Source organism: Pseudomonas sp. ACM7 (genome assembly GCF_004136015.1).
In the GTDB taxonomy this organism is placed as follows: domain Bacteria; phylum Pseudomonadota; class Gammaproteobacteria; order Pseudomonadales; family Pseudomonadaceae; genus Aquipseudomonas; species Aquipseudomonas frigoris.
The window spans coordinates 2,506,303-2,618,864 of the sequence record NZ_CP024866.1; the positions used below are offsets into that span (position 1 = coordinate 2,506,303).

At 59.1% G+C, this 112,562-nt stretch carries 109 protein-coding genes and 3 pseudogenes (1 of these 112 running past the window's edge); 64 read left to right on the forward strand and 48 right to left on the reverse strand.

The window, feature by feature from the left end:
- Positions 1-626 precede the first annotated feature (626 nt).
- Together CUN63_RS11720 and CUN63_RS11725 are read right to left on the reverse strand one after the other, a co-directional pair.
- Positions 627-1,847 carry a CaiB/BaiF CoA-transferase family protein gene (locus CUN63_RS11720; protein ID WP_129439572.1) on the reverse strand — a complete coding sequence of 407 codons (1,221 nt, stop codon included), beginning with the start codon at positions 1,845-1,847 and terminating at the stop codon, positions 627-629.
- A gap of 13 nt (positions 1,848-1,860) precedes the next feature.
- Positions 1,861-3,042: an acyl-CoA dehydrogenase gene (locus CUN63_RS11725; RefSeq protein WP_129439574.1), complete on the reverse strand. Its 1,182-nt coding sequence runs from the start codon at positions 3,040-3,042 to the stop codon at positions 1,861-1,863.
- 157 nt (positions 3,043-3,199) lie between these two features.
- On the opposite strand from CUN63_RS11725, the gene CUN63_RS11730 reads away from it, so the two are divergent.
- The 11 genes from CUN63_RS11730 to CUN63_RS11780 all read left to right on the forward strand — a co-directional run bounded on the left by CUN63_RS11730 (position 3,200) and on the right by CUN63_RS11780 (position 13,314).
- Positions 3,200-4,099, forward strand: a complete 900-nt coding sequence (locus tag CUN63_RS11730; protein ID WP_129439576.1) for a LysR family transcriptional regulator — start codon at positions 3,200-3,202, stop codon at positions 4,097-4,099.
- Between the two features lie 436 nt (positions 4,100-4,535).
- The gene (locus CUN63_RS11735) at positions 4,536-5,657 is read left to right on the forward strand and encodes a Re/Si-specific NAD(P)(+) transhydrogenase subunit alpha (RefSeq protein ID WP_129439578.1); all 1,122 of its coding nucleotides are present in this window, start codon (positions 4,536-4,538) and stop codon (positions 5,655-5,657) included.
- A 15-nt stretch (positions 5,658-5,672) separates the two neighbouring features.
- Positions 5,673-5,996: an NAD(P) transhydrogenase subunit alpha gene (locus tag CUN63_RS11740; protein WP_017335806.1), complete on the forward strand. Its 324-nt coding sequence runs from the start codon at positions 5,673-5,675 to the stop codon at positions 5,994-5,996.
- Entirely contained in the window at positions 5,996-7,447 is a 1,452-nt protein-coding gene (locus CUN63_RS11745) for an NAD(P)(+) transhydrogenase (Re/Si-specific) subunit beta (protein WP_129439580.1), read from the forward strand. Before CUN63_RS11740 ends, CUN63_RS11745 begins: the two co-directional genes overlap by 1 nt.
- Positions 7,448-7,628: 181 nt before the next feature.
- Entirely contained in the window at positions 7,629-9,122 is a 1,494-nt protein-coding gene (locus CUN63_RS11750) for an acetyl-CoA hydrolase/transferase family protein (protein ID WP_129439582.1), read from the forward strand.
- Between the two features lie 319 nt (positions 9,123-9,441).
- Positions 9,442-9,657, forward strand: coding sequence for a DUF1127 domain-containing protein (locus tag CUN63_RS11755; protein ID WP_008154465.1), 216 nt, complete (start codon positions 9,442-9,444; stop codon positions 9,655-9,657).
- Positions 9,658-9,913: 256 nt separating this feature from the next.
- Entirely contained in the window at positions 9,914-10,123 is a 210-nt protein-coding gene (locus CUN63_RS11760) for a DUF1127 domain-containing protein (RefSeq protein WP_129439584.1), read from the forward strand.
- Between the two features lie 142 nt (positions 10,124-10,265).
- Entirely contained in the window at positions 10,266-10,583 is a 318-nt protein-coding gene (locus CUN63_RS11765; protein ID WP_129439586.1) for a DUF2388 domain-containing protein, read from the forward strand.
- 107 nt (positions 10,584-10,690) lie between these two features.
- Positions 10,691-11,008, forward strand: a complete 318-nt coding sequence (locus CUN63_RS11770; RefSeq protein ID WP_129439588.1) for a DUF2388 domain-containing protein — start codon at positions 10,691-10,693, stop codon at positions 11,006-11,008.
- A 27-nt stretch (positions 11,009-11,035) separates the two neighbouring features.
- Positions 11,036-11,356, forward strand: a complete 321-nt coding sequence (locus CUN63_RS11775) for a DUF2388 domain-containing protein (RefSeq protein WP_129439590.1) — start codon at positions 11,036-11,038, stop codon at positions 11,354-11,356.
- Positions 11,353-13,314, forward strand: coding sequence for a DUF4105 domain-containing protein (locus CUN63_RS11780; protein ID WP_129439592.1), 1,962 nt, complete (start codon positions 11,353-11,355; stop codon positions 13,312-13,314). The genes CUN63_RS11775 and CUN63_RS11780 overlap by 4 nt, the downstream gene beginning before the upstream one ends.
- A gap of 50 nt (positions 13,315-13,364) precedes the next feature.
- On the opposite strand, the gene CUN63_RS11785 is transcribed toward CUN63_RS11780, so the two are convergent.
- The 3 genes from CUN63_RS11785 to trpB all read right to left on the reverse strand — a co-directional run bounded on the left by CUN63_RS11785 (position 13,365) and on the right by trpB (position 15,974).
- Entirely contained in the window at positions 13,365-13,820 is a 456-nt protein-coding gene (locus CUN63_RS11785) for an anti-virulence regulator CigR family protein (RefSeq protein ID WP_129439594.1), read from the reverse strand.
- A 121-nt stretch (positions 13,821-13,941) separates the two neighbouring features.
- On the reverse strand, positions 13,942-14,754 hold the full coding sequence (gene trpA / locus CUN63_RS11790) for a tryptophan synthase subunit alpha (RefSeq protein WP_008152530.1): 813 nt from the start codon (positions 14,752-14,754) through the stop codon (positions 13,942-13,944).
- Positions 14,754-15,974, reverse strand: coding sequence for a tryptophan synthase subunit beta (gene trpB / locus CUN63_RS11795; RefSeq protein WP_129439597.1), 1,221 nt, complete (start codon positions 15,972-15,974; stop codon positions 14,754-14,756). Before trpB ends, trpA begins: the two co-directional genes overlap by 1 nt.
- 126 nt (positions 15,975-16,100) lie before the next feature.
- Between trpB and CUN63_RS11800 the strand changes: the two genes are divergently transcribed.
- Positions 16,101-16,994 (forward strand): LysR family transcriptional regulator, encoded by an 894-nt coding sequence (locus CUN63_RS11800; RefSeq protein ID WP_129439599.1) that lies wholly within the window; start codon positions 16,101-16,103, stop codon positions 16,992-16,994.
- Here CUN63_RS11800 and CUN63_RS11805 read toward each other — a convergent pair.
- Positions 16,991-17,317 carry a YqjD family protein gene (locus CUN63_RS11805; protein WP_008152522.1) on the reverse strand — a complete coding sequence of 109 codons (327 nt, stop codon included), beginning with the start codon at positions 17,315-17,317 and terminating at the stop codon, positions 16,991-16,993. The two genes, CUN63_RS11800 and CUN63_RS11805, sit on opposite strands and share 4 nt — an antisense overlap.
- A 155-nt stretch (positions 17,318-17,472) precedes the next feature.
- Here CUN63_RS11805 and CUN63_RS11810 point away from each other — a divergent pair, with 155 nt between their 5' ends.
- A complete protein-coding gene (locus CUN63_RS11810) occupies positions 17,473-17,688 on the forward strand; it encodes a dodecin (protein WP_008027736.1) in 216 nt (71 codons plus the stop codon).
- Between the two features lie 121 nt (positions 17,689-17,809).
- Positions 17,810-18,034, forward strand: a complete 225-nt coding sequence (locus tag CUN63_RS11815) for a DUF1161 domain-containing protein (protein ID WP_129439601.1) — start codon at positions 17,810-17,812, stop codon at positions 18,032-18,034.
- A 64-nt stretch (positions 18,035-18,098) separates the two neighbouring features.
- Here CUN63_RS11815 and CUN63_RS11820 read toward each other — a convergent pair whose 3' ends face one another.
- Positions 18,099-19,100: an LLM class flavin-dependent oxidoreductase gene (locus tag CUN63_RS11820; RefSeq protein WP_129439603.1), complete on the reverse strand. Its 1,002-nt coding sequence runs from the start codon at positions 19,098-19,100 to the stop codon at positions 18,099-18,101.
- A gap of 241 nt (positions 19,101-19,341) precedes the next feature.
- Between CUN63_RS11820 and CUN63_RS11825 the strand changes: the two genes are divergently transcribed.
- Both CUN63_RS11825 and CUN63_RS11830 read left to right on the forward strand, forming a co-directional pair.
- The gene (locus CUN63_RS11825) at positions 19,342-19,773 is read left to right on the forward strand and encodes an OsmC family protein (RefSeq protein WP_008152515.1); all 432 of its coding nucleotides are present in this window, start codon (positions 19,342-19,344) and stop codon (positions 19,771-19,773) included.
- 156 nt (positions 19,774-19,929) lie between these two features.
- Positions 19,930-20,163, forward strand: a complete 234-nt coding sequence (locus CUN63_RS11830; RefSeq protein WP_046044848.1) for a DUF1161 domain-containing protein — start codon at positions 19,930-19,932, stop codon at positions 20,161-20,163.
- A gap of 6 nt (positions 20,164-20,169) precedes the next feature.
- Here the strand turns inward: CUN63_RS11830 and CUN63_RS11835 are convergent, their stop codons facing one another.
- Together CUN63_RS11835 and CUN63_RS11840 are read right to left on the reverse strand one after the other, a co-directional pair.
- A complete protein-coding gene (locus CUN63_RS11835) occupies positions 20,170-20,592 on the reverse strand; it encodes a hypothetical protein (RefSeq protein ID WP_129439606.1) in 423 nt (140 codons plus the stop codon).
- Positions 20,593-20,632: 40 nt separating this feature from the next.
- Positions 20,633-21,055 carry a hypothetical protein gene (locus tag CUN63_RS11840; RefSeq protein ID WP_129439608.1) on the reverse strand — a complete coding sequence of 141 codons (423 nt, stop codon included), beginning with the start codon at positions 21,053-21,055 and terminating at the stop codon, positions 20,633-20,635.
- 59 nt (positions 21,056-21,114) lie between these two features.
- On the opposite strand from CUN63_RS11840, the gene CUN63_RS11845 reads away from it, so the two are divergent.
- Complete coding sequence (locus CUN63_RS11845) at positions 21,115-22,206, forward strand: aminopeptidase (protein ID WP_129439609.1); 1,092 nt, start codon at positions 21,115-21,117, stop codon at positions 22,204-22,206.
- Between the two features lie 115 nt (positions 22,207-22,321).
- Here the strand turns inward: CUN63_RS11845 and CUN63_RS11850 are convergent, their stop codons facing one another.
- Both CUN63_RS11850 and CUN63_RS11855 read right to left on the reverse strand, forming a co-directional pair.
- Positions 22,322-22,972 (reverse strand): HAD family hydrolase, encoded by a 651-nt coding sequence (locus CUN63_RS11850; RefSeq protein WP_129439610.1) that lies wholly within the window; start codon positions 22,970-22,972, stop codon positions 22,322-22,324.
- A gap of 26 nt (positions 22,973-22,998) precedes the next feature.
- The gene (locus tag CUN63_RS11855; RefSeq protein ID WP_129439611.1) at positions 22,999-23,544 is read right to left on the reverse strand and encodes a gamma carbonic anhydrase family protein; all 546 of its coding nucleotides are present in this window, start codon (positions 23,542-23,544) and stop codon (positions 22,999-23,001) included.
- A gap of 62 nt (positions 23,545-23,606) precedes the next feature.
- On the opposite strand from CUN63_RS11855, the gene prlC reads away from it, so the two are divergent.
- The 3 genes from prlC to CUN63_RS11870 all read left to right on the forward strand — a co-directional run bounded on the left by prlC (position 23,607) and on the right by CUN63_RS11870 (position 28,123).
- Positions 23,607-25,685 carry an oligopeptidase A gene (gene prlC / locus CUN63_RS11860; protein WP_165353248.1) on the forward strand — a complete coding sequence of 693 codons (2,079 nt, stop codon included), beginning with the start codon at positions 23,607-23,609 and terminating at the stop codon, positions 25,683-25,685.
- Positions 25,682-25,969: a YheV family putative zinc ribbon protein gene (locus CUN63_RS11865; protein WP_129439613.1), complete on the forward strand. Its 288-nt coding sequence runs from the start codon at positions 25,682-25,684 to the stop codon at positions 25,967-25,969. Before prlC ends, CUN63_RS11865 begins: the two co-directional genes overlap by 4 nt.
- Positions 25,970-26,080: 111 nt before the next feature.
- A complete protein-coding gene (locus CUN63_RS11870; RefSeq protein WP_129439614.1) occupies positions 26,081-28,123 on the forward strand; it encodes a M3 family metallopeptidase in 2,043 nt (680 codons plus the stop codon).
- 9 nt (positions 28,124-28,132) lie between these two features.
- Here the strand turns inward: CUN63_RS11870 and CUN63_RS11875 are convergent, their stop codons facing one another.
- Complete coding sequence (locus CUN63_RS11875; protein WP_129439616.1) at positions 28,133-28,777, reverse strand: tyrosine-protein phosphatase; 645 nt, start codon at positions 28,775-28,777, stop codon at positions 28,133-28,135.
- Between the two features lie 297 nt (positions 28,778-29,074).
- Here CUN63_RS11875 and CUN63_RS11880 point away from each other — a divergent pair, with 297 nt between their 5' ends.
- The 6 genes from CUN63_RS11880 (at position 29,075) to CUN63_RS11905 (ending at position 36,640) form a co-directional block, all read left to right on the forward strand.
- Positions 29,075-29,815, forward strand: a complete 741-nt coding sequence (locus CUN63_RS11880) for a gluconate 2-dehydrogenase subunit 3 family protein (RefSeq protein WP_129439618.1) — start codon at positions 29,075-29,077, stop codon at positions 29,813-29,815.
- Positions 29,816-29,817: 2 nt separating this feature from the next.
- Entirely contained in the window at positions 29,818-31,602 is a 1,785-nt protein-coding gene (locus CUN63_RS11885; protein ID WP_046044856.1) for a GMC family oxidoreductase, read from the forward strand.
- Between the two features lie 12 nt (positions 31,603-31,614).
- Positions 31,615-32,919 carry a cytochrome c gene (locus CUN63_RS11890; RefSeq protein WP_129439620.1) on the forward strand — a complete coding sequence of 435 codons (1,305 nt, stop codon included), beginning with the start codon at positions 31,615-31,617 and terminating at the stop codon, positions 32,917-32,919.
- Between the two features lie 70 nt (positions 32,920-32,989).
- Positions 32,990-34,048 carry a PA0069 family radical SAM protein gene (locus CUN63_RS11895; protein ID WP_129439623.1) on the forward strand — a complete coding sequence of 353 codons (1,059 nt, stop codon included), beginning with the start codon at positions 32,990-32,992 and terminating at the stop codon, positions 34,046-34,048.
- Positions 34,049-34,291: 243 nt separating this feature from the next.
- The gene (locus CUN63_RS11900) at positions 34,292-35,023 is read left to right on the forward strand and encodes a carbonic anhydrase (RefSeq protein ID WP_129439625.1); all 732 of its coding nucleotides are present in this window, start codon (positions 34,292-34,294) and stop codon (positions 35,021-35,023) included.
- A 90-nt stretch (positions 35,024-35,113) separates the two neighbouring features.
- Positions 35,114-36,640 carry a SulP family inorganic anion transporter gene (locus tag CUN63_RS11905; protein WP_129439627.1) on the forward strand — a complete coding sequence of 509 codons (1,527 nt, stop codon included), beginning with the start codon at positions 35,114-35,116 and terminating at the stop codon, positions 36,638-36,640.
- 153 nt (positions 36,641-36,793) lie between these two features.
- Here CUN63_RS11905 and CUN63_RS11910 read toward each other — a convergent pair whose 3' ends face one another.
- Complete coding sequence (locus CUN63_RS11910; protein WP_008152480.1) at positions 36,794-37,444, reverse strand: hypothetical protein; 651 nt, start codon at positions 37,442-37,444, stop codon at positions 36,794-36,796.
- A gap of 371 nt (positions 37,445-37,815) precedes the next feature.
- Between CUN63_RS11910 and coxB the strand changes: the two genes are divergently transcribed.
- The 4 genes from coxB to CUN63_RS11930 all read left to right on the forward strand — a co-directional run bounded on the left by coxB (position 37,816) and on the right by CUN63_RS11930 (position 42,209).
- The gene (coxB, locus tag CUN63_RS11915; protein WP_129439629.1) at positions 37,816-38,943 is read left to right on the forward strand and encodes a cytochrome c oxidase subunit II; all 1,128 of its coding nucleotides are present in this window, start codon (positions 37,816-37,818) and stop codon (positions 38,941-38,943) included.
- A gap of 82 nt (positions 38,944-39,025) precedes the next feature.
- Complete coding sequence (ctaD, locus tag CUN63_RS11920) at positions 39,026-40,618, forward strand: cytochrome c oxidase subunit I (protein WP_129439631.1); 1,593 nt, start codon at positions 39,026-39,028, stop codon at positions 40,616-40,618.
- A 126-nt stretch (positions 40,619-40,744) separates the two neighbouring features.
- The gene (locus CUN63_RS11925; protein ID WP_129439633.1) at positions 40,745-41,296 is read left to right on the forward strand and encodes a cytochrome c oxidase assembly protein; all 552 of its coding nucleotides are present in this window, start codon (positions 40,745-40,747) and stop codon (positions 41,294-41,296) included.
- 25 nt (positions 41,297-41,321) lie between these two features.
- On the forward strand, positions 41,322-42,209 hold the full coding sequence (locus CUN63_RS11930; RefSeq protein ID WP_129439635.1) for a cytochrome c oxidase subunit 3: 888 nt from the start codon (positions 41,322-41,324) through the stop codon (positions 42,207-42,209).
- 4 nt (positions 42,210-42,213) lie between these two features.
- On the opposite strand, the gene CUN63_RS11935 is transcribed toward CUN63_RS11930, so the two are convergent.
- On the reverse strand, positions 42,214-42,417 hold the full coding sequence (locus CUN63_RS11935; RefSeq protein ID WP_094469789.1) for a twin transmembrane helix small protein: 204 nt from the start codon (positions 42,415-42,417) through the stop codon (positions 42,214-42,216).
- Positions 42,418-42,487: 70 nt separating this feature from the next.
- On the opposite strand from CUN63_RS11935, the gene CUN63_RS11940 reads away from it, so the two are divergent.
- From CUN63_RS11940 to CUN63_RS11960, 5 genes are read left to right on the forward strand one after another with little or no spacing between them, the layout of a single operon-like run.
- The gene (locus CUN63_RS11940; RefSeq protein WP_129439637.1) at positions 42,488-43,228 is read left to right on the forward strand and encodes an SURF1 family protein; all 741 of its coding nucleotides are present in this window, start codon (positions 42,488-42,490) and stop codon (positions 43,226-43,228) included.
- Positions 43,194-43,802 (forward strand): hypothetical protein, encoded by a 609-nt coding sequence (locus tag CUN63_RS11945; RefSeq protein WP_129439639.1) that lies wholly within the window; start codon positions 43,194-43,196, stop codon positions 43,800-43,802. Before CUN63_RS11940 ends, CUN63_RS11945 begins: the two co-directional genes overlap by 35 nt.
- A 10-nt stretch (positions 43,803-43,812) precedes the next feature.
- Entirely contained in the window at positions 43,813-44,892 is a 1,080-nt protein-coding gene (locus CUN63_RS11950) for a heme A synthase (protein ID WP_129439641.1), read from the forward strand.
- Positions 44,880-45,779, forward strand: coding sequence for a heme o synthase (gene cyoE / locus CUN63_RS11955; protein ID WP_129439643.1), 900 nt, complete (start codon positions 44,880-44,882; stop codon positions 45,777-45,779). The genes CUN63_RS11950 and cyoE overlap by 13 nt, the downstream gene beginning before the upstream one ends.
- Positions 45,776-46,411, forward strand: a complete 636-nt coding sequence (locus CUN63_RS11960) for an SCO family protein (protein WP_129439645.1) — start codon at positions 45,776-45,778, stop codon at positions 46,409-46,411. Before cyoE ends, CUN63_RS11960 begins: the two co-directional genes overlap by 4 nt.
- Positions 46,412-46,620: 209 nt before the next feature.
- On the opposite strand, the gene CUN63_RS11970 is transcribed toward CUN63_RS11960, so the two are convergent.
- The 3 genes from CUN63_RS11970 to CUN63_RS11980 all read right to left on the reverse strand — a co-directional run bounded on the left by CUN63_RS11970 (position 46,621) and on the right by CUN63_RS11980 (position 49,166).
- Positions 46,621-47,394 carry a MetQ/NlpA family ABC transporter substrate-binding protein gene (locus tag CUN63_RS11970; RefSeq protein WP_129439647.1) on the reverse strand — a complete coding sequence of 258 codons (774 nt, stop codon included), beginning with the start codon at positions 47,392-47,394 and terminating at the stop codon, positions 46,621-46,623.
- A 90-nt stretch (positions 47,395-47,484) separates the two neighbouring features.
- Entirely contained in the window at positions 47,485-48,159 is a 675-nt protein-coding gene (locus tag CUN63_RS11975; protein WP_129439649.1) for a methionine ABC transporter permease, read from the reverse strand.
- Complete coding sequence (locus tag CUN63_RS11980; protein WP_129439651.1) at positions 48,159-49,166, reverse strand: methionine ABC transporter ATP-binding protein; 1,008 nt, start codon at positions 49,164-49,166, stop codon at positions 48,159-48,161. The genes CUN63_RS11975 and CUN63_RS11980 overlap by 1 nt, the downstream gene beginning before the upstream one ends.
- Before the next feature lie 263 nt (positions 49,167-49,429).
- On the opposite strand from CUN63_RS11980, the gene katE reads away from it, so the two are divergent.
- Entirely contained in the window at positions 49,430-51,568 is a 2,139-nt protein-coding gene (gene katE / locus CUN63_RS11985; RefSeq protein WP_129439653.1) for a catalase HPII, read from the forward strand.
- Positions 51,569-51,687: 119 nt separating this feature from the next.
- Here the strand turns inward: katE and CUN63_RS11990 are convergent, their stop codons facing one another.
- The 4 genes from CUN63_RS11990 to zur are packed head-to-tail and all read right to left on the reverse strand — an operon-like array spanning position 51,688 to position 54,490.
- Positions 51,688-52,404 (reverse strand): PA5502 family lipoprotein, encoded by a 717-nt coding sequence (locus CUN63_RS11990; protein ID WP_129439655.1) that lies wholly within the window; start codon positions 52,402-52,404, stop codon positions 51,688-51,690.
- Between the two features lie 37 nt (positions 52,405-52,441).
- On the reverse strand, positions 52,442-53,230 hold the full coding sequence (znuB, locus tag CUN63_RS11995; protein ID WP_056738429.1) for a zinc ABC transporter permease subunit ZnuB: 789 nt from the start codon (positions 53,228-53,230) through the stop codon (positions 52,442-52,444).
- A complete protein-coding gene (znuC, locus tag CUN63_RS12000) occupies positions 53,223-54,008 on the reverse strand; it encodes a zinc ABC transporter ATP-binding protein ZnuC (RefSeq protein ID WP_129439657.1) in 786 nt (261 codons plus the stop codon). Before znuC ends, znuB begins: the two co-directional genes overlap by 8 nt.
- The gene (gene zur / locus CUN63_RS12005) at positions 54,008-54,490 is read right to left on the reverse strand and encodes a zinc uptake transcriptional repressor Zur (RefSeq protein ID WP_129439659.1); all 483 of its coding nucleotides are present in this window, start codon (positions 54,488-54,490) and stop codon (positions 54,008-54,010) included. Before zur ends, znuC begins: the two co-directional genes overlap by 1 nt.
- 66 nt (positions 54,491-54,556) lie before the next feature.
- Between zur and CUN63_RS12010 the strand changes: the two genes are divergently transcribed.
- Positions 54,557-55,477 carry a zinc ABC transporter substrate-binding protein gene (locus CUN63_RS12010; RefSeq protein ID WP_129439661.1) on the forward strand — a complete coding sequence of 307 codons (921 nt, stop codon included), beginning with the start codon at positions 54,557-54,559 and terminating at the stop codon, positions 55,475-55,477.
- An 89-nt stretch (positions 55,478-55,566) separates the two neighbouring features.
- On the opposite strand, the gene CUN63_RS12015 is transcribed toward CUN63_RS12010, so the two are convergent.
- Both CUN63_RS12015 and CUN63_RS12020 read right to left on the reverse strand, forming a co-directional pair.
- Complete coding sequence (locus CUN63_RS12015; protein WP_129439662.1) at positions 55,567-56,517, reverse strand: homoserine kinase; 951 nt, start codon at positions 56,515-56,517, stop codon at positions 55,567-55,569.
- Between the two features lie 58 nt (positions 56,518-56,575).
- A complete protein-coding gene (locus tag CUN63_RS12020; protein WP_008156001.1) occupies positions 56,576-56,866 on the reverse strand; it encodes a DUF2782 domain-containing protein in 291 nt (96 codons plus the stop codon).
- A gap of 74 nt (positions 56,867-56,940) precedes the next feature.
- On the opposite strand from CUN63_RS12020, the gene polA reads away from it, so the two are divergent.
- On the forward strand, positions 56,941-59,712 hold the full coding sequence (gene polA / locus CUN63_RS12025) for a DNA polymerase I (protein WP_129439664.1): 2,772 nt from the start codon (positions 56,941-56,943) through the stop codon (positions 59,710-59,712).
- Positions 59,713-60,002: 290 nt separating this feature from the next.
- Here polA and yihA read toward each other — a convergent pair whose 3' ends face one another.
- Entirely contained in the window at positions 60,003-60,644 is a 642-nt protein-coding gene (gene yihA, locus CUN63_RS12030; RefSeq protein WP_129439666.1) for a ribosome biogenesis GTP-binding protein YihA/YsxC, read from the reverse strand.
- A 191-nt stretch (positions 60,645-60,835) separates the two neighbouring features.
- Here yihA and CUN63_RS12035 point away from each other — a divergent pair, with 191 nt between their 5' ends.
- The 7 genes from CUN63_RS12035 (at position 60,836) to CUN63_RS12065 (ending at position 68,167) form a co-directional block, all read left to right on the forward strand.
- On the forward strand, positions 60,836-61,126 hold the full coding sequence (locus CUN63_RS12035; protein WP_129439668.1) for a cytochrome c5 family protein: 291 nt from the start codon (positions 60,836-60,838) through the stop codon (positions 61,124-61,126).
- Positions 61,127-61,172: 46 nt separating this feature from the next.
- Complete coding sequence (locus CUN63_RS12040) at positions 61,173-61,784, forward strand: cytochrome c4 (RefSeq protein ID WP_129439670.1); 612 nt, start codon at positions 61,173-61,175, stop codon at positions 61,782-61,784.
- Positions 61,785-61,984: 200 nt separating this feature from the next.
- Positions 61,985-62,626 carry a thiol:disulfide interchange protein DsbA/DsbL gene (locus tag CUN63_RS12045; RefSeq protein WP_129439671.1) on the forward strand — a complete coding sequence of 214 codons (642 nt, stop codon included), beginning with the start codon at positions 61,985-61,987 and terminating at the stop codon, positions 62,624-62,626.
- A 14-nt stretch (positions 62,627-62,640) separates the two neighbouring features.
- Positions 62,641-63,519, forward strand: coding sequence for an endonuclease/exonuclease/phosphatase family protein (locus CUN63_RS12050; RefSeq protein WP_033059783.1), 879 nt, complete (start codon positions 62,641-62,643; stop codon positions 63,517-63,519).
- The gene (locus CUN63_RS12055) at positions 63,516-65,594 is read left to right on the forward strand and encodes a GGDEF domain-containing protein (RefSeq protein WP_129439673.1); all 2,079 of its coding nucleotides are present in this window, start codon (positions 63,516-63,518) and stop codon (positions 65,592-65,594) included. Before CUN63_RS12050 ends, CUN63_RS12055 begins: the two co-directional genes overlap by 4 nt.
- A gap of 103 nt (positions 65,595-65,697) precedes the next feature.
- Complete coding sequence (locus CUN63_RS12060) at positions 65,698-66,477, forward strand: N-acetylmuramoyl-L-alanine amidase (RefSeq protein ID WP_129439675.1); 780 nt, start codon at positions 65,698-65,700, stop codon at positions 66,475-66,477.
- 76 nt (positions 66,478-66,553) lie between these two features.
- Positions 66,554-68,167: an EAL domain-containing protein gene (locus CUN63_RS12065; RefSeq protein ID WP_129439677.1), complete on the forward strand. Its 1,614-nt coding sequence runs from the start codon at positions 66,554-66,556 to the stop codon at positions 68,165-68,167.
- A 12-nt stretch (positions 68,168-68,179) separates the two neighbouring features.
- On the opposite strand, the gene CUN63_RS12070 is transcribed toward CUN63_RS12065, so the two are convergent.
- Together CUN63_RS12070 and algB are read right to left on the reverse strand one after the other, a co-directional pair.
- Positions 68,180-69,970, reverse strand: a complete 1,791-nt coding sequence (locus CUN63_RS12070; protein ID WP_129439679.1) for a KinB sensor domain-containing domain — start codon at positions 69,968-69,970, stop codon at positions 68,180-68,182.
- A 10-nt stretch (positions 69,971-69,980) separates the two neighbouring features.
- Positions 69,981-71,327, reverse strand: coding sequence for a sigma-54-dependent response regulator transcription factor AlgB (gene algB, locus CUN63_RS12075; protein WP_123367426.1), 1,347 nt, complete (start codon positions 71,325-71,327; stop codon positions 69,981-69,983).
- Between the two features lie 434 nt (positions 71,328-71,761).
- Here algB and CUN63_RS12080 point away from each other — a divergent pair, with 434 nt between their 5' ends.
- The 4 genes from CUN63_RS12080 to CUN63_RS12100 all read left to right on the forward strand — a co-directional run bounded on the left by CUN63_RS12080 (position 71,762) and on the right by CUN63_RS12100 (position 75,837).
- On the forward strand, positions 71,762-72,049 hold the full coding sequence (locus CUN63_RS12080) for a hypothetical protein (protein ID WP_129439681.1): 288 nt from the start codon (positions 71,762-71,764) through the stop codon (positions 72,047-72,049).
- A gap of 81 nt (positions 72,050-72,130) precedes the next feature.
- A complete protein-coding gene (locus CUN63_RS12085; protein ID WP_003177151.1) occupies positions 72,131-72,295 on the forward strand; it encodes a DUF1328 domain-containing protein in 165 nt (54 codons plus the stop codon).
- Positions 72,296-73,073: 778 nt separating this feature from the next.
- On the forward strand, positions 73,074-74,405 hold the full coding sequence (gene gltP, locus CUN63_RS12090) for a glutamate/aspartate:proton symporter GltP (protein ID WP_111448144.1): 1,332 nt from the start codon (positions 73,074-73,076) through the stop codon (positions 74,403-74,405).
- Between the two features lie 202 nt (positions 74,406-74,607).
- On the forward strand, positions 74,608-75,837 hold the full coding sequence (locus tag CUN63_RS12100; RefSeq protein WP_129439685.1) for a nucleoside recognition domain-containing protein: 1,230 nt from the start codon (positions 74,608-74,610) through the stop codon (positions 75,835-75,837).
- A 119-nt stretch (positions 75,838-75,956) separates the two neighbouring features.
- Here the strand turns inward: CUN63_RS12100 and CUN63_RS12105 are convergent, their stop codons facing one another.
- The 10 genes and pseudogenes from CUN63_RS12105 to CUN63_RS12150 form a co-directional block, all read right to left on the reverse strand.
- Positions 75,957-76,583 (reverse strand): ABC-type transport auxiliary lipoprotein family protein, encoded by a 627-nt coding sequence (locus tag CUN63_RS12105; protein WP_129439687.1) that lies wholly within the window; start codon positions 76,581-76,583, stop codon positions 75,957-75,959.
- Positions 76,580-77,518, reverse strand: a complete 939-nt coding sequence (locus CUN63_RS12110; protein WP_129439689.1) for an MlaD family protein — start codon at positions 77,516-77,518, stop codon at positions 76,580-76,582. Before CUN63_RS12110 ends, CUN63_RS12105 begins: the two co-directional genes overlap by 4 nt.
- A gap of 1 nt (position 77,519) precedes the next feature.
- Positions 77,520-78,323, reverse strand: coding sequence for an ABC transporter ATP-binding protein (locus CUN63_RS12115; protein WP_129439691.1), 804 nt, complete (start codon positions 78,321-78,323; stop codon positions 77,520-77,522).
- Positions 78,320-79,468 carry an ABC transporter permease gene (locus tag CUN63_RS12120; RefSeq protein WP_129439692.1) on the reverse strand — a complete coding sequence of 383 codons (1,149 nt, stop codon included), beginning with the start codon at positions 79,466-79,468 and terminating at the stop codon, positions 78,320-78,322. Before CUN63_RS12120 ends, CUN63_RS12115 begins: the two co-directional genes overlap by 4 nt.
- A 53-nt stretch (positions 79,469-79,521) precedes the next feature.
- Positions 79,522-80,553, reverse strand: a complete 1,032-nt coding sequence (locus tag CUN63_RS12125; RefSeq protein WP_129439694.1) for a DUF5924 family protein — start codon at positions 80,551-80,553, stop codon at positions 79,522-79,524.
- A gap of 220 nt (positions 80,554-80,773) precedes the next feature.
- Positions 80,774-82,162, reverse strand: coding sequence for a pitrilysin family protein (locus CUN63_RS12130; RefSeq protein ID WP_129439696.1), 1,389 nt, complete (start codon positions 82,160-82,162; stop codon positions 80,774-80,776).
- A 195-nt stretch (positions 82,163-82,357) separates the two neighbouring features.
- Positions 82,358-84,016 carry a Na/Pi cotransporter family protein gene (locus CUN63_RS12135; RefSeq protein ID WP_129439698.1) on the reverse strand — a complete coding sequence of 553 codons (1,659 nt, stop codon included), beginning with the start codon at positions 84,014-84,016 and terminating at the stop codon, positions 82,358-82,360.
- A 268-nt stretch (positions 84,017-84,284) separates the two neighbouring features.
- The gene (locus CUN63_RS12140; RefSeq protein ID WP_256657700.1) at positions 84,285-84,917 is read right to left on the reverse strand and encodes a hypothetical protein; all 633 of its coding nucleotides are present in this window, start codon (positions 84,915-84,917) and stop codon (positions 84,285-84,287) included.
- A pseudogene (locus CUN63_RS32735) lies at positions 84,901-86,060 on the reverse strand (DUF2515 family protein). Before CUN63_RS32735 ends, CUN63_RS12140 begins: the two are co-directional and overlap by 17 nt.
- Before the next feature lie 19 nt (positions 86,061-86,079).
- Positions 86,080-86,586: pseudogene (locus CUN63_RS12150) on the reverse strand (PAAR domain-containing protein).
- A 458-nt stretch (positions 86,587-87,044) separates the two neighbouring features.
- Between CUN63_RS12150 and CUN63_RS12155 the strand changes: the two are divergent.
- On the forward strand, positions 87,045-87,293 hold the full coding sequence (locus tag CUN63_RS12155; RefSeq protein ID WP_129439700.1) for a DUF6124 family protein: 249 nt from the start codon (positions 87,045-87,047) through the stop codon (positions 87,291-87,293).
- Between the two features lie 179 nt (positions 87,294-87,472).
- Here CUN63_RS12155 and CUN63_RS12160 read toward each other — a convergent pair whose 3' ends face one another.
- Together CUN63_RS12160 and CUN63_RS12165 are read right to left on the reverse strand one after the other, a co-directional pair.
- A complete protein-coding gene (locus tag CUN63_RS12160; RefSeq protein ID WP_129439702.1) occupies positions 87,473-88,240 on the reverse strand; it encodes a TerC family protein in 768 nt (255 codons plus the stop codon).
- Between the two features lie 85 nt (positions 88,241-88,325).
- Entirely contained in the window at positions 88,326-89,633 is a 1,308-nt protein-coding gene (locus tag CUN63_RS12165) for a CitMHS family transporter (protein ID WP_129439704.1), read from the reverse strand.
- Between the two features lie 319 nt (positions 89,634-89,952).
- On the opposite strand from CUN63_RS12165, the gene CUN63_RS12170 reads away from it, so the two are divergent.
- The gene (locus tag CUN63_RS12170) at positions 89,953-90,354 is read left to right on the forward strand and encodes a GFA family protein (RefSeq protein WP_129439706.1); all 402 of its coding nucleotides are present in this window, start codon (positions 89,953-89,955) and stop codon (positions 90,352-90,354) included.
- Between the two features lie 5 nt (positions 90,355-90,359).
- On the opposite strand, the gene CUN63_RS12175 is transcribed toward CUN63_RS12170, so the two are convergent.
- Positions 90,360-90,686, reverse strand: a complete 327-nt coding sequence (locus CUN63_RS12175; protein WP_129439708.1) for a DOPA 4,5-dioxygenase family protein — start codon at positions 90,684-90,686, stop codon at positions 90,360-90,362.
- A gap of 81 nt (positions 90,687-90,767) precedes the next feature.
- Here CUN63_RS12175 and CUN63_RS12180 point away from each other — a divergent pair, with 81 nt between their 5' ends.
- On the forward strand, positions 90,768-91,433 hold the full coding sequence (locus CUN63_RS12180) for an NAD(P)-dependent oxidoreductase (RefSeq protein WP_129439710.1): 666 nt from the start codon (positions 90,768-90,770) through the stop codon (positions 91,431-91,433).
- A gap of 105 nt (positions 91,434-91,538) precedes the next feature.
- Here CUN63_RS12180 and CUN63_RS12185 read toward each other — a convergent pair whose 3' ends face one another.
- Positions 91,539-92,489 carry a LysR family transcriptional regulator gene (locus tag CUN63_RS12185; RefSeq protein ID WP_095126794.1) on the reverse strand — a complete coding sequence of 317 codons (951 nt, stop codon included), beginning with the start codon at positions 92,487-92,489 and terminating at the stop codon, positions 91,539-91,541.
- Between the two features lie 114 nt (positions 92,490-92,603).
- Here CUN63_RS12185 and betC point away from each other — a divergent pair, with 114 nt between their 5' ends.
- From betC to CUN63_RS12205, 3 genes are all read left to right on the forward strand, one after another.
- Positions 92,604-94,118: a choline-sulfatase gene (betC, locus tag CUN63_RS12190; RefSeq protein ID WP_129439712.1), complete on the forward strand. Its 1,515-nt coding sequence runs from the start codon at positions 92,604-92,606 to the stop codon at positions 94,116-94,118.
- A gap of 16 nt (positions 94,119-94,134) precedes the next feature.
- Entirely contained in the window at positions 94,135-95,055 is a 921-nt protein-coding gene (choX, locus tag CUN63_RS12195; protein ID WP_129439714.1) for a choline ABC transporter substrate-binding protein, read from the forward strand.
- Between the two features lie 144 nt (positions 95,056-95,199).
- A complete protein-coding gene (locus CUN63_RS12205) occupies positions 95,200-96,768 on the forward strand; it encodes a SulP family inorganic anion transporter (RefSeq protein ID WP_129439716.1) in 1,569 nt (522 codons plus the stop codon).
- 107 nt (positions 96,769-96,875) lie between these two features.
- Here the strand turns inward: CUN63_RS12205 and aroE are convergent, their stop codons facing one another.
- Both aroE and hemF read right to left on the reverse strand, forming a co-directional pair.
- On the reverse strand, positions 96,876-97,697 hold the full coding sequence (aroE, locus tag CUN63_RS12210; RefSeq protein ID WP_129439718.1) for a shikimate dehydrogenase: 822 nt from the start codon (positions 97,695-97,697) through the stop codon (positions 96,876-96,878).
- Between the two features lie 13 nt (positions 97,698-97,710).
- Positions 97,711-98,625, reverse strand: a complete 915-nt coding sequence (hemF, locus tag CUN63_RS12215; protein WP_129439720.1) for an oxygen-dependent coproporphyrinogen oxidase — start codon at positions 98,623-98,625, stop codon at positions 97,711-97,713.
- A gap of 171 nt (positions 98,626-98,796) precedes the next feature.
- Here hemF and CUN63_RS12220 point away from each other — a divergent pair, with 171 nt between their 5' ends.
- Complete coding sequence (locus CUN63_RS12220) at positions 98,797-99,774, forward strand: NADPH:quinone reductase (protein WP_129439722.1); 978 nt, start codon at positions 98,797-98,799, stop codon at positions 99,772-99,774.
- 117 nt (positions 99,775-99,891) lie between these two features.
- On the opposite strand, the gene CUN63_RS12225 is transcribed toward CUN63_RS12220, so the two are convergent.
- The 3 genes from CUN63_RS12225 to CUN63_RS12235 all read right to left on the reverse strand — a co-directional run bounded on the left by CUN63_RS12225 (position 99,892) and on the right by CUN63_RS12235 (position 102,709).
- Positions 99,892-100,449 carry an L-threonylcarbamoyladenylate synthase gene (locus tag CUN63_RS12225; RefSeq protein ID WP_129439724.1) on the reverse strand — a complete coding sequence of 186 codons (558 nt, stop codon included), beginning with the start codon at positions 100,447-100,449 and terminating at the stop codon, positions 99,892-99,894.
- 54 nt (positions 100,450-100,503) lie between these two features.
- Complete coding sequence (gene dprA / locus CUN63_RS12230) at positions 100,504-101,604, reverse strand: DNA-processing protein DprA (protein ID WP_129439725.1); 1,101 nt, start codon at positions 101,602-101,604, stop codon at positions 100,504-100,506.
- A 79-nt stretch (positions 101,605-101,683) separates the two neighbouring features.
- On the reverse strand, positions 101,684-102,709 hold the full coding sequence (locus tag CUN63_RS12235; RefSeq protein ID WP_129439727.1) for a LysM peptidoglycan-binding domain-containing protein: 1,026 nt from the start codon (positions 102,707-102,709) through the stop codon (positions 101,684-101,686).
- Between the two features lie 172 nt (positions 102,710-102,881).
- Between CUN63_RS12235 and def the strand changes: the two genes are divergently transcribed.
- The 5 genes and pseudogenes from def (at position 102,882) to CUN63_RS31685 (ending at position 107,525) form a co-directional block, all read left to right on the forward strand.
- Positions 102,882-103,388, forward strand: coding sequence for a peptide deformylase (gene def, locus CUN63_RS12240; protein WP_046056612.1), 507 nt, complete (start codon positions 102,882-102,884; stop codon positions 103,386-103,388).
- A gap of 57 nt (positions 103,389-103,445) precedes the next feature.
- Positions 103,446-104,405, forward strand: coding sequence for a methionyl-tRNA formyltransferase (gene fmt, locus CUN63_RS12245; RefSeq protein WP_129439729.1), 960 nt, complete (start codon positions 103,446-103,448; stop codon positions 104,403-104,405).
- A complete protein-coding gene (rsmB, locus tag CUN63_RS12250) occupies positions 104,402-105,712 on the forward strand; it encodes a 16S rRNA (cytosine(967)-C(5))-methyltransferase RsmB (protein ID WP_129439731.1) in 1,311 nt (436 codons plus the stop codon). The genes fmt and rsmB overlap by 4 nt, the downstream gene beginning before the upstream one ends.
- A 22-nt stretch (positions 105,713-105,734) precedes the next feature.
- Positions 105,735-107,102, forward strand: a pseudogene (gene trkA / locus CUN63_RS12255) (Trk system potassium transporter TrkA); the annotation flags it as partial.
- Between the two features lie 108 nt (positions 107,103-107,210).
- Positions 107,211-107,525: a tetratricopeptide repeat protein gene (locus CUN63_RS31685; protein ID WP_150657779.1), complete on the forward strand. Its 315-nt coding sequence runs from the start codon at positions 107,211-107,213 to the stop codon at positions 107,523-107,525.
- On the opposite strand, the gene CUN63_RS12260 is transcribed toward CUN63_RS31685, so the two are convergent.
- From CUN63_RS12260 to CUN63_RS12270, 3 genes are all read right to left on the reverse strand, one after another.
- The gene (locus CUN63_RS12260; protein ID WP_129439733.1) at positions 107,526-107,765 is read right to left on the reverse strand and encodes a PilZ domain-containing protein; all 240 of its coding nucleotides are present in this window, start codon (positions 107,763-107,765) and stop codon (positions 107,526-107,528) included.
- A 162-nt stretch (positions 107,766-107,927) separates the two neighbouring features.
- Positions 107,928-108,815: a lysophospholipid acyltransferase gene (locus tag CUN63_RS12265; protein WP_129439735.1), complete on the reverse strand. Its 888-nt coding sequence runs from the start codon at positions 108,813-108,815 to the stop codon at positions 107,928-107,930.
- A 40-nt stretch (positions 108,816-108,855) separates the two neighbouring features.
- Entirely contained in the window at positions 108,856-109,413 is a 558-nt protein-coding gene (locus CUN63_RS12270; RefSeq protein ID WP_129439737.1) for a DNA-3-methyladenine glycosylase I, read from the reverse strand.
- Positions 109,414-109,494: 81 nt separating this feature from the next.
- Between CUN63_RS12270 and glyQ the strand changes: the two genes are divergently transcribed.
- The 3 genes in view from glyQ to gmhB are tightly spaced (at most 4 nt apart) and all read left to right on the forward strand, a layout consistent with a single transcriptional unit that may run on beyond the window.
- A complete protein-coding gene (gene glyQ / locus CUN63_RS12275; RefSeq protein WP_003213601.1) occupies positions 109,495-110,448 on the forward strand; it encodes a glycine--tRNA ligase subunit alpha in 954 nt (317 codons plus the stop codon).
- The gene (glyS, locus tag CUN63_RS12280) at positions 110,445-112,499 is read left to right on the forward strand and encodes a glycine--tRNA ligase subunit beta (protein WP_129439739.1); all 2,055 of its coding nucleotides are present in this window, start codon (positions 110,445-110,447) and stop codon (positions 112,497-112,499) included. The genes glyQ and glyS overlap by 4 nt, the downstream gene beginning before the upstream one ends.
- Before the next feature lie 4 nt (positions 112,500-112,503).
- Positions 112,504-112,562, forward strand: the beginning of a protein-coding gene (gene gmhB, locus CUN63_RS12285; RefSeq protein WP_165353315.1) for a D-glycero-beta-D-manno-heptose 1,7-bisphosphate 7-phosphatase. Its footprint extends 481 nt past the window's final position; 59 of the gene's 540 nt are visible here — the first part of the coding sequence; the start codon lies at positions 112,504-112,506; the stop codon falls past the right edge of the window.

Genomic DNA, 112,562 nt, shown 5'->3' on the forward strand with positions numbered 1-112,562 from the left:
TAAAAAACCCTAAACTTGGCTCAGCAATCGTTGGTTACATCTTTGATTTCTCGCGGAGTAACTTGTGATGCTGATAATCTTGTTGACTATCAGTCTGACTCCACAAGCACCCACACGAATTGCTTGATTCAGTTGTTAAAGAGCGGTTGGTTAAGATCTTTCGTCTCAACCGAGGCGCGCATTCTACAGCAGCCTCTGTTGCTGTCAAGCGGTTATTTTTCGAAGTTTTCAAAGTTTCCTTTGCAACTTCAACCACTTGCGCTTGCGATCTCTCGTTAGCGGGAGGCGAATTCTACAGCGTTANTCGCTGCTGTCAACACCTCTTTTACACCGCTGTCGACCGAGAAGATCGAACCGTTAAAAGAGCCAAACCACCCTGCTCTTTCAACTCCTTCTGGGCTTCGATGACCTGAAGCAACTCACTGTCGAAAACTTCGTAACTCATTGTTTACCAAGGAGTTTTCCGTTTCGACTGCGCCGGAAGTGGGGCGAATTATAGACTTCCAGAATCTGCCGTCAACCTTTAATTACGCTTTTCTATCAAACACTTGAAGAACGCCGGAAAACAGCCAGTTTCCTCTCTATATAGGAGAGTAAAAACACTCCCCCCTATATAGAAGAAATCCTCAGAGCACCCCGGCTTCTTTGAATGCCGACACAGCACCAGCATCCAGACCCAACACCCGCTGCAGAACCTCCAGCGTATGCTCCCCTAATAGAGGAGGCGCATTGCGATACTCCACAGGCGTTTCGGACAGACGAATCGGACTCGCCACTTGCGGCACCATCCCGGCCAGTACATGGGGCAGCTCGATCGCCAACCCGCGCGCCTTAACCTGAGGATCCGCAAACATCTGAGCCAGATCATTGATCGGCCCGCACGGCACACCTGCTTGCTCCAGCTGCAGCACCCACTCAGCAGTCGTCTTGAACACAGTCGCCTGGCGAATAAGCGGAATCAACACCGCACGATTCGCTACCCGCAACTTGTTGGTCGCAAAGCTTGGATCATCAGCCCACTGCGGCTGACCAGCCACTTCAGCAAACTTGCGAAACTGCCCGTCATTACCCACGGTGAGGATGAAGTCTCCATCTGCCGTAGGAAAGTCCTGATAGGGCACGATATTCGGATGAGCATTACCCAGGCGCTTCGGTGCATTGCCCGTGGTCAGGTAATTCATTGCCTGGTTAGCCAGACAAGCCACCTGAACATCCAACAGCGCCATATCAATATGCTGACCGCCGCCGTCATGATCCCGATGAGCCAGTGCCGCCAGAATCGCCACCGTCGAGTAGAGCCCGGTCAAGATGTCCGTCAGCGCCACGCCGACTTTCACCGGCCCGGCACCCTCATCCCCTTCGGGTCGCCCCGTCAGACTCATCAGACCGCCCAGTCCCTGGATCATGAAGTCATAACCCGCGCGCTTGGCGTAAGGGCCTGTCTGGCCAAACCCGGTAATCGAGCAATAGATCAGATTCGGATTGATCGCCTTTAGAGACTCATAGTCCAAACCATATGCCGCCAGCCCACCGACCTTGAAATTCTCGATCAGGATGTCCGACTTCGCCGCCAGATCACGCACCAGCTTCTGCCCTTCAGGCCGGGTGAAGTCGATGGTGACCGATTGCTTGTTGCGATTGGCCGATAAGTAATAGGCGGCCTCGCTAGTGTTCTCGCCATAAGCGTCTTTAAGGAAGGGAGGCCCCCAGGCGCGCGTGTCATCGCCATTACCCGGGCGCTCAACCTTGATCACTTCGGCGCCGAGGTCAGCAAGAATCTGTCCGGCCCACGGCCCGGCCAGAACCCGCGATAAATCCAGTACCCGTAGATGCGAAAGCGCGCCCATGGCCGTTCTCCTATTAATAGAACGCCTGGATGCCAGTCTGCGCACGACCGAGGATCAGTGCATGGACGTCATGCGTACCTTCATAGGTATTCACCACCTCCAGGTTGACCAGATGGCGAGCAACACCGAACTCATCGGAAATACCGTTACCACCCAGCATGTCGCGCGCCATGCGAGCAATGTCCAGGGACTTGCCGCAGGAGTTGCGCTTCATCATCGAAGTGATCTCGACCGCCGCAGTACCTTCATCTTTCATACGACCCAGACGCAGACAGCCTTGCAGCGCCAGAGTGATTTCGGTCTGCATGTCGGCCAGCTTCTTCTGGATCAACTGAGTTGCAGCCAAAGGACGACCAAACTGCTGACGATCCAGGGTGTATTGGCGAGCGGTGTGCCAGCAAAACTCGGCCGCGCCCAGCGCGCCCCAGGAAATACCGTAACGTGCCGAGTTAAGGCAAGTAAAAGGGCCTTTCAAGCCACGGACATCCGGGAAGATGTTCTCTTCAGGGACAAACACGTTGTCCATGACGATTTCGCCGGTGATGGATGCACGCAGGCCAACCTTGCCGTGAATCGCAGGAGCACTCAGGCCCTTCCAGCCTTTCTCCAGAACGAAGCCCCGGATGTCGCCGGCGTCGTCCTTGCCCCAGACCACGAACACATCGGCGATCGGGCTGTTGGTGATCCACATCTTGCTGCCGGTCAGGCTGTAGCCGCCTTCCACTTTGCGCGCACGAGTAATCATCGCGCCCGGGTCGGAACCGTGGTTAGGCTCGGTCAGACCGAAGCAGCCGATCCATTCGCCTGAAGCCAGTTTCGGCAGGTACTTCTGTTTCTGGGCTTCGGTACCAAATTCATTGATCGGCACCATGACCAGCGAGGACTGCACACTCATCATCGACCGATAGCCGGAGTCGACACGCTCGACCTCACGGGCGATCAGGCCGTAGCTGACGTAGTTCAGGCCGCTGCCACCATACTGCTCGGGGATAGTCGCGCCCAACAGACCTATTTCGCCCATCTCGCGGAAGATTGCCGGGTCGGTCTTTTCATGGCGGAAAGCTTCGAGAACACGCGGCGCGAGCTTCTGCTGAGCGAATTGCTCAGCGGTGTCGCGAATCATGCGTTCTTCTTCGGTGAGCTGTTGATCCAGCAGCAGGGGATCGATCCAGTTGAAGCTAGCTTTACCGCCCATGAGTGTGTCCTCTCGAATCGGGTCAAATAACGTGGGCTGATCCTAGGCCGGGTTCGGCGTTACGGCAAACGAGGATTTTGCATACTGTTGTGCTAATTTCTCACTCCGAAACATCGCAAAGTAGCTTTTATGCAATGTATTAGTGAGGTTGGCGTACATGCGCAGGAAAATCCCCAGCACAACGGCCCTGATCAGCTTTGAAGCCGCGGCTCGCCACGAAAGTTTTACCAAGGCGGCTCAGGAGCTTTCGCTCACTCAAGGCGCCATTTGCCGACAGATCGCCAGCCTTGAGGAGTTCCTCAGCGTAGAACTGTTCCGTCGCTCGCGACGCGGGGTCAAGCTGACAGAGGCCGGTCTTTCCTACAGCCGCCGGGTGGCCACCCAACTCGATGCCGTTGAACGGGACACCTTGTCAGTAATGGGCCAGCAAGGTGCCAACGTGATCGAGCTGGCGGTGGTTCCAACCTTCGGCACTCAATGGCTGCTGCCACGACTCAAGGATTTCCAGCAAAAACACCCGGAAGTGACGGTCAACCTCACCAACCGAACGCGCCCCTTCCTGTTTGCCGACACCGACTTCGATGCCGCGATCTATTTTGGCGACGCGGACTGGTCGGGTACCGAATCCCACAGGCTGATGGGCGAAAATCCGATGCCGGTGTGCAGCCCCAACCTCCTGGGAAAAAAGACAAACCTGTCTCCCGGCGACATCGCTGAATTGCCCCTGCTGCAGCAGACCACTCGCCCTTATGCCTGGCGTCAATGGTTCAACTCCCAAAACCTAAATGTCCCACGAGACATGACAGGGCCGCGCTACGAGCTATTCTCCATGCTTGCTCAAGCCGCCATGCACGATATGGGAATAGCGCTGATTCCACCGTTCCTGATTCAACGCGAACTGGCCGAGAAGCGCCTGGTCATTGCCAACGCCCAAGCGCTATCAAGCATCAAGGCGTATTACTTGATGATTCCCGAGCGAAAGGTCGAGTCGGCCTCTTTAAGGGCATTTCGCGATTGGCTGGTCAATCAGGCACAGAGCTACAGCCTAGAAGGATAAAGGCTTTGCGCCATTAGTTGACCTCGTAGTCAGCAAAATCAAAGCACTACAGATGTAAGTATTTGTCGCACATTCGAAGACTGTACCGACAAGCAGTACAAACGTCCCACAAGGGCCTTAAAACGTGGCCTTGAGCCTCTATTGCGGAGCAATAACGACTCATTCACCTGACCGATGTGAAAATTCTTCAATTTTTACAAGAATCCTTACAAGTCACGGCCTGCAAGGGATTAAACCGGTCAGTTGCGACATTCGGTCACGGGGTGACTTGTAGTTAATTTTCCGTCACCCGTCATAAACCCTTGAAGGGCATTAAGTTCGCCTGCAAAATGCCGCGCCCCGCCCTGATTTGGCGGGATCGTGCTGATCGGCCGCCCCCAGCCGCACCATCCGAAGTGCCTGGGTTTACTCAATAAGATCACGCAGGAGATTTGACGTGCACATTGGTGTTCCTCTCGAAACCCAGACCGGTGAAACACGGGTTGCTGCAACCCCGGAAACCATCAAGAAGCTGATCGGCCAGGGTCATAAGGTCACTGTGCAAAGCGGCGCCGGCAATAATGCCAGCGTTGTCGACAGTGCCTATGAAGCGGCAGGCGCAATTATTGGCAGCGCCAACGATGCGTTTGGTGCCGAGCTGATTCTCAAGGTGGTCGCCCCCAGCGACAGCGAACTGACGCTGATTAAAAGCGGCACCGTTGTGGTGGGCATGCTCAACCCGTTCAGCAATGAAATCATTGCCAAGCTGGCTGAGTGCGGCATTACCGCTTTCGCACTGGAGGCCGCGCCGCGCACCTCCCGCGCTCAGAGCCTGGATGTGCTGTCCTCCCAAGCCAATATCGCCGGCTATAAAGCCGTGTTGCTGGCCGCTCACCACTACCCTCGCTTCATGCCGATGCTGATGACTGCTGCCGGTACCGTGAAAGCGGCGCGCGTGCTGATTCTCGGCGCTGGCGTGGCTGGTTTGCAGGCGATCGCTACGGCGAAACGTCTGGGTGCAGTGATCGAAGCGTCTGACGTACGTCCTGCGGTAAAAGAGCAGATCGAATCCCTCGGCGCCAAGTTCGTCGACGTACCTTATGAGACCGATGAAGAGCGCGAGTGCGCCGTCGGTGTCGGCGGTTACGCACGACCAATGCCCGCGAGCTGGATGCAACGTCAGGCCCTGGCCGTGCACGAACGCGCCAAACAGGCTGACATTGTCATCACCACCGCACTGATCCCGGGCCGCAAGGCACCAACACTGTTGAGCGCGGAAACCGTGGCGCAGATGAAGCCAGGCTCGGTGGTCATCGACCTCGCTGCAGCCCAGGGCGGTAACTGCCCTCTGACCGTGGCCGATCAGGTCGTCGTCGAGAATGGCGTGATCATTTGCGGCCCGACCAACCTGGCCGGCGCAGTTGCGGCAGACGCTTCGGCACTGTACGCGCGCAACCTGCTGGACTTCCTGAAGCTGGTCTTCAACAAAGAAGGCCAGTTCGAGATCAACCTCGAAGACGACATCGTCGCCGCGTGCCTGATGTGCCGCGACGGCCAAGTCATCCGCAAAAACGCCTAAGCAGGGATTCAGACGATGGAAGAGCTTATCTCCCCCGGTATCTACAACCTGATCATCTTCGTGCTAGCGATTTATGTCGGATATCACGTGGTCTGGAACGTTACACCTGCACTTCACACGCCTTTGATGGCGGTAACCAACGCGATCTCGGCGATCGTGATCGTCGGCGCCATGCTGGCCGCGGCGTTGACCGTGACGCCACTGGGCAAAACCATGGGCACCCTGGCGGTGGCTCTGGCGGCGGTGAACGTGTTTGGTGGCTTCCTGGTTACCCGCAGGATGCTTGAGATGTTCAAGAAAAAAGCCCCGAAAGCAGTAAAAGAAGAGGCGTCCAAGTAATGAGCATGAATCTTGTAACGACGCTCTACTTGATCGCGTCGATCTGCTTCATCCAGGCCCTCAAAGGCCTGTCGCACCCTACGACCTCCCGACGCGGCAATGTGTACGGCATGCTCGGCATGGGATTGGCGATCGTCACCACCATCGGCCTCATCTATAAGCTGAGCGCGCTCTCTTTTGGGCAAGGCGGGGCCACCGCCGGCATCGGATACGTCATCGTAGGTCTGTTGGTCGGCGGTACCGCCGGGTCGATCATGGCCAAGCGCGTTGAAATGACAAAAATGCCGGAACTGGTCGCCTTCATGCACAGCATGATCGGTATGGCCGCGGTGTTCATTGCCATCGCTGCTGTCGTTGAACCGCAATCGCTGGGCATCGTCAAGCAACTGGGTGACTCCATTCCTGCCGGTAACCGCCTGGAGCTGTTCCTCGGCGCGGCCATCGGTGCAATCACCTTCTCCGGCTCGGTAATCGCGTTCGGCAAGCTGTCGGGCAAGTACAAGTTCCGCCTGTTCCAGGGCGCACCCGTACAGTTCGGCGGCCAGCACAAGCTGAACCTGCTGCTGGGTCTGGCGACGCTGGCACTGGGTATCACCTTCATGCTGACCGGCAACCTCGGTGCTTTCGCCCTCATGCTGGCCCTGGCCTTCGTGATGGGTGTGCTGATCATCATCCCGATCGGCGGCGCCGATATGCCGGTGGTGGTGTCGATGCTCAACAGCTACTCCGGCTGGGCAGCGGCAGGTATCGGCTTCTCGCTGAACAACTCGATGCTGATCATTGCCGGCTCCCTGGTGGGTTCATCCGGTGCGATCCTCTCGTACATCATGTGCAAGGCGATGAACCGTTCGTTCTTCAACGTATTGCTCGGCGGTTTCGGCAACACGGCAGATGCAGCTGGCCCGGCAGGTTCGAAAGAGGCCCGTCCGGTGAAATCCGGTTCGGCTGACGATGCGACCTTCCTGCTGACCAACGCCGACACTGTGATCATCGTTCCGGGTTATGGCCTGGCGGTGGCACGCGCCCAACACTCACTGATGGAACTGGCGGAGAAGCTGACTCACCGGGGAGTCACCGTGAAGTTTGCGATCCACCCGGTGGCTGGTCGGATGCCAGGGCACATGAACGTCCTGCTGGCCGAGGCCGAAGTGCCTTACGAGCAAGTGTTCGAGATGGATGACATTAACTCCGAGTTCGGTCAGACCGATGTGGTGCTGGTGCTCGGCGCCAACGACGTGGTCAACCCGGCCGCGAAGAACGACCCGAAATCGCCAATTGCCGGCATGCCGATACTCGAGGCCTATAAAGCAAAGACCGTGATCGTCAACAAGCGCTCGATGGCCAGCGGCTATGCCGGTCTGGACAACGAGCTGTTCTACCTCGACAAAACCATGATGGTCTTCGGCGACGCCAAGAAAGTCATCGAAGACATGGTTAAAGCCGTCGAGTAAAACCTGCGGAAGCAGCAATACCCAAAACCTCAGCCTTTAGTAGGCTGGGGTTTTTTATTGCCCGCTAAAAACCGACCAAAGGCTCTAAATCAGGACTCTGCATTCGACCATGGTAGCGGGAGGAATTTTTTTGAAATCACTAAACTGCACACCTTGCTTTCGTTGCCCGAGATAACAATCCATGTACCGTGATCGTATTCGCTTGCCTTCGTTGTTGGATAAGGTGATGAGCGCCGCTGACGCTGCCGATCTGATTCAGGACGGCATGACCGTCGGCATGAGTGGTTTCACTCGCGCCGGTGAAGCCAAGGCCGTGCCCCACGCATTGGCCGAACGCGCCAAAATCACCCCGCTGAAAATCACGCTGATGACCGGCGCCAGCCTGGGCAACGACCTCGATAAACAACTCACCGAAGCTGGCGTATTGTCACGACGCATGCCCTTCCAGGTCGACAGCACCCTGCGCAAGGCCATTAACGCCGGCGAAGTGATGTTCATTGACCAGCATCTTTCGGAAACCGTTGAGCAGTTGCGCAATCAGCAGCTCAAACTGCCGGACATCGCCGTGATTGAGGCCGTAGCGATCACCGAGCAGGGCCATATCGTGCCGACCACTTCGGTGGGCAACTCGGCCAGCTTCGCGATTTTCGCCAAACAGGTGATCGTCGAGATCAACTTGGCGCACAACCCGAATCTCGAAGGACTGCACGACATCTATATCCCGACCTATCGGCCGACCCGCACGCCAATCCCGCTGGTGAAGGTCGACGATCGCATTGGCAGCACTGCCATCCCGATTCCGCCGGAAAAGATCGTCGCTATCGTGATCACCAATCAGTCTGACTCGCCGTCCACCGTGCTGCCGCCGGACGTTGATACCCAGGCCATTGCCGACCACCTGATCGACTTCTTCAAGCAGGAAGTGGCTGCCGGGCGCATGACCAACAAGCTCGGCCCGCTGCAAGCCGGGATTGGCAACATCGCCAACTCGGTGATGTGCGGGTTGATCGACTCGCCGTTCGAAGACCTGACGATGTACTCCGAAGTACTTCAGGACTCGACCTTCGACCTGATCGACGCCGGCAAGCTGAGCTTTGCTTCGGGCAGTTCGATCACCTTGTCGAGTCGTCGCAATACCGATGTTTTCGGCAATCTTGAGCGCTACAAGGACAAACTGGTCCTGCGCCCGCAAGAAATTTCCAACCACCCGGAAGTGGTGCGCCGGCTCGGCATCATCGGCATCAACACGGCGCTTGAGTTCGACTTGTACGGCAACGTCAACTCCACCCACATCTGCGGCACGCGAATGATGAACGGCATCGGCGGCTCGGGCGACTTTGCGCGCAATGCGCATTTGGCGATCTTCGTGACCAAGTCGATCGCCAAAGGCGGCGCGATCTCCAGCGTGGTGCCGATGGTCAGCCACGTTGATCACACTGAGCATGACGTCGACATCCTCGTCACCGAGATCGGTCTGGCGGACTTGCGCGGCCTGGCGCCGCGAGAACGCGCTCGAGTCATCATCGACAACTGCGTGCACCCGGACTATCGCCAAGCCCTGGATGACTACTTCACATCCGCGTGTGCACTCGGCGGACATACGCCGCATATCCTGCGTGATGCTCTGAGCTGGCACATAAACCTGGAAGAAAACGGGCGGATGCTCGCGGTGTAATTGGTACAGATAGCAGCTGACGCAAACACAGTTTCGTCAGCTTGCTGTTGCCAGACCAAATCCTGAATAAAACTGTACTGCTGTACCGGTCTTTTCCTACCGTAATTGCCTACCTTTTCGAGTCAATCAACCAAAAACGCACGATATTAGTGCAGACAAGTACAGTTGCCTCAATTTCGACCAGTACACCACCCTTTAACAGTTAACTGGTCCCTCACAATACAGGTGAACTGTATCTAGAGAGACTGGCCAAACGAGAGGATCATTGGCATCAGTTAAACCACTACCTAATCCCGCCATAAGCGGAAGGATGTCAACCATGGAACGTACACTCAGTTCCGAGCTGTTTTTCGAAGACAACGCTGTAAAAACCCAGGCTTCCACGCCTCTTCGCGTTCTCGCCAACCTGATGCTGTGGCAGCGCCGCATCTCCAGCCGCCACCAACTGGCTCGTCTGGATTCGCGTCTGCTGGCTGACGCAGGGATTAGCGAAGCACAACGCTACGAAGAGCTGAGCAAGCCGTTCTGGCGCTAAGTTAGCGTCGCTGGCTCTGACCCACCGGGTCCACCGCCAGCACTCCAAATTGAAAAAACAAAGCCCGTCGTGGGAAACCACGACGGGCTTTGTCGTTTTCGGCCCAACATGGGTCACACAGAATAGATATCGCCACATAGGTACAGTTTTACTATTTATACAACTGAACAAGTACAATTTCAGTGCAGTGTGTCTGTTGCGGACGAGAGGACGGGATCACCATGAAATCCCGAACTGCCAGCAAAAGGACCGCGCCATGAATCACTTACTGGATGTTTCCGTTTCCACGCCTCACTCAACGCCTCGCTCCCACTGGGTTCGTAGATTGCTGAGGGGCCTCGCCAATAGCCTTGAAAGGGCCAGAACCCGGCGTTTGTTGGGCCAACTCAATGACCGGCAGCTCTCAGACCTGAACATCAGCCGCTCGGATCGTCTCAACGAACTGGATAAACCGTTCTGGCGCTAGCTTCCTGCTTGAATAGACGGGACTGTTCGAACCGACACTCATAGGCCTAATATCCAGATAGAACGTGGCGGACGCTGCACGAGTGGCGTCTGACTCACTAGACACCGCCACCTCTCAATCGGTTTTCCAAAGGAGTTTCACCATGTCCCGTCTTCGTCTGCTCAGCGCTGCAGCCCTGCTTGCCGTGGCTGCCAATTCCCACGCCACCAGCTTTATCGTGACCACCGATACCGTCGTCAATGCGCTCAAGGCCACGTCCGATGCGACCTCAGATGTAACTTCTTCCTTTCGCGATGACAAAATCGTGCGCGCCGCCCGTGACGACGCCGCCAGCTTCGTGGCCAGCGAAGGCGCCATTCGTGGCGTGAAACTGGAAAGCGCACTCGACCATATTCGCCACCAGGCACCTCAGCTGAACGCGACTGATGCACAACTGGCACAAGCCATACTGACTATCTAAGCGTCACCACTGACGTGGGACACGCCCGCCGTGTCCCAATGTTTCGGCGCTGGCTCTAAACCGGGCGTTGCGCTAGCCTTGCGACTCGCCTACAACTATCGAGTCTCATGCGTTTTCTTTCAAATCTGTTGATCTCTCCGCTTTTCGTGGCAGCCTGCTGGGTGGGCTCGGTCCATGCCTTTGATGCTTTCAACCTGTCTACACAAGGCATCGTCGCTACCGGCTACGCCTCAAGCATGGTGACCTCCGCCCCCTTCGACCGTAAGCTGCTACTCGCGGCACACGATGACGCTGCGGCGTTCATCGCCAGTGGCGGCCAACTGCGGGGAGCACAACTGGAGTCCGCCCTTATTTATCTGCGCCGGACCCAGCCAAAACTTCATGTCAGCGACCTTGAACTGGCGCAGGCAATTCTCGTCCAATAGTTATCCTTGTTCTTGCGGAGTCGTTCCATGCGTAGCCCCCTGATTGTTGCCGCCCTTGGCCTGCTGTTATTGGCCGATGTGACTCAGGCGCACACCCTGGTTGCCACCAGTAACATCCTCATCAACGCCACCCGGCGCACCCTTGATTTCACTTCCGATACCACGACGTCCATCCGTGACTCGAAGATCGTTCGTGAAGCCCACGACGATGCGGCCAGTTTCGTCGCCAGCGATGGCGACATTCGTGGCGCGCACCTGGAAGCGGCCTTCACCACGTTGCGCACCCGCGTACCAGAAGCCCGCGACGCCAGTGATCAGGTTCTCGCCGAAGCCATCCTCGCACTGTGAGGTCGCCAGGCGCCTGGCTGTTGGCCGGGGTCATGTTGCTGCTCGGCAACACGGCCCAGGCTGACTTGCAATTAAGGCTTAAAACCGAAGGCCTCAGCCCCGCTCAAAGACAGGCCAGTCAGGCATTGCTCGATGAAGCCATGCAGGCGCTGCCGCCGCGGTTCATCGAGCAACTCGACCGACGCATCGACGTCGGCTGGACCGATGACATGCCGAGCAACGCTTACGGCCAGGCGTCGCTGCTGTCCGAGCTCGACCTGAACCGCAACCTGCTTACCAGCCTCACTGATGGCAGCGCCGCGACCAAAAAGACTTATCGTCCCCATGGCACCGTGCGCCGCGAAATGCTTGCCACGGTGTTGCACGAACTCACCCACATCTATGACCGCTCGCGCCTGTGGCCAGACGCGGAGCGCACGCTGATTCAGCGCTGCACCCGGCGCAACAGCAGCTCGGGGCTGATTGGCATTCCCGATCAATGCCGCGGCCAGTCCGACCGACGCTTTACGCTCAGCGACGACCCGCACCTGCTCGACCTCGCCGGCTGGCCACAGTATGTCGGCCGTCGTGGCGAACGCGAACAGTACAACCGGCAAATCGCCCGCAGCCCGGACATTTACGAGACGAGCAGCCCCAAGGAGTTCGTCGCGGTCAACATGGAATATTTCCTTCTCGACCCGGCCTACGCCTGTCGCCGTCCTGCGCTGTACCGCTACTACAAAGAACATTTCGGCTGGGCGCCCGCCGCTAAAGACACCTGCGGCAAATCCTTCTCCTTCCTCAATGCCGGCAATGATTTCGCCAAAACACCACTGGGCCAGGTCGATCCGGAACGGGTCTACGCTGTCGACTATCTGCTGGCAGAAGCCAACCAGAACTGGGTCAGCCGCTGGGGTCACAGCATGTTGCGGCTGGTGATCTGCGCACCCGGCCGCCCCCGTGGGCCGGATTGTCGCCTGGATCTGGATCAGCATCTGGTGTTGTCCTACCGCGCCTTCGTCGGTGACGTACAGCTGTCGAGTTGGGACGGACTGGTGGGCAAATACCCATCGCGCCTGTTTGTCCTGCCACTGGCCCAGGTGATCGACGAATACACCAAGACCGAACTGCGCAGCCTGGCCTCGGTGCCGTTGACCCTGTCGCGCAGCGAGATCGAAGACGTGGTGGAACACGCCGCCGAAATGCACTGGAGTTACGACGGCAACTACTTCTTCCTGTCCAACAACTGCGCTGTAGAGGGCCTGAAGTTACTGCGTAGCAGCACCAACAATACAAAACTGGTCGGGTTGGACAGCATCATGCCCAACGGTTTGCTGGAAGTGCTCAAGGGCCGCGGACTGGCGGACACCAGCGTGCTGGATGATCCCCGCGAAGCGCTGCGTCTGGGCTATCGATTCGACTCCTTCCGCGATCGCTATCAAGCGATGTTCGAAGTGCTGAAGAAGCACTTGCCGATCAAGCAGGAAAAGGTCGAAGACTGGCTCGCCCTGAAAGCTGAAGAGCGCCGGCAATGGATCGACCAAGCCGATTTGCGCACCAGCGCAGCATTACTGTTACTGGAGCAGGCAGCCTTCCGCCAACAATTGGTGCTGGCCCAGGACGAAGTAAAGCAGCGCTATCTGGGTGCTCGGGAATTGAAGAACGGCGGCATGGACAAGGCCAACGCAACTTTGCAGCAAATTCTTGCCAACAGCGGCTTCCTCAGCCGTCCGGCGGAGCTGCTCGGCACTGGGGGTTATGGATTGCCGCAGCCGAGTGAGTGGCAGCGTCTGGAGTCGGAAAGCAGCCTGCGGCAGAAGCAGCTTCAGGCGCTGACAGGCGATCTGGACAAAGAAGTGAGAGCGCTGCTCGAACCGAGCCGTGCAGCCGAGATGGCCGCCAATGAAGCCAACCTGAAGCAAATTGGCGAGCATCTGAGAAAGTTGCACAAGGCTGCGGGCGGCTTGGAGTTGCCGTAAAAAACAGGCTTCGCGGCTAATCCGCGAAGCCTTCAACACTTACCTGCTATTCAAAGCACCCCTTCGAGAATTTCATAAACGATCCCGGTTCCTACGGCGATCAGCACAATGTCGCCACCCGCACGGCGCCATTCGTACCCTGGGTAATACGGCAGCCGGCCCAACGCCCGGTTATCGAGGCGTTCGCCGTAATAGCCGTGAGGCAGCGGTCGGCCACGCACCAGATGAGTACCCGGAGGTGGCGGAGCACCGCGCACGAAATAGCCATGGTTATCGTGGATAGTCTGGCGCACCGGGCCGAAGTCCCGTGGCGGAGGGCCGCCGCGATGATTGTCCTGCGGGCCACGGTGATCGTCGCCATGATTGTCACCGTGGTTATCGTAGTGGCCTTGCTGCGGGCCGCCGCGGTCGTGATCGTCGCGCTGATCGGCACTCGCATTCAGCAACGGGGTGGCACTGAGCATCAGCACACCCAGGCTGGCAATCAGACGTTTCGGCATTTTCATCGGGTCTTTCCTCACTGCACATACAGCAAAAAGGGCTTCAGAACATAGTCCTGAAGCCCTCGGTCTTGCTGTTTAGTCTGTACCGCGAGGCTCTAATTCCTCTGTATCAGGAACTTTACCTTCAGCTGACGCGGGCTTTACGCACGCCGTCTGCCAGAGCCGAGCAAAGGCTCAACACGCCATCGACTGCCTGATCCGGCGTCGAGGCATTGGCGATGTGATCGATCAACGCTGAACCCACCACCACGCCATCAGCCAGACGCGCGATGGACGCCGCTTGTTCCGGTGTACGAATACCGAAACCGATGCTGATCGGCAGATCGGTATGGCGACGCAGACGCGCAACGGCTTCTTCAACATGCTCCAGCGTCGCCGCGCCCGCACCGGTCACACCGGCAACAGACACGTAGTAGACGAAGCCTGAGCTGCCGTTCAAAACGGTTGGCAGGCGCACATCATCAGTCGTCGGGGTGGTCAGACGGATGAAGTCCAGACCGGCAGCCTGGGCCGGGTCGCACAGCTCGCCGTTATGCTCGGGTGGCAGGTCGACCACGATCAGACCGTCAACGCCGGCCTCTTTTGCGTCGGCGATGAAACGCGGCACGCCATACATGTGGATCGGGTTGAAGTAACCCATCAGCACCAGCGGCGTCTCGGTATTGCCTTCACGGAACTCGCGAACCATTTGCAGGGTTTTCGCCAAGTTCTGCTTGGCGCCGAGGGCGCGGATATTGGCCAACTGAATTGCCGGGCCGTCGGCCATTGGATCAGTGAAGGGCATGCCCAACTCGATCACGTCGGCACCCGCGCCGGGCAAGCCTTTGAGGATCGCCAGCGAGGTGTCATAGCTCGGGTCGCCAGCGGTCACGAAGGTCACCAGGGCGGCACGATTCTGTTCCTTGAGTTCGGCAAAACGCGTTTGCAGGCGGCTCATCAGTGTTTCTCCTGCTTCGATTGTTCCATGTGGTGCATCACGGTTTGCATGTCTTTGTCGCCACGGCCAGACAGGTTGACCACCATCAGGTGATCTTTCGGCAGCGTCGGTGCGCGCTTGAACACTTCGGCCAGGGCATGGGCGCTTTCCAGTGCAGGAATAATCCCTTCCAGGCGGCAGCATTTGTGGAACGCGTCGAGGGCTTCGTCGTCGGTTACCGAGGTGTACTGGACGCGGCCGATGTCATGCAACCATGCGTGTTCCGGGCCAATGCCTGGATAGTCGAGGCCGGCAGAGATCGAGTGAGCGTCGATAATCTGGCCATCGTCGTCCTGCAGCAGGAAGGTCCGGTTGCCGTGCAATACGCCCGGTACGCCGCCGTTCAGGCTGGCTGCGTGTTTACCGGTTTCGATGCCGTAACCTGCCGCTTCGACGCCGATGATCTCGACGCTCTTGTCGTCGAGGAACGGGTGAAACAGGCCCATGGCGTTGGAGCCGCCACCGATACACGCCACCAGGCTGTCCGGCAGACGGCCTTCCTGGGCTTGCAGTTGAGTACGGGTTTCTTTGCCGATTACGGACTGGAAGTCGCGAACCATCGCAGGATAAGGGTGCGGACCGGCCACAGTGCCGATCAGGTAGAAGGTGCTGTCGACGTTGGTCACCCAGTCACGCAGGGCTTCGTTCATCGCGTCTTTCAGGGTGCCGGTGCCGGCCACGACCGGGATCACTTCGGCGCCCAGCAGCTTCATGCGAAATACGTTGGCCTGCTGACGTTCGATGTCAGTGGTGCCCATGTAGATTACGCAATCGAGGCCAAAACGCGCAGCCACGGTGGCGGTCGCCACGCCGTGCATGCCGGCACCGGTCTCGGCGATGATGCGTTTCTTGCCCATGCGCCGCGCCAGCAGGATCTGGCCGATGCAGTTGTTGATCTTGTGCGCGCCGGTGTGGTTCAGCTCTTCGCGCTTGAGGTAAATCTTCGCGCCGCCGCAGAACTCTGTCAGACGTTCGGCAAAGTACAGAGGGCTTGGACGACCTATGTAGTCGCGCTGGAAGTAGGCCAATTCTTCTTTGAATGCAGGATCATCCTTGGCCAATTCGTATTCACGGGCCAGATCGAGGATCAACGGCATCAGGGTTTCAGCGACGTAACGGCCGCCGAACGAGCCAAACAGGCCGTTGGCGTCGGGGCCGTTGCGCAGATTAGTCTGGGTCATGGGTCGCTCCAGTTGAATGCGTGGGATGATGCTTTTGAAGAGAGAGTGGGCTTAACTCTACCCCTGACGCCCCAGGCTGAAAACCGATAAGATCGCTGCAACCCGTCAGGAAAACTCACAGATAACATGAGCCATGACCTTCCCCCGCTGAACGCCCTTCGGGCCTTCGAAGCCACTGCCCGCCTGAACAGCGTCAGCAAGGCGGCCGAACAGCTGCACGTAACCCATGGCGCAGTCAGCCGACAGCTCAAGGTGCTGGAAGAACACCTCGGCGTCAGCCTGCTCATCAAGGATGGGCGCGGCCTTAAACTCACAGATGCCGGCCTTCGTTTGCGCGATGCCAGCGCCGAGGCGTTCGAGCGTTTACGCACTGTGTGTGCAGAACTGACCCAACGCACCGCCGATGCACCTTTTGTACTGGGTTGCTCGGGAAGCTTGTTGGCACGCTGGTTTATTCCCAGATTGGGACGGTTGAATACCGACCTGCCCGACCTGCGCCTGCACCTGTCGGCTGGCGAGGGTGATCTCGATCCACGTCGCCCGGGGCTGGACGCCTTGCTGGTGTTTGCCGAGCCACCGTGGCCGGCAGACATGCAGGTCTATGAGTTGGCGAGCGAACGGATCGGCCCGGTCATGAGCCCGCGATTTGCGGGCTACGAACGACTGCAAAACGCACCGCCCACAGCGCTGTTGAACGAACCATTGCTGCACACCACCTCACGCCCGCAGGCCTGGCCAAGCTGGGCACAGCAAAGCGACCTCGACGCCAAAGCGTTGAAGTACGGACAGGGTTTCGAGCATTTGTATTATCTGCTGGAGGCCGCGGTGGCAGGCCTGGGTGTGGCGATTGCGCCCGAGCCGCTGGTGGCTGAGGACTTGAAGGCCGGGCGCCTGGTTGCGCCATGGGGCTTCAGTGAAACCCCGGCGCAACTGGCGTTGTGGCTACCCAAGCGCGCCGCGGACGGGCGCGCTCGGCAACTGGCGCAGTGGCTCAAAAACGAGCTGCGCCAGACGGATTAGTCACCGCGTTTGAACAGCAGATAAGCCGCGAGCAGCCCCAACGCACCGACAGCCACACCCGCTGTCGTCCAAGGGTGTTCCTGGGCGTAGTCCCGCGTGGCAATCCCGGTTTCACGGGTTTTGACTTTGACTTCTTCGTACGCATCGCTGAGCAGATGGCGCGAATGCTTCAGCGCGTTCTCGGCGTTGCTTTTCAAGGCTTTAAGGGTTTTACGCGACTCGTCCGAGGCGTCGTCCTTCAGGTTTTCCAAAGACTTCAGCAGACTCTCGATCTCGGCTTCCATGCTTTGCAATGAGGCTTTACGTAAAGAGGTGTTGGCCATGGTGGCTCTCCTGCATTGATTGAGTTGCGTGTGTTGGTTGGGACTTCAGGGGTTCGAGAAAGTGCAGTAAATCTGAACTTCCACTTCGGATTGGCCGACAGAAGTAATACGAAAAATCACTGCTAGGCTGTATTTCACACCCTGAGGAGAACGCCATGACTGACCATCACACCTACAAGAAAGTCGAACTCGTCGGCTCGTCCACCAGCAGCATTGAAGACGCCATCAACAACGCCCTGGCCGAGGCCAGCAAAAGCCTCAAGTACATGGAATGGTTCGAAGTGACCGAAACCCGCGGGCACATCAAGGACGGCAAGGCCGCACACTTCCAGGTGACGCTCAAAGTCGGTTTCCGGATTGCCAGTAGCTGAGTTTGAGCTAATCTTCGGAAATTGCGCGCTGGCCGAGCGCCATAGGGAATGGAAAGCGCTACATCAGTACATCCGGCTGATCGCTGGGTGCCCCTATTGATCCGACCAGGGAATGCGACCGATGAAGAATTTTATTTTGGCCGTAGGCTTGTTGAGTCTCGCGGGAACAGCCCTGGCTCAGGGCAAGTCGTGTGAAGAGCTGAAAGCCGAAATCACAGCGAAACTTGATGCCAAGGGCATTTCTAATTATTCACTGGAAATCGTCGATAAAGGCGCTGCTGCTGGCGGGAAAATTGTCGGCACCTGTGAAAAAGGCTCCAAGCAAATCGTCTACAAGCAGGGCTGACCTCCCTCGAAAATGAAAAAGCCGACGCAATGACGTCGGCTTTTTTGTGCCTGCTATTTGAGCGTCAGCCCTTCATGACCTGGGCCAGCAGCTCATAGGAGCGCACGCGATCGGCATGTTCGTACAGGTCGCAGGTAAAAATCAGCTCGTCCGCCTGCGTCTGCTCGATCAGCACTTCCAGTTTTGCGCGGATTTTCTGCGGACTGCCAACCATCGCCAGACCAAGGAAATCGCCGACCGCCTCTTTCTCATGAGGCAGCCACAGGCCATCCATGGTTTTTACCGGCGGACGTTGCACCAGGCTCTGGCCACGCATCAACGCCAGGATGCGCTGATAGACCGAGGTCGCCAGATAATCGGCCTGCTCGTCGGTGTCGGCAGCCACCAAGGGCACACCGAGCATTACGTAGGGCTTATCCAATATTGCTGAAGGCTTGAAGTGGTTGCGGTAGACGCGAATGGCCTCATGCATGAAGCGCGGTGCGAAATGTGAAGCGAAGGCGTAGGGCAAACCGCGTTCACCGGCCAGTTGTGCACTGAACAGGCTGGAGCCCAGCAGCCAGACTGGGACATTGGTGCCGGTGCCTGGCATTGCGATGACCCGTTGGTCCGGGGTGCGCGGGCCGAGGTAGCGCATCAGTTCCGCCACGTCTTCCGGGAAATCGTCGGCGCTGCCGGAGCGTTCACGACGCAAGGCGCGGGCGGTCATCTGATCGGAGCCGGGAGCACGGCCCAGGCCCAGGTCGATCCGGCCCGGGTACAGACTTTCGAGCGTGCCGAACTGCTCGGCGATCACCAGCGGCGCGTGGTTGGGCAACATCACACCGCCCGAGCCGACACGAATGGTCGAGGTGCCGCCAGCCAGGTAGCCAAGCAGTACCGAAGTCGCCGAACTGGCAATGCCGTCCATGTTGTGGTGTTCGGCAACCCAGAAACGGTTGTAGCCAAATTTTTCGACGTGCTGAGCCAGGTCCAGGGAATTGCGCAGCGACTGGGCCGCGCTGCCGTTCTCCCGCACGGGCACCAGATCGAGGGTCGAGAACTTGATATCGGACAGTCGTTTCATAAGCCTGCTTCTCCAATTGAGGGCGCAGGTTTTTTCTTACAAACGAAAACCTGCCGAATCTATAAGCGTGTTTTATGCAATGAGGGCATATACCCGAGTTTCAATAGCAGAGCCAAAATTCCTACGAAATAAGAGGACCGATCAGATGAGGTGAACTTTGCACCACGGTCTATCCTCATAACCCTAGCAACCGAAAACCACAAAGGCGCGACGCTTCGCGCCGGATCTTGAGGAGGCAGACATGGCTATTACAAAGAAAGCATCGGCTCACTGGGAAGGTGACCTGAAAACCGGCATCGGCTCGATTTCCACGGAAACCGGTGTCCTCAGAGAAGCGCCCTACGGCTTCAAGGCACGTTTCGAAGGCGGCAAGGGCACCAATCCGGAAGAGCTGATCGGCGCAGCGCACGCGGGCTGCTTCTCCATGGCGTTTTCGATGATTCTCGGCGATGCCGGTCTAAAGGCTGACAGCATCGATACCAATGCCGAAGTCACCCTGGACCAGGTAGACGGCGGTTTTGCGATCACGGCGGTGAAATTGATCCTCAAAGCGAAGATTCCTGGGGCGACTCAGGCTCAATTTGAGGAACTGAGCAATAAAGCCAAAGAAGGCTGCCCGGTTTCCAAAGTGTTGAATGCGAAAATCAGCCTGGATGCAACATTGGTCAGCTGATAGGGGTTGTCGCGCTCCCCGATAAAAGATCGCAGTCTCGGCGGGCTGCGTTCTTTTTTTGCGCTGAAACAAAACCTGGCTGGCGAGATTGTGGTCGAATAAATGACAGCAGCTAAAGCGCATTACCCTGCGCGCTGCCTCAAAGGAGCTTCAACCATGAAACGTTTTGCCTTGGCGGTTATCTGTTGCGCGCTGGCCACATCGGCCCTGGCGGCAGCGAAATCCTGTGAAGAACTCAAGGCCGAGATTGAAGCCAAGATCCAGGCCAATAACGTCTCGTCCTACACGCTGGAAATCGTCACCAACGACGAAGTACACGATCAGAATATGGTCGTTGGCTCGTGTGAAGGCGGCACGAAGAAAATCATCTACCAGAAGAACGACCGCTGATTCCTCTCACATGAGGCAATAGGACTCTCGATCTTCCGCGACAATCTCCCGCTTGGCGTTGTACAGCCGGGCACCAGGAGTAAATGCTATCGACTGGCCTACCAGCACATAACGCTGGCCGGCTTCGAAATGATCGTAGTTGATGGTCAGGTAGCACAAGCGTTCCGTGGGGCCATTCATCACACCTAAGCCCCCACCACCGGGCACTTCGAAGTCGAATCGAACGATCAGCTCATGGCTACCGGGGGTGACCTGGAAAAAACGCCCGTCGCGCAATCGCTGCTTGTCCAGTCGTTCAGCCATCAACAATTTGTCATTGGGGAATGGCGTAGAAAATTCGACCCACGCCATCTGCGGATTGACCACCGGCAGCGGGCTCTGACAGCCAGCAACAACGCTTGCAGCCAGCAACAACATCAATCTGCGCATGATGAATGTCCCGAGGATTGGTCATTCAGCATAACGCCGATCAGGTGCGTTGGCAGCCTGCAGGTGTGCCCTGGCCAATGACTTTACGCTGTTGATCGTAGAGTTTTGCCCACGGCCGAAAGCCGATATTTCCTGCTTTCAACTGATACCGCTCGCCAGCGTTGAAGTCGTTGAATTTCACGTTTAGGTGGCAGTCACGCCATAGTGGCTCGGCATCGGGTCCGATGTTGCTTGGCGCGACCGGGAATTGGTAACGAACGGTGAGCTCATGGCTACCAGGCTGAACCTGGAAATAGCGCTTGTCGGTGGCGGCCTTGTCATCGACTTCCAGCGCTTGCAGCGCGGTGTCTTCCTGCTTCGAATCCAGGTCGATCCACGCTTGAGCCGGATCATGGGGGGGTAATCCGAATCCAGCACAACCTGCCAGCATCAGCAGGCTTCCTGTCAGCATCAACGTGCGCATAGCGGAGCTCCAGTCAGGCGGGATAGTCTTGCGGGCAGACTCTCCAGGGATGATTCATTTTGATCAGGCCGCTTCCAAGCCTTGGGTTACTTGATCGCGTTTTACGCATTTTGTTTCCGGGCGTGTTGTTTTTGTTTCTCAATGGTTGCGCCGGCGTCAGCTATTACGGCCAATTGGCCAGTGGTCAGCTGCAATTGCTGCGGGCACGCGAGCCGGTTTCCACAGTGATTGCCGATCCCGGTCGCGATCAGCTACTGCGTGCGCACCTGACTCAATCGCAACAGGCCCGCACGTTCGCCAGCCAACAGCTGCAGCTGCCGGATAACCAGAGTTACCGTTTGTACGCCGACATTGGCCGGCCGTTCGTAGTCTGGAACGTGTTTGCCACGCCGGAATTCTCCCTGACACCACAGAACCATTGCTTCCCGATCGCCGGTTGCGTCGCCTATCGCGGTTATTACAGTCAGAGCGCGGCCCGCGGTGAAGCTGCGTTGCAACGATTGCAAGGTATGGACGTGTCGATCGGTGGCGTCGAGGCTTATTCGACGCTCGGCTGGTTCAACGATCCGATTATCAGTTCGATGATGGCCTGGGGTGATGAACGATTGGCCACGCTGATCTTCCATGAACTGGCGCATCAACGTTTTTATGTGAAGGACGACACCGAATTCAATGAGTCTTTCGCCACCTTCGTCGAACAGGAAGGCACCCGCCAATGGCGTGCATTCCGCGGCCTGGCGCCGGACAGCGGCGCGCAGGTGCAGCAACGGGACCAGTTCATTCAATTGGTTCTGGATACCCGCACGCGACTCGAGCGGCTGTATACCCTGCCCCTGCCCGCCGACCAGATGCGCCAGCGCAAAGCCGACGAGTTCGAACGATTGCGGAGTGAATACCGGCAGTTGCGCGAGAGCCAATGGGCCGGGGACAAACGCTATGACGCATGGATCAATGCGCCGATGAACAATGCCCGGCTGTTGCCATTTGGGCTGTACGACCAATGGGTGCCGGCATTTGCGGCGTTGTTCAGACAGGTGGGCGGGGATTGGGTGAAGTTTTATGCGGCGGTCAAGAAGCTCGGCGCGTTGCCGGTGGGGGAGCGCAAGGCGGCGTTGAATGCTTTGGCTCAATTGCAAAGTCGCGGTGGCTGATCGGGCCTCATCGACGGAACGCCGCCCGGAGCTAGCTCCCACATTAGTTTTGTAAACACTGGTCCACTGTGGGAGCGAGCTTGCTCCGGGCGGCGCTCCGACGATGGCGGTTTAATTAACGCTGCAAAAACGCCTGATGCATCTCTTCCAGCGTCTCGAAGTGCCAGGTCGGGGCTTCGGCGCTCAACTCTTCCCGGCTGCCAAAACCATAACCAACAGCCGCTGCATCCAGCCCATTGCTGCGCGCACCGATCAGATCGTGTTTACGGTCGCCGATCATCAAGGTGTTGGCCGGGTCCAGCCCTTCTTCGGCCATCAGGTGGGCGATCAGCTCGACTTTGTTGGTCCGGGTTCCATCCAGTTCGCTGCCATAGATCACTTTGAAGTGCTTGGCGAAGTCGAAGTGCCGGGCAATTTCCCGGGCAAAAATCCACGGTTTTGACGTCGCGATGTACAGCTGTCGCCCTTGTCCGCCGAGGGTTTCCAACAATGGTGTGACGCCGTCGAATACGCGGTTCTCATACAGACCGGTGACCTTGAAACGTTCGCGATAGAAGTTCACCGCTTCCCAGGCCTTGGGCTCCTCGAAGTCGTAGAACTGCATGAACGCCTGCAACAACGGCGGACCGATGAAGTGTTCAAGTTTGGTCAGGTCGGGCTCATCGATGCCCAGTTTGCTCAAGGCGAACTGGATCGAACGGGTGATGCCCTCGCGTGGATCGGTCAGGGTGCCATCGAGGTCGAACAATACGGTTTGGTAATGCATGTTGAATCCTGAATAAGGGCGCAGGGTCAGAGCTGGTCGTAGCCTTCGGCCAGATGCAAATTCTTGAGCTTCACGTAATTCGCCGCGCTGTAGGTGAAAAAGGCTTTTTCCTTGTCAGTCAGCGGTCGAATCTGCTTCACCGGGCTGCCCACATAAAGGAAGCCGCTTTCCAGGCGTTTGCCCGGGGGCACCAGACTGCCGGCACCGATGATCACATCGTCCTCGACCACTGCGCCGTCCATGACGATGCTGCCCATGCCGATCAGAATCCGACTGCCCACGGTGCAGCCGTGGAGCATGACTTTATGCGCGATGGTCACATCGTCGCCAATCAGCAACGCAAAGCCATCGGGATTGAACGGCCCGGCATGGGTGATGTGCAGCACACAGCCGTCCTGCACGCTGGTGCGCGCGCCGATACGAATGCGGTGCATGTCGCCACGAATCACCGTCAGCGGCCAGACCGAGCTGTCTTCGCCCATTTCAACGTCGCCGATCACCACCGCCGAACCGTCGACAAAGGCGCCTTTGCCGAGTAGCGGCGTGTGGTTCTGATACTTGCGAAGGGTCACGATAGGCTCTCTCTCTTTTGCTGATAGCTGCGGTGAGCGTCGATTGTAATTAAGATGGCGCAATGTTTCTTCCAGCCAAGGTGCCAACCGTGAGCGTGAACAACCCTCTTTTGCAGTCCTACGACCTGCCGCCGTTCTCGGCGATCCGTGCCGAACACGTGCAACCGGCCATCGAACAGATCCTGGCTGACAACCGCGCCGCCATTATCGAGATCCTCAAAACCCAGGGCAAACAACCGACCTGGACCGGCCTGGTGCTGGCGATGGACGAACTGAATGATCGACTGGGCGCCGCCTGGAGCCCGGTCAGCCACCTGAATGCCGTGTGCAACAGCGCCGAATTGCGCGAAGCCTACGAGTCCTGCTTGCCGGCCTTGAGCGCCTACTCCACCGAATTGGGCCAGAACCGCGAGTTGTTCGAGGCGTTCGAAGCGCTGGCTAACAGTCCCGAAGCTGTCGGTTTCGAGGTGGCGCAGAAAACTATCCTGGAACACTCCCTGCGTGACTTCCGTTTGTCGGGTATCGACTTGCCTGCGCCTGAACAAAAGCGTTACGCCGAAGTGCAGAGCAAATTGTCGGAGCTGGGCAGCCGCTTCTCCAACCAACTGCTCGATGCCACTCAGACCTGGACCAAGCACGTCACCGATGAAGCCGCCCTCGCCGGCCTGACCGATTCGGCCAAGGCGCAAATGGCCGCGGCTGCACAGGCCAAAGGTCTGGAAGGCTTCCTGATCACCCTCGAATTCCCGAGCTACTACGCGGTGATGACCTACGCCCACGACCGCGCCCTGCGCGAAGAAGTCTACGCCGCCTACTGCACCCGTGCGTCGGACCAAGGCCCGAATGCCGGTCAGAACGATAACGGCCCGGTCATGGAAGAAATCCTCGACCTGCGTCAGGAGCTTGCAAAACTTTTGGGCTTCACCAGCTTCTCGGAGCTGAGCCTGGCCACCAAAATGGCTGAATCGAGCGATCAAGTGCTGAGTTTCCTGCGCGATCTGGCCAAGCGCAGCAAGCCGTTCGCCGCCCTGGATCTGGAACAGCTCAAGGCGTACGCCGCCGAACAAGGCTGCCCGGACCTGCAAAGCTGGGACAGCGGTTTCTATGGTGAAAAACTTCGCGAACAGCGCTACAGCGTTGCCCAGGAAGCCCTTCGCGCTTACTTCCCGATCGACAAAGTGCTGGGCGGTCTGTTTGCTATCGTCCAGCGTCTGTATGGCATCGAAATCGCCGAACTGAAAGGCTTCGACACCTGGCACCCGGATGTTCGCCTGTTTGAAATCAAGGAAAACGGCCAGCACGTCGGCCGCTTCTTCTTCGACCTCTACGCCCGCGCCAATAAGCGTGGCGGGGCCTGGATGGACGGCGCCCGCGACCGTCGCCGCACGATCAGCGGCGTATTGCAGAGCCCGGTGGCGAACCTGGTGTGCAACTTCACCCCGGCCGACAGCGGCAAACCAGCCCTGCTGACCCACGATGAAGTGACCACCCTGTTCCACGAATTCGGTCACGGCCTGCATCACCTGTTGACCCGCGTTGAACACGCCGGCGTATCCGGCATCAACGGCGTGGCCTGGGATGCGGTCGAGCTGCCAAGCCAGTTCATGGAGAACTGGTGCTGGGAGCCGGAAGGTCTGGCGCTGATCTCCGGTCACTACGAAACCGGCGAACCGCTGCCTCAGGACCTGCTGGAGAAAATGCTCGCCGCGAAGAACTTCCAGTCCGGTCTGATGATGGTTCGTCAGCTGGAGTTCTCGCTGTTCGACTTCGACCTGCACGCCACCCACGGCGACGGCCGCAGCGTGCTGCAAGTGCTCGAAGGCGTGCGTGACGAGGTCTCGGTCATGCGTCCACCGGCCTACAACCGTTTCCCTAACAGCTTCGCCCACATCTTCGCCGGCGGTTACGCGGCGGGTTACTACAGCTACAAATGGGCTGAAGTGCTGTCGGCCGATGCCTTCTCGAAGTTCGAAGAAGACGGCGTGCTCAACGCCGACACCGGTCGCGCCTTCCGCGAAGCGATCCTGGCGCGCGGTGGTTCCCAGGAACCGATGGTGCTGTTCGTCGACTTCCGCGGACGCCCGCCGTCGATTGACGCACTCTTGCGCCACAGCGGCCTGAGTGAGGTCGCGGCAGCATGAGCGAGGGGCCTGTGAAGACGAAAAAACGCTTTATCGCCGGGGCGGTCTGCCCGGCGTGCAGCGAGCCGGACAAGTTGATGATGTGGAACGAAGACGAAGTCCCACATCGTGAGTGCGTGGCCTGCGGTTATTCGGACACGTTGAATGAACAAGGCCTGTCCGTGCCCAAGGAATTGGGCACGCGGGTCAATACCTCGGCACTGAAGGTGCCGGACGCCAAGGTTCAGGCCGTGCAGTTTTTCCCGAACCCGAAGCTGAAGAAAAAGCCTGACGAGCAACACTGAGTCACCGCCACCTCCACACCTTGCGGTGTGGGGGTGGTAACTATCTACCACCTTTCCCCTGCGCTTCCTTTATAGGCTGACCGAGTTCAGCCTCTACTCAAGGAAGACGCCATGCCCGACACCAATCCGCTTTTACAGGCCTGGGACCTGCCGCCCTGGTCGGAGGTCCGCACCGAGCACCTCGTGCCGGCAATCACAGCCATCATTACCGACAACCGGCAGGTCATTGCCGAAACCATCACCAGCCAATCCGTATTCCCCAATTGGGATGACCTGGTTCTGGCCATCGATGAAATCGATGCGCGCCTGGGCGAAGCTTTGAGCATCATCCAGATCCTGTCGATGGCGAAACACAACGATACCGCCTGGAGCACGGCAGCTGCTGCGTGCAGCGACGCTGGGGCGCAGTACCGATCCGAAAGAATGAGCAATCGGCCGTTGTTTGATGCATACCAGCGGTTGGCGAACAGTTCGATCGCCCTCAACTTCGATGAACCGCGCAAGGCCGCGCTGGCCAAGATTCTGCGCAAATTTCAATTGTCGGGAATCGACTTGCCCCTGATGCAACGGGAAAAGCTGGCCCGGTTGAACCTCGACATCAATCGGCTCGAAGAGCTGTTTCTCATCCATCTGAAAAGCGCCAACGCAGCATGGACCAAACACGTCGATGACGTTGCGGTACTGGAAGGTTTATACCCCACCGTAAAAAATCGTCTGAGACACCTGGCCAAAGAAGCAGGACATGAAGGCTGGCTGATTCCTCTGGATGAAAACACCTACCAGCAAATCATGAGGTACGCCGAAAATCGGGCATTGCGAGAAGAATATTTCGTGGCGTACTCCACGCGCGCGTCCGATCAAGGCCCGCATGCCGACGAGTTCGATAATGATCCTGTACTGACGTTGCTGCTTTCGCTGCGCCACCAGAAAGCCGAACTACTAGGTTTCGATAATTTCGCGCAACTGCGTCTGGCCACCGCAGCGGCCGAGTCCACCGATCAAGTCCGTAGTTTCCTGCGGCGGCAAGTGACATTGAACACACCGCGCCTTGCACGGGATTCAAAGGAGCTGCAAGAGTTTGCGCTCGAACGGGACATCTCTGAAGTACACGCCTGGGACCACGAATTTCTCGCTGAACAACTGCGCCACCATCGTTTCCCTGAAGCCCTGAAGAATCTGCGCGACTATTTCCCCCTGGACGGCACCTTGCGACGACTCTGCCTGTTCTGCGAACGGCTGTTCGGGATCCGGATCCTCGAGCAGGCTGAATTCAGTCGCTGGCATAACGACGTGCGCCTGTTTGAAATCAGCGAGCATGGTCAGACCATCGGGCATATTTATCTTGACCCGTATCACCGCAAAGAAGCTCCGGATTACGCCTGGACCGGCACACTGCGAAACCGACGAATAAACGCCGAAGGCCGCGTAGCGCTACCGATTGCCGATCTTCACTGCAACTTCACGCCTGGGGTCGACGGCCATCCGTGCCTGCTTGAGCACAAGGATCTGCGGATGCTTTTTCATGAATTCGGTCATTGTCTGCAACACGTGCTGACGAGTTCGCCGCATCACAACCTTTCCGGCATTTCCCAACTGGGGCGCGATACGGTGGAGTTCGCAGGGCAAGTATTCGAGCAGTGGTGCCTGTCACGGGAGTTTCTATTATGGCTGGGTGCCCACCACCAAAGCGGTGAACGCTTGACCGAGGCGCGGGTAGACGCGGCACTGGCAGCCCTCGAAACCCAGGTCAGCCGACAAGCCGCACTCATGCTGACCGGTGCAATGTTCGATTTCGAAGTGCACCTCAGCCAAGGCGATGGTCGTAGCACCCAGCAAGTATTCGAAGACATTCAGCGGGAGGTTCCCCACGTGCAACTGCCGTCTTATTGTCGGTTCGCAAACAGCTTTGACTACATGGTGACCGGTTACGCAGCCTCCGTTTACGCCTACACGTGGTCAGGCGTACTGGCCATCGAAGCCTTCAAGCGGTTCCGTCAGGATTGGGTCTTCAATGCGCAAACAGGGCGAGCCTTTCGCGAGGCGTTTTTTTCTCCGGGCGATTCGCGCTCCTTGCTGACCGCCCTGGAAGCGTTTCTTGAACGGCCGATCGCCGAAGATCTGTTCGCGCTTTCGCCAGAGACCGTTGCCGGCTGACGCAACGCTTTACTCGACGTGGGCCGATTTGAACCAGCTCTTCATCGAACAACTGGCGAACGGGCTCGTGCTGCAATCGCCGTTGGCCAGCGCGGTGCGAAGCTTGTCGACATCGGCCTGCATCATGTAACGGACGCCGTCCTTGAAATGAGTGCTGTCACCGAAGCCGCCCTGGGTCATTTCGTTCAGGGCGTCTTCCTTGCTCCAGCCCTGCACCACGACCCGGTACATGGCCGCCATCAGGCCCGTGCGATCCGAACCATGCTTGCAGTGCATCAGCACCGGTCCCTTGGCTTCGGCAGTCTGGATCGCGCGAAGGGCTTTGAGTACATCCGCATCATCCACATGGTTGGTGCGATAGGGCAGCTGTACCTGTGCGATACCTGGCGTCGACAACCAGCTTGAATCCGACTCGGGCAGGAAATTGATAACGGTCCCGACCTTGAGTTTTTCCAGTAACGGCACGGCGCCTCTGTCGGGCAATGCACTGCGATAGAGCGTCGGGGACATTTTGAAGAGGTTGTATTGCACCTCGACCGATTGAGCCCACTCCGCAGGTCGGGGCAACGCACTGTCGTCGGCAAGGGCCAGCGTCAGGTTCAAAAGTGCGGCCAGCGACAGGCAGATCGCTGGGATACAACGCGATAGAGACATGCTCGGATGACCGTTCAGGAGAGTCGGGAAGATGACGCCCAGCTTCACCCCCGAGCGGTCAAAGGCCTGTGAGCCATCTGTCAAAGAATCGTGAATCAGCCAATCGCTTTCGTCGCAAAACCGAGGTTTTTTAGCTGAATCGGTTCATCTTGATGCTTAGCCTGCTACCATTTGTTACCCCATATTACCGATGCGCCCTATTGCTCCCCGTTTGCTGGCGTTCTGCATCGGTGTCAAAACGAAAAGTCGTCCTGCGAGACGGCTGAAAAACCGCTAATGCCTGATGAGGTGCCCCCTATGTCCGATCAAGATCGAGACAACCCGCGGCGTGAGTTTTTGCGCAAATCCCTGACCTTGATCCCGGTGGTCACCGTTGCCAGCACCGGTCTGGGCAGCACGGTCCTGATGGCCTCGCCCGAAGCAGCCCCGGCCAGTTCCGGCAAAGCGTCGGTCAGCACCAGCACCTATGAACCAAGCTACTTCACCGCCGAAGAATGGACGTTCATCAAGGCGGCTGTCGCGCAGCTGATTCCGAACGATGCCCAAGGGCCAGGCGCCCTGGAAGCCGGTGTGCCCGAATACATCGACCGCCAGATGAACACGCCTTACGCGGCCGGCGCGCTGTGGTTCATGCAGGGACCATTCAACGCAGACGCTGCTCCGGAAATGGGCTGGCAGAGCAAACTGGTGCCCAAAGAGATTTATCGCCTGGGCATCGCCGCGACGGATGCTTGGTCGAAAACGTTCAACGGTAAAGTATTTGCTGAGCAAGACAGCGCTACCCGAGACGATTTGCTCAAGCAACTCGAGGCCGGAAAACCTCAGTTCGACAGTGTTCCAGCGAAGATTTTCTTCAACCTGCTGCTGCAAAACACCAAAGAAGGGTTCTTCTGCGACCCGATTCACGGCGGCAATAAAGGCATGGTCGGCTGGACCATGATCGGCTTCCCCGGCGCCCGCGCCGATTTCATGGATTGGGTGGAACGCAACGAGCAATACCCCTTCCCGGCAGTTTCGATTCGCGGCGAGAGGGCGTAAGCATGGCAACGGTAATGAAGAAGGTCGACGCAGTGATCGTCGGTTTTGGCTGGACGGGCGCGATCATGGCCAAGGAGCTGACAGAAGCCGGCCTGAATGTGCTTGCGCTGGAGCGCGGGCCGATGCAGGACACTTACCCCGATGGCAACTATCCACAGGTGATCGACGAACTCACCTACAGCGTGCGGAAAAAACTCTTCCAGGACATTTCCAAGGAGACTGTGACCATTCGCCATAGCGTGAATGACATCGCGCTGCCGAACCGCCAATTGGGCGCCTTCCTGCCCGGTAATGGTGTCGGCGGCGCCGGTTTGCACTGGTCCGGCGTGCACTTTCGGGTCGACCCGATCGAGTTGCGCATGCGCAGCCACTACGAAGAACGCTACGGCAAAAGCTTCATCCCCAAGGACATGACCATCCAGGACTTCGGCGTCAGCTATGAAGAGCTGGAACCGTTTTTCGATTACGCCGAGAAGGTCTTCGGTACGTCGGGCCAGGCATGGACGGTGAAGGGTCAGTTGGTCGGCGAAGGCAAGGGCGGCAACCCGTACGCGCCGGATCGTTCGAATCATTTCCCGTTGGAATCGCAGAAGAACACTGTTTCCGCACAGCTGTTTCAGAAAGCGGCCACCGCAGTGGGTTACAAACCCTACAACCTGCCCTCTGCCAATACGTCAGGCCCCTACACCAACCCCTACGGCGCACAGATGGGCCCGTGCAACTTCTGCGGTTTTTGCAGCGGCTATGTCTGCTACATGTATTCCAAGGCATCGCCGAACGTAAACATTCTGCCGGCGCTCAAACCGCTGCCCAATTTCGAGCTGCGGCCCAACTCCCACGTACTGCGGGTCAATCTCGACAGCACCAAGAGCAAGGCGACAGGTGTGACCTACATAGACGGCCAGGGCCGGGAAATCGAGCAGCCGGCAGACCTGGTGATCCTCGGTGCCTTCCAGTTCCACAATGTGCGGCTGATGTTGCTTTCGGGTATCGGTAAGCCGTACGACCCGATCAGCGGCGAAGGTGTGGTCGGCAAGAACTTCGCCTACCAGAACATGGCCACCATCAAGGCTTACTTCGACAAAGACACCCACACCAATAACTTTATCGGTGCCGGCGGAAACGGCGTGGCGGTGGACGACTTCAACGCCGACAACTTCGATCACGGGCCCCATGGCTTCGTCGGCGGCTCGCCGATGTGGGTCAACCAGGCCGGCAGCCGACCGATCGCTGGCACATCCAACCCGCCGGGCACCCCGGCCTGGGGCAGTGCCTGGAAACGTGCCACCGCCGATTACTACACCCATCAAGTGTCGATGGATGCCCACGGCGCGCATCAATCCTACCGCGGCAACTACCTCGATCTGGACCCGGTGTACCGCGATGCCTACGGCTTGCCGCTGTTGCGGATGACCTTCGACTGGCAGGAAAACGACATCAAGATGAACCGCTTCATGGTCGAGAAAATGGGCAAGATCGCCGAAGCGATGAGCCCCAAGGCCATCGCTGTACTGGGCAAGAAAGTTGGTGATCACTTCAACACCGCGTCTTACCAGACCACCCACCTCAACGGTGGCGCGATCATGGGTACCAATCCGAAAACCAGCGCCTTGAACCGTTACTTGCAGAGCTGGGACGTGCACAACGTTTTCGTCCCCGGAGCGTCAGCTTTCCCACAAGGCCTGGGCTACAACCCTACCGGCCTGGTGGCAGCGTTGACCTACTGGTCGGCCCGGGCAATCCGCGAGCAGTACCTGAAAAACCCCGGCCCGCTGGTTCAGGCTTAAGGAGCGATGACCATGAAAGCACTTGTTATCGCGACCCTGACGTTGCTCGGCTGTGGCTCGGTCAACGCCGCAGAAATTGATCAAAACCTGATCAAACAAGGCGAGTACCTGGCCCGCGCGGGTGACTGCGTGGCCTGCCACACCGCCAAGGACGGCAAGCCGTTCGCCGGTGGCCTGCCGATGGAAACACCGATCGGGACGATCTACTCCACCAATATCACGCCGGATAAAACCGGCTTGGGTGACTACAGCTTTGAGGATTTCGACAAAGCCGTCCGCCATGGTGTCGCCAAGAACGGTAGTACCTTGTACCCGGCGATGCCCTATCCGTCCTACTCCAGCGTCAACGAACCCGACATGAAAGCCTTGCACGCCTACTTCATGCACGGCGTGGCGCCTGTCGCTCAGGAGAACAAGGCCAGCGACATCCCTTGGCCTTTGAGCATGCGCTGGCCGCTTGCGGGCTGGCGCTGGATGTTTGCCCCGGCCGTGGCGGACGACAAAGCGGCACCCGGCGAAGAAGCGGTGGTCAGTCGTGGGGCTTATCTGGTGGAGGGCCTCGGACATTGCGGCGCATGCCATACGCCACGTGCCCTGACCATGCAGGAAAAAGCTCTGAATGCAGGTGAAGGCAGCGCATTTCTGTCAGGCAGTGCGCCATTGGAAGGCTGGATTGCGAAAAGTCTGCGCGGCGATCACAAGAATGGCCTCGGCAGCTGGAGCGAAGAACAACTGGTGCAGTTCCTCAAGACCGGTCGCAGCGATCGCAGCGCGGTGTTTGGTGGCATGAGTGATGTGGTGACGCACAGCATGCAATACATGACCGACAACGATCTGACCGCGATTGCCCGTTACCTCAAGTCCTTGCCGGCGAATGATCCCAATGATCAGCCGCACCAGTACGACAAACAGGTCGCACAGGCGCTGTGGAACGGGGACGACAGCAAGCCTGGCGCTTCGGTGTACATCGACAACTGCGCGGCCTGTCACCGTATCGATGGCCATGGCTACACCAAAGTGTTCCCGGCGCTGGCAGGCAACCCGGTGTTGCAGTCGCAGGATCCGACGTCGCTGATTCACATCGTGCTCAAGGGCGGTACGCTGCCGGCGACCCACATGGCGCCTTCGACCTTCACGATGCCCGGGTTCGCCTGGCGGTTGTCGGATCAGGAAGTGGCGGATGTGGTCAGTTTCATCCGCAGCAGCTGGGGCAACAAGGGTGAGCCGGTCAAGGCGAGCGACGTAGCAGACCTGCGCACGAATGATATGAAGACCACGTCGGCCGACGATCTGGGGCAAGTTACCCAGAAAAACTGACTGCCCGGCGGCACTAGCCAGATGAATAACGCCTCTATACTGTATATAAAAACAGTACAGAGGCGTTCTCATGTCCACCCCTCTTCCCCCGCGCGGTCGCGGCACCGCGACCAACCCGCACAACCGCTTCGCGCCGAATCGCTCGGTGGCCGAGGATGACGGCTGGTATCAGGAAGCGCCGATCACCCAAGGCACCGAGGTGCGTATCGAAACGGCAAAAACCATCATCACTCGCAACAACTCGCCGGACTTGCCCTTCGATCGTTCGATCAATCCCTATCGCGGCTGCGAGCACGGTTGCATCTATTGCTACGCGCGGCCCAGCCACGCTTATTGGGACATGTCGCCAGGGCTGGACTTCGAAACCAAACTGATCGCCAAGACCAACGCCGCCGATGTGCTGGAAGAACAACTGTCCAAGCGCGGCTATCAATGCGCGCCGATCAATCTGGGCTCCAACACGGACCCTTATCAGCCGATCGAACGCGAACACAAAATCACCCGCAAAACCCTCGAAGTCCTGCTGCGTTATCGTCACCCGGTGACCATCATTACCAAGGGCTCGCTGATTCTGCGGGATCTGGACCTGCTGGCTGAACTCGCCGAGCAAAGGCTGGTGGCGGTGATGATCAGCCTCACTACCCTGGACGACGAGCTCAAACGCATCCTCGAACCGCGCGCCGCTGCACCCAAGGCTCGGTTGCGGGCGATCCGCGTGATGCATGAAGCGGGAATTCCGGTGGGCGTTCTGTGCTCGCCGATGATTCCGATGATCAACGACAGCGAACTCGAAAGCCTGCTCACCGAAGCTCATGCCGCAGGGGCGCAAAGTGCGGCCTACATGATGCTGCGCCTGCCGCTGGAAGTTGCGCCGCTGTTCGAAGAATGGCTGGCGGCCCACTATCCTCTGCGTGCCGCTCATGTGTTGAGCCTGATTCGTCAGAGCCGTGGTGGCGAGCTCTACGACAGTCGCTTCGGTGCCAGGATGCGTGGCGAAGGACCGATTGCCGATCTGCTGGCGCAACGCTTTGCCAAAACCATCAAACGTCTGGGGCTCAATCGTCGGGAAGGTTTCAATCTGGACTGCGAAGCCTTCTGTCCGCCGGGTCGCCAGATGTCGTTGATTTGAGGACATTTGGCCTATGATTGAGTAGTGTGAAATTCACTTTGCCACTACGCCGGTCACGTTTTTTGTGACCTGGAACACACGTTCTAGAGCATTTTATTCAGTTTGAGTTAAGTTTCGGCCGCTACCTTGTTCATCGAGTGACTGACGGGGCGAGATTCTCGACCTGGATGTTTTTTAAACAGCCACTGGCTTCACACCGGACAAAACGGGAAAATTCCCTGACTCCGCCAAAGAGGATGAATCATGAGTGACAAGGATAAACAGCCGTTGGCTGCGTCGGCTTCAGCCCAACCGGAGGCGGAAACCGCCGATGCAGCGCTGCAGCATATCGTTGATGGCTTTTTGCATTTTCATCACGAAGTTTTTCCACAGCAGGAAGAACTCTTCAAAAAACTCGCCACGGCCCAGAGCCCCAGAGCGATGTTCATCGCCTGCGCCGATTCGCGCATCGTTCCTGAGCTGATCACCCAAAGCTCCCCTGGCGACCTGTTCGTGACCCGTAACGTCGGCAACGTTGTGCCGCCTTATGGGCAAATGAACGGCGGTGTTTCCACGGCAATCGAATACGCGGTACTGGCCCTCGGCGTGCAACACATCATCATCTGCGGGCACTCCGACTGTGGCGCGATGCGCGCAGTGCTCAACCCGCAAAGCCTGGAAAAAATGCCGACGGTCAAAGCCTGGTTGCGTCATGCCGAAGTGGCAAAAACCATGGTCCAGGACAACTGCCATTGCGCTGACGAAAACGAAAGCATGCACGTCCTCACCGAGGAGAATGTGATCGCTCAGCTGCAACATTTGCGCACGCACCCGTCGGTCGCTTCGCGCATGGCTAATGGTCAGCTGTTTATCCATGGTTGGATCTACAACATCGAAACCAGCGAAATCAGGGCTTACGACGCGGACAAGGGTTGTTTCCTGCCGCTCGACGGCAGCCATCCGATTCCGGTGGCGACGCCCAAAGCGCGCTTCTAAATCCTCCTAAATCCCTGTGTGGTTTAGCCGAGGCTGCCGATCAGGCAGCCTGGCTTTGCCACGCCTGAAGAAAACTTCGGGAGAGTCACCATGCGTGCTGCTCAACTTAAAGCTGTACTGCCACGGGAGCTGCTGGCGTCCGTGGTTGTGTTTCTCGTCGCCCTGCCCTTGTGCATGGGTATCGCCATTGCCTCGGGGCTGCCGCCGTCCAAAGGCTTGATCACCGGGATCATCGGTGGCCTGGTGGTGGGCTGGATTGCCGGTTCACCACTGCAAGTCAGCGGCCCGGCGGCCGGTTTGGCGGTTCTGGTGTTCGAACTGGTGCGCCAGCACGGTATCGCCATGCTCGGGCCAATCCTGCTGCTGGCCGGTTTTCTGCAACTGGTGGCCGGACGCTTGAAACTGGGCTGCTGGTTTCGGGTCACGGCGCCGGCGGTGGTCTACGGCATGCTCGCCGGGATTGGTGTACTGATCGTGTTGTCACAGGTGCATGTGATGCTCGACGCCGTGCCCAAGCCTTCCGGGCTAGATAACCTGGCCGCCTTCCCGGCTGCGGTCGTCCAGGCCTTGCCCTCCTTCGGTTGGCAAGCCGGGTTGCTCGGGCTGTCGACGATTGCGGTGATGTGGTTGTGGGAGAAATTCCGCCCTCATTCCCTGCGCTTCATTCCCGGTGCACTGCTTGGTGTAGGCCTGGCGACTGTCGCCAGCCTGGTGCTCGCCTTGCAGGTCAAACGAGTGGAAGTCCCGGCCAACCTGGCAGAAGCCATCGACTGGTTGAAACCTGCGGATCTGCTCAATCTGGCTGACCCGACCTTGCTGATCGCCGCGTTTGCCGTGGCCTTCATCGCCAGCGCCGAAACCCTGCTCTCCGCCGCCGCGGTGGACCGCATGCACAACGGCCAGCGTTCCGACTTCGACCGGGAATTGTCGGCTCAAGGCGTAGGCAACATGCTTTGCGGTTTACTCGGCGCGCTACCGATGACCGGCGTGATCGTGCGCAGTTCGGCCAACGTCCAGGCCGGCGCCACCACGCGACTGTCGGCGATCTTCCATGGCCTGTGGCTGCTGGCTTTCGTGTTGCTGCTGTCCAGCGTGCTGCAAAGCATTCCGGTGGCGAGCCTGGCGGGCGTTCTGGTTTACACCGGTTTCAAACTGGTCGACCTCAAGGCCTTCCGCGGTCTGGGTCGTTATGGGCGGATGCCGATGTTCACCTACGCGGCGACCGCTCTGGCAATCATCTTCACCGACCTGCTGACTGGCGTGCTGATCGGCTTCGGCCTGACCCTGGCCAAGCTGGCCTGGAAGGCTTCGCGGCTGAAAATCAGCCTGATCGATCTGCCCAAGGACGGCGAAATGGAACTGCGATTGATAGGTGCAGCGACCTTTCTCAAAGTGCCGGCGCTGACCCAAGTGCTGGGGACCATTCCGGCAGGCGCGACGGTGCATGTGCCGCTCAATAACCTGAGCTACATCGATCACTCGTGTCTGGAATTGCTGGAGGAATGGGGCCGGGCCAATGCGGCCAAGGGATCAAAACTGTTGATTGAAGCGCGGGGGTTGAAGCGCAGGCTGGAAGGGCGCTTACGAACCACCTCCGGAGTGGGCTCTACGACATAAACATAAACAATGTGGGAGCGGCGGTGCGACGATTCGACTTGCTCGCGAAAGCGGTGCGTCAGTCAACATCAATGTTGAATGATCGACCGCCTTCGCGAGCAAGTCGAATCGTCGCACCGCCGCTCCCACAGGGATTCGGTTCCTACCGTAAAATCAAGCCGCCGGCTGATCCAACTCCAGCCCTACGCCCAGCTGGCGCGACAGACACGGCCAGCGCTTCCATGCAGCGCCGGTGTCCGGGCTGTTGAGCTTCTCGCGGTAGGCCTCGACGGACTCCAGCGCGAAACTGTCTTCATTGAGCATCTCGTCCACAGCGTGATGCACCGCCTCATCCAGTTGATTGGCAAACTCCTCGCCGATCAGTTGGTGGGCAATCAGGTTGGCAACAGTCATGTCCAAGGGGATCAGTGGCTGGCCAAAATGCTTGATGTACAGGTCATTGACCTCTTCGACCAGGCGATGCGCCAGATAGGCTTCGTCCAGCAGGCTGTCCAGACCAACATGACCGGCCATGATCGCCGGCGGCTGGAGGAAGAACTGCTCGGCGATTTTCAGCACCGGTTTGATCTGTGATTCGATACCCGCTTCCCTGGCGACTTCATTGGCTGCGTCCAGCAGGTCCGGCACTTGCTCTATATACGCGGCCACAAAACGCGTCATCACGCCGTTGGCGTCGACATCCGGCAATTGGATGGCGGAGTGAAGGTGTGGCAGTTGGGTTTCCAGCTGACGAGTCAGCAGACCGGTTTCGGCTTCGTGTTGTTGGGCTTTTTGGATCTGCTCGCGCAATGCGGCGGTGTTCATGAAAACTCCAGGAAACAAAGGCAATGAAATAGGGAAGACATAACTTAGCTGGCATACGAAAAATGCTAAGACGCATTTGTCATAATTATTTCATCCTTGAGACATCAAAGTTATATCGGTTTGCCACCACTCGTCTGCATCCTTCTCCATTCGTGCCCTGGAACGCAAGTCCCAGCTGTTTCAGATGATTTACGCCCTCACATTGCGAGGTGGCAGTCGCTGTCTATACTCGGGTGGGAATGGAGTTAGCTGATGACGCCCGACTGCACACGCAGCAAGGCTCGGTGATTCAAGTTCGTAGTCTGAAAAAGCCGCTCCCTTGCCGCAGGTGAAAGCCGGCGGGATAACAAGAACGATAAGGGGAACCCGCAATGATGCGACATCCACATGTCTGGATGGGCCTCCTGTTGTGGTCGATTTTCAGTCAGGCACAAGCGGCCTGGACTGTGAATATGGCGCCGGGAGCGACTGAAATCAGTCACGCAGTATTTGACCTGCACATGACCATTTTCTGGATCTGTGTAGTGATCGGCATCATCGTCTTCGGCGCCATGTTCTGGTCGATGATTCTCCACCGCCGCTCGACCGGGCAGGTGGCCGCGAAATTTCATGAAAGCACCACCGTCGAAATTCTCTGGACCATCGTGCCCTTCCTGATCCTGGTGGCCATGGCGGTTCCCGCGACCGCAACCCTGATCAAGATGTACGACGCCAGTGAGCCGGATATCGATATCCAGGTCACCGGCTATCAGTGGAAGTGGCACTACAAATACCTGGGCCAGGACGTTGAGTTCTTCAGCAACCTGACCACGCCCGCCGATCAGATCCACAACAAGGAAGCCAAGAGCGAACACTACTTGCTTGAGGTCGATAAGCCTTTGGTGCTGCCGATCGGCGCCAAGGTGCGCTTCCTGGTGACTTCCGCCGACGTCATCCATTCCTGGTGGGTGCCGGCCTTTGCGGTCAAGCGTGATGCGATTCCGGGATTCGTCAACGAAGCCTGGACCCGCGTCGACAAGCCCGGCATCTACCGCGGTCAATGCGCCGAATTGTGCGGCAAGGACCACGGCTTCATGCCCATCGTGGTCGAGGTCAAGGAAAAGGCCGATTACGAAAAATGGCTGGGCGAGCGCAAGGCTGAAGCCATGCAGCTCAAAGAGCTGACCAGCAAGGAATGGACCCTCGACGAGCTTAAAGAGCGCGGCGACAAGATCTACCACACCACCTGCGTCGCCTGTCACCAGGCCGAAGGTCAGGGCCTGCCGCCGATGTTCCCGGCGCTCAAGGGCTCGAAAATCGCTACCGGACCGAAAGAAGGACACCTGAGCATTGTCTTCCACGGCAAGCCCGGCACCGCCATGGCGGCGTTCGGCAAGCAGCTCTCGGAAGTCGATATCGCAGCGGTCGTGACCTACGAACGTAACGCCTGGGGCAACAACAAGGGCGACATGGTCACCCCTAAAGAAGTGCTGGAGCTGAAACAGGCGGAAAGCAAATGACCCGGTCTATTGCGCACGTAAGGAACCAGTCGGGGCATCGCGCCCCGGCCTGCCCAGCCCATCTGTTTGCAGGAGACAGGACATGACTGCTGTCGTCGATGACCATGTTCATATCGGCACCGCCCACGCCCACGGCCCCGCCAAAGGCCTGATGCGCTGGGTCCTGACCACCAACCACAAGGATATCGGCACGCTGTACCTGTGGTTCGCGTTCTCCATGTTCTTGCTCGGCGGCTCATTCGCGATGGTGATTCGTGCCGAGTTGTTCCAGCCAGGACTGCAAATCGTCCAACCGGAATTCTTCAACCAGATGACCACCATGCACGGTCTGGTGATGGTCTTCGGTGCGGTGATGCCGGCGTTCGTCGGCCTCGCCAACTGGATGATCCCGTTGATGATCGGCGCGCCGGACATGGCCCTGCCACGGATGAACAACTTCAGCTTCTGGCTATTGCCGGCGGCGTTCATCCTGCTGGTATCGACCCTGTTCACCCCCGGCGGTGGACCGAACTTCGGCTGGACGTTCTACGCCCCGCTGTCGACGACCTACGCACCGGAAAGCGTGACCTTCTTCATCTTCGCCATCCACTTGATGGGGATCAGTTCGATCATGGGCGCGATCAACGTGATCGCCACCATCCTCAACCTGCGCGCCCCCGGCATGACGCTGATGAAAATGCCGCTGTTCGTCTGGACCTGGCTGATTACCGCGTTCCTGCTGATCGCGGTAATGCCGGTACTGGCCGGCTGCGTGACGATGATGCTGATGGACATCCACTTCGGCACCAGCTTCTTCAGTGCCGCCGGTGGCGGTGACCCGGTGTTGTTCCAGCACGTGTTCTGGTTCTTCGGTCACCCCGAGGTGTACATCATGATCCTGCCGGCCTTCGGTGCCGTCAGCTCGATCATTCCGGCCTTCTCACGCAAGCCGCTGTTCGGCTACACCTCGATGGTCTATGCGACGGCGAGTATCGCGTTCCTGTCGTTCATCGTCTGGGCGCACCACATGTTCGTGGTCGGCATTCCGTTGGTGGGCGAGTTGTTCTTCATGTACGCCACGCTGCTGATCGCGGTGCCGACCGGAGTGAAGGTGTTCAACTGGGCCAGCACCATGTGGCAAGGCTCGCTGACCTTCGAGACACCGATGCTGTTTGCGGTGGCGTTCGTGATCCTGTTTTCCATCGGCGGTTTCTCTGGGTTGATGCTGGCCATCGCCCCGGCGGACTTCCAGTACCAGGACACCTACTTTGTGGTCGCGCACTTCCACTACGTACTGGTGCCGGGGGCGATCTTCGGGATCTTCGCTTCGGCCTACTACTGGATGCCGAAATGGACCGGCCACATGTACGACGAAACCCTCGGCAAGCTGCACTTCTGGCTGTCGTTCATCGGCATGAACATGGCGTTCTTCCCGATGCACTTCGTGGGGCTGGCGGGCATGCCGCGGCGGATTCCCGACTACAACCTGCAATTCGCCGACTTCAACATGGTGTCGTCGATCGGTGCGTTCATGTTCGGCGCCACGCAGATCTTCTTCCTGTTCATCGTGATCAAGACCATCCGCGGCGGCCCGCCAGCACCGGCCAAACCGTGGGATGGGGCCGAAGGCCTGGAATGGAGCATCCCGTCGCCGGCGCCGTATCACACCTTCACCACGCCGCCGGAAGTGAAATGAACGCGCAACCCTATGTGGGAGCGGGCTTGCTCGCGAAGAACGATAACGCAGTTTGTCTGACGGACCGCAGCGTCTGCTTCGCGAGCAAGCCCGCTCCCACAGGGTTTTGTGTGGAGGGCTTGCACCGTGGCTGACTCTATTTCTTTGAAGAAGCTGGTCACGCGCCTGCTGCTGGTGGTGGTGGCGATGTTTGTCTTCGGGTTTGCCCTGGTGCCGATCTACGACGTGATGTGCAAGGCGTTCGGCATCAACGGCAAAACCGGCGGGCAGTACGAGGGCGAGCAAACGGTCGACACCTCGCGGCAGGTTCGCGTGCAGTTTCTGTCGACCAATGCCGCCGACATGTCCTGGGACTTCTACCCCAAGGGCGATGAGCTGACGGCCAACCCGGGCGCGGTGAACGAGATGATCTTCATCGCCCACAACCCAACCGATCGCCCGATGAGCGCCCAGGCGGTTCCGAGCATCGCGCCCAGTGCCGCGGCGGCGTACTTCCACAAGACCGAATGTTTCTGCTTTACCCAGCAAGTGCTGCAGCCCGGTCAACGGATCGAGATGCCGGTACGTTTCATCGTTGACCGTGACATGCCCAAGGATGTGAAGCACCTGACGCTGTCTTACACGCTGTTCGATATCACCGCCCGACATCCACCGGTGGCTGTAAATACTGGCGGCTGAGCGTGCCCGATAAGGAGAACAATAAATGGCAACTCATGAACACTATTACGTACCGGCCCAGAGCAAATGGCCGATCATTGCCACCGCCGGCATGCTCACCACCGTGTTCGGCCTGGCCACCTGGTTCAACGACCTGAAAGCGGCGCGGCCGGAGTCCCACGGCCCGCTGATCTTTTTCGTCGGCGGCCTGATGGTGGCCTACATGCTGTTCGGCTGGTTCGGTACGGTGATCAAGGAAAGCCGCCAAGGGTTGTACAGCGCACAGATGGATCGCTCGTTCCGCTGGGGCATGAGCTGGTTCATCTTTTCGGAGGTGATGTTCTTCATCGCCTTCTTCGGCGCACTGTTTTATGTGCGTAACATTTCCGGCCCGGCGCTCGGGGGTGAAGGGGTCAAAGGCATCGCTCATATGCTTTGGCCGAATTTCCAGTTTGCGTGGCCATTGCTGCACACCCCTGACCCGCAACTCTTCCCGCCGCCCAAGGAAGTCATCAGTCCCTGGGGCCTGCCGCTGCTCAATACCGTTTTGCTGGTGAGTTCCAGCATCACCGTGACCATCGCCCACCACGCCTTGAAAAAGGGCCATCGCGGCGCGCTGAAAATCTGGCTGGCGCTCACCGTGCTGCTGGGCTGCGCGTTCCTTGGTTTTCAGGCCGAAGAATACATGCATGCCTACCACGAACTGGGCCTGACGCTCGGTTCGGGCATCTACGGCGCGACCTTCTTCATGCTCACCGGTTTCCACGGCGCCCACGTGACCATCGGCACCATCATCCTGTTTGTGATGTTGATGCGGATCATGCGCGGGCACTTCGACGCCGATCACCAGTTCGCGTTTGAAGCGGCGAGCTGGTACTGGCACTTCGTGGACGTGGTGTGGATCGGTCTGTTCGTTTTCGTCTACGTGCTCTGAGGCTTTACCAAGGCGCAGTAGAGACCAACTGGCCGCTGAAAAAACCCCAGGCAATCAAGCCGACGGTAATGGCGGCCAGCGCAACACGAACACTCAAGGCAATGACGAGGCGGTTCGAGCTGCTGTCGTCCTTGACCAGAAAAAACAGGCCGCTGAACAGGCTGACAACCGTGGCAATCAGCATCAGGACGATGGCTGCTTTGAGCATGGTGAGACTCCGGGGGGAAGGCGATGCACTTGAGTATAGCTATCGCGACTAGCGACTTTCTGGCGACGCCATGAAGCGTTTTCGGCCGGGCATCGTACCGACCCTGGTGGTCGCGTTGTTGCTGCCCATGCTGGTGTCACTCGGGTTCTGGCAATTGAGCCGGGGCGCAGAGAAAAGCGCGCTGCTGCAAAGCTACACCGAGCGCCGTGCCGCCGAACCGATGGCCAGCACCGAGCTGCAACACATCGCAGATCCGGCCTTCCGCCGGGTTCACCTGCACGGCCAGTTCGATGCCGCCCACAGCCTGTTGCTGGATAACCGTCAGCGCGACGGCAAGGTTGGCGTCGAACTGCTGCAGCCGTTTCAGGATCAGGCGACCGGGCTCTGGTTGTTGATCAATCGCGGCTGGCTGCCGTGGCCGGATCGCCGCACCCCACCGCAATTCACCACACCGACTCAGGCCTTGAGTCTCGTTGCCTGGGTCTACGTCTCCCCCGGCGCCACTTTCCAGTTGCACGCCGACCCGAACACCACGACCTGGCCACAGCTGGTAACAGCCGTTGAACCGGCGAAGCTGTGGAAGGCGCTGGATCGTGAAGGTTTTACCTACGAATTACGCGCAGAAAGCGGTCCCGCGACTTACCAGGCTGACTGGCCGGTAGTCGCCATGGGACCGGAAAAACACCTGGCTTATGCCGTGCAGTGGTTCGCCATGTCGATCGCCCTGTTTGGCCTTTATCTCTATCTCGGCTGGCACAACGCAAAGGAGAAACACCATGGGAGCGGCCATGAATCCACCCAACATGTCTGAGGCGAAAACGCCGGCGAGTCGGCGTAAAGGTCGCTTGCAGTTACTGCTGATCCTGCTTGGGGTGATCGGTCCGATGATCCTCGCCACCGGCATGTACAAATTGCAGTTCTGGGTGCCGGACGGTCGCAGCTATCACGGCGAACTGATCGGCAACGGCCAGACCCGCGCCGACCTCGGCGTGCAGGCGCAGGAGGATCGTTGGCAGATACTGGTGACTGCGCCCAAGGATTGCTCGGTGGACTGCCAACAACTGGTGTACCTGGCGCGGCAGATCCAGATCGGCCTCGGCCGTGATGCCGGGCGCGCCAGTCATGCCTTGGCCGCGGCACAACCGCTGAGCAGTGAATACGACGCCAAGCTGACGCGCGAGTATCCTCAATTGCAACGGTATCCCCTGGACCTCGCCACCTTCAGTACCTTCAACAAAACCGCCGGCACCGGGGACAAGCCCGCGCCACAGCTGTGGATCATCGACCCTCACGGCAATCTGGTGCTGCGCTACGACCCGACGGTGAAGGGTAAGGATCTGCTCAACGACCTGCGTCATCTGCTGAAACTGTCGAACATCGGATAAGGGCATCGTCATGGCCAAACCTGGATTTCGCCTCGCGCTGTTTGCCACCATGCTGGCACTGATTGTGGTGTTGCTCGGCGCCTACACCCGCCTGACCCACGCCGGGCTCGGTTGCCCGGACTGGCCGGGTTGCTATGGCTTTATCAGTGTGCCGAAAAGCGAAGTTCAATTGGCCCATGCCGAACTGCATTTTCCCGACGCCCCCGTCGAAGCCCATAAGGGCTGGAACGAGATGGTTCACCGCTACTTCGCCGGCACGCTGGGGCTGTTGATCTCGGTGCTGGCGGGTCGCGCCTGGGTCCATCGTCGTCATCCGGGGCAACCGGTGAAGTTGCCGTTGTTCCTACTGGCGGTGGTGATCGCCCAAGCGGCATTCGGCATGTGGACGGTAACGCTCAAGCTCTGGCCACAAGTGGTGACCGGGCATTTGCTCGGCGGCTTTGCGACGTTGAGCCTGCTGTTTTTGCTGACGTTGCGATTGTCCGGCGTGTTGCCGGCGCTGACCGTGCCACGGCGTTTGCAGTACTGGGCGACCGCCGGGTTGCTGCTGGTGATCGGGCAAATCGCCCTCGGTGGCTGGGTCAGTGCCAACTACGCGGCGGTGGCCTGTATCGACTTCCCGACCTGCCACGGGCAATGGCTGCCACCGGCTGATTTCGCCAACGGCTTTCACCTGACCCAACACATCGGCCCCAATTACCTCGGCGGGCAACTGGACAGCGATGCCCGCACCGCGATTCATCTGACTCACCGCATCGGCGCATTGCTGGTGACCCTGGTGTTGCTGGGGCTGGCCTGGCAACTGAAGGTGGTCGGCATGACGCGCCTGGCGGGGCTGGTGCTGATTGCACTCGCCGCACAAATCACCCTCGGCATCAGCAATGTGCTGTTTCACCTGCCGCTACCAGTGGCCGTCGCGCATAACGCGGGCGGCGCGGCACTGTTGCTGACGATAGTGCTGGTCAATTATCACGCGCGAACCAGTCTGGTTCGGGTCAAGCAGCAACCCCCTGCGCGCTGGCGGTTCAGCCCGCGCAAACACTCAGCCGGGCCCATAACAATAAAAGGAGAGATGCCATGGCGACTCTGATCGGCGCACGTCACAGTCAGGCGATCTGGCGTGACTACCTGGAGCTGACCAAGCCGAAAGTGGTGGTGCTGATGCTCATCACCTCGCTGGTCGGCATGTTCCTCGCGACCCGCGCCGGGGTACCGTGGACGGTGCTGGTGTTCGGCAATCTGGGGATCGCCTTGTGTGCCGGTGGTGCGGCGGCGGTCAACCATGTCGTGGACCGGCGCATCGATGCGGTCATGGCCCGCACGCACAAACGTCCCTTGGCCGAAGGCCGGGTGTCGCCGGCGGCCGCTCTGACGTTTGCCTTGGTATTGGCGGTGCTTGGGCAAGCCATACTGCTGGCTTTCACCAATCCACTGACGGCGTGGCTGACCCTGGCCTCGCTGCTCGGCTACGCGGTGGTCTACACCGGTTTCCTGAAACGCGCGACGCCGCAAAACATCGTCATCGGAGGCCTGGCCGGCGCCGCCCCGCCGCTGCTCGGCTGGACCGCCGCTACCGGCCACGTCAGCGCCGAACCACTGTTGCTGGTGCTGATCATCTTCGCCTGGACCCCGCCGCACTTCTGGGCACTGGCCATTCACCGCAAAGAGGAATACGCCAAGGCTGACATCCCGATGCTGCCGGTGACCCATGGCGAGCACTACACCAAGGTCCACATCCTGCTTTATACCTTCGCGCTGCTGGCCGTCAGCCTGATGCCGTACGTGATCCACATGAGCGGCGCGCTCTACCTGATTTGCGCGCTGGGACTGGGCGCGAGGTTTCTGCAATGGGCCGTGGTGCTGTACCGTGGCACTCGGCCGCACGCGGCGATCAACACCTTCAAGTACTCTATTTACTACTTGTTCCTACTGTTTATCGCGCTGCTCGTAGACCACTACTTACTGTTGAACCTATGACTCGAACCCAGAAAACCGTCTTCATCCTCGTTGCCCTGATCGCGCTGGTCCTGGGCCTGACCATCAACAAAGTGCTGTCCGGCAAAGGCCAGGGCGATCCGACAGCATTGATCGACGCCGGGATCATCCTGCTGCCGCAAAGCCGTAATCTGCCGGACGTGACGATGACCGATCAGGACGGTAAACCGGTGGCGGTCAACGCGTTGAAAGACAAATGGTCGCTGCTGTTCTTCGGCTACACCTTCTGCCCCGACATCTGCCCGACCACCCTCGCCCAGCTGCGCCAGATCAAGAGCGAACTGCCGCCAGAGGCTGTGGCCAAGTTGCAGATCATTCTGGTCAGCATCGACCCGAACCGCGACACGCCCCAGCAGCTCAAGCAGTACCTGGGCTACTTCGATCCGCAGTTCAAAGGCCTGACGGCTTCGTCGGTTGAAGACATTCAGAAACTGGCCAACGCGGTGAGCATTCCGTTCATTCCGGCGGATACCAATAAACCGAATTACACCGTCGATCACAGCGGCAACCTGGCGGTGATCGGGCCGGACGGGACGCAGCGTGGGTTCATTCGGGCGCCGTTGAACAACGTGAAATTGGTGGCGCAGTTGCCGGTGATGCTCGAGCGCAAATAGTTGTGCTGACACAGAACTAATGTGGGAGCGGCGGTGCGACGATTCGACTTGCTCGCGAAGGCGGTGGGTCAGCCAACATAAATGCTGAATGACACACCGCATTCGCGAGCAAGTCGAATCGTCGCACCGCCGCTCCCACAGGGTCCGTATTCCAGGCATAAAAAAACGGGGACGCAATCAATGCGTCCCCGTTTTTTATTGCTGTCAGATCAGAACGCCGGCAATACCGCGCCTTTGTACTTCTCGAGGATGAAGGCTTTCACTTCCGGGCTGTGCAGGGCAGCAATCAGCTTCTTCATCGCTTCGCTGTCCTTGTCGTCTGGACGGGCAACGAGGATGTTCACGTAAGGCGAGTCGTTGCCTTCGATGACGAGCGCGTCCTTGGACGGATCAAGCTTGGCTTCCAGCGCGTAGTTGGTGTTGATCAGCGCCAGGTCGACCTGGGTCAGCACGCGCGGGATGGTCGCGGCTTCCAGTTCACGGAATTTCAGGTCCTTGGAATTCTCGGTGATGTCCTTGACGGTCGCGAGGATGTTGTTCGAATCCTTCAACTTGATCAGGCCAGCCTTCGCCAGCAGCAACAGCGCACGGCCGCCGTTGGTGGCGTCGTTCGGGATCACCACGTTGGCGCCGCCTGGCAGCTCGGTCAGTGCTTTGTACTTGCTGGAGTAAGCGCCCAGCGGTTCCAGGTGCACGCCGGCAACGGCCACCAGATTGGTGCCCTTGGCCTTGTTGAATTCATCGAGGTACGGCTGGTGCTGGAAGAAGTTGGCGTCCAGACGTTTTTCGGCCACCTGCACGTTCGGCTGGATGTAGTCGGTGAAGACTTTGACCTTCAAGTCCACGCCTTCTTTGGCCAGGGCAGGTTTCACGAATTCGAGGATTTCTGCGTGCGGGACCGGGGTGGCCGCGACGGTCAGGGTTTCATTGGCCTGAGCAGAGAACGCTGCAACTGCTGCGAGCGCTACGAGTAATTTTTTCATTCAGCTAACTCCTTATGGGTACTCGCTTGCGACGCCTGAATTCGGCGCCTGCCAGCGAATGGCCGGCTCATTTGTCATTTACGGGACTCTTTACTTCCTGGAGAAGTGCACAACCAACTTGTCGCCAACGGTTTGCAGCACTTGGACCAGCACCAGCAGCAACATCACCGTCACGACCATCACATCAGGCTGGAAACGCTGGTAACCGAAACGGATCGCCAGGTCGCCCAAACCACCCGCGCCGACCACACCCGCCATCGCCGTGTAGGACACCAGTGTAATGGCTGTCACCGTAATCGCCGCGAAGATGCCCGGGCGGGCTTCCGGCAGCAAGGCATTGGTGATGATCTGCCGCGTCGTCGCGCCCATGGCCTGGGTCGCCTCGATAATGCCGCGATCCACTTCACGCAGGGCGGTTTCCACCAGTCGCGCGAAGAATGGCGTAGCGCCCACCACCAGCGGTGGAATCGCACCGGCGACACCGAGGGACGTACCGGTGATCAACACCGTGAACGGAATCATCACGATCAGCAGAATGATGAACGGCAGCGAACGCAGGATGTTCACCATCAGCGACAGCATTGCGTAAACGCCTTTGGCTTCCAGCAACTGACGCGGGCTGCAGAGGAACAACAGCACGCCCAAGGGCAGGCCGAGCAAAACGGTGAATAACAGCGAACCGAAGAGCATCAGAAAGGTATCGCCGGTAGCCAGCCAGATTTCGAACCAGTCGATATTGACGAAGAAACTTGCCAGGACTTCCATTAGCGCAGGACCTCCATGTGGACGTCAGCCGCAGTGAAACGGGCGAACGCCGCTTCCATGTCGCCACCGGTCACGGCCAGGGTCAACTGCCCGTATGGCACGTCTTTAATGCGGTCGATACGACCGGCCAGGATGCTGTAGTCCACACCCGTTTCCCGGGCGACGGTACCCAGCAATGGCGCGTAGGTCGCTTCGCCCTGGAAGGTCAGACGCACGATGCGGCCTGGAACGTGAGCGAAGTCGTCGCGCTGTTCGCTTTCGTCGATCTGCTCGTCCTCTTGCACGAAGCGCTTGGTGGTCGGGTGCTTCGGATGCAGGAACACCTCGGCCACCGAACCTTGCTCGACGATCACGCCAGCGTCCATCACCGCGACCTGGTCGCAGACCCGGCGGATCACGTCCATCTCGTGGGTAATCAACACGATGGTGAGCTTCAGCTCGCGATTGATCTCGGCCAGCAATTGCAGGACCGACGCAGTGGTCTGCGGGTCCAGTGCGCTGGTGGCTTCGTCGCACAGCAGGATTTTCGGCTTGGTCGCCAGGGCGCGGGCGATGCCGACGCGCTGCTTCTGGCCACCGGACAATTGCGCCGGGTACTTCTTGGCGTGGTCGGACAGGCCGACCCGCTTCAGCAATTCGGCCACACGCCGGTCGATGTCGCTGCGCGACAGTTCACCGGCCAGGGTCAGTGGCAGCGCGACGTTGTCGGCCACGGTCTTGGACGCCAGCAAGTTGAAGTGCTGGAAAATCATCCCGACTTGCTGACGGAAACGTCGCAGGCTGTTGGCGTCGAGCGCGGTGACTTCTTCGCCGTCGACGAATATCTTGCCGCCACTGGACTCTTCCAGGCGATTGATCAGACGCAGCAGGGTACTTTTTCCCGCACCGGAATGGCCGATCAGACCGAAGACCTGACCGTTCTCAATCGTCAGACTGGTCGGATGCAGGGCGGGAATATCCTTACCGGCGACGCGGTAAGTTTTGTGGACGTTTTGAAACTCGATCACGTAGCGAACCTTGTGGGGCGCGTTGGAAAAGGGTCAGCGGTTAGCCGGGCGCGCATTTTAGCCTGTCCGTATAGAGGTTATTAGCATTTATTCCGCATTCAACCTTCCATTTGGCAATAACGCGATCAAAGGTTAGAAAAAAGGAACGGCGCAAAACGTCATCAGTCACTAATTAGGCAACTCGAAAACGCCCCCGGTCCGTGCCAGGGGTATTGCTCAAGAGTCCTGGCTACGGCGGGAATCGCAACGAGGAGTTTTGTCTGATGAGTACTAAAAAACCTGCCGCAACCAAAAGCGCACTGGCCGGGACCGATACCCCGGACCGCGGTAACACCAATGCCAAGCTCGACAGCCTGGAACAATTTCGCTCCGACGCCACTGAACAGGCCCTGCGCACCAACCAGGGCGTGAAAGTCTCGGACAACCAGAACACGTTGAAAGCCGGCGCCCGCGGGCCATCGTTGCTGGAAGATTTCATCATGCGTGAAAAGATCACGCACTTTGACCATGAGCGCATTCCCGAGCGCATCGTCCACGCCCGCGGCACCGGTGCTCACGGCTACTTCCAGAGCTATGAAACCCATTCCGTGCTGACCAAGGCCGGGTTCCTACAAGACCCAAGCCAAAAAACCCCGGTCTTCGTCCGCTTCTCCACGGTGCAGGGCCCTCGTGGGTCGGGCGATACCGTGCGGGACGTACGAGGTTTCGCGGTGAAGTTTTTCACCGACGAAGGCAACTTCGACCTGGTGGGCAATAACATGCCGGTGTTTTTCATTCAGGATGCGATCAAGTTTCCTGACTTCGTGCACGCGGTGAAACCCGAGCCGCACAATGAGATGCCCACCGGCGGTTCAGCTCACGATACCTTTTGGGATTTTGTCTCTCTGGTACCAGAGTCGGCGCACATGGTGATCTGGACCATGTCCGACCGGGCGATCCCGAAAAGCCTGCGCAGCATGCAAGGCTTCGGCGTGCACACCTTCCGCCTGATCAATGCCGAAGGTAAATCGCGCTTCGTCAAATTCCACTGGCGCCCCACGGCCGGGACCTGTTCGTTGGTGTGGGATGAAGCGCAGAAACTCGCCGGTAAAGACACCGATTACCACCGTCGCGATCTCTGGGAGTCGATCGAGATGGGCGACTACCCGCAATGGGAACTGGGCGTACAGATCATCGAGGAGGAGAACGAACATAAATTCGACTTCGATATCCTCGACCCGACCAAGCTGATTCCGGAAGAACTGGTGCCGATCACCCCGTTGGGCAAGATGACCCTCAACCGTAACCCCGATAACTTCTTCGCCGAAACCGAACAGGTCGCCTTCTGCCCTGGGCATATCGTGCCGGGGATCGACTTTTCCAACGATCCATTGCTGCAAGGTCGATTGTTTTCCTACACCGATACGCAAATCAGCCGACTTGGCGGGCCGAACTTTCACGAGATCCCGATCAACCGCCCGGTCGCACCGTTCCACAATGGTCAACGGGACGCATTGCATCGCACCACCATCGACAAGGGCCGCGCGTCCTACGAGCCGAACTCCATTGATAGCGGTTGGCCGAAAGAAACACCGCCGGCAGCCCAGGATGGCGGCTTCGAAAGTTATCCAGAGCGCATCGACGCCAACAAGATCCGTCAGCGCAGCGAATCATTCAGCGACCACTTCTCCCAGGCGCGACTGTTTTTCCACAGCATGAGCAAGCATGAGCAGGAGCACATCATCTCGGCTTACAGCTTCGAGTTGGGCAAGGTTGAGCGGGAGCTCATCCGCGCGCGCCAGGTAAATGAGATTCTGGCCAACATCGATCTGGAACTGGCCAAGCGAGTGGCGCAGAACCTGGGGTTGCCAGCGCCCAAAGCCGGGACGGTCGAAGTACGCAAAACCTCACTGGATCGCTCGCCGGCCCTGAGCCAGGCCAACTTGCTGCCGGCGGATATCAAAACCCGCAAAGTGGCAATCCTGGCAGCCAATGGCGTCGATGGTGCAGCGATTGATGCCATGAAGAAAGCGCTGAAGGCAGAAGGTGCACACGCCAAACTGCTCGGCCCGACTTCTGCGCCTGTGACCACCGCCGATGGCAAAGCATTGCCGGTCGATGCGTCAATGGAAGGCTTGCCTTCGGTGGCGTTCGATGCGGTGTTTGTGCCCGGTGGCGCGGCGTCGATCAAGGCGCTAAGCACCGACGGGGTGGCGCTGCATTACCTGCTGGAGGCGTACAAGCACCTGAAGGCGATTGCACTGCAAGGCGAGGCCAAACAGTTGCTGGATGTGTTGAAGCTGGAGGCTGATGCGGGGTTGATCGTGGGCACGGATGCGAAGTTGATCAAACCGTTTTTTGCCGCGATCGGGCAGCATCGGGTGTGGGACAGGGAGCCGAAAGCCAAGGCGATTCCGGCTTAAATATCTTTGGCGTTTGAAATGACGCTATCGCGAGCAAGCTCGCTCCCACAGGATTGAGGGTTGACCACAGATTTGTGATCACCCCATCCAATGTGGGAGCGNGCTTGCTCGCTATGCTTTTAGGGTTTGCGAGGACTCAGAACCATCTGCGCCGGCACGTTGCGCAGAATCTGCTTCTCCAGGTTCAGGTCAAAATCCGCATCGAGCTTCTTCACTCGCTTGGTCAGCAACGTGGTCAACCAAGGGAAGTCCTGGGTGCGTGGCGCCTGAATACTCACATCGCACTGGTAATTCACCACATCGGCGGCGATCGCATCCAGTTGACGACGAAGCTTGGTCATATCAGTAAGGTTCAACGCAACCGTGGTGCTTTCAGCCGTCGGATCAATGACTTTGGCCTGTGGCTTGGCTTCGGCAGCCATGAGCGCAGCTTCGGCTCTATCCAGCTCAGCTTTACGGGCATTAACGATGGCGTTGTTGACCCCACCGGTCAGCGCCGGAGCCTTGGGCATCAACGCCCGGGCCCGGGCCAGCGCCGTCGCGGCAGCATTCACATCACCTTTTTGCAGCACGATCTGACTGCGGCGCAGATAGGCTTCGGCCAGTTGCCGCTGGTATTGCACAAGGGATTGATCGTTGGGCGACTCGGCCTGCAAGGCGGCGAGTTGATCTTCGGCAGTCGCAAGCTCACTGCTGGCGAGGCTTTGTTCCAGCTGCGCGATGGCCGTGGCCCGTGCACAGGTAGCCTCGGTGGCCGCCGGTGGCGTGCTTTGGCAAGCGCCCAGTAGCAGCGAAAATGCAACAAGGAGCAGATAACGGGAGGCGAACGGCTTCATTCCTGCGACTCTCTATTTGCGCAAAAAACGAGCAAGTCTACACCCCTCGACGGGGCAGGACAAAACTCAGCAGAAACAGTGCGGCGGCCGTCACCACAATCGATGGGCCCGCCGGGGTGTCCTTGAACCACGACAGCGACAGCCCGCCACAGACCGCGAGCATGCCCAGCAGGCTCGCGCCCAGTGCCATCTGCTCCGGTGACCGGGCGTGACGTTGTGCCGCAGCCGCCGGGATGATCAGCAAGGACGTAATCAGCAACACACCGACGATTTTCATCGCCACAGCGATCACCACGGCAATCAACAACATCAGGGTCAGGCGCAACGCCGCCACCGGCAGACCTTCAACCCTGGCCAGTTCTTCATGCACCGTGATTGCCAGCAATGGCCGCCACAACGTCACCAGCAAGGCTAGAACAGCCGCGCTGCCGCCGAGTATCCAGGCCAGATCGGTCGGGCTGATCGCCAGCAAGTCGCCGAACAGATAAGCCATCAGGTCGATCCGCACTTCGTGCATGAAGCTTAGTACGACCAAGCCCAAAGAGAGCGTGCTCGGTGCGAGAATTCCCAAAAGCGTGTCGGACGCCAGCGGTTGGCGCTGTTGCAAGGTCACCAGCAACACCGCTAACAGCAGGCAGCCTACGGTGACCGCAACGGTCGGACTGACATCCAGCAGAAAACCCAGCGCCACGCCGAGTAGCGCGGCATGGGAAAGGGTGTCGCCGAAATAGGCCATGCGCCGCCAGACCACGAACGAACCCAGCGGGCCCGCGACCAATGCCAGGGCCAGACCTGCAAGCAGGGCGTAGAGCAGAAAATCAGCCATGCTTGCAGCTATCTCCGTGAACGTGGGTAGGGGCCGACGGGGCGGCGCTGACCACCGAGCCATGCAGGTCATGGGCGTGGTCGTGATGGTGGTGATAAATCGCCAGGCTTTGTGCGTTCTTTCCGAACAGCTCGACGAAAGCCGGATCACTGCTGACCTGCTCGGGATGCCCGGAGCAGCAAACGTGGCGGTTGAGGCAGACCACCTGGTCGGTGGTGCTCATCACCAGATGCAGGTCGTGGGACACCATCAACACGCCGCAACCGTGGCGGTCGCGCAATCGTGTAATCAGGCTGTAGAGCTCGGCCTGACCGGCCACATCGACGCCTTGCACAGGTTCATCGAGTACCAGCAATTCCGGCTCGCGCAGCAATGCCCGGGCCAGCAGCACCCGCTGCATTTCGCCTCCGGAAACACTTTGCACCGGGCTGTCGATCACCTGTTCGGCGCCGACTTCCTTGAGTGCCGCTAAGGCCATGGCGCGGTCCACGCCCGGCACCAGACGCAAAAAACGCAGCACCGACAGCGGCAGCGTCGGATCGACGTGAAGTTTTTGCGGCATGTAACCGACCCGCAGCTTCGGTTTGCGCCATACGCTGCCCCTGTCCGGCTTCAACAGACCGAGTACCGCGCGCACCAGCGTGGTCTTGCCGGCACCGTTAGGGCCGATCAGGGTGACGATCTGTCCGGGCTCGACGCTCAGCTCGATGTTATCCAGCACGTTTTGCCCGGCAAAGGTGACGGCAACCTGCTCGAGGCGGATCAGCGCGTTGCTCATCAAACCCCCTGGCAACCTGAGCAGAGGCCGACCACTTCAACGGTCTGGCCTTCCACGACAAATCCGACATCCTTGGCGCTGCCGATGATCGCGTCGCTGATGGATTTCTGTTCGAGTTCAATGGCGGCGTGGCATTCGCGGCAAATCAGGAACTGGCCCTGGTGGGCATGTTCCGGGTGATTGCAGCCGACGAAGGCGTTCAGCGAGGAGATGCGGTGTACCAGGCCGTTTTCCAGCAGAAAGTCCAGCGCACGGTACACGGTCGGCGGCGCCGCGCGGCGGCCGTCCTGCTCGCTGAGCACCGCGAGAATGTCATAGGCACCCAACGGTTTGTGGCTTTGCCATACCAGTTCCAGCACCCGCCGGCGCAAGGCGGTCAGGCGCAGGCCTTGACGTGCGCACAGAACATCGGCCTCAGACAATGCGCTATGGACGCAATGAGAGTGGTCGTGGGGACGGCTGGCAATCGGTGTTTTAGGCATGAGCGGCGACGAGTTTTGTGAGAGACGTTATTATGTTACCTGTTCTCGCCTCTTCGAGTGATCATCGTGTCCCGACTTTTTTCTATCTTTGTCGCATTTGTCGCCAGTTTTCTGCTGATGGGTTCAGCTCACGCCGAAGTCAAAGTTCTCACCAGTATCAAGCCTCTACAGCTGATTGCCGCTGCGGTGCAGGACGGTGTGGCGATTCCGGAAGTCTTGCTGCCGCCTGGTGCCTCGCCTCATAACTATGCCTTGCGCCCATCCGACGTACGGAAGGTGCAATCGGTCGATCTGGTGTACTGGATCGGTCCGGGCATGGAAGGTTTCCTGCCCCGCGTGCTGAATGGTCGTACGCTGCCCAGCGTCGCCGTGCAGGATTTACCGGGCCTGAAACTGCGACATTTCGCCGAAGATAGCCACTCCCACGCCGAAGAAGCCGACGAGCATGATCACGATCACCGTCCCGGCAGTCTGGACGCGCACTTGTGGCTTTCGCCGGTCAACGCCCGCGTCATCGCCACAAAAATGGCCGCAGACCTGAGCGCAGCCGATCCGACCAATGCCGCACGTTATCAGAGCAACCTCAAGGCGTTCGATGAGCGCCTGGATGCAATGGATCTTCGCTTGAAAGCGCGTCTGGCCGGCATCGCGGGCAAACCGTACTTCGTATTCCATGAGGCCTTCGACTACTTCGAAGACGCCTATGGCCTCAAGCACGCGGGCGTTTTCAGCGTCGCTGCCGAGGTCCAGCCCGGCGCCCAGCACGTCGCGGCGATGCGCGCTCGTTTGCAGGAAATCGGCAAGACCTGCGTGTTCAGCGAACCGCCTCTGCGTCCGCGCCTGGCGGAAACCCTGGTGGCGGGTCTGCCGGTGAAGCTGGCGGAACTGGACGCGCTGGGCGGGTACACGCCAGCGACCGCTCAGGGGTATGAGCAGGTGCTGGAGAAATTGGGGAGTGATTTGGCGGGGTGCCTGGAGTCGTTGTAATTCGAAAATTGCGGCGCCCCATTCGCGAGCAAGCCCGCTCCCACATGGACCGCATAAATCCTGTGGGAGCGGGCTTGCTCGCGAAGCTTTTAAAGGGCGAACGGCAGCGGCGTGCTGACCTTCTGCCGCTGCGCCAGTCGCTGCTGAAACTCCATCGGATCGTGAATCAGCACGTCCTGCCCGGCAAACGACTCGGCGGCGATCAACCGCGACAGCCAGAACCGCACACACGCTACCCGCAGCATGGTCGGCCACAACCCCGCCTCGGCCGCCGTGAACGGTCGCAGCGCTGCATAAGCGCCAAGCAATGCCCTCGCCCGCGGCCCGTCGATCAACCCGCTTTCGTCCGAACACCAGTCGTTCAAGGCGATCGCCACGTCGTAGAGCATCGGCCCCGAACAGGCGTTGTAGAAGTCGATCAACCCGGTCAGGTGAGTGCCTTCAAACATCGCGTTATCGCGGAACAGGTCGGCGTGGATGTTGGCTCGCGGCAGCGCCAGAATTTTCGTCTTCTGCTGTGTGATTTCGTCCAGAGCCCGTTGCAGCAGATCGCTTTGCTCGGCATTGAGGTGCGACAGCAACTGCGTGCCCTCTTCCAGCATCCAGTCCAGGCCGCGATCGGTCTTGCGCTTGATCATATTGGCCTGGGTCGCCAGATGCAGATGGCCGAGCAACTCGCCCACCTGAGCGCAATGCTGCGCATTGGCTTCCTTGATGTGCTTGCCTGCCAGACGCGGCTGCAACAGCGCAGGTTTGCCGGCCAGTTCGCGCAAGGCGACGCCGTCGGTGGTGCGCAAGGCATAAGGCACTGGCAGGTCGGCGTCATGCAGCACGTCGAGCAACTCGATGAAGAATGGCATTTCCTGAACCGGACCACGCTCAACCAGGGTCAGGACAAATTCGCCCTGCTCCAGGCTGATGAAGAAATTGGTGTTTTCGCTACCGGCGGCAATCCCCTGGAAATCAAGCAGGCGGCCGAGCCCGTAAGGGGCGAGAAAGGTTTCCAGCTCGGGCCGAGCCAGCGGGGTGAACACAGACATGTTTGAACTGCCAGTACGGGCGCCGCTGCTTGAGCCAGCGCCGATTGAAATTAAGAAGCTACTTCCACTCAAAAATCTTCCACGACGGAATCAGCATATCCGGCTGATCCGAGCGGATGTAGTTTGCATCGGTCCCGTCAGCGCGCACCAGAAAATACGGCGGTGCGCCCTTCGGCGTGACCTTGATCGCGTACAGGAAACCGTTTTGGCGGTACTCCTGGATGGTTTTGTCCCCTTCCGTGCGGATCGTGACTTCTGGCTCCGGTGTCGGTGCATCGTCCGCCGCCATGACGGCCAACGGAACGGATGCAAACAACCCAGCCAGCAACAGGCGATTTAGTGTGCGCATGATAACCTTGTCCCTTTGTCGTCAACGGTCCCGCTATTCTAGCGCCGGACCCGCCGAAAAGGTTGATCCTGCTCATGAGCCAAGCCCCCCTCGTCCTGGTGGACGGTTCTTCTTACCTGTACCGCGCCTTTCACGCCCTGCCGCCGCTGACCACTTCCAAAGGTTTGCCAACCGGTGCGGTCAAGGGCGTGCTGAACATGCTCAAGAGTCTGCGCAAGCAGTACCCGGGAAGTCCGTTCGCTGTGGTGTTCGACGCCAAGGGTGGGACATTTCGCGATGACATGTACGCCGAATACAAGGCCAACCGCCCAAGCATGCCCGACGACATGCGTGTTCAGATCGAGCCGCTGCACCAGAGCGTGATCGCCCTGGGCTTCCCACTCCTGTGCGTCGAAGGCGTCGAAGCCGATGACGTGATCGGCACCCTGGCCCGCAGCAGCGCGGCGGCCGACCGCCCGGTGGTGATCTCCACCGGCGACAAGGACATGGCGCAGCTGGTCGACGGCCACATTACCTTGGTCAATACCATGACCGGTAGCGCGCTGGACGTGGAGGGCGTGAAGGAGAAATTCGGCGTCGCTCCCGAGCAGATCATCGATTACCTGGCACTCATGGGCGATTCTTCCGACAACATTCCGGGCGTTCCGGGCATTGGCCCGAAGACCGCTTCCGGCCTGTTGGTCGGCGTGAACGGCGGCCTGACCGAGCTCTATGCACAGCTCGACATCGTCCCGACCCTGCCGATTCGCGGGGCCAAAACCCTGCCGGCCAAGCTCGAAGAGCACAAGGAGATGGCGTTTCTCTCCTATCAATTGGCAACCATCAAGATCGACGTGCCGCTGGATATCGGCCTCGACGACCTGCAAATGGGCAACCCGGATCACGACAAACTCGCCGAGCTCTATACCCTGCTGGAGTTCAAGAGCTGGTTCGAAGAGAACCAGCGCGACGCCAAGCGTTCCGGTCAGGAAGTCGCCGCTCCGGTGGCTGAAGAAGCGGCCGTCGATACCGAACTCAAGTACACCACCATCCTCACCCAGGCTGATTTCGACCTGTGGCTGAAGAAACTCAACGACGCCAAGTTGATTGCCTTCGACACCGAAACCACCGGCATCGATGCGCAGCAGGCACAACTGGTGGGCCTGTCTTTCGCTGTACAAGCCAACGAAGCGGCCTACATCCCGCTGACCCATTCCTACATGGGCGTGCCGGATCAGCTCGATCGCGACACCGTGCTGCGCGCGCTGAAACCGATCCTGGAAGACCCGAGCAAACTCAAGGTTGGCCAGCACGCCAAGTTCGACATGAACATCCTGGCCAACTGCGCTATCGGTGGCGATCAGAGCTGCGGCATCACCGTGCAAGGCGTCGCTTTCGACACAATGCTCGAATCCTACGTGCTGGACTCCACCGCGACCCGCCACGACATGGACAGCCTGGCGCTCAAGTACCTGAATCACACCACTACCAGTTTTCAGGACATCGCCGGCAAGGGCGCCAAGCAGCTGACGTTCGATCAGATATCCCTGGAACTGGCCGGGCCTTACGCTGCCGAAGACGCCGACGTAACGCTGCGCCTGCATCAAACCCTGCTGGAAAAACTCAACGCCATCCCGAGCCTGAGCAAGGTCCTGAGCGAAATCGAAATGCCGTTGGTGCCGGTTTTGGCACGGATTGAACGCCAAGGCGCGCTGGTCGATGCCAACCTGCTGGGCATTCAGAGCGTCGAGCTGGGCGAGAAAATGGTCGTCCTCGAGCGTGAGGCGTTCGCCATTGCCGGGGAAGAATTCAACCTCGGCTCGCCGAAGCAATTGGGCGTGATCCTGTACGAAAAACTCGGCCTGCCAATCCTCAGCAAAACCGCCAAGGGCCAGGCGTCCACCGCCGAAGCCGTGCTGGCGGAACTGGCTGAACAGGATTTCCCGCTGCCCAAAGTGCTGATGCAGTACCGCTCGATGAGCAAGCTGAAAAGTACCTACACCGATCGCCTGCCAGAGCAGATCAACCCGCGCACCGGGCGGATTCATACCTCTTACCACCAAGCCGTAGCGGCGACCGGGCGTTTGTCGTCCAGCGATCCAAACCTGCAGAACATTCCGATCCGCACCGCTGAAGGGCGTCGGATTCGTCAGGCGTTCGTCGCGCCAAAAGGCTACAAGCTGCTGGCAGCGGACTATTCGCAAATCGAACTGCGAATCATGGCTCACCTGGCCAAGGACGAAGGTTTGCTGCACGCATTCCGCAACGATCTGGACGTGCACAAGGCCACTGCCGCCGAAGTTTTCGGCGTTGAACTGGCAGCGGTCACCACTGATCAGCGTCGTAGCGCCAAGGCGATCAACTTCGGCTTGATCTACGGAATGAGCGCGTTTGGCCTGGCCAAACAGATTGGTGTTGATCGCAAGCAATCCCAGGCCTACATCGACCGTTACTTCGCCCGTTACCCAGGCGTGCTGGAATACATGGAGCGCACCCGTGCCCAGGCTGCCGAACAAGGTTTCGTCGAAACCATCTTCGGTCGTCGCTTGTACCTGCCGGAAATCAACGCGAAAAACCCGGCCCTGCGCAAAGGTGCCGAACGCACGGCGATCAACGCCCCGATGCAAGGCACCGCGGCGGACATCATCAAGAAAGCCATGATTGCCGTGGATAGCTGGCTGACAGCATCAGGGCTCGACGCCAAAGTCATCCTGCAGGTGCACGATGAATTGGTTCTGGAGGTGCGTGAAGATTTGGTCGACCAGGTCCGTGATGAAATTCGCGTGCACATGAGCGATGCAGCGAAGCTTGATGTGCCGCTGTTGGTCGAGGTTGGCGTAGGAAATAACTGGGATGAGGCTCACTGAGCCGTGTGAAAAGGCGTTTTCCGCTGCGGCATAGTGCCGCAACAGAAAGGACGAAGGGCTCTTAGTTCGGAAAATTCGAGGGGCTATTCCAAAGGCTTTTTAAAAAATTATGAACTAATCTCCTGAATCGCCACTCAGAGTTACTGAATGGGTGGTGAAGCCCTTCGATGCTCCTAATGTTGTGTTAAGTGTTGGCAGATATCTGGACCCCGCCCTAGCGGTCCGGAACTTGAACCCCGGAACTTCCCCCTCCCCATAAGAAGTCCGGGGTTTTTTTTGCCCGCGGTTTATTAATCCGCGAGCTCGGCGCCCTTGTCCGCCAGTTCCATCCAGCCTGCCAGTACAGTGTAGGCGTCTTCCAGGCCCATGCGTTTTGGCGCCGAGAACAACTGGATGCTGATCGCATCTCCCCAACCCTTGCGGATGTCTGCCTGAACCTTGAGCAGGACGTTTTTCGCCGCGCCGTAGGTCAGCTTGTCGGCTTTGGTCAGCAAAATGTGCATCGGCATGCCGCTCGCGACAGCCCAGTCGAGCATCAGCAGGTCGAAGTCGGTCATTGGATGACGGATGTCCATCATCAAGATCAGACCCTTCAAACTCTCCCGACCACCCAGATAGGCTTCCAGGTGACGCTGCCAGTGCAGCTTCAACGGGATAGGCACTTTCGCGTAACCGTAACCCGGCAGGTCGACCAGACGACGATCATCGTCTAGCTTGAAGAAGTTCAAGAGCTGCGTGCGACCCGGAGTTTTCGAGGTCCGCGCAAGGCTGGCGTGCGTCAGGGTGTTCAGCGCACTGGACTTGCCGGCGTTGGAACGCCCGGCGAAGGCCACTTCAAAGCCTTCGTCGTCGGGACATTGATCGACTTTGGCAGCGCTGAGCATGAAGGTGGACTGTTGGCACAGGCCGAGGATGGGGTTCTTGAGTTGCATGGGATTTCCGATGTGGGCGGCGCCGGGAATGGACGCGGCGAGCAGTGTCGTTTCCGTTTCAGTGACGCCAGTATATAATGCCGCAGATTTTGTGTGCGCTTTGTCCCAGCGTAGGATGAAGTTCACGAGAGCGATTGACCTTGATTGCGCACTAGAACGCAGAACGCTCTCAACCCTGAAAAGGTCGTTTTATGACGAAATGGCTGCTAGCTGCCGGTGTCTTGATGCCGCTTTACAGCGCTCAGGCTACACAGGATCCGGAAGCTGTGTACAACCGTGTTTGTGGTGCCTGTCATTCCGGCCAACTACCCATGGCGCCCAAAAAGGGTGATCAGGATGCTTGGACGCCGAGGTTGGCGAAAGGTATGGAGACGCTGGTGCAACACGTGACCCAGGGTTTCAAGGCGATGCCGCCGCGTGGTTTGTGCATGGACTGCAGTGCCGAGGATTACCAAGCAATCATCCAGTGGATGAGCGAGTGATCCCGGTCCATAACTCTTTAACCCTTAGCCGTAGTTGGATTAGCTGATGAACAAATTGATCGTGAGTCTGCTGTTGACCGTGGGGATCTCCGGCATTGCCCATGCTGCAGGTGATGCGACTGCTGGTCAGGCGAAAGCCGCAGTATGTGGCGCCTGTCATGGCCCGGATGGCAACAGTATGGCGCCTAACTTTCCGAAACTGGCAGGCCAGGGCGAGCGTTATCTGAACAAGCAGCTACACGACATCAAGTCCGGCAAACGCACGGTACTGGAAATGACCGGCCTGCTGACCAACCTGAGCGATCAGGATCTGGCCGATATCGCCGCCTACTTCGCCAGCCAGAAAGGCAGCGTTGGCGCCGCCGACCCGAAAGTCGTTTCTCGCGGTGAAGCATTGTTCCGCGGCGGCGATCTGGCCAAGGGCCTGCCAGCCTGCACCGGTTGCCACTCGCCAAATGGCGCGGGCAACGCAGCCGCCGGCTTCCCGCACCTGGGCGGCCAGCACGCTCAGTATGTAGCCAAGCAACTGACCGACTTCCGCAAGGAAGAAGGCGGTCGCAGCAACGATGGCGACACCAAAACCATGCAGACCATTGCAAAAAGGCTGAGCGACGAAGATATCGCAGCAGTGTCCAGCTACATTCAAGGCCTGCACTAAGGCCGGCGAATCGGGCGTCGCGCGAGGCTTACATCTCCTGCAACGTTAACGCTCTATTAATCCGTCGCAGCAAGTATAAAAAGGGTGGCTTAGGCCGCCCTTTTTTGTGGCCGCTGCCGTTACACTACAGAACTCAAGCCCGCCAGTACCTGTCTGAAAACAGGTCGCGCGAGGCGACCAAAATTGTCCAGGAGTAAAGCATGCGTAATCTGATCATCAGCGCCGCACTCGTCGCTGCCAGCCTGTTCGGCATGACCGCCCAAGCGGCTGAAGCACCCGCAGCGCCTTATGTCGAATTGAGCAATCCCGTCCCGGTAGCGGTGCCTGGCAAGATCGAAGTGGTGGAGCTGTTCTGGTACGGCTGCCCGCACTGCTACGCTTTCGAACCCGTGATCAATCCATGGGTTGAGAAACTGCCTTCCGACGTGAACTTTGTCCGCATTCCGGCCATGTTCGGCGGCCCGTGGAACGCACACGGCCAGATGTTCCTGACCCTTGAAGCCATGGGCGTCGAAAACAAGGTTCACGCTGCGGTGTTCAACGCAATTCAAAAAGAACACAAGAAGCTGGTCGACAAGAATGAAATGGCAGATTTCCTGGCCACTCAGGGCGTAGACAAGGACAAGTTCCTGGCCACCTTCGACTCCTTCGCCATCAAGGGCCAAATCGTCAAGGCCACTGACCTGGCCAAAAAGTACGAAATCTCCGGCGTTCCGACCATGATCGTCAACGGCAAGTATCGCTTCGACGTGGGCTCTGCCGGCGGCGCCGAGCAAGCATTGCAACTGGCCGACAAGCTGATCGACAAAGAGCGAGCGGCTAGCAAGGCTGCTACCAACTAAGCGCGGCGACTGCCATGCGCCGCTGGGGTACTGAACGCGTCGTTGGCCTGCATGATCCGCGGGTCAACGAGCATCATCTGGAGTCGACGGGCCTGCCCGCAGACAGTCGTCTGCGCTTGCTCAGTTTCAATATCCAGGTTGGCATCAGTACCGAGCGCTATCACCACTACCTGACCCGAGGCTGGCAGCATCTGTTGCCGCACACCGGGCGTGCCGACAATCTGCAAAAGATCGGCAATCTGCTGGGCGACTTCGATCTGGTCGCCTTGCAGGAAGCCGATGGCGGCAGCTTGCGATCAGGCTACGTCAACCAGGTCGAACACTTGGCCCAGCTCGGCGCATTCCCCTACTGGTATCAACAACTCAATCGCAATCTCGGACGCCTCGGCCAGCACAGCAATGGTGTGCTCAGCCGCCTGCGTCCGTGGGCGATTGAAGATCATCCGCTACCGGGGCCCAAGGGTCGCGGGGCGATTCTGGTGCGCTTTGGCGAAGGTCCTGAGGCGCTGGTGGTGGTCATGATGCACCTGGCACTGGGCGCTCGCGCCCGCAGCATGCAACTGGCTTACATCCGCGAGTTGATCGGCGGCTATAAACACCAGGTGCTGATGGGCGACATGAATACCCATGCCAGTGACTTGCTGCAAAACTCCCCGTTGCGTGACCTCGGCCTGCTCGCGCCGCAACTGGAAGCGACGTTCCCTAGCTGGCGCCCGCAGCGCTGTCTGGACCATATTCTGCTGAGCCCCACCCTGACCCTTGAAAAGGTCGAGGTGCTGGCACAACCCATTTCCGATCACCTGCCGGTCGCGGTAGAGATTCGTCTGCCGGGTTCGCTCACGGCCGATGCATTGCCCGCGTTGAGTCCTGCCCCTCGCGGATCCCATGAATGAGCGACGAAGCACAGCGCTGGAAAGAAAAATACCTCAAAAGCATCGAACAACAGGAAAAGCTCGAACGTCGATGGGACGCCCGGCTCGATCTGCTGCGTCGTGGCCTGGTGCGCAGCACGCTGGCAGCCGAGGGCACCGACCGCGTCGTTGACCAATGCATGAAGGAAATGCGTGAAGTCGTGCGCACCGACGACATGGACGCCGGCCTGGCCGCCCTGCTTCCGCGGCTGGAAAAAGCCGTGCTCGACTCCGAACAACGCCGGGAAACCCGGGTTAACCAGACCAGCGCTGCATTGACCGCGCTGGTCTCGCAGCTTCAAACATTACCGCTGCCCCGCGAGGTAAGCCGGCCGCTGAAAAACTTCGCCAAGCATCTGGAGGCAAGAGTCGGGCAGGCGCGCGAAATTCCGTTGCTGCTCAGCGAACTGAGCGGCCTGCAAGGCAAAGCCCTGAATCAGCTTGAAAACCCGGCAGAACCCGGTCGCCCTGGTTTGCTGCAGCGACTGTTTGGTAGCCGTGAAGCGGATGAAGCGGCATCACAGATTGCCTCCGGCACCTTCCCGACAACCGCCCCGCAGCCAGCCGAAGCGGTTGCTGTGCCTCATGCCGAGACACCACAGGTAACCGTCGATCTCGCTCCAGAGATCGATAAGCCGCAAGTGGCGGTCGCACAAGTTGCCGCGCCCGCTACTGCATCCGAGCCAACGACGATCGAGGCTCCACCCGCAGCAGCGCCTTCTCCTGCAGTTGTAGCGTTTGTCCCGCCGGTGCTTGAGCCGGAGCGAGCACGCGCCCAGACTCCAGAGACGCAACCGCAACCGGACATAGAACATCCAGAAGAACCCGCTCCATCAATCATCGAGCCAGAAATTCAGGCTCAACCGGCTATCAATCCCGACGAACTGACCCCGGTGGTCTATCTCGACAGCCTGCCGTTGCCCCCGGCCCTGGCCGAAGTGTTGGCAGCCGTAGACACTGAACAATCCGAGCCGGATGTTCTCTACGCCCTGCCGGACTCACCCGAGCCGTCCTACAGCTCGGTGGCCAAGCATATCGAAGACACGCTACTGGGCCTGCTCGACGACCTGACGCTGCCCGAGCGTCATCGTCCGCAAGCCGAAGCGATGCGTGATCGCCTGCAAAACGGTTTGAATTGGTACGAACTGCTGCCAATCCTCGACGATCTGGCAACCTTGATGCTGGCAATCACCGACAGTGGCCAGCATGAATTCGAAGCCTACTTGCAACAGCTAAACGAACGCCTCGAGTCATTCCAAAGCAACTTGCAAGCCGCCAGCGAAGGCCATGCCGACAACCGTTCCGCCGCACGTGAGATGGACACGCAGATCCGCGAGCAGGTCGACGGCTTACAGAGCAGCATGCAGGAAGCCGCCGACCTGGACGATCTCAAGCACGTCCTGGAAAACCATCTGGAAGGCCTGCTCGGCACCATGGACCAGCACCAGAAACAGCGTGACGAGCGCGAGCAGGAAGTCGCAGCCCGTCTCCATGGTCTGGCCGAACGCGTTGCGCACATGGAGCAGGAAGCCCTGGGCTACCGCGAGCATCTTGAAGAGCAGCGTCAGAAGGCGTTGATCGACCCGCTGACCGGCCTGCCTAACCGGGCCGCCTGGAGCGAACGGCTGGATTACGAAATCAACCAATGGCAGCAACACGACAACACCCTGTTGCTGGCAATGCTCGACCTCGACCATTTCAAACGCATTAACGATAACTATGGCCACCTGGCGGGCGACAAAGTACTGAAAATCATTGCCAGCGTGCTACGCAAGCGCCTGCGTGGGACGGATTTCATCGCCCGGTTCGGCGGTGAGGAGTTTGTCCTGTTGATGCCAGACACAGTGCCAGCTGCTGGTGCGAAACTGCTGGAAAAGCTGCGCGCCTCGATCGAAGCCTGCCCTTTCCACTTCAAGGGCGAGCCAGTAACCATCACCATTTCCATGGGCCTGACTGCATTCAAACCCGGCGAACATAGCGATTTGGTCCTTAAAAGAGCCGATCAGGCTCTATATCGCGCGAAACATGCCGGCCGTAACCAAGTGGCACTGGGCTGACGGTCAATTGTTCCATTTTGTTTAAAACTTCGCGTCGGCCTTCTGCGCGCAAGACAGTACGTTACACTGTTGCATTACTGTCTTGCGTGTATTGCCTTCTGCCATGAAATATCTATCTCTCATCGTGTCGCTGACTCTGTTGGCCGGTTGTGCCAGCGGCCCCCGGTTCGACACCCGTCACCCTTCAGCCAATTACGACAGCCGCATTCAGTTCGTGGTGGTGCACTACACCAACGCGTCACTGGAACGCTCGCTGCAACTGCTGACCCACGGCGACGTCAGCAGCCACTATCTGATTGGCGACGACAAGGGCGCCACCATCTACAAGCTGATGGATGAAAACCTCCGAGCCTGGCACGCCGGGGAAAGCGAATGGCAGGGCCGGACCTGGTTGAACTCCAGCTCCATCGGTATCGAAATCGTCAATCCGGGTTTTAAAGACACCCCTACCGGGCGCCTTTGGTACCCCTACAGCGAAGACCAGGTCCAGTCCCTGATCGTCCTGCTCAAGGACATCAGCAAGCGTTACGCCATCAATCCCCGCAACATCATCGGCCACAGCGACATCGCCCCCCTGCGCAAGCTTGATCCGGGGCCGCTGTTCCCCTGGAAGCGTCTGGCTGCCGAAGGCCTGGGAATCTGGCCGAACGAGCAGGCCGTAACGCGTCAGCAAGCACAGTTCGAAGTACAACTGCCAACCATCAGCTGGTTTCAGGCACAGCTGGCCCGCGCGGGTTATCCCACGCCGCAAACCGGCGAACTGGATGTTGCGACACGTCATGTGATTGCGGCCTTCCAGATGCATTTTCGACCGTCACGTTTCGACGGCACCCCGGATGCGCAAACCGCAGCGCTTCTACAAGTCTTGAACCAGACAAAATAATGACGCCCGCCCGACGGTCAGGGCTTTTTTTCCAATCAGCAGCTATAACTCATTGGTAATTCTTCGGATATTCCCTATGCCTGCTGCTCGAGAGAAACTACGTAGTTGGTTCTTTCGCCCTTGGTTTTTGGCGATACTGGCTGCTGCCTTGAGCGCGACACTTCTGATGGCCGGCAGTCTGTTCGTGGCCATGCATCAAGTCGAGCAGAGCGAAAGCGAAGAAATGAACGCCCAGGGCGAGCGCTTCCTTGCTCGTCTGGAGCAACTTTTCGGGCAGTTGCGGGAAAGCCTCGACGACCTGGAAGCCCAGCCGTTACGCGGCTGCGATGACGAAATGATCGCGACCTTGCAACAGGTCAGCTTCAATTATCGCTTCGTTTACGAAGCCGCTTATATGGACGCCTCGCGGATCTGTTCCAACCGCCCCCGCCAGGAAGGGCTGTCGATGATAAGGCCGCCAGACATCAAGGGGCCGACCTACAGCTACTGGCTGAACACCACCACCGAACCTGATGAAAACCGTGCCGCGCTGATGCTAGGACGCGGCAATTTTCGTGTCGCGACGTCTCGCGGGCATTTGACCGACATGGTCGACTTGCCACCGGGAAGCAGCCTGCTGGTGGTGCTCGACCACGGTACGCGCGCGATTCCGGTGCTGGGTGTCTCGCAGGTCTGGCCACCAACCGAACCCTGGCCCCCGAAAAACCTCGACGCGCTACAAGTGACGCATACCCGCTTGATTTACCGCATGCCCACCAACAATCCGGAATACCAATTGGTGCTGATCAGCCCGCGCACCGGTATGCATGTACCCGCAGTCTGGTGGTGGTTGCTGCCGGCCAGCCTGGCACTCGCCTTATGCGTGGGTTTTCTGGTGCTTTTGCTGGTGCGCCAGCGACAGTCGCTGGACGCCGAACTGAGTGGCGCCATACGACGAGGCGAATTGCAGGTGCTGTATCAACCGATCTTCGACCTCGACAGCCGTAACTGTGTCGGGGCAGAAGCCTTGCTGCGCTGGCGAAGGCCGGACGGCACCCTGACCAGCCCCGATCTGTTTATTCCGATGGCGGAGAACACCGGCCAGATCCGCCAGATGACCGACTTCGTCCTGCAACGCCTGCTTGAGCAGCTGGGTCAATTGTTGCGGGCCAATCCGCAACTTTACATCTCGGTCAACCTGGCGGCCTGCGACGTCATGGTGCCGCGTATCGGTCAGGTAATGGCGCGACTGCTGACCTTGCACCGCGTCGCGGCAAAGCAAATTGCCTTTGAGGTCACCGAACGGGGATTGATCGATGTCGTGGTAGCCCGGGAAAACCTGCAAGCCTTGCGGGACGTCGGGCATCAGGTGCTGATTGATGACTTTGGCACCGGCTATTGCAGCCTCGCCTATCTGCAAACCCTTCCAGTCGATTGCCTGAAAATCGACAAGGCGTTTATCGATGCGCTGGGTCATGACGCTGCAAGTAGCGGTGTCGCCCCGCACATCATTCACATGGCCCAGGCCCTGAAACTCAAAGTGATTGCCGAAGGCATCGAACTTGAATCCCAGGCGGCGCTCCTGAGCAGTGAAGGCGTGAAGTTCGGTCAGGGTTGGCTATTCGCCCATGCGTTGAGTGCGGTGCAGTTCATCGAGCTGATTACCCGTGGCCGCCGATTGGCTGCCCGACGTCTCGATGACGAAGCCTGAAGCCGCTGCGGCTTAAACCGACAGCGCCATATAGAACTGAGTACCCTGCCCTGGCCGCGAATAAACACCCATCCGACCGCCGTGCAACTGCACGATTTCCTTACACAGTGCCAGACCGAGTCCGGCACCGCCCTTCTTGCGACCGACCTGTACAAAGGGTTCGAAAATCCGCCCCTGCTGACCATAGGCAATGCCTTCGCCGTTGTCCTCGACGCTGATAATCACTCGTTCCCCATGGCGTCGAGCCTGCAAACGTATTTGCCCGCCGGAAGCGGTGTGGCGCAACGCGTTGTCGATCAAGTTATCGAGTACCCGGTCCAGCTGCGGCTGATCGGCCTGCAATCGCGGTAATGGCCCTTGCACTTCCACCAGCAGGTAAATGCCCTGCTCTTCTGCAGGGCCGGCAAAACGTTCCCGGGCCTGCTCCAGCAAGTCCTCGATGGAGCACGGCGCCAACGTGAGTTTCTGCAATCCGTTCTGGTAGCGGGAGAAGTTCAGCAGGTCGTTGATCAACTGCATCAAGCGCTGCATCTCTTCATTCACGGTGTCCAGCAGGTCAGCTTCACGCGAGTCCTTGGCAAAGTGCGCGCGCTCGCGAAACAGGCCGAACGCCATATGCATCCCGGTAACCGGCGTTCGCAATTCATGGGAGGCGCGCAGCACGAACTCGCTGCGCACCCGCTCAAACGCCCGCTGTTCGGTGACGTCATGCAGCACCATTACGGCGCCGAGAATATGACCTTGTGTATGGCTGACCGGCGTCAGGCTAAAGGTCAGCAACCGAGACTCACCGTCGACCTCGATACTCAGGTCCTCAGGCGCCCGCTCCAGGGTGCCGCCGCGCAGCACCAGTTGCAGCTGATCATCGAGCTCGGGACGCTCAAGCGCCGTACCCAGACCTTGACCGAGACGATCACTGTCCCAACCCAACTGACGCTGCGCTACTGGATTGAGGTGTTCCAAACGACCATCGCGGTCAATCATCAACAGCCCATCGTCGATACTGTCGAGCACGGCCTGCAAACGCTGCTGGCCTGCGAGCAGTTCATCGACATTGGTGGCCTGATGCTCGCGCAGGGCCTCGGCCATGATCCCGAAGCGCTTGGTCAGCTGGTTCATTTCCATGGCCGAGGAAATCGGTAGCGTCACTTCGAAATTGCCTTGGCCGATGTTGTCCGCCGCCTGGGCCAGGGCCTCGATCGGCTCACCAAAACGTCGAGCGATAGCGTGGGCGGTCACGAAGCCGATGATCAGCACCGCCAGCCCCACCAGCCCGAGCAGACCGGCAACCAGCAGCGCCCTCTCCCGAGTCTGCCGTTCGGTGGCATTGATGTTATCCAGCGCACGCTGTTGCTCGACGATCAAACCATTGCGCAGCGCATTGAATTTTTCGGTGAGTTCTTTGTTGCCACTCAACACCTGTGTCGAGTCACGTGACAGGTCGTACGCCTGCAGAAAGCTCAGGTAGTCAGTTTTTGCCTGTTCGAAACCATGCTGGCGCTCATCGCCAGCCTGGGCATGGACAATGCCGTCATCAAGCAACTGAAAATAGTGCTGCTTGGACGCCTCGAACGCTGGAGGATCCGGCTTCTCGCTGAGCATGATCATCAGCTGATCGCCCAAGGTCTGACGCAATTTCAGTCCCAGGTCGAGCGTGACGAAATTATTGCGAATCAGCGCTTCCTGGGAACTCGCCATCTGCATCACGCTGACCAGCCCGAGCAACAGCCCCAGCAGCGCCACGGTGATCAGTGCGGAAATACTCAGAAACAGCCGCGTGCGCAACTTCATCGCCAGATTCATCGCAGACAGCTCACAAGTTGTACTGCTTGCGTTTTCGGTACAACGTCGAGGCATCGATACCCAGGGTCTTGGCGGCCTGGTCCAGCGTATCTGCAGTGGCGAGGACCGCTCCGATGTGGGCTTTTTCCAATTCATCCAGACTCAGCGCAGCGCCGATGCGAGGTGCGTTGTTGACCGGGGTTTCAGCCATGCCCAAGTGACTGATCTCGACCCGTTCCTGTGGACAAATGATGCTTGCCCGCTCCACAACGTTGCGCAGTTCGCGAATATTCCCCGGCCAGCGGTAGCCGAGCAGTGCTTCACGGGCTTCGTCGCTGAAGCCCCGAGCCGGACGCGCGTATTCCTTGACGAAACGGGCCAGAAAGCGATCGGCCAGGGTCAGAATATCTTCCCTGCGTTCGCGCAGTGGTGGCAGATGCAGGGTGATCACGTTCAGGCGGTAGAGCAAATCTTCACGGAAACGGCCGTCGCGCACCATGTCTTCGAGGTTCTGGTTAGTGGCCGCGAGGATGCGCACATCGGCGCGGCGGGTGACCGGGTCGCCCACCCGTTCGTATTCTTTATCCTGGATGAAACGCAGCAGTTTAGGTTGCAAAACCAACGGAAAATCGCCGATCTCGTCAAGAAACAGCGTCCCACCGTCGGCCTGATTGACTCGCCCCAAGGTGCTTTCGCTGGCCCCGGTGAACGCGCCACGGCTGTGGCCGAAGAGCTCGCTTTCCATGAGTTCGGCGGTCAGGGACGGGCAGTTGATCGTGATGCAGGATTTCTTCGCGCGCTTGCTCCAGCCGTGAATGGCCTGGGACAGTTCGCCTTTACCGGTGCCGGACTCGCCGAGAATCAAAATATTGGCATCGGTGCTGGCCACCTGGCGGGCGGTTTCGAGCACGACTTTCATCGCCGGGCTGTGAGAGTCGAGGCCATCCTTGGGTTTGCGCACTTCGCCTTCAAGGGCTTCCAGACGTGCCGACAGTTGCCGCACTTCCAGCTGCTTGGCGGTGGCCAGGCGCAATTGGTCGGGGCTGCAAGGCTTGACCAGATAGTCGGCGGCCCCGGCCTGAATGGCATCCACGGCAGTGTCCACGGCCGAATGAGCGGTGACGATCACCACCCTCATCCACGGCGCCTGAATGCGCATTTGGGCCAGCACATCGAGGCCATTGTCTTCACCCAGACGCAGGTCGAGGAAGCACAGGTCGAAGACTTGGCGCTGAAGCAATGCATCAGCCTGAGCGGCGCTGTTGGCGGTAGCGACGCTGTAGCCTTCATCTTCGAGGCAATAACGGAAAGTACGCAGGATGGCGGACTCATCGTCCACCAGCAGAATGCGGCCTTGATGCTCAGTGGCTGATTCCATTTTCCTACGCTCCTTAATGAATGATCTTGGTTAGTCCCGGAAAAATCGGGCAAGTTGCATGGTTGATTCTGGTCGATTCCAGCCACAGCAGCGTAGCTCTCTCCTCACCCTACGGCTAATCGCCTGATTTTGTTGTTTTTTTATCAGATAGCCGGTTCGCAGGCGATTGCCGGTGTCCCCTTGTGACATCCACGCCCTCCTCGCAATTCAAAAATATTGAAAGTTCCTACGAGTCCATCGTGCATTACGCACGACTTCAAAAGGACCATCGTGCAGGATGCGTCCGATCCGAATTCGACATCATTCGTAACTAATTGATTTTATTGGTTTTTATTATCATTAAAAGCTGGCATGCAGGCTGCAATGGTCTGAGTAACCAGGGCATTTAGACGCCGCCCCAACCAAGATCACCACCGTGTGGGAGGAGCTTCAGGATGAGTCGCCAACGTGCCGCCCAGTTGCGTATCTCGCCACTGCATCTCCAGCAAGGTCTGTTTGCTGTTCTGGCGCTATTAATCACCTTGATCGGCGGCCAGCAGTTTCAGCGTTGGGAGCAGAGCCAGCAGCAAGAAGCGCCACGCTTTTCGATTCAGCACCCGACCCAAACCCATTTCAGTGCGGCCAGCAGTCACCAGGCTGACAGCCCCCCAATGCGAATGATGGACGTCGACCAGGCTCAGCCTGCGGATGAGATGCCTCGCCAGGAACGTTGGGTGTTCTAAACACTTGAACTTGGCGCTTTCGATGCGCCGGGAAAAGCACCACAAGCAACATCTCTAAATAGAAGCGTAAGGAGAATCACCATGTTGAGCTGGGCAATCACATTCTTGATCATTGCCATCATCGCTGCGGTACTGGGCTTCGGTGGTATCGCGGGCACCGCCACGGGTATCGCCAAGATTCTCTTTGTCGTGTTCCTGGTGATGTTCATTGCTTCCTTCTTCTTTGGCCGTCGCGGTCGAGGGTGAATATGAGCGTTTTGTTAAAGACACTGGCAGCCGCCCTGCTTCTGGGCGGCAGTGCCATGGAAGAAAGATCCACACTGGTACTGAATTCGTAACATGAAAGAAGCAACATGGCTTCTTTCCACTGCGCTACCCGAGGACGGTAGACGCATGATCAAGGGGCCGGGACGTTCTGCCTGTTTCAGGGGCGGAGTGACCTACGGGTACAGGGAGTGCCTGCGCAAGGGCCGGGTCAGGCAGAAGCTGCGACGCAAGTTCGCCGGTCACTCATAGATCGACGGACTTGCGAAGAGCTCCCCAGCGCAAAGTCTTGTCTTAGAGCGTTCTGCTCGCCTCCTCCGCTAATTCCTCGCAAAACCATTTCGCGGTGTTTCTTGGTGACCGTATATCGAGAAAACTGCGACTCAAAGACCGAGAATTTTCGCGCTTGAACGTAGGCTTTTTCCCTAGTTTTAGCCCACACCCCCTTGATCAAAAAACAACCAACCTCCTCTACGATGGCCGGTTCACGGCACTTATGCCTGCCGAAATGTCGTATTCGAACCGGTTGGGACGCGAGTTTCAGTTAAAAAAGCTCATGCCGATTCGGCATAGGGTAGGCGTTTACGGCATTAGACGTTGCTTCCTTGCATCTGAATAGTTGCGCCTTTTTTCGCCTGCCAGAGAGCCGATAACAAGCGCTCCGGGGCACCTTATACGGGGGCCGATGCACAAGACTTTTTCGCCACAAGCGTTCCAGTTCTTGCATCTGTCTGAGTCAAACGCAAGTAAGGGTAAAGATATGAAGAAGGCAAAGCTTAGCCTCGCCTGGCAGATCCTCATCGGTCTGGTATTGGGGATTGCAATCGGTGCGCTGCTCAACCATTTCAGTGCCGAAAAGGCCTGGTGGGTCAGCAACGTCCTGCAACCAGCAGGCGATATCTTTATCCGTCTGATCAAGATGATTGTGATCCCGATCGTGATCTCTTCGCTGATCGTCGGTATTGCAGGCGTCGGCGACGCGAAGAAGCTCGGGCGTATCGGCCTCAAGACCATCCTTTATTTCGAGATCGTTACCACCATCGCCATCGTGGTCGGTCTGGTGTTGGCCAACGTGTTCCATCCGGGCACCGGCATCGACATGAGCACCCTGGGTACCGTGGATATTTCCAAGTACCAGGCCACCGCCGCTGAGGTTCAGCATGAACATGCGTTCATCCAGACCATCCTCAACCTGATCCCGTCGAATATCTTCGCGGCCATGGCCCGCGGCGAGATGCTGCCGATCATCTTCTTCTCCGTATTGTTCGGTCTCGGTCTGTCGAGCCTGCAATCGGACCTGCGCGAGCCGCTGGTGAAGATGTTCCAGGGCGTGTCGGAAAGCATGTTCAAAGTCACTCACATGATCATGAACTACGCCCCGATCGGCGTTTTCGCATTGATCGCGGTGACCGTGGCCAACTTCGGCTTCGCGTCCCTGCTGCCGCTGGCCAAACTGGTGATCCTGGTTTACGTCGCCATCGCCTTCTTCGCCTTCGTGGTATTGGGCCTGATCGCTCGCCTGTTCGGCTTCTCGGTAATCAAGCTGATGCGCATCTTCAAGGATGAGCTGGTCCTGGCCTACTCCACCGCCAGCTCTGAAACCGTGCTGCCGCGCGTGATCGAGAAGATGGAAGCCTACGGCGCGCCGAAAGCCATTTGCAGCTTCGTGGTCCCGACCGGCTACTCGTTCAACCTCGACGGTTCGACCCTGTACCAGAGCATCGCGGCCATCTTCATTGCCCAGCTCTACGGCATTGATCTGTCGATCAGCCAGCAATTGCTGCTGGTGCTGACCCTGATGGTCACCTCCAAAGGCATCGCCGGCGTACCGGGTGTGTCCTTCGTGGTGCTGCTGGCCACCTTGGGCAGCGTGGGTATTCCACTCGAAGGCCTGGCGTTCATCGCAGGTGTCGACCGCATCATGGACATGGCCCGTACCGCGCTGAACGTGATCGGCAATGCCCTGGCCGTATTGGTCATCTCCCGTTGGGAAGGCATGTACGACGACGCCAAGGGCCAGCGCTACTGGAACTCCCTGCCGCACTGGCGCAGCAAGGAAAAATTGCCAGTGGGCGAGATTTCCAGCAATTAAGCAGGTCCCTTGTGGGAGCGGGCTTGCTCGCGAAAGCGGTGTGTCATTCAGCAAATAGGTCGACTGACACTCCGTATTCGCGAGCAAGCTCGCTCCCACACTGGCCCGCGTATATCGCACAAACAAACCCCGGAGAAATCCGGGGTTTGTCGTTTCTGGCTACCCCGCTATCATTCGCCGCATTCTTCGGGGGATTTGACTGATGCTTAATGGCCTGTGGCTTGGCTTCTTCATCGTGGCTGCCGTTTCGGCACTGGCGCAATGGCTGATCGGCGGTAACGCCGGCATCTTCGCGGCGATGGTGGAAAGCATTTTCGCCATGGCCAAGTTATCCGTCGAAGTCATGGTCCTGTTGTTCGGCACCCTGACCCTCTGGCTGGGCTTTCTTCGGATTGCCGAGAAGGCCGGGATCGTCGAGTGGCTGGCCAAAGCGCTGGGCCCGTTGTTCCTGCGGCTGATGCCGGGAGTGCCGGCCGGGCACCCAGCCATCGGCCTGATCACGCTGAACTTCGCCGCCAACGGCCTGGGGCTGGACAACGCCGCCACGCCGATCGGCCTAAAGGCCATGAAAGCGCTGCAAGAGCTCAACCCCAGCGCCACCATCGCCAGCAACGCGCAGATCCTCTTCCTGGTGCTCAACGCCTCCTCCCTGACCCTGCTGCCGGTGACGATCTTCATGTACCGCGCCCAGCAAGGTGCGCCCGATCCGACCCTGGTGTTCCTGCCCATCCTGCTCGCCACCAGTTGCTCGACATTAGTCGGCCTGCTGTCGGTGGCGTTCATGCAGCGTCTGCGCCTGTGGGACCCGGTGGTGCTCGCGTACCTGATTCCCGGTGCCTTGGCCCTCGGAGCCTTCATGGCGCTGCTGGCGACGCTCTCAGCGACCGCTCTGGCCGGCCTGTCATCGATCCTCGGCAACCTGACGCTGTTCGGGCTGATCATGTTGTTTCTGGTGATCGGCGCATTACGCAAAGTGAAGGTCTACGAAGCATTCGTCGAAGGCGCCAAAGAAGGCTTCGACGTGGCCAAGAACCTGCTGCCGTATCTGGTGGCAATGTTGTGTGCCGTCGGCGTGCTGCGGGCGTCCGGAGCGCTGGACTTTGGCCTGGACGGGATTCGGCATCTGGTGGAATGGGCCGGCTGGGACACGCGCTTCGTCGATGCGCTGCCGACGGCCATGGTCAAGCCGTTCTCCGGCAGTGCCGCCCGGGCGATGCTGATCGAAACCATGAAAACGTCTGGCGTGGACAGCTTCCCGGCGCTGGTGGCGGCGACGATTCAGGGCAGTACCGAAACGACCTTCTATGTATTGGCGGTGTACTTCGGCGCGGTGGGGATCCAGCGGGCGCGGCATGCGGTGGGGTGTGCGTTGCTGGCGGAGTTTGCCGGCGTTCTCGGCGCGATCGGGGTTTGCTACTGGTTCTTTGGCTAACCACAAAACCCTTGTGGGAGCGGGCTTGCTCGCGAAAGCGGTATGTCATTCAACATTGATGTCGACTGACACTCCGCTTTCGCGAGCAAGCCCGCTCCCACATTGGGTTTGCGTTGGCCTCAAGGTCTGAGCGGTGGCGCGACTTTCTGCCCTTGCTCCACCGCCCAAGCCACCACCTGTGCCGTCAGTTGATCACTGGCCTGGCCAAACCCGGCCACCACCGCCGGCACCTTCGCATCGCTCAACGGCTGGCGCACTTCGAAGCGTCGGCTGGCGAGGATTCGCTGGTCATAACCGCGCACCAGCAACGCATCCAGACGCACGACGACGCTCGCGTTCGTTCCTTGGTATTCAGTCTGGAATGCCTGCAGGCTACCGCCCAGTTCAAGATCCGCCTGGAAGTTGCTGTCGTCGGTGCTCAGCAATGTCACCCGACCATCACGCTGGAAACCATCCAACAGACGATTGCGCAGCAACACCGGTGCCGGGTCGCTCCAGCGCGAAGCCTTGTAGCTGCTGATCAGGTCACCTTGAGGGATCACGGCGATCTTTGGGCTGTTCAAGGCTTCGCTGGCCTGCGGCTTGGTCAGACGCAACGACCAGCGCTGCGGCGTCCCGTGACTGGCCGATGCGCTGCTCTGGGCCGAAGGCAACCGATAGACATCGGACGGCTCGGACTTGGGCAGGATCGAGCAGGCGCTGAGCACAATGAAGCTGGCGAGGAGGGCGAGGTGAGTCAGCTTCATGGCGTGAACTCCTTGTTCTTGTCATTACCCAGCAAATAACCGGTGGGGTTGGCTTCCAGACGCTGGGAAATAGCCCGCAACGACGTCAGGGTGTCGCGCAGTTCACGCACCGCCGGAGCCAGACCATTGAGGCCTTGCATGCCGCTGTTGAGCGAATCCTGATTGGTCGTGAGCAGCTTGTTGATGGTCGCGCTGCTCTGCTCCAGCGACTTCATCGCCTGCTCGGCACTGCCAAACACCTGCTTGCCTTGATCGTTGAGCATGCCATTAGCGTTGCGCATCAGCGCCGACGTCTGTTCCAGCATGGCGCCGGCCTGTTTGCCGACCGAGGCCAGTTGCTGCATCGCCTGGCGGATATCGCCGCGCTGGTCGGCGATGGTGCCGGTGGTTTGTTCCAGATGCTCAAGAGTCTTGCTGATGCGCTCGACGTTTTCCGTGGAAAACATCTGGTTGGCGTTCTGCATCAGCATGCTCACGCCAGCCATCAGGTCGCCGCTGTCGTTCAACAAGCGAGCGATAGGCGAGGGCGATGCAATAATCGTCGGTAATTCACCGTCCTTGCCCTTGAGCTTCGGACTCTGCGGTGTACCACCGCTGAGCTGAATGATCGAGGTGCCGGTGATCCCGGTCAGCGCCAATATGGCCCGGGTGTCCTCCTTGATCGGCGTATCACCACCCAGACGAATCCGTGCCAGCACCCGGCGTGGGTCTTTCGGGTCCAGGCGCAGGGTCACCACGTCGCCGACCTTGATCCCGCTGTACTGCACGGCGCTGCCCTTGGACAGGCCGCTGACGGCCTCGTTGAAGACGATTTCGTAATCCTTGAACTCGGTGTCGACGCTGGACTTGGCCAGCCACAAGCCGAAGAGCAGGGCGCCCGCCACCACAATCACGGTGAACAGGCCGATCAATACATGATGGGCTCGGGTTTCCATGTCAGACCTCCTTAAGCTGTTGAGCGGCGGTCAGCGCCGCGCGGCCGCGAGGGCCATGGAAGTATTCGTGAATCCACGGATCGTCGGTTTCCGACACCTTGCTGATAGCATCCGCCACCAGCACTTTCTTTTGCGCCAGCACCGCCACGCGGTCGGTGATGGTGTAGAGCGTGTCGAGGTCGTGGGTCACCAGAAAAACACTCAGGCCCAACGCATCGCGCAGGGTCAGGATCAATTGATCGAACGCGGCCGCGCCAATCGGATCGAGGCCGGCGGTGGGTTCGTCGAGAAACAGGATGTCCGGGTCCAGCGCCAGCGCCCGGGCCAGTGCCGCACGCTTGATCATGCCGCCGGACAGCGAAGCGGGGTACTTGTCGGCCGCCGACAGCGGCAACCCGGCCAAGGCCATTTTCACTGCCGCCAGGTGTTCGGCGTCCTCTCGGCTCAAACCGGCATGCTCGATCAGGGGCAGGGCGACGTTCTCCGTGACCGTCAGCGAAGAGAACAGGGCGCCTTTCTGGAACAGCACGCCGAAGCGCCGTTCGACCATCGAGCGCTCGTGTTCAGACAGCGTCGGCAGGTTTTTGCCAAAGACCTTCACTACACCTTCGCTGGGCTGACGCAGCCCGACGATGCTGCGCAACAGCACCGATTTACCGCTGCCGGAACCGCCGACCACGGCAAGAATTTCGCCCTTGTACAAATCCAGATCAAGGTTCTCATGCACGCTCTGGCGACCGAAGCGATTGCACAGACCGCGGACTTCGATCACCGCCTCGGAGGGCGCTCGGGGTAGACGACTCACCAGCCCATCTCCATGAAAAACAGCGCAGCCACGGCGTCGAGCACGATCACCACGAAAATCGACTGGACCACGCTCGACGTGGTGTGCGCGCCGACGGACTCGGCGCTGCCGCTGACCTTGAAGCCTTCGAGACAGCCGATGGCGGCGATCAGGAACGCGAAGATCGGCGCTTTGACGATCCCCACCAAAAAGTGCTGAACACCGATGTCGGTTTGCAGCAGCGACAGGAACATCGCCGGCGAAATATCCAGCGCCACCGCGCAAACCACACCGCCGCCGACAATCCCCGAGAGCATCGCCAGAAAGGTCAGCATCGGCAGCGCGACCAGCAGGGCCAAGACTCGCGGCACCACCAGCAGCTCCATCGGGTCCAGGCCCAAGGTACGGATGGCGTCGATTTCTTCGTTGGCTTTCATCGAACCGATCTGCGCGGTGAACGCACTGGCGGTGCGGCCGGCCATCAGGATCGCGGTCAGCAACACACCGAATTCGCGCAGGAAGGAGAACGCCACCAGGTCCACGGTGAAAATACTCGCGCCAAAACTCGCCAACACCGTCGCCCCGAGAAACGCCACCACGGCGCCCACCAAAAAGGTCAGCAGGGCGACGATGGGGGCGGCGTCGAGGCCGGTCTGTTCGATGTGCGCCACCATCGGCGTAATGCGCCAGCGCTTGGGGCGAAACAGATTGCGGGCGATGGTTTCCAGAATCAGGCCGACGAAACCCAGCAGTTGCAGGGTGTCCTGCCAGATCGCGTCGACCGCGCGGCCGATGCGGGTCAGCAGTTGAATGCCGACGCTGATTTCCGGTTCCTTGATCGGCACGCAGAAGTCGGTCAGCGAGCAATAGACGGTCTGCAACAAGGCACGGTCGGCAGAGGACAGTGTGCAATCGGGATGTTCGGCGGATCGGCCCAAACGCTCGGACCCCAGCAACTCCACCAGCAGCGACGCGCCGGCGGTGTCGAGCGCGCCGAGGCCATTGAGGTCGATGTGAGTACTGTCGTCGTATTGGCCGTGGAGCTTTTCGCTCAGGTGCTTGAGACCGGCGTAATGGACAAGCGTCCAGTCACCCGTTACCCGCAACTGAGCAGGGGAGTGAGAGGTGTCCAGTCGGGCGCTACCGGCCATTGTGCTGCTGGTCATAAGCTCCGTGCTTTATCGGCTATTACGCAGCTCTACGTAATAGCACGAACGGGTTACTTTGCGGCAGTCGCAGGCTTGTTGTCCTTTACCACGAAGCGCAACACACCGATGACCTGGCCATCTTCGGTCAACACCCGAACTTGCCATTTACCTGCGGGGTTGCCGGGGAAATTCTGCTTGTGGGTCCAGGCCCGATAGCCTTCCTTACGCCCGCCGTGGATATCCAGCGGGATGCGGTCGACCTCTTTGCCGTTGAACTGCCACACGTGGTAGATCCGCTCATCCAGACCGCGCGGGGCGTTGATCGCGGTGTAGGCATACAGCCCGCCGCCGCTAATCTGCTCGGCACTGACTTCATCGAGGCTGTCGCCGGGGGTGCGGTCCTGCATTTCGGTGCTGATCGCCACGTCGGTCATCCACAAGGTCGCCGGCGGCACCCAGGATCGCAGCACCCAACCGAGCGCGCCGATGCCCAGCGTGATACTGAGAATCGCCAAGGCGTTGCGCACGGTCCGAATCGGGAAGATCGACGCCAGGCTCGGGAACGACAGCACGACGGCGGTGCCCAGGGCCAGTTTGAAACTCTGAGCGGTGGTCAGGTGCAGGATGACGGGCAGGGCGGTCAGCAGTGCAGCAAACAGCGTCAGTGTGTGCAGCGCCAGGAACGCCCAGCGCCGGGGGGCCAGCCATTTGTAGTAGAGCGGGTCGATGATGGAAATCAGCGCGGCGATGCCCAGCAGACCGGTGAAGAACAGCTGGCCGCTGTTCCAGGTGGTGGTGATAAAAAAGAACGGCAGGACGAAGAACAGGCTCTCCTGGTGGATCATCTGCGTGGCGTAACGCAGCAGAGGCTGGGGTATTTCGCGTTTGAAGATCCTGGCGAACAGCTTGGTGAGGCTGTTTTCCAGCATCAGCCAGATCCAGCTGACCAGCATGATGGTGGTGATCCAGGTCGCCAGACCTTGCTGGCGATCCACCAGAATGAAGCTGCCGACCCCGGAAATGAACCCACCGAGCGCAATGACCCCTGGGTAGCGCTTCATCAATTCCAGGATGCGCTGGACGTATAGGGTCAGAGTAGGCATTCGGCGGTTCGCAATAGTCGTGGGAAAAATCCCCGACAGGGTAACCGCCGTGGGTCGGCGTGGCGAGGGGCTGCGGTCCGATCACAAAACCCGTGTAGCAGCTGCCGAAGGCTGCGTTCGGCTGCGGAGCAGTCGTAAACCATTCAACGCGGTCCATCAGATATATCTGACGTAACGGATTTGCGACTGCTTCGCAGCCGAACGCAGCCTTCGGCAGCTGCTACACGGTTCGTGGTGCCCTTCGATGCAAGCGCCAACCCAGCAGCATCAATACGATGAGCCCCAACACCCCGCCAATCGCCCACATCAACTGGTCATCACTCATCAGCGGTTTCTCGATGCGTAAATACCCCGGTTGCATGAGCAATTCACGCATGGCCTTGTTTGCTTCCTCCAGCGTCACCCCTTGCAGTTCCTTGGCCGGGTTGGCGAAACGGCCGTCCTCGTAGTCCCCAAGGGCACTCCAGTAATAATCGGCCAACGCGCTGTTGCCTTGCACGGCCCAGGCCTGGCGGGCGATGGCGGCCTGCTTGAGGCGGTTGAAGGTGTTGGCATTGAGACCGTCCCTGAGCAACCCCGCCTTCAGATCATCCAGCACCTTTTCGGCCTTGGAGACGTCATCGCGCTCAAGGTCTGCGTTCAGGCTCATGAAGCCCACACCGCCAAACACCTCGCGCTCGGCCGAAGGCCCGTAGGACAAGCTATGAGTCAGGCGCAGCTGGCGGTAGAGCGCCCAGTCCAGATAGTCCTTGAGCAAGTCGAAGGTTTCGTCGTGCTGGTCTTCCAGCACCGGCTCTGGCACCAGCCAATGCAACTTGGCACTGCCGCCGACAAAACCGTGACTCAGGGTCCGCTCATGTGCAGCACTGGCCTGGATGGCCGGCAGGGGCGGGTGATCAGTCGGGTCGACCGCTTCAAGCGCGCCATAAGTCCGTTCCAGATAGGCCGGCAGCAAGCGCTCAAGGTCGCCGACGACGATCAGGGTCATGTTGTTGGGCGCGTACCAGGCCTTTCGTACCGTCTCCACTTGTTCGCGGGTCAGGTGATCGACCTCAGGCCGCTCGGGGCATTTGAGGCCCAGTTCCACCGCCAGCTGATTACTCGCCGTGTGGCCAAGATCCTGGCGATCCAGCCAGCGTTGCAGGTGCGAGTAATGGCCGCCGTCCTCGCGCTCGACCACTTGTTTGGCGGCGTTGATGGCGTTGTCGTCGATTCGGGTCTGGGTCAGCAGCGCCAGCAGCAGGTCGAGGACCTTGCGCTGGTTTTTCGCCGGGGCTTCAATGACGAACGTCGTGTCGGCGTTGCTGGTGTAGGCGTTCCACTCGCCGCCCAAGGCCTGCATGCGTTCTTCCAGCCCGCCTTCGCCCGTGGCGTCGATGCCGCTGAACAGCAAGTGCTCAAGCAGGTGCGGCAACTCCTTGTCAGCGCAACTGAAATCATCGATGCCGACGCCGACCACCAGACGAATCGCCACATGCCCACGCTCGGTGCCGGGTTTGAGCAGCAATTGCAGGCCGTTGGGCAGCGTATAGCCCTCGACCTGAAAGCGATCCAGGGCAAATGAAGGGAATGAGCCAAGCAACAGACAGGCGAACAACAGACAACGCATAGCAAGCTTCCAGGCAACCAATCGGAGATCCGTGTCGTCAGCCAGGCCGCCTTCGCGAGCAGGCTCGCTCCCACAGGTGATCTGAGTCGGACACAATTTCCGAGTACACCGAGGATCCACTGTGGGAGCGAGCTTGCTCGCGAAGGCGGCCTTCATGCTGAATCAATGTTACTGACTGACCACTCTGCCAGACGTTCAAGGCGAATGCGTGATGTCAGCGAAATCGTCGACAGCCAGGGCGCCGGTGTCGGAAGTTTCCAGCACCACATACGCGCTGCTGCAAAACAGCGAATTCAGACGCTTCATGTCGGCAATCAACTCAAGATGCAACGAACTGGTCTCGATACTCTGCACGATCTTACGTTGCAATCGGCTGACGTGAGCATGGGCCAGGCGCCGTTCCTGTGCGCGAAAGCGACGTTTCTCACGCAATAACTGGCGGGCACTTTCCTTATCGGCACTGAGGAACACCGACAACCCCAGGCGCAGGTTGGAAATCAACTGACTGTGCAGCCCCGCCAACTCTTCCAGGCCGACCTCGGAAAAAGACCGGCGCTGCGAGGTTTTCTGCTGCTGAACCTTGCGCAGCATGCGTTCGATGACGTCGCTGGCGAGTTTAAGGTTGATCGCCAACTCGATGATTTCTGCCCAACGCCGGCTGTCCTGCTCGCTGAGGTCTTCACGGGGCATTTGCGCCAGATAGAGCTTGATCGCACTGTAAAGCGATTCAACATCATCGGTCAGGCGCCGCATTTCCTGGGTAACGGCGGTTTGCTTGCCGTTCAGCACGTCGAGCATGGCCTCGAGCATGTTGTCGATCAGGTCGCCGATGCGCAGGGTTTCCCGGGCGGCATTCGCGAGCGCCAGGCTGGGCGTGACCAGCGCTGTTGGATCAAGATGCCGCGGTTTGGCAGTGCCGTTGATTTCCGGCCGCTCCGGCAGCAGCCACGCGCAGAGCCTGGCCATCGCCCCGACACTGGGCAGCAAGATCAGGCAGCGCGCGGTGTTATAGAGTAGGTGAAAGCCGATGACCATTTCCTGAGGGCTGAAATCCAGGCTGTCGATCCAGTGCACTAACGGGTCGAGTACCGGGATGATCAGCAACAGGCCGATCAGTTTGTAGAGCAGGCTACCCAACGCCACCTGACGGCCAGCGGCGTTCTGCATGCTGGTGCTGAGGAAGGCAAGGATGCCGCTGCCGATGTTGGCGCCGATCACCAGGCCGATGGCCACAGGCAGGCTGATCACTGCGGCACCGGCCAGGGTCGCGGTCAGCAGGACGGCGGCCAGGCTGGAGTAGGAAACCATCGCAAACAGGGCGCCGACCAGGGCATCCAGCAAGATGTCGCCGGTGAGCGAGGCGAAAATCACTTTCACGCCTTGGGCTTGGGTAATCGGCGCGGCAGCCTCGACGATCAGTTGCAGCGCCAGGATGATCAGCCCCAGGCCGAGACTGACCCGGCCCATCTGTCCGACCCGGGTCTGTTTGCGCGACAGGAAGAAAATCACCCCAAGAAAGATCAGCAGCGGCGACAGCCACGACAGATCGAAGGTCAGCACCCGCGCCATCAGCGCGGTACCGACATCGGCCCCGAGCATCGTCGCCAGGGCCGGGGTCAGCGCCATCAGGCCCTGACCGACAAAGGAGGTGACGAGCATGGCGGTGGCGTTGCTGCTCTGGACCATCGCCGTCACGACGATCCCCGAGATGAACGCCAGCAAGCGCTTGGACATGTTCCGGCCAATCACGTGGCGCAAGTTTGAACCGTAGACCCGCAGGATGCCGGTTCGGACGATGTGTGTGCCCCAAATCAACAAGGCCACGGCAGATAACAAATTGAGCAGGGTGAGCATGCAGGCCCCCTGTGGTGGTAGCGCCCCAAAGGGGCAAGTTGACGGTGCCGCGCGTTCTTCTACGTTCTGTACTTAAGCTGTAGTTGGCTAACGGTCTGCGCGCCAGCATCGCACAGCTAAAGAAGCGATTGAAACAAAACTGTCATGAAAACAGGTTGATGCCGAGGTGAGAAAGGGGCCTGAAAGCTTCTGCCACTCAGTTGGAAGGGTGCACGGACACAAACCCTGCGGCGAAGGAGCTTGCTCCCGCGGGGCTGCGCAGCAGCGTTCAATCGCTGAAGTTATCGTCGCCCAGCCCTACGTCGATCAGATACTTGGCTGTCTCGGGGTTTCGTTCGGCGCAGCGGGCATAACATTTGATGTGAAGGATCAAGCTGTACTTGTGCGGAATCAATAAGATGACGCCGTCCGCTTGATCAAAGAGTTTGGCCTGAAGCCGCACCTTATCCTCCTTGGTTTCTATTTTTAGCCAGTCGTTACCTTCCACAGGCTCTGGAGTCCAGCCGACTTGTTTGAACTTTTGGTGTAACTCTTCGAGGAGTGCTACCGCTTGCTCGAACGGCAAGGTTTCCAGCATCGGTGACGTAGTCAGGGTTACCGTTTTGAATTCGGACCACCCGATCGCACCGAACGTGGTGGCGGGCAGCGTAAAGCCATAGTCGGGATCATCAAATCGGATGACAACTGGATTGCTGATCCAGGTAGAGCTCGGATGAGGTGGATCTTTAGCGTCGTTGGGATCCCCAGGATAAATTGCCGTGTTGCCTTGAACAGGGAATGTCGAGTCTCGTACGACTTCTCTGTATGGCTTCCCGATATGAACGTTCAAAAAATCAACCGGGTGGTGAAAGGACTTATCAGAGATAACCTGGTGAGGGATTTCATCAACGGATTCCTCCACCTTGAGATATTTCTGTAATGGATTGCTTTAGTTGGGCTTTTGACGCGGGATTATTTAATAAGTCATCGAACTGTGTTGCAGCACGAAGTACGAATTCCATTCGTTGATCCTTGTTTGCCAGATTGGACAATGGATTACTGCCAAAGGCAACCTTTCGTCCGTCTGCCGCCTTGCATTGACTTGCCAGAGTCAACTGGATTTCTTCTGCAGCTCCGGACAGCATCCCCGTGACCACGGATACGACATCTCCAGCATGGGTGCCGCGCATTAGGTAAGCGAAGTGGGAATCGTCATACATCGCAGGTTGCAAAATGTTCAGCTGTTCGTGACGGGCCATAAATTCGACGCTTTTGGTAATTCTTCCTTCATCTATGGCTTTGAAAGTATCGGTCACTTCTGCACGCACCGCACCGAACTCTACTTTTTCAGCGATGGGCCACAGAACTTCATTTTTTTAGTTGCTTGCGTTTGGAAAGACAGGCTTCCATTTCTTTGAATCCCCGCACCATAAAAAACCGATGCAGCGGATAAACATCCAGAAACAGTGAGGTGTTACCGAGGGCAAGCATTTCATACACATAGTCCAACTGCTGCTGAACAACGGAACGAGAGTTGTCGCCGAAGCTAATATCATCAGTAGGAAGAGGATTGGCCGCTTTGGCGTTCGCTAATTCTTTCTCGATTTCTGGATCTGTCTTGCTGAGCTTGAACCCAAACCCTTCGAAAATAGTTTCCGATTTACCGGTCCGCAGCTTCTCCTGCGCAGCTTTTTGCGCGGCAATAGACGTTTGCAATTTGGTGGCATGAATCAACCCACATCCCACTTGCTTGGAAGCAAACGCCGCCAACCCCGCCCACTGAAACCGGTTATCCGCCAGCCACAACTGCGCATAGGCCGCGTTGATCTTGCGGTTGCGCACTTGCGGGTCGGCCAATCAACACGCCACCCGGTGCGACCCATTCTTCGGCTTCTTTCTGAAACCTGCGCCAGAGGCAGTTACAGGTCAGCAACGGCACTTCGACACGGGTTTTCGGGTTGGGACCGCCCTTGGTGGTTTCGCGTTTGCAGGCGGGCAGTTCGCAGGTGCTGTCCCAGAGTTTTTTCATGTCCAGGTCGTCTGGAGCGATGCATTGGCCGGTCATTTCATTCTTCCTTGAGGCGTCAGACAGTCCAGCGGACTACGGCGAGGTCGGGCTGTAAGGTGGCGACGCTTTGGGTCATGCCCAGGGCGTTGGTCTGGCCTTTGACGATGCGGCCTTCGGCGGTTTCGATTTCGTAGTCTTGTGCGGCAATCGGTTCGCCATTGCCGGCGCTGACCGCTTTGAATTCGACCAAGGGCTGGCCAATGATCGGCAGGGGTGGGACGAATGGCGTGGGGGTGTGAGTGCTGCCGATGATGACGTTTCCGGAGCCGCCAACCACTACACCGCCATGACTGGCAGTGCCATCGACGGTCATGGCGTTCTAACCATTGATGAACACCGTCGACGAGAATGCGCCACTGAGAGCCTGGCCACACGTGCATTTGTCGCTGACCCGAGCGGCGGCGAGACCGTTGAAAAAGACATCGGGTGAGCCGCTGGCGATGGGGTTGGTGCCGTGCCCTGGAAGCGGGCAGGTGGTGGGGTCCGTGAGGCCGGTTTTCCAGACATATGCATTCCTTGTCATTGTCGTTTGAAGCGAGCGGGGGACGCTAAACACCAGAACTCTGTGCGTCAACCTTTGGAAAGAGCTGTCGGCTAATTCTTCAACTGCGTTGATGTGATTCACGCGCTCTACGACACATGTTTAATGACACCCAGAGTTACTTCTCGGAGGCTACAACGCCTTGCGCCGTTGCCTACGGTTACGCCAGAATCCGCCGGCTTGTGCGCCTAGAGGCCTGTCGATAACTTGGTTCCCGTCGCTGACCATCAGTGATCGGGTTTAGTAGCCCGGCCAGTCATCTCGGTTGTACAAGCGTCATCCAGTCAGGTATCCGCCTGCGCTTGATGGTGGCTGTGCATAGGGCGCCCTCGGGCGCGCCGGGTGTTTTAGGTGACTTTGCCGGTCTACTAACCTGTGCACAGCTGCCACCCTTTCGTATTAGTAGCGAACGGGTTGCGGCCATACTGGAGAAAGTCCCTATGTTCAAAGTCACACCCAACCCTCCGCGCAAACCCAGCACCATCTTCCTCATCGACCCCAAGGTCGATAATGAAACCCTGCTCGCTCACGCCTGCGAATCGTTAGCGTCGGCCAGCGTCATGGCCAGTGATTTTGCCGGCTTTCTGGAAGGTTCTCAGCGCAACACCCTGCTGGGAATTCAGCAAATCATCATGTTGGGGGAATTGGCGGTGAATCGAGTGCTGGATAACCTCGATCCGCCAGGGTAATCACTCAGCTCTGAAGTCAGAGGGCTTGTCCCAAATACCTGTTGATTGAGCAAAAAAATGTGGGAGCAAGCTTGCTCGCGATAGCGGCCTCTCAGTCAACATCAATGTTGAATGTGATGGCCTCATCGCGAGCAAGCTCGCTCCCACAGGTTTTGTGTACTAACTGAAAGACATCAGGGTTACTGACCCGGAATGTCCTTGCGCAGTTTCACCGGATCCTGCTGCTTGCGCTTTTTCGCCATCGCGGTGCGCATCTTGATGTTGATCGCTTCCACCGCCAGCGAGAACGCCATGGCGAAGTAGACGTAGCCTTTTGGCACGTGAACGTCGAGGGATTCAGCAATCAGCACAGTACCGACGATCAACAGGAACGACAGCGCCAGCATCTTCAGCGACGGGTGCTTGTCGATGAACTCGCTGATGGTGCCGGAAGCCCACATCATCACCAGTACGGCAACGATGATGGCCGCGACCATGACCGGAACGTAGGACACCATGCCCACGGCGGTGATAACCGAGTCCAGCGAGAACACGATGTCGATGATTGCGATCTGGATGATGGTGTAGAGGAAGTTGCCGCCCTTGCCGCCCGGCTCCTCATTGGTTTCGTCTTCACCTTCCAGCGCGTGGTACATCTCTTGCGAGCTCTTCCACAGCAGGAACAGACCACCGAAGAACAGGATCAGGTCTCGCCCGGAAATACCCTGGCCGAACACTTCGAACAAGTCGGCGGTAAGGCGCATGACCCAAGTGATCGACAGCAGCAACAGAATCCGCGTAACCATGGCCAGTGCCAGGCCGAAAATCCGGGTGCGCTGTTGCATGTGCTTGGGCATGCGGCTGACCAGGATCGAAATCATAATGATGTTATCGATACCCAGGACGATTTCCAGGGCGGTCAGGGTGAAGAAGGCAACCCAGATTTCAGGGTTGGTCAGCCATTCCATGTGTATTCCTTTGTGGATGTGTTAAACCACGAAGGGCCCGGGCTTCAAACAACAAAGCCTGGACCCGTCATGGTGAGTCTTGGGCTTATAGAGTGCTGAACAGCGGAAAAATCCCCATCAGCAAGGCGGCGATCAGTATGCACATGCAAACCAGCACTGCCCACTTCAGGGTAAAACGCTGGTGATCACCGAAGTCGATACCGGCCAGGGCCACCAACAGGTAGGTCGATGGTACCAGCGGGCTCAACAGGTGGACGGGCTGACCGACGATCGAGGCACGTGCCATTTCAACCGCGGTTATACCGTAATGGCTGGCGGCTTCCGCAAGTACCGGTAACACGCCGTAATAAAATGCATCGTTCGACATGAAGAACGTGAACGGCATGCTCACCAGTGCAGTGATCACCGCCAGGTACGGGCCGAGGAAGTCCGGGATAACCGCCAACAGGCTTTTCGACATCGCATCGACCATGCCGGTGCCCGACAGGATACCGGTGAAGATACCGGCCGCGAAGATCAAACCGACTACCGCCAGCACGCTACCGGCGTGGGCCGCGACGCGGTCCTTCTGCTGTTGCAGGCACGGATAGTTGACGATCATCGCGATGCTGAACGCCACCATGAACAGCACAGGCATCGGCAACAGACCGGCAACCAGGGTGCACATCAGGGCCAGGGTCAGGGCGCCGTTGAACCAGATCAAATTCGGACGACGGGCATCCGGGAATTGCGAAACGCTGATTTCACTGTGGTCTATTTCTTCGCCCACCAGGTGCAGCTCACCCAGGCGCGCACGCTCACGCTTGCCATAGAAGTAGGCAATCAAGAGGATTGCCACAACGCCGAAAGCCATCGCCGGAATCATGGGTACGAAAATATCGGACGGGTCCACATGCAGCGCACTGGCGGCGCGAGCGGTCGGGCCGCCCCATGGCGTCATGTTCATCACGCCACCGGCGAGGATGATCAGGCCGGCCATGATCCGCGGGCTCATGCCGATGCGGGCGTAGAGCGGCAGCATGGCGGCCACGCAGATCATATAAGTGGTCGCGCCGTCACCATCGAGGGAGACGACGAGCGCCAGTACGGCGGTGCCGACCGAAACTTTCAACGGGTCGCCCTTGACCAGTTTGAGGATCTTGCGCACGGCCGGGTCGAACAGGCCGGAGTCAATCATCAGGGCGAAGTACAGAATGGCGAACATCAGCATCACACCGGTCGGTGCGAGCTTGGTGATGCCTTCGAGCATCATCGGGCCGATCTTCGGCGCAAAACCACCGAACAGCGCGAACAGAATCGGGATGATGATCAGAGCGATCAGCGCGGAAAGGCGCTTGGTCATGATCAGGAACATGAACGTGATGACCATGGCAAAGCCAAGGAAAGTCAGCATGGGAATACTCCAGGCATAGCGCGGCTAGGGAATGGGCGAACCGGGTGGGTCAGCGCAGAACGGGAAGCACGAGGCGTATGGGCGGAGTGACAGCGAAGTGGCGGGTAGCAGAGGACATCAGGATCACCATTGTTGTTGTTAAATGGGCTGTGCGAGCGATAAAACACTGGCATTGGCCGACCGGTCTGTTGCCGGTAGTGGGGGCGATCCTAATCGGGGAAGCTTTCACCCAGCTTTCGCGGATGAAAGCATTGACCAGATGTGCAACCGGTCGTCGGGCGGGGTAAAAGTCCCTGAAAGCAGGGCAGGAGGACAAAACATGGTCGAAATTCATACAGGCGGCTGCCACTGCGGACATCTGCGCTATCAATTCAGTGGGCCTTTGCACGACATCGCCCACTGTCATTGTTCGATTTGCCGACGGGTCAGCGGCGGGATCGTGACCACCTGGATCACCCTGCCCGCGTCAGCCTTTGAATGGGTGAAGGGGATACCCGCGCAGTACGACTCTTCAACAACCTGCGTGCGGTATTTTTGCGGCAACTGTGGGGCGCAGCTGGCGCTGTCAACGCACCTGAGCCCGGACAGCATCGACGTGACCATCGCCACCCTCGATCATCCCGAGCAGGCACCCGCCCAACGGCATATCTGGACGGACAACCGTCTGCCCTGGCTGCATCTGGATGAACATTTGCCCGGCGAAGCTGAGGAACAGTTGTAAACTGATCAAAAAATAGACAGATCCAGTGGCCGAATCGCGCCCATCCAGATGGCGTGCTCGGAGTGGTCGAGCAGATCGTCGCCGGTGTCCGGGTGCAGGAACACCACCAAACCCTTGCGGTTGAGCGCAAGCCAGGGCAGCACGTCGCCGATGTATTGCGGCTCGAAAGCCAACTGGCAGCTCCAATCCGGGTGCGGGCCCACCGGGCGTTCATGGACGCGACCCATTTTCACTGGAAACAGTTGCGCCGCCTGCTCACACAAGGCTCGCGCCTGAGGAAGGGTGCTGGCGTCGAAATAAACATGGGCGTGGTAGCCCTTGATCCGCTGCATTTGAAAGCCTCTGAACCGAGTCGAACCGGCGTTGTTCCCACAGGTCACACGCCATATAGGTAGGAAGAACGGAGCACGGCCATGAAAAATGCCGAAACCCCGGTGGTGAAAGTGGTGCTTTATGGTGCCATGAGTAGCCTGGGCAGTGCGCTGATGGCTGAAATGCTGCGGCGCCAACATGAAGTGATCGCGATTCTCGATGATTTGACGGCGCTCGCGCCGCGCCCGGGATTGCGGACCAAGACCGGTGATTTGTTCGACGCCAAGCGAGTCAAGCAGAGCGTCGCCGGGTGTTCGGCGGTGATCTGTCTCCTGGATGCACCCGGATTGCCGATGAACAGCGAGCACGTGGAAAAATCCATCGTGCCCGGCCCGGTCGAGCAAGTGCTGGCGGTGGATGCTCTGATCGATGGCATGCAGGCCTCAGGGATTGCCCGGCTGTTTCTGGTCGGAGATTTCGAGGTACTGGACGATCCGGAGATCGAAGATCGACTGCAACGCCACGCCGCCGAAGAAATCCGCGAGGCCCTGCAAAGTAGCACCTTGCACTGGACGCTGGTGAATGCGCCCCGCGGGGTGCCCGGGCTGACCATCGAACATTTCAGCCACGTCAGCAGCAGCCTGGAGCCGGGTCTCGCCGAACCGCTTGAACGGTTGAGCCGGGTGGCGGTCGGGATTGCCGATGAGTTGCGGTTGAACCTGCATGTCGGTGAGCATGTGAATTTCGTTGCGACTTCAGAGCCGTAAAGATCGCAGCCTGCGGCAGCTCCTACAGGGCTCCGCGTATCGGCATCGATCTTTGCCATGCGCGGCCCACTGTAGGAGCTGCCGCAGGCTGCGATCTTTTCGCTTCTAAACGGCAATCGACGGTAACGGTAAGCCGTTCAGCGATTGCGCACTGCTGGCCTGCTCGGCCATCAGCCAGTCCACAAACTGTTGAATCAGCGCACCACGCCTTTTTCGCTGGGGCAGGACCACGTAATAGCCGAGCCTGGAAATGACAGTTTCCGCAATCGGTCGACACAACAAACCTTGCGCCAGCAAGTTATCCACAAGGTGCCGCCACCCGATGGCCACGCCCTGGCCGCCAATTGCCGCCTGGATCAGCAACGTGTAATTGTCGAAGCGCAATTGCCCAGGCGCGGGTGCCGAAGCGATCCCCAACTCCCGAAACACGCCGCTCCAGTCGAACCAGTTGCTACTGTTTTCGCCTCGAAGGTGCAGCAGCGGGAACTCGAGCAATGACTGGGATGGCAAGGGCAGGGGACGATCCTTCAACAGCAGCGGGCTGCACACCGGAAAGACTTCTTCGCTGAACAGCCAATGGCTTTCGCCCTGCTTGAATCGGCCATCACCAAACAACACCGCCACATCAATATCGGTGCGCAGCATGTTGAGGCTGCGTTCGCTGGTGACCAGGCTGACATCCACCTGAGGATTGGCGGCATGGAAGCGGTGCAGGCGCGGCATCAGCCAATACGCGGCGAAGGCGAAATCGGTGGCGACCTGCAACACTTCATGTTGGTGCTGTGCACTGATCGCACTCAATCCTGCGTCGATGTTCTGCAATCCGAGCTGAACCTGCTCAAACAGGATCGTTCCGGCCTCGGTCAATTCAATGCCACGATAGATCCGGTCGAACAGCCGCGTCCCGAGTTGCTCTTCCAACCGTTTGATCTGCTGGCTGATGGCCGGTTGCGTGGTGCCGAGCTCTACCGCGGCAGCCGTGAAACTGCGCTGACGGGCCGCCGCTTCAAAGGCGCGAAGCAAATCCAGAGACAAATCACCAAGGGCGTCATACATAAGCTGTGCTTATCCTAGTCATTGCCGTGCATGGGCTTTACCACAAATTGCTTGGGCTACATGCTCGATCGCAGCACTCTCGCATAAATATTCACTATGGAATGCCGCGATCACATGAAGCGCAAGAATATTCTTTTCATCATGGCCGATCAGATGGCCGCGCCAATGTTGCCGTTCTACGGCCCTTCGCCCATCAAACTGCCCAATCTCAGCCGTCTCGCCGCCCAAGGCGTGGTGTTCGACGCCGCCTATTGCAACAGCCCACTGTGCGCGCCGTCGCGTTTTACCCTGGTCAGCGGTCAGTTGCCGAGCAAGATCGGCGCCTACGACAACGCGGCCGATTTCCCCGCCGACGTACCCACTTATGCCCACTACCTGCGTCGACTCGGCTACCGCACCGCGCTGTCGGGCAAGATGCATTTCTGTGGCCCGGATCAACTGCACGGCTATGAAGAACGCCTGACCAGCGACATCTACCCGGCCGATTACGGCTGGTCGGTGAACTGGGACGAGCCGGACGTGCGTCCAACCTGGTTTCACAACATGTCTTCGGTGCTGCAAGCCGGGCCGTGCGTACGCACCAATCAACTGGATTTCGACGAAGAAGTGGTGTTCAAGGCCCAACAGTATTTGTTCGATCACATTCGTGAGGATGGCGATCAGCCGTTCTGCCTGACCGTTTCGATGACTCACCCACACGACCCGTACACCATTCCCAAGGCCTTCTGGGACATGTACGACGATGCCGATATCCCATTGCCCGAAACCCCGGCGCAGACCGAACTTGATCCACACTCGCAGCGTTTGCTCAAGGTTTACGACCTGTGGGACAAACCGCTGCCTGTGGATAAGATTCGCGATGCACGACGGGCGTACTTCGGTGCGTGCAGCTATATCGACAGCAACGTCGGCAAACTCCTGCAAACACTCGAAGAAACCGGCCTGATCGACAACACCATCATTGTGTTCTCCGGCGACCACGGCGACATGCTCGGCGAGCGTGGTCTCTGGTACAAAATGCACTGGTACGAAATGGCCGCCCGCGTGCCGCTGTTGATCAGTGCGCCGGGGCAATTCAGGGCTGGCCGGGTCAGCGCGGCGGTCTCCACGGCCGATCTGTTGCCGACCTTTGTGGAACTGGCCGGTGGTTCGCTGGAGCCAGGGCTGCCGCTGGATGGTCGCTCACTGGTCTCGCACCTGCAAGGGCAGGGTGGTCATGACGAGGTCTTCGGTGAATACATGGCCGAAGGCACTATTAGCCCGCTGATGATGATTCGCCGCGGCGCCTACAAATTCATCTACAGCGAAGACGATCCTTGCCTGCTCTTCGACGTACACAACGACCCGCGTGAACAGGAGGAACTCAGCCAATCGCCGCAACATCGGCCGCTTTTCGATGAATTTCTCGCTGAAGCCCGGGCCAAGTGGGATATCCCGGCGATCCACCAACAAGTGCTCGCCAGCCAACGGCGCCGACGTTTTGTCGCCGATGCGTTAACCATCGGCAAGCTGAAGAGTTGGGATCACCAGCCGCTGGTGGACGCCAGTCAGCAGTACATGCGCAACCACATCGACCTCGACGATCTGGAGCGTAAAGCACGTTATCCACAACCCTGCCAAAACCAATAATGTTAAGGGGAATGCCATGCGTAGGTTATCCACAGCAATGACGGTCGGGCTTCTGGCTCTGGGCAGTGCATCGGCGTATGCCGATCAGAGTTGCGAGACGGTGAAAATGGCCGACCCTGGCTGGAGCGACATTGCCGCCACCAACGCCATCACCGGGTTTCTGCTGGACGGCATGGGCTACAAGGCCAAGGTCGACACGCTTGCAGTGCCGATCACCTTTGGCGGCTTGAAAGATGGCCAGGTCGACGTATTTCTCGGTAACTGGATGCCGGCACAACAGGGCTTCTACGACAAGTTCGTGGCCACCGGTGACGTCACTCAATTGGCGAAGAACCTCGACGGCACCGAATTCACGCTCGCGGTCCCGGATTACGTCTGGGACGCGGGTGTGCATAACTTTGCCGACCTGAACAAATACGCCGACAAGTTCGACAAGAAGATTTACGGCATCGGCTCCGGCGCTCCCGCCAACATCTCCTTGCAGGAAATCATCAAGAAGAACGACTTTGACATGGGCCAGTGGAAACTGGTCGAGTCCAGTGAGCAGGCGATGCTGGCGGAAGTGTCTCGTGCGGTGAAAAAACAGAAGTTCGTGACCTTCCTCGGCTGGACCCCGCACCCGATGAACGTGCAACTGAAAATGCACTATCTGAAGGGCGGCGAGAAGTACTTCGGCGACACCGGCAGCGTCCACACCCTGACCCGCAAAGGTTATGCACAGGCCTGCCCGAACATCGGCAAACTGCTCACCAACCTGAGTTTCACCCAGGAAATGGAGAACAGCATCATGGCCGACGTGGTGAACAAGAAGGTCAGCAATGCTGATGCGGCCAAGGCGTGGATCAAGGCTAATCCGGCGGTGCTGGATAAGTGGCTGGACGGGGTGAAGACCGTGGATGGGAAAGATGCGTTGGGGGCGGTGAAAGCCAAGCTCTAGCACCCCATGTGGGAGCGGGCTTGCTCGCGAATGCGGTGGGTCAGTCGATATCAATGTTGAATGNCCCACCGCATTCGCGAGCAAGCCCGCTCCCACAGTGTCTCGTCCTGCTACCCTTGCGCAAAATCCCACCCGAGAGGACCCATGGCCTTTCCAAGCCGCCATTCGCTCTTCCCTTTCCTCAGCTGGTTGCCTCGGCAAACCCGCGCCAGCGTCGGTCGCGATCTGATCGTCGGCCTCAGCGGCGCGATTCTCGCGTTGCCGCAATCCATTGCCTACGCGCTGATCGCCGGTCTCCCACCTGAATACGGTCTATATGCTGCGATTATCCCGGTGCTGATCGCCTGTCTCTGGGGTTCTTCGTGGCACTTGATCTGCGGTCCTACGGCGGCGATTTCTATTGTCTTGTACGCCAGCGTCAGTCCCCTGGCCGTTCCGGCGTCAGAGGACTACGTCACCCTGATCCTTTTGCTGACGCTGCTTGCCGGCATTTTCCAGTGGCTGCTCGGTTTGCTGCGCTTCGGCGCCTTGGTGAATTTCGTCTCGCACTCGGTAGTGCTGGGTTTCACCCTCGGCGCGGCGGTGGTGATTGCCATTGGTCAACTGCCGAATCTGTTGGGGCTGGAATTGCCCAACCAAGCGACGGCGCTGAACAGCTTGATGATGCTGTTGAGTCATCTCGGCGCTGTGGATAAACCGTCGCTAATGCTGGGCCTGGCGACGGTCGTCGTGGGCGTGATCCTAAAATTGCTCCTGCCGCGCTGGCCGACGCTGTTGATCACCTTGGCGCTGAGCGGATTGCTGGTCTGGCTCTGGCCATCGATGTTTGGTCATGTGAAGTTGGTCAGCGCGTTTGTCGGGCGGCTGCCGCCCTTCAGCCCGCTGCCGCTGGATCTTGATCTGATTCTGCGCTTGCTACCCAGCGCGGTGGCGGTGGGCATGCTCGGGCTGGTCACCAGTCTGTCGATTGCCCGATCCTTGTCGGCCCGCTCCCAGCAGTTGCTCGACGCCAACCAAGAGGTCCGCGCCCAGGGTTTATCGAACATGGTCGGTGCGTTTTTTTCCGGATCGCTGTCAGCCGGTTCCTTCACCCGCTCCGGCCTGAGCTACGAAGCCGGTGCCTGCTCGCCAATGGCCGGCGTTTTTTCGGCGGTGTGGGTGGCGCTGTTCGCCATCTTCGGCGCGAATTTGATCGCGCACATTCCGATCCCGGCCATGGCCGGCAGCATTCTGTTGATCGCGTGGGGGCTGGTGGATCATCGCGGTATTCGCGCGTTGTTGCGGGTCAGCCGCGCCGAGTTTCTGGTCATGGCGCTGACCTGTATCGCCACGTTGCTGCTGGAATTGCAGACCGCGATCTACGCCGGGGTGCTGGCTTCGCTGTTCTTCTACCTCAAACGCACCTCGCAACCGCGAGTCCAGCATTGGCGGGATGGGGATGAAGACATCCTGCGAGTTGGCGGCTCAATCTTTTTCGGCGCCAGCCATTACCTGCAAGTACGCCTGCAACGAATGCACGGCGCGCGCGTGGTGATCGAGGCGCAGCAAATCAACTTCATCGACTATTCAGGCGTGGAGATGTTGCACCAGGAAGCGCGACGGCTACTGCGCCAGGATCGCAGCCTGACCCTGCGGCGGGCACGGCCGCAGGTGGTGGAAGAATTGAGGAAGCTGGAAGGCGCGGAGAAATGCCCAATCCGGTTTGAGGACTGATCCGAAGTCGGGGTCGCGGCCATTCGCGAGCAAGCCCGCACACATTCGATCGCATTCTTCTGGGAGAACTCGGTAAAAATGTGGGAGCGGGCTTGCTCGCGAAGCTCTTAAAGTGCGAGTTGGCGGCGAAGTTCGGCCAGCACCGGCGCCGTATCCGGCCGCACGCCGCGCCACAGGAAGAAGGCTTCTGCCGCTTGTTCAGCGAGCATCCCCAAACCATCCATCGACACCGCCGCGCCATGTTCACTGGCCCAACGGCAGAACGAGGTCGGCTCCTTGCCGTACATCATGTCGTAGCACACCGTCTTGCCCGGCTCGATCAAACTGCTGGCAATCGGCGGTACATCCCCTGACAGACTGGCGGACGTCGCGTTGATGATCAGGTCCACCGACTCCTTCAACCAATCAAAACTACTGGCCGACACCGGCCCCAGGTCCGCGAACAATTCCGCCAACAGTTCGGCTTTTTCCACCGTGCGGTTGGCGATGATCACCGAGGCGGGTTGCTCGGCCAGCAACGGCTCCAGTGCACCGCGCACTGCGCCGCCAGCACCGAGCAGCAGGATGCGTTTGCCCTTGAGGCTGAAACCGGCGTTGACCGTCAGGTCCAGCACCAGTCCGGCGCCATCGGTGTTGTCGCCCAGCAGGCTGCCATCAGCGAGTTTGCTCAGGGTGTTCACCGCACCGGCGCGTTGCGCTCGCGCCGTCAGACTGTTCGCCAGACGATAGGCCTCTTCCTTGAACGGCACCGTCACATTCGCCCCACGACCTTCGAGGAAAAACGTCCGGGCGCAGGTGGAAAAATCGTCGAGGGGCGCCAGCAACGTGCGGTAGTCCAGTTTTTGAGCCGTCTGCTCGGCGAACAGGCGGTGGATCAGCGGCGACTTGCTGTGGCCAATCGGGTTACCGAAAACGACATAACGGTCCATCAGAACTCCTCGTTCAGGCCTTGGCCAACCAATCGCGGTCTTGCAGGAAGTACTCGGTCAGGCGTGCTTCTTCGCTGCCCGGCTCGGATTTCCAGTCGTAGCCCCAGCGAACTTGCGGTGGCAGGGACATCAGGATCGACTCGGTACGCCCGCCCGATTGCAGACCGAACAGCGTGCCGCGGTCGTAGACCAGGTTGAATTCAACGTAGCGCCCACGGCGGAATTCCTGGAATTCACGCTGTTTGGCGGTAAACGCATCATTTTTGCGGCGCTGCACGATCGGCAGGTAGGCGTCGATGAACGCGTCACCGATGGCGCGCATAAAGGCGAAGCTGGTGTCGAAGTCCCACTCGTTCAAGTCATCGAAGAACAGGCCACCGATGCCGCGCGGCTCATGGCGATGCTTGATGTGGAAGTAGCTGTCACACCAGGCCTTGTAGCGCGAGTAGACGTCCGGGCCAAACGGCGCGCAGGCCTGCTCGGCAACGCGGTGCCAGTGCACGCAGTCTTCTTCATTGCCGTAATAAGGGGTCAGGTCGAAGCCACCGCCGAACCACCAGACTGGTTCTTCACCATCTTTTTCAGCGATGAAAAAGCGCACGTTGGCGTGGGACGTCGGCACGTGCGGGTTGTGCGGGTGAATCACCAGCGACACGCCTAGGGCTTCAAAGCCACGACCGGCCAGTTCTGGTCGATGGGCGCTGGCGGAGGGTGGGAGACCGCTGCCGAAGACGTGGGAAAAGTTGACGCCGCCCTTTTCGATGACAGCACCGTTTTCGATCACCCGGGTGCGACCGCCACCGCCGGCAGGCCGGGTCCAGGCGTCTTCGACGAACTGCGTGCCGCCGTCTTCAGCTTCGAGGGCCGCGCAAATGCGGTCTTGCAGGTCGAGCAGGTAGGCTTTTACGGCCTCGGTGCGGGTCGTCATGTCATCACCTTGAATCGGGCAAAGCTACGCGGCGCTTAATGGCCGGCGGCAAATTGCTGCGTAGGATAACACTGCACCTTGCCCCGTCGCAGTTGACGAAGATCAAGCATAGGAGTCCGATAGGGAGCTTCGCGCTACAACTCTAGTAGCTAAGACCTAAGGAGAGTTCTGATGGCTAAGCGTATCCAGTTCCGCGCTCACGGCGGCCCCGAAGTGCTCGAGTATGTTGACTACCAACCCGCCGAGCCCGGTCCGCGGCAGGTTCGCGTGACCAACAAGGCCATCGGCCTGAATTTCATCGACACCTATTACCGCAGCGGTCTCTATGCACCGCCAGCCCTGCCATCGGGCGTGGGCTCGGAAGGCGCGGGCGTGGTCGAGGCGGTGGGCAGTGAAGTCACCCGGTTCAAGGTCGGAGATCGCGTGGCGTATGGCAGCGGTCCATTGGGCGCCTACAGCGACGTTCACGTGTTGCCGGAGGCCAATCTGGTGCATCTGCCGGACGCGATCAGCTTCGAACAGGCCGCCGGCGTAATGCTCAAGGGCCTGACCGTGCAGTACCTGTTGCGTCAGACGTATGAACTCAAGGGTGGCGAAACCATCCTGTTCCACGCTGCCGCGGGTGGCGTCGGTTCCCTGGCCTGCCAGTGGGCCAAGGCCTTGGGTGTGAAGTTGATCGGCACGGTCAGCTCACCGGAGAAAGCCGCACTGGCCAAGGCCAACGGCGCTTGGGCGACCATCGATTACAGTCATGAAAACGTCGCACAACGCGTACTGGAGTTGACCGACGGCAAAAAAGTCCCAGTGGTGTACGACGGCGTGGGCAAGGACACTTGGCTGACTTCGCTTGATAGCGCGGCGCCTCGCGGTCTGGTGGTGAGCTTCGGCAATGCGTCGGGTGCGGTAGACGGGGTGAACCTGGGAATTCTGTCGGCGAAGGGTTCGTTGTACGTGACCCGGCCTACCCTCGCGACTTACGCCAACAATGCTGCAAACCTGCAGTGTATGGCGGATGAGCTGTTTGAGATGATCATCAGTGGCAAGTTGAAGGTGGACATCAGCCAGAAGTATCCATTGGCCCAAGCAGCGAAGGCGCAGACCGAGTTGTCGGGGCGGCGTACGACGGGTTCGACTGTTCTGTTGCCTTGACGGACGCCATCGCGAGCAAGCTCGCTCCCACAGTGGATCGTTGTCGAACACAAATTCTGTGTTCACTGAAGATCTCCTGTGGGAGCGAGCTTGCTCGCGATGAACGATGACGCGGTCTTAATCCGGGCGCACGACATGCCCGGTTGCCAGGTCTCGGATCACGCTCGGGTTCTTGCGCCCACCCAGATTCCCGCCCAACACCAAATCCAACTGCCCACGGAAATACTGCTCCACGCGAATCCGTGTGCGCGCCGCCGGCCGGCCCTGTGGATTGGCCGAGGTCGACACCAGCGGCCCGACCAACGCACACAAATCCCGTACCAGCGGATGATCGCTGACCCGCAGCGCCACCGTTTCATGCACGCCGGTAATCCACTGGGGCAACATATTCTGATGCGGCACCAGCCAGGTGTTCGGTCCCGGCCAAGTGCTGGCCATGCGGTCCATCCACAGCTCCGGGAAGTCTTCGAAGAGGAAGTCGAACTGCCGGATGTTGTCGGCGACCAGAATCAGCCCCTTACCCACAGACCGGCCCTTGAGCATCAACAGACGCTCAACCGCCTCTTCGTCCCATGGGTCGCAACCCAGCCCCCAGACCGCTTCGGTTGGATAGGCAATCACCGCACCTGCGCGAATGGCTTGCGCGGCTTGCTGCACACGCCAACTGTTAACCATGAAAAACTCTCCGGAATAAGGCTCTGCGCAGTTTACCCATCTTCCTTATAAAACCTAGCTCACCCGCGCAAACCAACGCCCGCTTTCGCAGACAGCACGGCCGTCCATTTCCAGCTCCGTCAGCGCTGCCAGCACTTTTGGCAAGGCCCAACCGCTGGTGACGGACAACGCTTCACTGGTGTGGGGCGCCGCGTGAAGCAGCATAAGCAACGGATGTGTCACCGCTGGTGTCGCTGTGGATAACGGCAACTGCTGCCAGCCGCGCAACGCTTCGAGGATATGCTCGATGGTTTCCACCAGCACCGCACCGTCGCGGATCAGCTGATGACAACCCTTTGCGCCCGGGTGATGAATCGACCCGGGAATCGCATACACCTCGCGCCCTTGTTCCGCTGCCAGCCTCGCGGTGATCAGCGAACCGCTGGCGACACTCGCCTCGACCACCAGCACACCCAGGGATAAACCGCTGATGATCCGATTGCGCCGGGGGAAGTTGCTGGCGGTCGGTCCGGCGTCCAGCGGGAACTCCGAAAGCACTGCGCTGCCCGAGGCGATCATGGCGTCTGCCAGTCGTCGATTGCGCTGTGGATAAAACTTTTCAAGTCCCGTGCCAAGTACACCGACCGTTCGCCCGCCCACGTCCAAAGCGGCTTGATGCGCGGCGGCATCAATACCCAGCGCCAGACCGCTGGTAATGACAAAACCGGCGCCGGCCAAACTGCGGGAAAAGGCGGCGGCGGTGTCCATTCCCGGCCGCGAAGCGCGACGGCTGCCGACCATCGCCAGCTGCGGTTTTTCCAGAATGCCGGGATCGCCCGCCACGAATAACAGCGGCGGCGCATCACTGATTTCCGCCAACAGTGCCGGATAGTCAGATTGGTCCCACATCAGTAAATGCTGGCCCGGACGCTCTAACCAGGCCAATGCATGGCTCGCGCCATCACGGATTTCACTGGAGCGCCTGGCCTCCGCGCAAGCGAGTGGCAAACCCAGTGAACGCCAGGCACTGGCCGGCGCGCTGATAGCCTTGGACGCCGAGCCGAAGGCCTCAAGCAATTTCTTGAAACGCGCAGGACCGAGTTCCGGCAGGCGATGCAAACGTAAACGAGCTTCCAGTTCCGCAGGGGAAACCGGTGCAAAAGCAGACAGCGACATGGATCATCCTTGATCGTTATGAGCCCCGTTCAAACGGGAATAAGCTGTGGATAACTCTGTTGGTAACTTGTAGAGCCTGTTAAGGATTTCGCACCTTGTCCAGCACCGCCAGGGAGCGTGATGCGTTGAGCACCAGCCCGTAGCTGAGCTTGTCATAGGTGCGGAAAACCATCAGCAGACCGGCGCGTTCATCCGGGATTTTCAGTGGCTGACCGGTGATCCGGTCACGCACGGTCTCGCCGGTTTTCATCACCACCAACACGTTGCCTTCGGCCAAGCCATCGCGATGGCCCTTGTTCAGCGTGACCACATCCAGCGCGCCAATTTGGGTAACCCCGCGCGGCACGTCGATAATCAACCCGTTGATCTCGGTTTTTGGCGCACTGGGCATGAAGGTCGAGTTTATCGATCGCTCTTCACCGCTGAACAAGCGGTCGCCGAGGCGAACTTCCTGGGTCGTGCGTTGCAGCGCCAGGGTGGCGACATCGCCCTCGGTGGCCACAATCTCGCCACCGCCGATGTCGTCGGCATTGATCCCCAAAAATTCTTTACTGACAGGATCGGTGTAGACCTTGCCCTGACGGAAGATGCCGTAAACCGGCTGAGCCGGATCGAAGTGGCCGCGAGCGAAGATTCGATCACCGGTGCCACTGAGCACGCGTTCGGCATCGCCGGCGACGATATAAGGCGCCTTGTCGAAGTCCTCGACCGTGTCGACGATGCGGTTGCTCAGCAGAAAGCTGTTGATCGACTGCAGCGGAATGCTTGGGATCGCATCGGCAACCGGGCTGCTGCGGATGCGTGGCGACAGCTTGATGGTGCCCCGGGAAGCGCCGCGATTGAGGGTCAGACGTGGTTGCCCGTTGACGTAGACCAGCGACAGCGAGTCGCCGGGGTAAATCAGATTGGGGTTTTCGATCTGTGGATTGGCTTGCCAGAGTTCCGGCCATTTCCACGGTTCACGAAGGAATTTCCCCGAGATGTCCCAGAGTGTGTCACCCGATACCACAGTGTATTGCTGTGGAAAACCTTCCTTGAGTTGCACTTGCCCGTGCGCCAAACCGGCCGAGGCCAGAAGGAGCAAGGCGAGTAGTGATTTCCTCATGCGGTGAATCCCTTTATTATGTGCATTCGCGTAGAACGCCAGAGCCCTCGTGGCTCGCTCCCGACTCTTTACCAAAAAGAGAAGGAAGCTACGTTTTACAACGGTAGCCTGCATCTTCGGACCCGCCAGGCCATCGACCCGACATTACCTCAAACGTGCAGCAATTAAGCTTATGGCCATTTTAGACATCCTCGAATTCCCCGACTCGCGCCTGCGCACTATCGCCAAACCTGTGGCCGTAGTGGACGACGAAGTGCGTCAGTTGGTCGATGACATGTTTGAAACAATGTATGAAGCGCCAGGCATCGGCCTCGCCGCGACCCAGGTCAACGTGCACAAACGTATCGTCGTGATGGACCTCTCCGAAGACCGCAGCGAACCACGGGTGTTCATCAACCCCGAGTTCGAAACCCTGACCGACGAGATGGAGCAATATCAGGAAGGCTGCCTCTCGGTGCCGGGCTTCTATGAAAACGTCGATCGCCCACAGAAGGTCAAAATCAAGGCCCTGGACCGCGACGGCCAGCCTTACGAACTGATCGCCGAAGGCTTGCTCGCAGTGTGCATCCAGCATGAATGCGACCACCTGAACGGCAAATTGTTCGTTGACTACCTGTCCAATCTCAAACGCGACCGAATCAAGAAGAAACTGGAAAAGCTCCATCGCCAGAACGCTTGATGCCCTCCTTTCAAAGGCTTGCTGCGGCAAGCCTTTTTCTTTTGCGAGACCTTTTGAATGACTGAGCCACTGCGCATCGTCTTTGCCGGCACCCCGGAATTCGCCGCCGAACACCTCAAGGCCCTGCTCGACAGCCCTTACGAGATCGTCGCGGTCTACACCCAACCGGACCGTCCGGCGGGCCGTGGGCAAAAGTTGATGCCAAGCCCGGTCAAGCAGTTGGCTCTCGAGAACAACATCCCGGTGCTGCAACCGCCAACCCTGCGCAACGAAGACGCTCAGGCTGAACTGGCCGCGCTCAAGCCTGACTTGCTGGTGGTGGTCGCCTACGGCCTGATCCTGCCGCAAGTGGTGCTGGATATTCCACGCCTGGGCTGCATCAACAGCCACGCCTCCTTGCTGCCACGCTGGCGCGGTGCGGCGCCGATCCAGCGCGCCGTTGAAGCGGGCGACAGCGAAAGCGGTGTGACCGTGATGCGCATGGAACTGGGCCTCGACACCGGGCCGATGCTGCTGAAAGTCACCACGCCGATCACCCCCGAAGACACGGGCGGCAGCCTCCACGACCGTCTGGCTGAAATGGGTCCCCCAGCGGTGATTCAGGCGATTGCCGGCCTCGCTGCCGGCACGCTGGATGGCGAAGTGCAGGACGACAGCCTCGCCACTTATGCTCACAAATTGAACAAGGATGAAGCACGCGTCGACTGGACCCGTCCGGCGGTTGAGCTGGAACGTCTGGTTCGCGCCTTCAATCCATGGCCGATCTGCCACAGCACGCTGAATGGCGAAGCATTGAAGGTGCTGGCTGCGAGCCTCGCCGAAGGGCAGGGCGCTCCCGGTGAAATCCTCAGCGCCAGCAAGGAGGGTTTGATCGTCGCCTGCGGTGAGCAAGCCCTGTGTCTGACTCGTCTGCAATTGCCCGGCGGCAAGGCGCTAAACTTCAGCGACTTGTTCAACAGCCGTCGTGAGAAATTCGCCGTCGGCACCGTCCTCGGTCAAGCGGCGGACGCTCAATGAATCCACGTCTGGCCGCCGCCAAGGCACTTGCTGCTGTTCTTAACGGAAAAGCCTCACTCAACAGTTCTCTGCCAACACAAATGGACAAGGTTGAAGACCGCGACCGCGGCTTCACCCAAGACCTGGCGTTCGGCACCGCTCGCTGGCAGCCACGTTTGTCGGCGCTGGCGGCCAAGTTGCTGCAGAAGCCATTCAAGGCAGCCGACGCCGATGTCGAAGCGCTGTTGCTGGTTGGGCTCTACCAGTTGCTCTACACCCGGGTTCCGGCCCATGCCGCCATCGGCGAAACCGTGGGTTGCGCCGACAAGCTGAAAAAGCCCTGGGCCAAGGCCTTGCTCAACGCCGTGTTGCGCCGCGCCCAGCGTGAAAGCGAAGCGCTGCTGGCCGAGCTGGAACACGATCCTGTGGTGCGCACTGCCCACCCGCGCTGGCTGCAAAAATCCCTGAAGGCTTTCTGGCCCGAGCAGTGGGAAGCCATTTGTGCGGCGAACAACGCGCATCCGCCGATGATCTTGCGGGTCAACCGTCGTCATCACAGTCGCGATGCTTATCTCGGGTTGCTGACCGACGCCGGCATCGCCGCCACGCCGTGTGTTTACAGTCAGGACGGCATCATTCTCGACGCCGCTGCCGACGTGCGCAGCTTGCCGGGTTTCGCAGAAGGCTGGATCAGCGTGCAGGACGAAGCCGCGCAACTGGCCGCCGATCTGCTCGACCTGGCTCCGGGCCAACGGGTGCTGGACGCCTGCTGCGCACCGGGCGGCAAGACCTGCCACATCCTTGAAGCCGAGCCGGCACTTGCCGGCGTGGTAGCGGTGGACCTGGAAGCCAAGCGTCTGGTGCGAGTGCGGGAAAACCTCGCACGCCTGGGCCTGAGCGCCGAACTGATCGCCGCCGACGGCCGCGACACCGCCACCTGGTGGGACGGCAAGCCGTTCCAGCGCATTCTGCTGGACGCGCCGTGCTCGGCCACCGGCGTGATTCGTCGTCACCCGGACATCAAGCTGACTCGCCAACCCGACGACATCGCCGCACTCGCGGTTCTCCAGAGCGAACTGCTCGATGCCATGTGGATAACTTTGGAGGTCGGCGGCATCCTGCTTTACGCCACCTGCTCCACGCTGCCGACCGAGAACACCGAAGTCATCGAAGCCTTCCTCGCTCGCACGCCGGGTGCCCGTGAACTGGACCTCGCGACTCAAGCCGGTATCAAGCAACCTCACGGCCGCCAATTGCTGGCTCAGGAAGGCGGCCACGACGGGTTCTACTACGCCAAGCTGATCAAGATCGCCGCCGCGCGCGGTTAATGGGTTTTAAGGGAGTGACTGGATGAAAATCATCATCCTCGGCGCAGGGCAGGTCGGCGGTTCGCTGGCGGAACACTTGGCCAGCGAGGCCAATGACATCACCGTGGTCGACACTGATGGCGAACGTCTGCGCGACCTCGGTGATCGGTTGGACATCCGCACTGTGCAAGGCCGCGGCTCGCTGCCGACCGTGCTGCGTCAGGCCGGCGCCGACGACGCCGACATGCTGGTGGCGGTGACCAACAGCGACGAAACCAACATGATTGCCTGCCAGGTTGCCCACTCCCTGTTTCACACCCCGACCAAAATTGCCCGGGTTCGCGAAGCTGCCTACCTGACTCGCTCCGAGTTGTTCGACAACGAAGCGATTCCGGTGGACGTGATGATCAGCCCGGAGCAAGTGGTCACCCATTACATCAAGCGCCTGATCCAGCATCCGGGCGCCTTGCAGGTGATCGACTTCGCCGAAGGCAAAGCCCAATTGGTGGCGGTCAAGGCGTACTACGGCGGCCCGCTGGTGGGCCAGCAACTGCGACAGTTGCGTGAGCACATGCCGAATGTCGAAACCCGGGTGGCGGCGATTTTTCGTCGTGATCGGCCGATCCTGCCGCAGGGCGATACGGTGATCGAGGCGGACGACGAAGTCTTTTTCATCGCCGCCAAGGCGAATATTCGCGCCGTGATGAGCGAAATGCGCCGCCTCGATGAGAGCTACAAACGCATCGTCATCGCGGGCGGCGGGCAGATCGGTGAGCGTCTGGCCGAGGCTATCGAAAGCCGTTACCAAGTGAAGATCATCGAGATGAACCCGGCCCGCTGCCGTCATCTCTCGGACACCCTCGACAGCACCGTGGTACTGCAGGGCAGCGCTTCGGATCGGGATCTACTGCTGGAAGAGAACATCGCCGACGCTGACCTTTTCCTGGCCCTGACCAACGACGACGAAGCCAACATCATGTCCTCGCTGCTGGCCAAGCGCCTGGGTGCGAAGAAGGTGATGACCATCATCAACAACCCGGCCTACGTCGACCTGATCCAGGGCGGCGACATCGACATCGCCATCAGCCCGCAATTGGCGACCATCGGCACCTTACTGGCCCACGTGCGCCGTGGCGATATCGTCAGCGTGCACTCATTGCGCCGGGGCGCGGCGGAAGCCATCGAGGCGATTGCCCACGGTGATGAGAAGTCGAGTAAGGTCATTGGCAAGTCCATTGAGAACATTGGTCTGCCGCCGGGAACCACCATCGGCGCGATCATCCGCGACGAAGAAGTGATCATTGCCCACGACGACACGGTGATTGCGGCGGGTGACCATGTGATTCTGTTCCTTGTGGATAAGAAGCATATTCGGGATGTGGAAAAGCTGTTCCATGTGGGGTTGAGCTTTTCTAATTCAAAATCGCCAAGATCGCAGCCTTCGGCAGCTCCTACGCCGATCTCTGTAGGAGCTGCCGAAGGCTGCGATCTTTTGATCTTCGCTTCAAAGGACTCCACCATGCTCGAATCCCTGGAAAAAATGCTCGCCAAGGGTGTGGATAACTCATTGCTGCGCTTCGGGCTGGGCAAGGGTTATCTGGATCTTGGGGAAAACGCCAAGGCCGCTGAGCATTTCCAGCGTTGCGTCGAATTCGATCCGAAGTATTCAGCAGCCTGGAAGCTTTTGGGCAAGGCCCATCTGGGGCTGAAGGATTTCGCGGCGGCACGTCAGGCGTGGGAACAGGGCCTGGAAGCCGCTCGCGCCCATGGCGACAAGCAGGCCGAAAAGGAAATGACGGTGTTTCTGAAGAAGCTTGAGCGTCAGGCTCACTGATCAGAGGTATCGCAGGCCAATGCCCTCTGCATCCACCAGCACCACTTCCATGCGCACGCGCGGCGCGCCTGTGGATAAGTCCTGCACCTGACCGTACACCACCGCGCCCTTGGGCAATGTCGACAGGCCCGGATGCTTGACGTAGACGCCTGTCGTCGAAAGGTTACGCGTCTGGCCCAGGCATTCGCCGAAGCTGTGGTGACTGATCTTGATGCGAAAGGATTTGCGGTGTTCGGACATCTGTTGCGCCCTTATTGAACGTGTTGTGGATAAGCCGATGAGCAAGATCAAAAGATCAAAAGATCAAAAGATCAAAAGATCAAAAGATCAAAAGATCAAAAGATCAAAAGATCGCAGCCTGCGGCAGTTCCTACGGGTTATCCACAGATCGTGCCAGCCTTATCAGTACCAGCGTTCTTCGCCGGGTGGACGCTTCTTGAAGCGCTTCATGCTCCACATGTACTGGCTCGGATACGCCCGCACATAGCGCTCGACCACCTGGCTCATGGCCGCGCAGGACGTCTCGGTATCGGTGCTGTACATGGCCTCTGGCGCGGCTTCGAGGATCACTTTGTAACCCGAACCATCCGGCAGACGTAGCGCATGCAGGAACACGCCGACCGCTTTGCCGCCGGCGAGCATGTTCGGTACGAACTTGCTGGTCAGGGCCTGTGTGGCGAAGAACGGCACGAAAATCCCGGCGGATTCGGACGGTTCCGGGTCAGCGGGAATGCCCACTGCACCACCTTTGCGCACTTCCTTGATAACACTGAGGATGCCTTCCTTGGTGGAAGCGGCCACCCGGTTGCCCAATTGCACCCGCTGCTTGCGCAGCAAATCATCCACCGCCTTCAACTTCGGCGGGCGATAGAAAATGATCGGTTTGCACTGGCTGCAATAGAAGTGGTTCAACACTTCCCAGTTGCCCAGGTGGCTGGTGATGCCAACGACCCCTTTGCCGGAGGCGAGGGCGTCCTTCAATACGTCGAGACCTTCGACTTCACGCACCAGGTCGATGGAGCGCTGGGCCGGCCAGATCCAGGCGCAGGCGCTTTCGGTCAGGGATTTGCCGATGTCTTTCAGGCTTTGGCCTACCAGTCGCTCCCGTTCAGCCGCGTCCATGTCCGGGAAACACTTGGCGAGATTGATCCGCACCACATCGCGGGAACGGTTGGGGGTTTTCCACATGACCCAGCCGATGGCCGAGCCCACGGCCTGCACTGCCCGCCACGGGAGCAGGGCAAACAGCCGCAGAGCGCCTACCAGCAAGGCGCCTTTAAACTTATCCACAGGTCACTCCTGATCTTGTGCTGTGCGCGAGGCGGCTATTCTAACCGCCGTTCGCCAGCACCGCGTAGCGATCGCAATCCTGAGTGTGGTCCATGACCATGCCCGAGGCCTGCATCAGTGCGTAACAAATAGTCGGGCCGACGAACGTGAAACCGGCCTTTTTCAGGCCTTTGCTCATCTCCACGGCGGTCGGCGTCACGGCCGGCACTTCGCTGCGGTCCTTGAAATGGTTGATCACAGGCTTGCCGTCGACGAAGGACCAGAGAAACGCCACCGGATCCTCCAGCGCCAGCCAGGCCTGGGCATTGCGCCGGGCCGCATTGAGTTTGAGGCGATTGCGAATGATGCCCGGATCGAGCATCAATTCATCGATTTCGGCGTCGCTCATCTGCGCCACGCGCTGTACGTCGAAGCCGAACATTACCTGACGATAGTGCTCACGTTTACGCAGCACGGTGATCCAGGAAAGGCCGGCCTGGAACCCTTCGAGCAAAAGCAACTCGAACAATCCCTGCGCATCGCGTAGCGGCGTACCCCACTCCTGATCGTGATAAGCCATGTACAGCGGATCTTCGGAACACCAAAAGCAGCGTGGCATAAGGCTCCAGGGGGCGTGCGCAGGACCGAATCGGGTATACTCCCGCTCTTTAAATCGCAGCCCAAGAAACAGGTGAATTTCGTGAGCCAGCCTACGCCAGCCGTGCGTACCTTCCAAGACTTGATCCTCGCCCTCCAGCAATACTGGGCCGAGCAAGGTTGTGTGGTACTTCAGCCCTACGATATGGAAGTAGGCGCCGGGACTTTCCACACTGCCACGTTCCTGCGCGCCATTGGCCCGGAAACCTGGAACGCCGCTTATGTGCAGCCCAGTCGTCGCCCGACTGACGGCCGCTACGGCGAAAACCCGAACCGTCTGCAGCACTACTACCAGTTCCAAGTCGTGCTGAAGCCGAACCCGGACAACTTCCAGGAACTGTACCTGGGCTCCCTCAAGCATGTCGGCCTGGACCCACTGGTCCACGACATTCGCTTTGTTGAAGACAACTGGGAATCGCCGACCCTCGGCGCCTGGGGCCTGGGTTGGGAAGTCTGGCTCAACGGAATGGAAGTGACGCAGTTCACTTACTTCCAGCAAGCGGGCGGTATCGAGTGCTACCCGGTGACCGGCGAGATCACTTACGGTCTCGAGCGTCTGGCCATGTACCTGCAAGGCGTGGATTCGGTCTACGACCTGGTCTGGGCTGACGGTCCGTTCGGCAAGGTGACCTACGGCGACGTGTTCCACCAGAACGAAGTGGAGCAGTCGACCTACAACTTCGAACACGCCAACGTCGAGAAGCTGTTCGAGCTGTTCGACTTCTACGAAAGCGAAGCCAAGCGCCTGATCGAACTCGACCAGCCGCTGCCGTTGCCGAGCTACGAAATGGTGTTGAAGGCCTCCCACACCTTCAATCTGCTGGATGCGCGCCGGGCAATCTCGGTGACCGCGCGTCAGCAATACATTCTGCGTGTCCGCACCCTGGCGCGTTCCGTTGCGCAAGCCTACCTGCTGGCTCGCGCCAAGCTGGGCTTCCCGATGGCGACCCCGGATCTGCGTGACGAAGTGTTGGCTAAGCTGGAGGCTGCACAATGAGTGCTCAAGATTTTCTGGTTGAACTGGGCACCGAAGAACTGCCACCCAAAGCCCTGAACACCCTGGCCGACGCGTTCCTGGCCGGTATCGACAAGGGCCTGCAAGCCGCTGGCCTGAACTACGAGACCAAAACCGTCTACGCCGCGCCACGTCGTCTGGCTGTGCTGATCACCTCGCTGGCTACCCATCAGCCGGATCGCAGCATCAACCTCGACGGCCCGCCACGTCAGGCCGCGTTCGATGCCGAAGGCAACCCGACTCAAGCAGCCTTGGGCTTCGCCAAGAAGTGCGGCGTCGACCTGAGCGAAATCGATCAGAGCGGCCCGAAACTGCGCTACAGCCAAAGCATTGCCGGCAAGCCAACCGCGAGCCTGCTGCCGACCATCGTCGAAGATTCCCTGAACGACCTGCCTATTCCCAAGCGCATGCGCTGGGGTGCTCGCAAGGAAGAATTCGTTCGTCCGACTCAGTGGCTGGTGATGCTGCTCGGTGACCAGGTCATCGATTGCACGATCCTTGCCCAGAAGTCCGGCCGCGATTCCCGTGGTCACCGCTTCCATCACCCGGAAAGCGTGCGCATCACCTCGCCGGCCAACTACCTGACCGACCTGCGTGCCGCTTATGTATTGGCCGATGCCAACGAGCGTCGCGAGCTGATCAGCAAGCGCGTCGAAGAGCTGGCGACGATGCAGGAAGGGACGGCGATCGTCCCGCCAGCGTTGCTCGACGAAGTGACCGCGCTGGTTGAATGGCCGGTGCCGCTGGTGTGCTCGTTCGAAGAGCGTTTCCTCGACGTGCCGCAAGAAGCCCTGATCACCACCATGCAGGACAACCAGAAGTACTTCTGCCTGCTGGATGCCGACGGCAAGTTGCTGCCACGTTTCATTACCGTGGCCAACATCGAAAGCAAAGACCCGCAGCAGATCATCGCCGGTAACGAGAAAGTGGTTCGCCCACGCCTGACCGACGCCGAGTTCTTCTTCAAGCAAGACAAGAAGCAAAAACTCGAAGATTTCAATCTGCGTCTGCAGAACGTGGTGTTCCAGGAAAAACTCGGCAGCGTCTACGACAAGGCCGAGCGCGTTTCCAAACTCGCTGCGTTTATTGCTCAACGCATTGGCGGTAACGCCGCATGGGCTTCCCGGGCCGGCCTGCTGTCCAAGTGCGACCTGGCGACCGAGATGGTCGGTGAGTTCCCGGAGATGCAAGGTGTCGCCGGTTACTACTACGCCCTCAACGACGGCGAGCCGGAAGAAGTTGCACTGGCACTGAACGAGCAATACATGCCGCGCGGTGCCGGTGCGGAACTGCCGACCACCCTGACCGGTGCGGCCGTGGCCATCGCGGACAAGCTCGACACGCTGGTGGGCATTTTCGGCATCGGCATGCTGCCAACCGGCAGCAAAGACCCGTATGCCCTGCGTCGTGCCGCACTGGGTGTGTTGCGCATCCTGATCGACAAGAAGCTCGACCTCGACCTGAACGACGCCGTGGCTTTCGCCGTGAATGCGTTCGGTACCAAGGTCAAGGCTGCCGGCCTCAATGATTCGGTGCTGGAGTTCATCTTCGACCGTCTGCGTGCCCGTTATGAAGACGAAGGCGTTGATGTCGGGACTTACCTGTCGGTGCGTGCCCTGAAACCAGGTTCGGCGCTGGACTTCGATCAACGCGTACAAGCGGTAGAAGCCTTCCGCAAATTGCCGGAAGCCGCTGCCCTGGCCGCGGTGAACAAGCGCGTTTCGAACTTGCTGAGCAAGGTCGAAGGCTCTGTTCCTTCGGTCGTGGAAGCCAAGTACTTCGACAACGCCAACGAGTTCTCGCTGTACTCGGCGATCCAGCAGGCTGACCAGGCTGTCCAGCCGATGGCGGCGGCGCGTCAGTACAGCGAATCGCTGGCACGTCTGGCTGCCTTGCGCGAGCCAGTGGATGCGTTCTTCGAAGCCGTAATGGTCAACGCTGAAGATGCCAAGGTCCGAGCCAACCGTTATGCGTTGCTGTCGCGCCTGCGAGGGCTGTTCCTCGGCGTCGCCGACATTTCGCTGCTGGGCTGAGGGGCTGCTGTTGAAACTGCTGATTCTCGATCGGGACGGGGTGATCAATTACGACTCCGACGC

Excerpts from the sequence above, each read along its gene's own strand:
- CUN63_RS11720 (WP_129439572.1), bottom strand. The coding sequence starts at position 1,847 with ATGGGCGCGCTTTCGCATCTACGGGTACTGGATTTATCGCGGGTTCTG.
- CUN63_RS11725 (WP_129439574.1), bottom strand. The coding sequence starts at position 3,042 with ATGGGCGGTAAAGCTAGCTTCAACTGGATCGATCCCCTGCTGCTGGAT.
- CUN63_RS11730 (WP_129439576.1), top strand. The coding sequence starts at position 3,200 with ATGCGCAGGAAAATCCCCAGCACAACGGCCCTGATCAGCTTTGAAGCC.
- CUN63_RS11740 (WP_017335806.1), top strand. The coding sequence starts at position 5,673 with ATGGAAGAGCTTATCTCCCCCGGTATCTACAACCTGATCATCTTCGTG.
- CUN63_RS11745 (WP_129439580.1), top strand. The coding sequence starts at position 5,996 with ATGAGCATGAATCTTGTAACGACGCTCTACTTGATCGCGTCGATCTGC.
- CUN63_RS11750 (WP_129439582.1), top strand. The coding sequence starts at position 7,629 with ATGTACCGTGATCGTATTCGCTTGCCTTCGTTGTTGGATAAGGTGATG.
- CUN63_RS11755 (WP_008154465.1), top strand. The coding sequence starts at position 9,442 with ATGGAACGTACACTCAGTTCCGAGCTGTTTTTCGAAGACAACGCTGTA.
- CUN63_RS11760 (WP_129439584.1), top strand. The coding sequence starts at position 9,914 with ATGAATCACTTACTGGATGTTTCCGTTTCCACGCCTCACTCAACGCCT.
- CUN63_RS11765 (WP_129439586.1), top strand. The coding sequence starts at position 10,266 with ATGTCCCGTCTTCGTCTGCTCAGCGCTGCAGCCCTGCTTGCCGTGGCT.
- CUN63_RS11770 (WP_129439588.1), top strand. The coding sequence starts at position 10,691 with ATGCGTTTTCTTTCAAATCTGTTGATCTCTCCGCTTTTCGTGGCAGCC.
- CUN63_RS11775 (WP_129439590.1), top strand. The coding sequence starts at position 11,036 with ATGCGTAGCCCCCTGATTGTTGCCGCCCTTGGCCTGCTGTTATTGGCC.
- CUN63_RS11785 (WP_129439594.1), bottom strand. The coding sequence starts at position 13,820 with ATGAAAATGCCGAAACGTCTGATTGCCAGCCTGGGTGTGCTGATGCTC.
- trpA (WP_008152530.1), bottom strand. The coding sequence starts at position 14,754 with ATGAGCCGCCTGCAAACGCGTTTTGCCGAACTCAAGGAACAGAATCGT.
- trpB (WP_129439597.1), bottom strand. The coding sequence starts at position 15,974 with ATGACCCAGACTAATCTGCGCAACGGCCCCGACGCCAACGGCCTGTTT.
- CUN63_RS11800 (WP_129439599.1), top strand. The coding sequence starts at position 16,101 with ATGAGCCATGACCTTCCCCCGCTGAACGCCCTTCGGGCCTTCGAAGCC.
- CUN63_RS11805 (WP_008152522.1), bottom strand. The coding sequence starts at position 17,317 with ATGGCCAACACCTCTTTACGTAAAGCCTCATTGCAAAGCATGGAAGCC.
- CUN63_RS11810 (WP_008027736.1), top strand. The coding sequence starts at position 17,473 with ATGACTGACCATCACACCTACAAGAAAGTCGAACTCGTCGGCTCGTCC.
- CUN63_RS11815 (WP_129439601.1), top strand. The coding sequence starts at position 17,810 with ATGAAGAATTTTATTTTGGCCGTAGGCTTGTTGAGTCTCGCGGGAACA.
- CUN63_RS11820 (WP_129439603.1), bottom strand. The coding sequence starts at position 19,100 with ATGAAACGACTGTCCGATATCAAGTTCTCGACCCTCGATCTGGTGCCC.
- CUN63_RS11825 (WP_008152515.1), top strand. The coding sequence starts at position 19,342 with ATGGCTATTACAAAGAAAGCATCGGCTCACTGGGAAGGTGACCTGAAA.
- CUN63_RS11830 (WP_046044848.1), top strand. The coding sequence starts at position 19,930 with ATGAAACGTTTTGCCTTGGCGGTTATCTGTTGCGCGCTGGCCACATCG.
- CUN63_RS11835 (WP_129439606.1), bottom strand. The coding sequence starts at position 20,592 with ATGCGCAGATTGATGTTGTTGCTGGCTGCAAGCGTTGTTGCTGGCTGT.
- CUN63_RS11840 (WP_129439608.1), bottom strand. The coding sequence starts at position 21,055 with ATGCGCACGTTGATGCTGACAGGAAGCCTGCTGATGCTGGCAGGTTGT.
- CUN63_RS11850 (WP_129439610.1), bottom strand. The coding sequence starts at position 22,972 with ATGCATTACCAAACCGTATTGTTCGACCTCGATGGCACCCTGACCGAT.
- prlC (WP_165353248.1), top strand. The coding sequence starts at position 23,607 with ATGTTTCTTCCAGCCAAGGTGCCAACCGTGAGCGTGAACAACCCTCTT.
- CUN63_RS11865 (WP_129439613.1), top strand. The coding sequence starts at position 25,682 with ATGAGCGAGGGGCCTGTGAAGACGAAAAAACGCTTTATCGCCGGGGCG.
- CUN63_RS11870 (WP_129439614.1), top strand. The coding sequence starts at position 26,081 with ATGCCCGACACCAATCCGCTTTTACAGGCCTGGGACCTGCCGCCCTGG.
- CUN63_RS11875 (WP_129439616.1), bottom strand. The coding sequence starts at position 28,777 with ATGTCTCTATCGCGTTGTATCCCAGCGATCTGCCTGTCGCTGGCCGCA.
- CUN63_RS11880 (WP_129439618.1), top strand. The coding sequence starts at position 29,075 with ATGTCCGATCAAGATCGAGACAACCCGCGGCGTGAGTTTTTGCGCAAA.
- CUN63_RS11885 (WP_046044856.1), top strand. The coding sequence starts at position 29,818 with ATGGCAACGGTAATGAAGAAGGTCGACGCAGTGATCGTCGGTTTTGGC.
- CUN63_RS11890 (WP_129439620.1), top strand. The coding sequence starts at position 31,615 with ATGAAAGCACTTGTTATCGCGACCCTGACGTTGCTCGGCTGTGGCTCG.
- CUN63_RS11895 (WP_129439623.1), top strand. The coding sequence starts at position 32,990 with ATGTCCACCCCTCTTCCCCCGCGCGGTCGCGGCACCGCGACCAACCCG.
- CUN63_RS11900 (WP_129439625.1), top strand. The coding sequence starts at position 34,292 with ATGAGTGACAAGGATAAACAGCCGTTGGCTGCGTCGGCTTCAGCCCAA.
- CUN63_RS11905 (WP_129439627.1), top strand. The coding sequence starts at position 35,114 with ATGCGTGCTGCTCAACTTAAAGCTGTACTGCCACGGGAGCTGCTGGCG.
- CUN63_RS11910 (WP_008152480.1), bottom strand. The coding sequence starts at position 37,444 with ATGAACACCGCCGCATTGCGCGAGCAGATCCAAAAAGCCCAACAACAC.
- coxB (WP_129439629.1), top strand. The coding sequence starts at position 37,816 with ATGATGCGACATCCACATGTCTGGATGGGCCTCCTGTTGTGGTCGATT.
- ctaD (WP_129439631.1), top strand. The coding sequence starts at position 39,026 with ATGACTGCTGTCGTCGATGACCATGTTCATATCGGCACCGCCCACGCC.
- CUN63_RS11930 (WP_129439635.1), top strand. The coding sequence starts at position 41,322 with ATGGCAACTCATGAACACTATTACGTACCGGCCCAGAGCAAATGGCCG.
- CUN63_RS11935 (WP_094469789.1), bottom strand. The coding sequence starts at position 42,417 with ATGCTCAAAGCAGCCATCGTCCTGATGCTGATTGCCACGGTTGTCAGC.
- CUN63_RS11940 (WP_129439637.1), top strand. The coding sequence starts at position 42,488 with ATGAAGCGTTTTCGGCCGGGCATCGTACCGACCCTGGTGGTCGCGTTG.
- CUN63_RS11945 (WP_129439639.1), top strand. The coding sequence starts at position 43,194 with ATGGGAGCGGCCATGAATCCACCCAACATGTCTGAGGCGAAAACGCCG.
- CUN63_RS11950 (WP_129439641.1), top strand. The coding sequence starts at position 43,813 with ATGGCCAAACCTGGATTTCGCCTCGCGCTGTTTGCCACCATGCTGGCA.
- cyoE (WP_129439643.1), top strand. The coding sequence starts at position 44,880 with ATGGCGACTCTGATCGGCGCACGTCACAGTCAGGCGATCTGGCGTGAC.
- CUN63_RS11960 (WP_129439645.1), top strand. The coding sequence starts at position 45,776 with ATGACTCGAACCCAGAAAACCGTCTTCATCCTCGTTGCCCTGATCGCG.
- CUN63_RS11970 (WP_129439647.1), bottom strand. The coding sequence starts at position 47,394 with ATGAAAAAATTACTCGTAGCGCTCGCAGCAGTTGCAGCGTTCTCTGCT.
- CUN63_RS11975 (WP_129439649.1), bottom strand. The coding sequence starts at position 48,159 with ATGGAAGTCCTGGCAAGTTTCTTCGTCAATATCGACTGGTTCGAAATC.
- katE (WP_129439653.1), top strand. The coding sequence starts at position 49,430 with ATGAGTACTAAAAAACCTGCCGCAACCAAAAGCGCACTGGCCGGGACC.
- CUN63_RS11990 (WP_129439655.1), bottom strand. The coding sequence starts at position 52,404 with ATGAAGCCGTTCGCCTCCCGTTATCTGCTCCTTGTTGCATTTTCGCTG.
- znuB (WP_056738429.1), bottom strand. The coding sequence starts at position 53,230 with ATGGCTGATTTTCTGCTCTACGCCCTGCTTGCAGGTCTGGCCCTGGCA.
- znuC (WP_129439657.1), bottom strand. The coding sequence starts at position 54,008 with ATGAGCAACGCGCTGATCCGCCTCGAGCAGGTTGCCGTCACCTTTGCC.
- zur (WP_129439659.1), bottom strand. The coding sequence starts at position 54,490 with ATGCCTAAAACACCGATTGCCAGCCGTCCCCACGACCACTCTCATTGC.
- CUN63_RS12015 (WP_129439662.1), bottom strand. The coding sequence starts at position 56,517 with ATGTCTGTGTTCACCCCGCTGGCTCGGCCCGAGCTGGAAACCTTTCTC.
- CUN63_RS12020 (WP_008156001.1), bottom strand. The coding sequence starts at position 56,866 with ATGCGCACACTAAATCGCCTGTTGCTGGCTGGGTTGTTTGCATCCGTT.
- polA (WP_129439664.1), top strand. The coding sequence starts at position 56,941 with ATGAGCCAAGCCCCCCTCGTCCTGGTGGACGGTTCTTCTTACCTGTAC.
- yihA (WP_129439666.1), bottom strand. The coding sequence starts at position 60,644 with ATGCAACTCAAGAACCCCATCCTCGGCCTGTGCCAACAGTCCACCTTC.
- CUN63_RS12035 (WP_129439668.1), top strand. The coding sequence starts at position 60,836 with ATGACGAAATGGCTGCTAGCTGCCGGTGTCTTGATGCCGCTTTACAGC.
- CUN63_RS12040 (WP_129439670.1), top strand. The coding sequence starts at position 61,173 with ATGAACAAATTGATCGTGAGTCTGCTGTTGACCGTGGGGATCTCCGGC.
- CUN63_RS12045 (WP_129439671.1), top strand. The coding sequence starts at position 61,985 with ATGCGTAATCTGATCATCAGCGCCGCACTCGTCGCTGCCAGCCTGTTC.
- CUN63_RS12050 (WP_033059783.1), top strand. The coding sequence starts at position 62,641 with ATGCGCCGCTGGGGTACTGAACGCGTCGTTGGCCTGCATGATCCGCGG.
- CUN63_RS12055 (WP_129439673.1), top strand. The coding sequence starts at position 63,516 with ATGAGCGACGAAGCACAGCGCTGGAAAGAAAAATACCTCAAAAGCATC.
- CUN63_RS12060 (WP_129439675.1), top strand. The coding sequence starts at position 65,698 with ATGAAATATCTATCTCTCATCGTGTCGCTGACTCTGTTGGCCGGTTGT.
- CUN63_RS12065 (WP_129439677.1), top strand. The coding sequence starts at position 66,554 with ATGCCTGCTGCTCGAGAGAAACTACGTAGTTGGTTCTTTCGCCCTTGG.
- CUN63_RS12070 (WP_129439679.1), bottom strand. The coding sequence starts at position 69,970 with ATGAATCTGGCGATGAAGTTGCGCACGCGGCTGTTTCTGAGTATTTCC.
- algB (WP_123367426.1), bottom strand. The coding sequence starts at position 71,327 with ATGGAATCAGCCACTGAGCATCAAGGCCGCATTCTGCTGGTGGACGAT.
- CUN63_RS12080 (WP_129439681.1), top strand. The coding sequence starts at position 71,762 with ATGAGTCGCCAACGTGCCGCCCAGTTGCGTATCTCGCCACTGCATCTC.
- CUN63_RS12085 (WP_003177151.1), top strand. The coding sequence starts at position 72,131 with ATGTTGAGCTGGGCAATCACATTCTTGATCATTGCCATCATCGCTGCG.
- gltP (WP_111448144.1), top strand. The coding sequence starts at position 73,074 with ATGAAGAAGGCAAAGCTTAGCCTCGCCTGGCAGATCCTCATCGGTCTG.
- CUN63_RS12100 (WP_129439685.1), top strand. The coding sequence starts at position 74,608 with ATGCTTAATGGCCTGTGGCTTGGCTTCTTCATCGTGGCTGCCGTTTCG.
- CUN63_RS12105 (WP_129439687.1), bottom strand. The coding sequence starts at position 76,583 with ATGAAGCTGACTCACCTCGCCCTCCTCGCCAGCTTCATTGTGCTCAGC.
- CUN63_RS12110 (WP_129439689.1), bottom strand. The coding sequence starts at position 77,518 with ATGGAAACCCGAGCCCATCATGTATTGATCGGCCTGTTCACCGTGATT.
- CUN63_RS12120 (WP_129439692.1), bottom strand. The coding sequence starts at position 79,468 with ATGACCAGCAGCACAATGGCCGGTAGCGCCCGACTGGACACCTCTCAC.
- CUN63_RS12125 (WP_129439694.1), bottom strand. The coding sequence starts at position 80,553 with ATGCCTACTCTGACCCTATACGTCCAGCGCATCCTGGAATTGATGAAG.
- CUN63_RS12130 (WP_129439696.1), bottom strand. The coding sequence starts at position 82,162 with ATGCGTTGTCTGTTGTTCGCCTGTCTGTTGCTTGGCTCATTCCCTTCA.
- CUN63_RS12135 (WP_129439698.1), bottom strand. The coding sequence starts at position 84,016 with ATGCTCACCCTGCTCAATTTGTTATCTGCCGTGGCCTTGTTGATTTGG.
- CUN63_RS12155 (WP_129439700.1), top strand. The coding sequence starts at position 87,045 with ATGTTCAAAGTCACACCCAACCCTCCGCGCAAACCCAGCACCATCTTC.
- CUN63_RS12160 (WP_129439702.1), bottom strand. The coding sequence starts at position 88,240 with ATGGAATGGCTGACCAACCCTGAAATCTGGGTTGCCTTCTTCACCCTG.
- CUN63_RS12165 (WP_129439704.1), bottom strand. The coding sequence starts at position 89,633 with ATGCTGACTTTCCTTGGCTTTGCCATGGTCATCACGTTCATGTTCCTG.
- CUN63_RS12170 (WP_129439706.1), top strand. The coding sequence starts at position 89,953 with ATGGTCGAAATTCATACAGGCGGCTGCCACTGCGGACATCTGCGCTAT.
- CUN63_RS12175 (WP_129439708.1), bottom strand. The coding sequence starts at position 90,686 with ATGCAGCGGATCAAGGGCTACCACGCCCATGTTTATTTCGACGCCAGC.
- CUN63_RS12180 (WP_129439710.1), top strand. The coding sequence starts at position 90,768 with ATGAAAAATGCCGAAACCCCGGTGGTGAAAGTGGTGCTTTATGGTGCC.
- CUN63_RS12185 (WP_095126794.1), bottom strand. The coding sequence starts at position 92,489 with ATGTATGACGCCCTTGGTGATTTGTCTCTGGATTTGCTTCGCGCCTTT.
- betC (WP_129439712.1), top strand. The coding sequence starts at position 92,604 with ATGAAGCGCAAGAATATTCTTTTCATCATGGCCGATCAGATGGCCGCG.
- choX (WP_129439714.1), top strand. The coding sequence starts at position 94,135 with ATGCGTAGGTTATCCACAGCAATGACGGTCGGGCTTCTGGCTCTGGGC.
- CUN63_RS12205 (WP_129439716.1), top strand. The coding sequence starts at position 95,200 with ATGGCCTTTCCAAGCCGCCATTCGCTCTTCCCTTTCCTCAGCTGGTTG.
- aroE (WP_129439718.1), bottom strand. The coding sequence starts at position 97,697 with ATGGACCGTTATGTCGTTTTCGGTAACCCGATTGGCCACAGCAAGTCG.
- hemF (WP_129439720.1), bottom strand. The coding sequence starts at position 98,625 with ATGACGACCCGCACCGAGGCCGTAAAAGCCTACCTGCTCGACCTGCAA.
- CUN63_RS12220 (WP_129439722.1), top strand. The coding sequence starts at position 98,797 with ATGGCTAAGCGTATCCAGTTCCGCGCTCACGGCGGCCCCGAAGTGCTC.
- CUN63_RS12225 (WP_129439724.1), bottom strand. The coding sequence starts at position 100,449 with ATGGTTAACAGTTGGCGTGTGCAGCAAGCCGCGCAAGCCATTCGCGCA.
- dprA (WP_129439725.1), bottom strand. The coding sequence starts at position 101,604 with ATGTCGCTGTCTGCTTTTGCACCGGTTTCCCCTGCGGAACTGGAAGCT.
- CUN63_RS12235 (WP_129439727.1), bottom strand. The coding sequence starts at position 102,709 with ATGAGGAAATCACTACTCGCCTTGCTCCTTCTGGCCTCGGCCGGTTTG.
- def (WP_046056612.1), top strand. The coding sequence starts at position 102,882 with ATGGCCATTTTAGACATCCTCGAATTCCCCGACTCGCGCCTGCGCACT.
- fmt (WP_129439729.1), top strand. The coding sequence starts at position 103,446 with ATGACTGAGCCACTGCGCATCGTCTTTGCCGGCACCCCGGAATTCGCC.
- rsmB (WP_129439731.1), top strand. The coding sequence starts at position 104,402 with ATGAATCCACGTCTGGCCGCCGCCAAGGCACTTGCTGCTGTTCTTAAC.
- CUN63_RS31685 (WP_150657779.1), top strand. The coding sequence starts at position 107,211 with ATGCTCGAATCCCTGGAAAAAATGCTCGCCAAGGGTGTGGATAACTCA.
- CUN63_RS12260 (WP_129439733.1), bottom strand. The coding sequence starts at position 107,765 with ATGTCCGAACACCGCAAATCCTTTCGCATCAAGATCAGTCACCACAGC.
- CUN63_RS12270 (WP_129439737.1), bottom strand. The coding sequence starts at position 109,413 with ATGCCACGCTGCTTTTGGTGTTCCGAAGATCCGCTGTACATGGCTTAT.
- glyS (WP_129439739.1), top strand. The coding sequence starts at position 110,445 with ATGAGTGCTCAAGATTTTCTGGTTGAACTGGGCACCGAAGAACTGCCA.